The sequence below is a fragment of the Nocardia sp. NPDC019219 genome, assembly GCF_040632645.1.
In the GTDB taxonomy this organism is placed as follows: domain Bacteria; phylum Actinomycetota; class Actinomycetes; order Mycobacteriales; family Mycobacteriaceae; genus Nocardia; species Nocardia sputorum.
This window is the reverse complement of the sequence record NZ_JBEYCG010000003.1, coordinates 344202-456968: the sequence shown is the minus strand read 5'-3', so window position 1 is coordinate 456968 and position 112767 is coordinate 344202. Positions and strand designations below refer to the sequence as shown.

Sequence of the window (112767 nt, the reverse complement as noted above, 5' to 3'; positions counted from 1 at the left end):
CGCCGCGCGCACCCTCACGGACCCGGCGCTCATCGAACGGATCGATGCCGGCGCCGCGGCGCTTCCCGCCGAGGTGCGCCACGCCATGCGTCCGCCCGCCACCACGGCCGGCGCGACCGTCGTAGGCCGTCTTCCCGTGGCCGACAACGAATTCGGTCCCACGCCGCCGAGCTGGCGGGAAGCGGCGCGCTGGAGCGGTGATCCGGCGCGGCGCGCGCACTCGTTCGAACTCGATGTGGTCATGCTGCTGCTCGCGCGCAGTGCGGGCGAGCCGTTCGGCTGGCAAGGCCAGCAGGACGGACGTCTGGTCAACAACATCGTCCCGGCAGCCGGTCACGAGCACGAACAGTCCGGCGCCAGCAGCGCGGTGCTGCTGAGCCCGCACACCGAGGACGCCTTTCATCCGCGGCGCGCCAACCTGCTGATGCTCGGCTGTCTGCGCAATCCGGATCTGGTCGGCACCACCGTGTCGTCGGTGCGGCGCATCGAGCTGTCCACCGCGCAGCGTGAGCTGCTCAGCACACCGACACTTCCGATCCTGCCGGACGTCTCCTACGGTGACGGACACGAAAACTACGCCGCGCCACCGATTCCGACGCTGTGGAGCGCCGACGGAACCGAGGGTCAGACCCTGCGCTACGACCCGGCGTACACCCCGCTCTCCGACGCCGGTCCGGAATTCCGCGCCGCCTACGAGCACCTCGCCGCCGAACTCGAACGCGTATGCGTGACCGCCGCACTTTCCCCCGGTGAGCTGCTGCTGGTGGACAACGACGTCGCCGTGCACGGCCGGGTGCCGTTCACCGCGCGGTACGACGGCACCGACCGGTGGCTCAAGCGAGTGAACATCCGGCTTCCGGAACGTCGGCGCCGGGCCGAGGAAGCCGACGAGAATGGCTACGGGCAACAAACCGTGGCCCCGTTCCGAACGGCGGACACCCCGCCGGTCGAGAGCGGCACTCAGGAGCGGGATGCAGTACGACATGATCGAGGACCCCTTGAGCACGCGTGACCGAAGCACACCCCTGCGGGTGTTGAGCCGCAGCGACCTCGCCGACGTGCCGATCACACCGGCCGCGGTGGTGCGCGCGGTGGAAGAGGCGTATCTGGCGCTGGCGGCGGGTGATTCGGACAACCCGCGCAAGCTGAGCGTCGCGAATCCGGACGGCTGGTCGGTCGCCTACGCCATGCTCGGCCGGGACGGCCGCAGGCGCGTGGTGGCGATGAAGACCTCCTACAAGTTCGACCCCGGCCACGATCGCAGCACCAAGCGGTATTACACGACCATCACGCTCTACGACGACAGCACCGGTGCGCCGATCGCGATGATGGACTGCGCGCGGGTCGGCGCGCTGCGCACGCCCGCCGTGTCGGCCCTGCTGGTGCGCGAGACGATCCGCCGCGGCGCGGAGAGCGTGCTGCTGATCGGCACCGGAACCCAGGGGCGCAACGCCCTGCCGCATCTGCTCGCCGCGAACCCGCAGCTGCGCAAACTGATGGTGTACGGCACGCATCCCGAGGGGCTGGAAGCCGTGCACCGCGGGCTCGCCGAGCACCACCCGCACGCGCTGCTCGAGACCGTCACCGATCCGCGCGCCGCCGCGGCGACGGCCGACGTCGTGCTGGCGACGGCGGGCCCGGCCACCGAGGTAGCGCTCGAATCCGACGACCTGGCACCGGGTTCGGTGGCGGTGCTGGTCGGTTACGGGCTCGCGCCCTCCACGCTCAACGATGCCGACCGCGTGATCGCGACCAGCGCCGAGCAGATGGCGCTGACCGGCACCGACATGGCGGGCCCCGACGGCGCGCTGCGCCCGGTGGACGCCGAGCTGCCGCAGATCCTGAATCGCCGTGCGGTCGCGCGCCGCTCGGACGAGGAGCGCGTCTTCGTCTACAACAGTGGACTGGTGCTGACCGACATCGCGGTCGCGCACGCGCTGGCCGAGCGGGCGATCGCCGAAGGCCGCGGTACGGAGGTGCCGCTGTGGGATTAGCGCACGGAGGTGCCCGGTGGGTCTAGAGCACGTGAGTGTCGCCGTGGAGCCGGGGGCCGAGGCGAACGAGTCGATCGGCGCGGCGCCGATGCCCGCGCATCTCGACCCGTGGGAGCGCCGCCTGCTCGCCGATCCGGACCTTCTCGCAGACCTGGCTTTCGCGATGGGCGGCCCGTTCCACGTCATGTATCCGGCGCGAGTCGGTCACAACATCCGGGCCTTTCGCGCCGCTTTCACGCACGCCGGGGTGCACGGCACGATCTACTACGGCAAGAAGGCGAACAAAGCCGGGTGCGTCGCGCGGGCGTGCGCGGAGAACGGGGCGGGCGTCGACGTCGCCAGCGTCGGCGAGCTGACCGCGGCGCTGGCGCAGGGCGTGCGCGGCGCCGATCTCATGGTGACCGGCCCCGCCAAGGCGGGCGAACTGCTGTGGCTGGCCGCCCGGCACGGCGCGCTGATCGCGGTGGACGACCTCGGCGAGATCGGCAGGCTCGCCGCGCTGGCCACCGCGAGTGAGCCCGCGCGCGTGCTGATCCGCGTGCTGCCCGCGGCATCGGCCAGCCGGTTCGGCATGACACCTGACGAAATCGAGGACGCACTGGCGATCCTGGGCGGGCACGATTCGGTCCGGCTGGAAGGCTTCAGTTTTCACCTCTCCGGCTACGACGCGGTGGCGCGGGCGGAGCTGGCGGGCGAGCTGATCGCCCGCTGCCTGCACGCGCGCACGCTGGGACATCCGGCCACCACGGTGTCGATCGGCGGGGGCTTCGGGGTCGACTACGTCGCGGCGGACGCCGCGCTGGAGTTCACCGCGGGTGTGAACAGACAGTGGTTCCACTCCGGGAAGTCCTTCGATTCGTACTACCCGTACCACTTTCCCGTGCCCGGCGCGGCCATGCTCGCCCAGATTCTCGACCACGACGATCTCGCCGGACGACTGCGGGACAACGCCGTGCGCCTGGCGATCGAACCGGGACGCGCGCTGCTCGCGCACGCGGGATGCACCGTCTTCCGCGTCCAGGGCAGCAAGACCAGGCATGCGCACGGCCGGTCCTACCGGTTGCTCACCGTCGACGGCACCAGCCTCAGCCTCTCGGAGCAGTGGTTCGACAGCGAGTACCTGCCCGATCCGGTGCTGTGGCCCGAGCGGCCCGGCGACCTGACACCGACCAGTGTCGGCGCGGCCACCTGTCTGGATTCCGACATGCTGAGCTGGCGGCGGGTGCCGCTGCCCCGCGCCGCCGAGGTCGGCGACCTGCTGATCTACCCGAATACCGCCGGCTACCAAATGGATTCGAACGAGTCCGCCTTCCACGAACTGCCCATCCCACCGAAAGTCGTACTGCACGACGCGCCCGGCGACCGCTTCCGCTGGACCCGCGACGGCAGCTGACCCGACTTCCCCGACCCGAAACAGGAGACATCAATGCCGCTCGTCACGCGCGTGACGGATCTGATCGGCCGCACGCCGCTGTTCGAGCTCGCGGCCACCGCGACCGGCACCCGCCTGCTGCTCAAACTGGAGCAGTTCAACCCCACCGGCGCGGCCAAGATCAGAATGGCGCGCGAAATGGTGCTCGACGCCGAGCGGCGCGGTTTGCTGCGCAGTGGCGGACATATCATCGAATCCACGTCCGGCAACACCGGGCTCGGCCTCGCGGTAGTTGCCGCCGAACGTGGGTATCGCTTCACCGCAGTGGTCGACCATCACGCATGTAAGGACAAACTGCGCGCGATGCGGGCAATGGGTGCGGAACTGGTGTACGTCGCCGACGAGGGCGACGACAACCTCGCCACCTCGGCACGGGAGGACCTGGCCGAGGCGATGGCGGCCGAGCGGGACGACGCGTACTTCACCGAGCAGCACAACAACGACGCCAACGCGGTGGGCTACTACCCGGTGGCGGAAGAGTTGCTGGAGGACGTCGAGCGGGTCGACATCCTGCTGTCCGCTGTGGGCACCGGAGGCTCGCTGTTCGGCACCGCGACCCGGCTGCGACAGCTGGGTTGCACTCCCCACGTGATCGGCGTGGAGCCGGTCGGCTCGATCGCCTTCGGCGGGCCGGGCGGCCCGTACTGGCAGTCGGGCACCGGCACCCCGCCGGGCGCCACCATCGGCACCGCCGTCGACTACTCGCTGCTGGACGAGGGCGTGAAGGTCACCGATGTGGCGGCCTTCGCGACCGCCCGCGCGGTGGCCGCCGAACTGGGCCTGATGATCGGCGGGTCGGCGGGCGGGTCGGTACACGCCGCGCTCACCCGGCTCGAGGAGTTCCCGCCGGGCTCCACCGTGGTCACCATCGTGTGCGACGGGGGGGAGAAATACCTGGACACGGTGTTCGACGACGACTGGATGACCGAGCGCGGCCTGCTCGACCCCGGCACCGAACGCGAGGTCGCCGTGCTGCTGCGGCGCTACGCGCCCGCCGCCCGCAACGCACTGGTGCAGGCGCGGTGAAGTCCGGTCGCCCGCGCAAGACGACGCTCTCGCCCTCTGCGAAGGAGAACCGGTGATCGTGACGAGTTTCCGCGGCGACGGCGGGCGGCTCACCGCGCTCGCGACGCCCATCGCGCTGACCCAGCTGGCCCAGATCGCGGTGTCGACCACCAACATCGCGCTGATGGGCACGCTCGGCGTGCGCCAGGTGGCCGCGGGCGGGCTGGCGATCGTGCTGTTCAACCAGATCCGCACCATGTGCGTCGGACTGATCACCGCCAGCGGCAACCAGATCGCCACCGCGGTGAGCGCGGCGGGCAAGCGCGGTGATTCGCCGGATCCGGAGATCCGTGACCTGCTGCGCTCGAGTTTCGCGATCGCCACGGTCGCCGGTCTGCTCGGCGGCGCGGTGCTGATCGGGCTCGGTTGGGTGCTGCCCTGGCTCGGGCAGGACCCGGGCGTGCTCGCCGACGCCCGTCCGCTGCTGGTGGCGCTCGCTCCGGGCCTGCTGCCCTGCCTATGGTTCCAGGTCCTGCGCCAGTACACGGTCGGAATGCAGCGCCCGCAGGCGCTGCTGCTGGTCACGCTCGGCTCGGTGGTGCTCAACCTGGTGCTGGCCTTCGGCCTCATCCACGGCAAGGGCGGGTTGCCCGCGCTCGGGCTGACCGGCATCGGGGTCGCGACCTCGCTGGTCTTCCTGATCACCTTCGGCGTGTTCTGGGCGATGGTGTGGCACGACGACGAACTCGGCCGCACCCTGCCCAGGACACCGCTGCCGGTGCGGCTCAGCACCGTGCGCGCCGAGCTTCGACTGGGCACGCCGATCGCGCTCACCTACGGCTCCGAGGCCGGCATGTTCTCGGTGCTCGCGCTGGTCATGGGCAGCATCGGCCCGGCGGCGCTGGCGGCGCACAACGTCGTCTACCAGATCATCTACATCGTCTTCCAAGTGGCGATCGGCCTCTCGCACGGTGCGTCGATCCTGGTCAGCCACGCGGTCGCGCGGGACGAGCACGCGCACGCCCGCGCGCTGGCCTGGCTGGCGCTGCGGCACGCCGCGGTGATCGCGGCGGTGACGGGCACGGTCTACGTGCTCGCGCCCGATCTGGTGCTGCGACCTTTCCTGGATTCCTCGGATGCCGACACCATCCGCGTCGCGCACACCCTGCTGCTGATCGGCATCGTGCTGCAGTTCTTCGACGCCGCGCAGAACATCGGCACCGGCCTGCTGCGCGGGCTGAAGGCGACCAACGCGGGCTTCCGGCTCTCGCTGATCGGCTATTGGGGCGTCGGCCTGCCCGTCGCCCTGCTGCTGGCCTACCCGGCCGGGCTCGGCGCGGCCGGCGTCTGGTGGGGCCTGACCGCGGGCTTGTCCACCACCGCGATCCTCATGCTGCGCCGCTACTTCGTGTTGCTCGGTGAGCGGGAACGCGACCGGCCCCGCCTGCTCCCGGAGACCCTCACCACCCAGAGCTGATCGGTCCCGATCGCGCGGTGCGGCGCCTCGGGCCGGGGCACTCCCAATCGCCCCGGCCCCGGGCAATCGGCGGTAGGTCGAATCCCTTTCGGTGCGCGACGGCGCTTTCCCGTCTCGAGACTGCCCCGGGCAACCGGCGGTAGGTCGAATCCCCTCCGTGCGCGACGGGCGCTTTCCCGTCTCCGAGACTGCCCCGGACACCGCCGCGAGAGGGCGGGCGGCCGCGAGCGCGTCGCACCATCCGATGGGAGGCTCGAGACCCTGGTCGGTCCGCGGCGGCGACGTTGTGCGGGAGTTCGCGATCGCACGTTCCGGCACCGGCGGTCCCGGACGCCGGAACTCGGTCGGAGTCCGCTCCAGCACTGCCGAACGACGCGACGCGCACGCACGGGGTGCGCGGCGAGTTCGTCGATCACCGCCGTGGAAAACGGGGCGTCACGTAGCGTTGAAGGGTCGTCGGTCGGGCCGAATGCGTGCGCGCGGCCCGGGATCGGGAGGTGCCGGATGCTCAGCGTGTTCTCCTCGCCGGGGCATTACGTGCAGGGCCGGGACGCCACCGCCGCGCTCGGCGCGGAGATGACGCGGCTCGGCATCGGGGGTCCGGTGCTCATCGTGGCCGGATCCAGCGCCTTCCGGCTGCTCGCCGACACCTGGGAGCGCTCACTGACCGACGCGAAGATCGCCTATTCGATCCATCTGTCCGGCGGCGAATGCAGCCGGGCGGAGATCGCGCGGATCGCCCACGCCGCCGAGGAGACCGGCAGCACGGTCGTGCTCGGCGCGGGCGGCGGCAAGGTGCTCGACGCGGCGCGCGCGGTCGCCGACGATCTCGACCTGCCGATGATCAGCTGTCCGAGCACCGCCTCCAGCGACGCGCCGTGCAGCGCGCTGTCGGTGATCTACACCGATGCCGGCGAGTTCGAGGCGTATCAGCTGGTCCGGCGGAATCCGGCGCTGGTGCTGGTGGACACCTCGGTGGTCGCGCAGGCGCCCGCCCGGCTGCTCGCCGCGGGAATGGGCGACGCCCTCGCCACCTGGTTCGAGGCACGCACGTGCAGCGCCGCGCAGGTGCGCAACATGCGCGGCGGGGCCTCCACGCGCAGCGCCACCGCGCTGGCCGAACTCTGTTACCGCACGCTGCTGGCCGACGGTGCGCAGGCGCTGAGCGCCGTCCGCACGCACAGCGTCACACCGGCGCTGGAGCGCGTCGTGGAGGCCAACACCCTGCTGTCCGGGCTCGGCTTCGAATCGTCGGGGCTGGCCGCGGCGCACGCCGTGCACAACGGTCTCACCGCCGCCGCGCGGACGCGTCCCTTCCTGCATGGGGAGAAGGTCGCCTTCGGCACCGTCACCCAACTGGTGCTCGAGGGCGCGCCCGCCGCGGAGATCGCTACGGTGCTCGATTTCTGTGCCGCGGTGGGCTTGCCGACCACGCTCGCCGCGCTCGGGCTGGCCGATGCCGATGAGGAGACGCTGACGGCCATCGCGACCCGGGCGACCGCGCCGGGCGAGACCATCCACAACGAGCCCTTCGAGGTGGACGCCGCGATGGTCGTCGACGCCCTACGCGCCGCCGATGCCCTCGGTCAGTGACGAATCCCACACCGGCTGCCGTTTTCCCAGCGTCCGACACCGAAACCTCACCTTCCCGCAAGCGTGTCTTCACCAACCGTCGGGAAACCTGTCCGTAACCGACGCTATCGTGGCGACGGAGCCAAGCCAATGGCGGGCAAACCGCCAGGAGGGATTCGGTCCGGTGGCCATCACCAGAGTCGCGGAGTATCCGCGTCCGGATCACGTGTTGTTCCATTTCAGCGACACGCATCTCATCGCGGGCGACGACCCCCTGTACGGCGATGTCGACGCCGACCTGCGGTTACGGCAACTGCTCGAACAGGCCGCGGCGAGCCGGATCCGGCCGACCGCGATAGTGTTCACCGGCGACCTCACCGATCGGGGCGAGCCCGCCGCGTACGCCAAGCTGAAGTCGATCGTCGAGCCATTCGCCAGAAGTTTGCAGGCTCCGATCGTGTGGGTCACCGGCAACCATGATGACCGCGCCGCTCTGCGCGCCCGCCTGCTCGGCGAGTACCCCACCACTTCCCCGCTGGACCGGGTGCATCTGATCGACGGCCTGCGCATCGTCGCCCTGGATACCTCCGTCCCCGGCCACCACTACGGCGAGATCTCCGACGACCAGTTGGCGTGGCTGCGCTCGGTGCTGGCCGAACCCGCCCCGTTCGGCACCATCCTGGCCATGCACCACCCGCCGGTGCCGTGCGTGGTGGATCTCGCCGTCACCGTGGAACTGCGGGATCAGCGCCGGTTGGCCGACGTACTGGACGGCAGCGACGTGCGCGCGATCCTCGCCGGGCACCTGCACTTCTCCACCAGCGCGACCTTCGCGGGCATCCCGGTCTCGGTGGCCTCGGCCACCTGCTACAGCCAGGATCTCGGCGTTGCGCAGGGCGGCCTGCGCGGTCGTGACGGCGCGCAGGCCTTCAACTACGTGCACATCTACCCGGACACCGTGGTGCACTCGGTGGTGCCCATCGAGCGCGGCAGCACGGTCGGCGCGCCCGCCACGCCGGAGGAGGCGCAGCGGCGGTTGACCCAGGAGGGCATCGTGATCCCGCCCGCCGCGCGCATCCCGCACGTCATGCGGCGCCCTGCGTCGACTCCGGAAGCGGATGACGAGGCGGTGTGCTGAGCCGCTCCCACGGCGCCGCCTCGGGGTAGTACCCCGCCAGGAACTCCGACACGATCCGCACCCGTTCCGACTCGGCGACCTCCGGGAAACTGCCGTCGTTGAGGCAGAAGAAGTCGACGTCGCGATGGCGCGCCAGACCGTCCAGCAGGGACAGGCCGCTGTAGCTGGTGGTGTCGACGTACCGCACCTTCGCCGATTCCTGCGGCACCGCCCGCCCGGTCAGCAGGGCGTAGTAGTGATACAGCGAGTTGGTGACCGAGATGTCGGTGGCCGCCCGGAACCGGCTCGCACTCGTGCGCGCGAAGTCGGCGGCGAACTCCTCCTCCATCTCCAGCAGCACGCTGCGCCGCAGCGGCACCGGCGTGTGCTCCAGGTGCCGGGTGATGACATAACCGAAACGATCGGCCAGCAAGGCCCGGTTGACCCGCGCCGCGTTCTCGAAACCGCTGCGCCGCTCGTTGTTGCCGCCCGGACCGATCCTGGTATCCGCTTCGATGAACCGGCTCACGCCGCCCGGGGTGAAGAACATCGACGGACGTACCGGCCGCGCGAAGAACATGTCGTCGTTGGAGTACAGGAAGTGTTCGCTGAGCCCGTCGATGTGCTGCAACTGGCATTCCACCGCGTGCGAGTTGAACACCGGCAGACCGCTGAGGTCCCGGAAATGGTCCACCGCCCGCACCACGGTCACCTTCGGATGCGCGGTCAGCCAGTCCGGCGGCGTGGAGTCGGTCGCGATGAAGATCCTGCGGATCCACGGCGCGTTCTTGTGCACCGACCGCAGCGCGTACTTCAGCTCGTCGATCTGCCGGATCCTGGCCTCCGCGTCGTCGCCCTCACCGACCACGACCTGGGCGAGCATCCCGGCGCGGCGGGCGCGGAATTCCGGATCGGAGCCGTCCACCCAGGAGAACACCAGGTCGATGTCGAAGCCGACGTCACCGGTCTGCGGCGCGAACATGTCGACCAGGGTGGGCCAGGTCCGATCGAACAGCCGCACTTGCGTGCGCTGGACGTCGGCGAGGTCGAAGACCGTCCGGGTCAGCGCGTTCGGGCGCGGACAGGTCACCGTGTCACCGTGGTACTCCCACAGCTCCAGTTCGACGTGATGCGCCGGATCGTGGTCGCGTCCGAGCCGGAAGATGTTGTGCCGCAATTCCACACAGGAGAATCCGGCCGACATCGCCGCGGCGGTCACCCGGCGCACCATCGGCCGATGCGCCGCGTCGGCCGCCAGCACCAGCCGGTGCCCGCTGTCGCGCACGAGCAGGAACGGCACCTCCGCGGCCGCCAGCTCCGCGCGCAGATAGCCGAGATCCTCGATCATCGCCGCGGACACGGCGAAGTTGCTCGCCATGGCCCGCGTCACCATCTCCACCGCCCCCGAATCCACTGCTCCCCTGTCCGTCATGACTGCCTCCACATCCGTCTGTTCACCGGTTTACGACTGGTCCGGGGCACCGCGCCGAGCCGCGAGTCCGCCGATGCGAGACATCGGCGAGAGACGACCGCGCCCAGCGCGGTGACATTCAGACGTGGGGAAGGGAGCCGAAGCGGGCGTACGAATTGACCACCTGGCATGCAGACGACTGGTAGACCATTTCGTTTTCACCTCACTCACGGCCGGACGCGCGAAGCGTCATGAATGGAAGCGCTGCACTCGTGGCGGGAACTCGACCGCACGGGCGGCAGCCGCGGAGCCGGACAGTCATCGGCCGGCGGGAAGGTCGGCCCGGAAAACACCGGGCACCTCTAGGAATGATGCAACGCGCCGGAGATTCCGTCAATCGGCGCAGTTGAAACGCCTGCGCTCCGCTCTCCCCCGCCGAGACCGATCATCCGATGACGTCGCAGCACATCCTTCGCTATAGTTAGGGTAGGCTCACCATATTGATGCGAGAAGGGGTCGTACCGGTGCGTGTCGTCATTCTGTTCGGAACCGAGATGGGCACCGCGGAGTCCGCGGCGGACAGCATCGCCGAGGAGCTGCGCGGCGCGCACGACGTCTCGGTGCACGACATGACGGACTTCGGCGTCGAGGAACTGGACGTCCGCGACTTCCACATCGTCGTGTGCTCAACCTATGGCGACGGCGACCTGCCGACCGGCGCCGAGCCCTTCGCCGACGCGCTCGACCGCGCCGCGCCGGACCTGAGCGGACTGCGGTTCGCCGTCTTCGGGCTCGGTGACACGGTGTACGGCGACACGTTCAATCGCGGCGGCGAGATCATCGCCGAGAGGCTCGCCGACCGCGGCGCCGTCCAGGTCGGCGAGCACGCGCGGCATGACGCGTCGACCGAGGTCCGCGTCAAGGACATGGCGCGGCAGTGGGCCGCCGCGCTCGACATCCCCGCGCCGGTCTCGGCCTGACCGGCAGCGGCCGCGGGCCGATGCTCCCGGAGTGCGGTCCGGACAAAGCGCACAGCGCCAGCGCGTAAGGCGCACAGCACCTTAGACTGCTATCAAGCGCGGACAGCCCGCCGCGCTCGACGATCCATGAGGTGACGAAGATGGCAGCCGGAGCGAGCCCCGCCCAACGTCAGCACAACTCGACAGATCATCCCGAGCTGGACGTGCTCCCCGAGTGGCCGCTGGAGACGATCGGCGTGCTGGTGACGACCGATCCTGCGCCGCACGCGATTCCGGTGTCCTGGCCGGTGCGGGCCGGTGACCGGCGCATCCTGCTCAGCCTGAAGCACGACCGCGGTTCGCTGGCCCGGCTGCGCGACCATCCCGAGGTGGCGCTGCTGATCCTCGGCGGCGGCAATGTGGCGATGTGCGCCCGGGGGACCGCGCATGTGGTCGCCGAGCAGATGCCCGGCGCCGACGATTACGTCGCCGTCCGCATCGACGTCGACGTGATCGATGATCATCGCCAGTCGGCCTTCGCGGTCGTGCAAGGCATCCAGCGCACGGTGCTCGACGACCAGAGCGAACTGCGCGCGCTGCAGGGCCGGGTCAGCACCCTGCAATCCTGGGCCGATCACCAGAACTGAAATCCGCCCGACGTTTTCCGGGCGCAAGAAAGAGGCGGCACCGGCCGTGCCGCGCGGAAGGGGATCATGAGCGTCACTCTGGCCAAAGGCGGCAACGTCTCGCTGTCGAAGCAGGCCGCTAATCTCACCAAGGTGTCGGTGGGGCTCGGCTGGGACGTGCGCACCACCACCGGCGCCGACTACGACCTCGACGCCAGCGCGCTCGCCTGCGGACCGAACCTGAAAGTGCTGTCCGACCAGCACTTCATCTTCTACAACAACCTGCGTTCGCCCGACGGCTCCATCGAGCACACCGGCGACAACCTCACCGGCGCGGGCGAAGGCGACGACGAGGTGATCAACGTCGACCTCACCGCGACGCCGCCGACCATCACCAACATCTTCTTCCCGGTGTCCATCCACGACGCCGACGCGCGCGGCCAGTCGTTCGGCCAGATCCGCAACGCCTTCATCCGCGTCGTCGACGCCACCACCGGCGTCGAGCTGGCTCGCTACGACCTCACCGAGGACGCGTCCACCGAAACGGCCATGATCTTCGGCGAGCTGTACCGCCACAACAACGAGTGGAAGTTCCGCGCCATCGGCCAGGGCTACGCCTCCGGTCTCGCGGGCATCGCACGGGATTACGGCGTCAACGTCTGAGATTCTCCGGTTCATCGCCGCGCGGGTCTTCCACGCGCAGAGGTATCCCGGAAGACCCGTACGCAGGCTGTGCGTTTGCCCGACGTCAACCGCAGCAAACCGGGTCGTCGCACGGGTCGCCGACCTCACTGCCATAGGCCACGAAATGCCGCACCGGAGCCAAGACCTGCTCGACGCTGGAGGCATCCAAGGGCGGTGCGGAGCGGGCACTCGGTCGATCCCATCCGGGCGGTGTGTCGTCGATGTCGAAACGCGGTGCGCCGTCGATGAACAAAGTCCACAGCGGGTGGTCGGGGAAACCGTTCACTCGGAGGACCCACCACCGGCCCTCGACATGGGCGGCGACGGGGAATTTGCCGTTTCCGGTCGATTGCCATCGCGGGCGTGCATTCAGTTCGGGGTACGGCATTCTCTCAGTGTCCCTGATCCGGGCTGTGGCAGACCGTGCGTCTTCGGGGCGCGGCCCCTACTCGTTGTCCGGCCAGAAGGCGCGCCAATCCGCCGCGGTCAGCGGAAGACGTTCGCCGCGCTCCTTTTCCGCCGCGTCCTCCGCCGTGCGGATGGCGGCGGCGAAGGTGAGAGTCGCCTTGCGGAGACGTTCTTCGGCACTGTCCGGGCCGCCCAGGTGCACGATCAGGAGCGCTTCGGGGACGAGGTCGGGCGGCAGGCCCGCCTTGGTGCTACGGGAGACGACCTTCTCGGCGAGGGCCAGGGCGGGCTGAGCCATGGCGATGCCGTCCAGGCAGGAACGACGGGACTTCTCGGCGGATTTGCGCTCTTCCCAGGCGCGCTCCTGGGCGGCGATCTTCTCGGCCACCGAGGCGCCGGGACCGATCGCGGAGTCCACGAGGTGCGGGCTGCGGTTGACCAGCTTGGCGACCAGGGCTGCGGCGACGTCGTCGACGGTGAATTCGCCCGCCGCCTCGGCGATCCTGGAATGGAACAGCACTTGCAGCAGCAGGTCGCCGAGTTCTTCCTTGATCGTCTCGGCATCGTCGTGCTGGATGGCGTCGAGCAGCTCGTAGGTTTCCTCGAGCAGATAGGGTCGCAGCGAGTCGTGGGTCTGGGTGACTTCCCAGCCGCCGAAATGCCAGAGGCGGTCCATGACCTCGACGGCTCCGGCCAGTCCCGCCGCGACCACCGCGGTGTCGGTGCGCGCGACCGCGGCACCGTCCGGCGCGGCACGATCCACAGTCTCGGAAGCGCGGTGCCGGGCGGCCCGCAGGACGGACTCGTCGCGAGTCGAGCTCATCGCGGCGCCATCTCGGCGGCCACGGTGAGGTCGACCGCGCCCTGCGCCTTCCCGTCCAACGCCAGCAGCAGGTCGGCGACGAACTGCAGCAGCACCACATCCCGGACCCGCTCGGCCCCGACACTGTCTTCGACGCGCGGCAACGGAAGCTGCACCACCCCGGACGCGGCACGGTATCCGGCGCTCGGGTAGAGCCGCTCGAGGCGCAACTGCTTGGAATCGGGCAGGTGCAGCGGCGAGATCTTCAAGGTGGTCCCGGTGACGGCGATCTCGGTCACCTCGTACTCGCGGGCGAGCAACCGCAGCTTGGCCACCGAGACCAGGCGCCCGACCTCGACGGGCAGCGGGCCGTAGCGGTCGACGAGTTCCTCCACGACTTGCGCCAGCGCTGAATCATCCTGCGCCGCAGCGAGTTTGCGGTACGCCTCCAGGCGCAACCGGTCGCTGGCGATGTAGTCGGGCGGGATGTGCGCGTCGACGGGCAGGTCGATGCGGACCTCCTTGACCTCCTCGGTGGTGATCGGCTTGCCGTCCGCAGCGGCGCGATACGCTTCGACGGCCTCGCCGACCAGCCGCACGTAGAGATCGAAGCCGACACCGGCGACGTGGCCGGACTGCTCGGCGCCGAGCACGTTGCCCGCGCCGCGGATCTCCAGGTCCTTCATCGCGACCGCCATACCCGCGCCGAGGTCGGAGTTCTGCGAGATGGTGGCCAGACGGTCGTAGGCCGTCTCGGTGAGCGGCTTCTCCGGCGGGTACAGGAAGTAGGCGTAACCGCGTTCGCGACTGCGCCCGACCCGTCCGCGCAACTGGTGCAACTGCGAGAGGCCCAGCGCATCGGCGCGTTCCACGATCAACGTGTTGGCGTTGGAGATGTCCAGGCCGGTCTCGATGATCGTGGTGCACACCAGCACGTCGTATTCGCGCTGCCAGAAACCCTGCACGGTGGACTCGAGCGCGTCCTCGTTCATCTGACCGTGCGCGACCACCACACGCGCCTCCGGCACCAGATCGCGAATCCGCTTGGCCGCCTTGTCGATCGACGACACCCGGTTGTGCACGTAGAAGACCTGGCCGTCGCGCAGCAGCTCGCGGCGGATGGCGGCGGTGACCTGCTTGTCGTTGTAGGCGCCCACGTAGGTGAGCACCGGGTGGCGTTCCTCCGGCGGGGTCAGGATGGTCGACATCTCGCGGATCCCGGCCAGGCTCATCTCCAGGGTGCGCGGGATCGGGGTGGCCGACATGGTGAGCACGTCGACGTGTGTGCGCAGCGCCTTGATGTGCTCCTTGTGCTCGACGCCGAACCGCTGCTCCTCGTCGACCACGACCAGACCGAGGTCCTTCCAGCGCACGCCGGTCTGCAGGAGCCGATGGGTGCCCACCACGATGTCGACGCTGCCGTCGGCCATCCCCTCCAGCACGGCGCGGGCCTCGGCCGGATCGGTGAAGCGCGACAGGCCCTTCACGGTGATCGGGAAGCCCGCGACGCGCTCGGTGAACGTCTGCAGATGCTGCTGCGCCAGCAGCGTGGTCGGCACCAGCACGACGACCTGCTTGCCGTCCTGCACCGCCTTGAACGCCGCGCGCACCGCGATCTCGGTCTTGCCGTAGCCGACGTCGCCGCAGACCACGCGGTCCATCGGGACCGGCTTCTCCATGTCCGACTTCACCTCGGCGATGGCGGTCATCTGGTCGACGGTCTCGGTGAACGCGAACGCGTCCTCCATCTCCTTCTGCCACGGCGTGTCCGGGCCGAAGGCGTGGCCGGGCGCCGCCTGACGGGCCGCGTACAACTGCACGAGCTCACCCGCGATCTCGCGCACGGCCTTGCGCGCCTTGCGTTTGGTGTTGGCCCAATCCGAGCCGCCGAGCTTGGACAGTCCGGGCATCTCGCCGCCGACGTAGCGGGAGAGCTGATCGAGCGACTCCATCGGGACGAACAGCCGGTCGCCGGGCTGGCCGCGCTTGCTCGGCGCGTACTCGATCACCAGGTACTCGCGGCGGGCGCCGCCGACGGTGCGCTCGATCATCTCGACGAACTTGCCGATGCCGTGCTGGTCGTGCACCACCATGTCGCCCGCGCTCAACGCGAGCGGGTCGACCTGGTTGCGGCGCTTGGCCGGCATCCGCTTGCCTTCGGCCGGCGCGGTGACCCGGTTGCCGGTGAGGTCGGACTCGGCGACGACCACCAGTCCGGCGTCCTCGAACACCAGCCCGTCGTGCAGCGAGCCGCACAGCACGCCCACCACGCCCTCGTTCGGCTCGGCGCCCGTCGCCAGCGCGGCGGCGGGCACGTCGGCATCCGCGAGCCGTTCCAGGATGCGCTGCGCCGTGCCGTGACCGGCGACCACCACCACGGCTCTGCCGCCGGTCGTGACGTGGGCGCGCAACGAGGCGAACAGGGTCGCCACCAGTTCGTCGGACCCGCGCGCGGCGGGGCCGGGCAGCACCCGCAGCACCACCTCGGACGAATTCCCCGAGGCCAGCGGGCTCAGCGTCCACCACGGCAGGCCTTGCCGGTCGGCGCTGGCGTGGATCTCGGTCAGCGGGCGGTAGGCCGAGGCGGCCAGGTCGAGGCCGTGGCCGCCGAGCGGCGCGGCGCCGCCGAACGAGGCGGCCGTCCAGGAGGCCTCGAGGAATTCCTCGCCGGTGCGCACCAGGTCGGCCGCGCGGGTGCGAATCTTCTCCGGATCGCACAGCAGCACGTGCGTTCCCTCCGGCAGCACCTCGGTGAGCAGGCACAATCGTCCCGGTCGCAGCACGGGCAACAGCGCTTCCATGCCCTCGACCGGGATGCCCTGCGCCAGTTTCTCCAGCATCTCCACCAGCGCCGCATCCGCCGCGTTGGCGACGGCGACCTCGGCGGCGCGCTCGCGCACCTCGGGGGTGAGCAACAGCTCCCGGCACGGCTGCGCGACCACCACGTCCACCGCGACGTCCGGCAGCGAGCGTTGGTCGGCGACGGCGAACGGCCGCAGTTCGGTGACCTCGTCGCCCCAGAACTCCACACGCACCGGGTGGTCGGCCGTGGGCGGGAAGACGTCGAGGATGCCGCCGCGCACCGCGAACTCGCCCCGCTTGCCCACCATGTCGACCCGGGTGTAGGCGAACTCGACCAGCCGCACGAGCAGTTCGTCGAAGTCCAGCTCGGCACCGACGCGCAGCACGATCGGCTCGATGTCGCCGAGCCCGCCCGCCATCGGCTGCATCAGCGACCGCACCGTGGTCACCACGACGCGCAGCGGCGCGGGGAAGTGCGGGTCGTCGGGATGGGCGATCCGGCGCAGCACCTCCAGCCTGCGCCCCACCGTGTCCGCACCGGGTGAGAGCCGCTCGTGCGGCAACGTCTCCCAGGACGGGAACTGCGCGACCGCCGGGCCGAGCATCTCCGTCAGTTCGACGGTCAGATCGTCGGCCTCCCGCCCGGTGGCCGTGACCACCACCAGCGGCCGCTCGCCCGCCAACCGCGCCGCGACGAACGGCCGCACCGCCGACGGCGCGACCAACTCGACCGACGAGGTGCCGATCAGCTCCGTAACGGTCCGTAGCGAGGTATCGGCACCAGCCGCGGCGGCCAGTCCCGCCAGCGGCGGACGGTGGGTGGACATCGACAACTCCTGAGCGCAGGCGACACGTTTCGAGCGGCCCACCGAGTCTAGTGAAGCGAGCATCTCGTTTTCGCAGCGCCCGCACCGCGACGCGGCGGCGGTCCAGCGCCCGAGCACCCATCCGCACACTTCACGACCGTCACCCCGCCGCATGTTCCAGCTGATAGCGGCGGAACCAGGATCGAGCCGCACCGAGAAGCACCCAGCCGGGGAAGCCGTCGGCGACCCACGCCCACGCCGACCCGACACCGGGTTCCGAGGATCCGAGACAGCGCCTGCACCGGTTCACGGCCCGACTACAGCTCATGTCCGAGCCACCACAAGCCGCAGACCCGCAGGGACCAGCACACCAGGCGAGTCCCCGGGCAACCACGCACGCGGCGAGCCCGAGCCCGCTCAGCCGTTCCGGGCCGAGAGCGTCATAGCGCGAGTGCGAACGCCGACGTGCCCGGCGCACCGCAACCACGTCTTCCGAGCGAAGCGAGACCGAGCATGCGCGTTCGCGGCCCGGCTCGCGTTCGAGCGGCCGACGCGTACGCGACGAAGGAGCAAGCGGCGGTCGCTCGAACGCGAGCCACCAAGGGGCCGCGAACACGCCGCGACGAAGTCGCGGCCGAATATCACGGCACGTAGCGCCGCAGTCTCCTGGCCGCGAACTCCCTGAAGTACGAAAGCTTTTCGGGTGGCACGATGGCCGGGAGCAGGAAGTACCAGGCGCGCTCCATCCGGACCGCCATCTGGTCGATGGACTCGGTGCCGACGGCGATGATGTGCACGCCCGCGGCCATCTCCTGCCACAGCAGGCCGATGACCTCCGCGTCCAGGTCGGCGATCAGGTCGCCCTGGGCGATGGCGCGCTCGGCGAGCAGCCGGTAGGTGTCGCCCCAGTTCTTGGCGATGTTGTCGCCTTGGGCGCCGCGGTAGTCGCCGATCTGGTGGGTCAGCTTCAGCATGGCGCCGACCATCGGATCGTTCATGGATAGATCGGCGACGACGTAGGTGATGCCGATGCACGCTTCCAACGCGGGCACCCGGGGATCGAAGAAGCCCTGACACGAGCTGGTCAGTCGCTCGTTGCCCTGGTCGACCACGGCGCGCGCCAGCTCTTCCTTCGAGCCGAAGTGAAAATACAAGGCGCCCTTGGTGACATTGGACTGCGCGATGATCTCGCTCAGGCTCGCATTCGCATATCCCAAGCGCAGAAAGACATCGGCAGCGCCTGCCAGGACGGAGTCGCGGGTGATCTCCGCGCGCGCTTGCCTAGCCATCAGATCCGCCTGTCATCCTAAAAACCAGCCATCCTGAAGTAGACCGACATCCCGAAGTTGACCGACTTACCGCCCGAACAGCACCCAAAGGATGGGTGAACCGTACCACCAGGCGCGCGCCCAGCAGCCAATTCGAGCATTCGGCAAGACCTGTCGCGCAATTTGCTGGTTAACAATCCGGGTCACTCACCGGCGCCCGCGCGCCATTCCGAACTCAACTGCGGATCGGCCTCCAGATGGCTGAGCCCGTTCCAGCACAGGTTCACCAAGTGGGCCGCCACAACCTCTTTCGACGGTTTGCGCTCGTCCAGCCACCAGGTCGCGGCGGTGGCGACCTGGCCGACGAGCGCCTGCGCATAGAGGGTGGTCAGGCTGGTGTCGAACCCGCGGCGCGCGAAATCTCCGGCCAGGATGTGCGCCACCTGATTGGTCGCCTCGTTGAGCAAACTGGAGTACCGGCCCTCCGCGGCGGCGGCGGGCTGATCGCGCACCAGAATTCGAAACCCGTCGGTTCGTTCTTCGATGTAGGTCAGCAGCGCCAGCGCGACCTGTTCGAGCCGGATCCGCGACCGGTTGCGGGTGAGCGAGGAGGTGATCATGTCCAGCAGCATCGACATCTCCCGGTCGACGACCACCGCGTACAGCCCCTCCTTGCCGCCGAAGTGTTCGTACACCACGGGTTTGGAGACCTGGGCGCGTTGCGCGATCTCCTCGATGGACGTCGCGTCGTAACCGCGTTCGGCGAACAGCGCGCGCCCGATCTCGATCAGTTGCTGACGCCGCTGGGTGCCGGTCATTCGTGGCCGGGACACTCGATGCGACTCACCCGAAGACACCCCTGCTCCTCCGCCCTCTCCGCGTTGTGGCCGGTCGTGCGTGCCTCGACGGTTCCCTCCGAGCCGACGATCGCATGCCATCGGCGCGTCGCGGGCGAGCCCGGCGAGTTGCCCGCGTGCGTGCCGAGTCAGCCGCCGCACCGAAGCTCCGGCGCGCGACACCGACATTCGGATACCACTGTCCCAGACCGGTCGGCGGTCCGCCCGACCGCCCCGGTGTTCCCCACGCGAAAAATCAACACGGTCCGGGACCCGGCTCGAACACACGGTCGCATTGCCGTCGACGCGCCGGCCGACCTCGCGTCCACCTGGGAGCGGCACACCGCGCGACCGCGGGCCGGCCTGCGCGGATGGACGCGTATCGCACGCTCCTCCCCTGGTCCGGCACGAATACCAGAAGCGACCGACAGAACAATTCGCGGGGAGGCGGGCGAGTATGCGAGGATTCATCCCGTGCCGTGGCACAGCGGCGGGGGTTTCGCCAACCGCCGGTGTGGCAATCCGCCGTGGTGTAATGGCAGCACATCTGATTTTGGTTCAGAGAGTTCAGGTTCGAGTCCTGGCGGCGGAGCTCGAGAGCACGATGACTTATCGTTGGCCCGCACATCGCTGACCAAGCACGACGACAGCCCAGCACGAGGACAGGCAGCCGAGGGAGATCCATGCCACAGCAGACCGCCGTCGTCGTTCTCGCAGCCGGTGCCGGGACACGAATGCGGTCGAAGACCCCCAAGGTACTGCATTCGCTGGCCGGTCGGAGCATGCTCGCGCACGCGCTGCATGCGGCGAACGAGATCGACCCCGCGTACCTCATCACCGTGGTGGGGCACGATCGCGAACAGGTCGGCGCGGCGGTGACCGCGGTCGCCGACGACCTCGGCCGGGAGATCACCCCGGCGATCCAGGAACAGCAGCTGGGCACCGGGCACGCGGTCCAGTGCGCGCTGGCTGCCCTGCCGGTCGGATTCACCGGTGACGTGCTGGTCACCTCCGCCGATGTGCCCCTGCTGGACGGGCACACCTTGTCCGCGCTGCTGGACGAGCACCGCAGCTACGCCGAACGCCCCGCGGTCACGGTGCTGACCTTCGTCCCGGAGGACCCGAACGGCTACGGCCGCATCGTGCGCGACGCGGAGGGCCAGCTGGCCGAGATCGTCGAGCACGCCGACGCCACGCCGGAGCAGGCCGCGATCACCGAGGTGAACTCCGGTGTCTACGCGTTCGACGCCGCGATCCTGCGCACCATGATCAGCCGACTGTCCACCGCCAACGCCCAGCACGAGCTGTACCTGACCGATGTGCTGCGCCTCGCTCGCGAAGCCGGTCACCCGGTGCACGGCGCCCGGCTGGTCGACGCGGCCAAGGTCACCGGCGTCAACGACCGGGTGCAGCTGGCCTCGGCGGCGCGCACGCTCAACCGCTACATCCTGGAACGCCACATGCGGGCGGGCGTCACGATCTTGGATCCGGCCTCCACCTGGGTGGACGCCAGCGTGCGCATCGGAAGGGACGCGCTGCTGCGCCCCGGTGTGCAGTTGCTCGGCAACACGGTCGTCGGCGAGGACGCCGAGGTGGGCCCGGACAGCACGCTCACCGACGTGGTCGTCGGCGACGGAGCGAAGGTGATCCGCACCCACGGCGAGGGCGCCACCATCGGCCCGAAGGCCACCATCGGCCCGTTCGCCTACCTGCGTCCCGGCACCATCGTCGGCGACGCGGGCAAGCTCGGCGCGTTCGTCGAGACCAAGAACGCCTCGATCGGCGCGCATTCGAAGGTTCCGCACCTCACCTACGTCGGCGACGCCACCATCGGCGAGCACAGCAACATCGGTGCGTCCAGCGTCTTCGTCAACTACGACGGCGTGACCAAGCACCACACCGTCGTCGGGTCGCACGTGCGCACCGGCAGCGACACCATGTTCGTCGCGCCGGTGACGGTGGGTGACGGAGCCTATACGGCGGCGGGTACTGTACTGCGCAGAAACGTTCCGCCCGGAGCTCTCGCGGTGTCCGGTGGACCGCAGAAGAACATCGAGGGCTGGGTGCAGCGACACCGTCCAGGGACGGACGCGGCCCGCGCGGCGGCGGAAGCCATCGCGGCCAAGGAGATGTCGGGTCAGGCAATAGAGCAAAAGGATGGCAATCAGCAGTGACCGCGTCATGGATCGATAACCAGAAGAACCTGATGCTCTTCTCGGGACGCGCCCATCCTGAGCTGGCCGAGCAGGTCGCCAAGGAACTCGACGTCCACGTCACGCCGCAGGTCGCGCGGGACTTCGCCAACGGTGAGATCTTCGTCCGGTTCGAGGAGTCGGTCCGCGGTTCCGACGCCTTCGTGCTGCAGAGCTTCCCCGCGCCGCTGAACCAGTGGCTGATGGAGCAACTCATCATGATCGACGCGCTCAAGCGCGGCTCGGCCAAGCGGATCACCGCGGTGCTGCCCTTCTACCCGTACGCCCGCCAGGACAAGAAGCACCGCGGCCGCGAGCCCATCTCGGCTCGCCTGGTCGCCGATCTGCTGAAGACCGCGGGCGCCAACCGGATCATCACCGTCGACCTGCACACCGACCAGATCCAGGGCTTCTTCGACGGCCCGGTCGACCACATGCACGCGCAGGTGCAGCTGGCGGAGTACATCCGCACCAACTACAGCCTCGAGCACATCACCGTCGTCTCCCCCGACTCCGGCCGCGTGCGCGTCGCCGAGAAGTGGGCCGACTCGCTGGGTGGCTCACCGCTGGCCTTCATCCACAAGACCCGCGACCCGCTGGTGCCCAACCAGGTGAAGTCCAACCGCGTGGTCGGCGAGGTCGAGGGCCGCACCTGCATCCTGATCGACGACATGATCGATACCGGCGGCACCATCGCGGGCGCGGTCAAGGTGCTGAAGGACGCCGGGGCGGGTGACGTGGTCATCGCCGCGACCCACGGCGTGCTGAGCTCCCCCGCGGCCGAGCGCCTCGCGAACTGCGGAGCCAAGGAGGTCGTGGTGACCAACACGCTGCCGCTGACCGAGGAGAAGAAGTTCCCGCAGCTGACCGTGCTGTCCATCGCGCCGCTGCTGGCGCGCACCATCCGCGAGGTCTTCGAAAACGGCTCGGTCACGGGCCTTTTCAACGGCAACGCGTAGCCTGCGCACTGCCTGAAACGGCGGTTCGGACTCCGGTCCGGGCCGCCGTTTTCGCGTTCGCGTTAGCCGCGGCGATCGGTGGGGATACTGGGGGTATGGACCGTGACCCGTTGGAGACCGAGATGGGGGACGACGACCAGGAGGACGAGATCCGCGAGTATCAGCGCAACATCGAGGATCCGCCCGAGGACCTGCGCATCCGCTACCACGAGGACGAGGACGACGGCAGGCTCGGCATCGGCGACGAGCTGGATCAGGAGTGGACTTCGAGCGACCGCAGCCGCGAGGACGAGGAGGACGACACCCGGTCCGCCGAAGTGGCCGCTATCGAGATCGTCGACGACGAGGACCTCTGACACCCCGACGCGCCGCTTAGTAGCAATCGACTATCACGAAGCGTCCGTCGTGGTAGGCATGGTTGCGTGACCGGGACGACACGAGGAGGCTGCGATGAGCACGCCGAAGGAGCCGGACCACGACGAGCGGCGACCGGCGGAGTCGCCGTCGCAGCAGACCGGGGAGACCCCCGGCGACGAGCCCGCCCCGCCGCTGACCGGCGCCGCTCCGGCCCAGACACCCGGCGGACAACCCACCGAGCACGATCCCGCCGCCGCGCGGCCGCCGGAGGCCGAGCCGGGACCCGCGGACCAATGGTGGCAGTCGAGCGGCGCGCCGCCCGCGGAACCGCTGGGCGGCCAATGGGGCGCCGAGCCCAGCGGGCAGCCCGCCGAACCCCGCCCTTGGGGCGCCAACGGCGGAGGTGATCAGCAGTCCTGGGGCGCCGAACCCGCCGCGCCGGGGATACCGCTGTCGGGTTCCGCGCCCCAGCCTCCCAGCGACGAATCGACGCAGCGGTTCACCCCTGACGAGCACACGCAATACGGGGCGGGCGGGCAGCCGCCATACCCGCCGGGGCAACCCGCCGACGCTCAGCCGCCGTATCCGCCGAGCGGGCAACCGCAGTACCCGGCGGGCGGGATGTACGACTATCCGGCGTCGGGACAGCAGCAGCCACAGTACGGCTACCCGTCCTATCCGCAGCAAGGGTACGAGCCGTACGCCACCCCGCCGCGACAGCCGGGCAGTCAGGTGTACTCGATCATCGGGTTCGTCTGCGCGGTCACCGCCGTACTGTTCTGCCCGATCCTGTTCGGGCCGGCCGGGATAATCCTCGGCATAATCGGACACAACAAGGGCGAATCGCTTGGCAAATGGGCAGCGATCGCCGCGGCCGTCGGCATGGTGATCGGCTTCATCGTGGGATTCGCCGTGTTCGGCGGAGACTTCACCACGTAGATTTTCGGTATGCGTCTTTTCGGTGGCACCAGCGTGGCGGGTGCGCGAGCATGACCGGATTCGCGGGCTTCCCGCTGGCCGGGCTGGACTTCTACGAAGACCTGGAGGCCGACAACTCCAAGGCGTTCTGGACCGCGCACAAGAAGATCTACGACGAGTCGGTGCTCGCGCCGATGAAGTCGCTGGTGGCCGAGTTGGAGCCGGACTTCGGGACGGCCAAGATCTTCCGGCCCTACCGGGACGTGCGGTTCGCCAAGGACAAGTCGCCGTACAAGACCGCGCAGGGCGCGGTGGTGCGCGCCGGTGCGGGTGTCGGCTGGTATGTGCAGATCAACGCTGCGGGCCTGTACGTCGGCGGCGGCTTCTACCAGGGCTCGCCCGACCAGCTCGCACAGCTGCGCGCCACCATCGACGACGAGGTGCGCGGCCCCGAGCTGGCGGCGATCCTCGCGAAACTCGCCGACGCGGGTTTCACCATCGGCGGCGAGAAACTGAAGACCAAACCCAAGGGCTACGACGCCGACCACCCGCGCATCGACCTGCTGCGACACAAATCCATCACCTGCGGCCGCGAATTCGGCGCGCCCGCCTGGCTGGACACGCCTCGGACGGCGAAAGAGGTCCGCGCCGCGTGGGAGACGATGCGGCCGCTGGTCGAGTGGCTCGCGGCGGTGGTCGGCGGCGCACCGTCGTGGTGACCGCCGACCGCCGCGTGGTCAGCGCCGTCCGGCGAGGACCAGCGCGAAGCGGTCGTCCGGATCGGTCCACACGTGTCCGGTGGCGAAGCCTGCGGCCGCGAGTTCGGCGTCCAGGCCCGCGACCCGGAACTTCGCGGAGATCTCGGTGCGTATCTGTTCGCCGCGGCCGAGGTGCACGGTGAGGCCGAGGTCGGCGACCGTGACGGTCATGTCCTCGCGGGCCTCCAGCCGCATCTCGATCCACTCGCGCTCCGCGTCCCAGATCGCAATGTGCCGGAACTCGTCCGGCGCGAAGTCGGCGCGCAGACGAGCGTTCAGCACGTGCAGAACGTTGCGGTTGAACTCGGCGGTGACGCCCGCCGCGTCATCGTAGGCGGGGACGAGCACCGCCGGGTCGGTGACCAGTCCCGCCCCGAGCAGCAGTTGCTCACCGGGCTCGAGCACGTCGTGGATCCGGGCGAGGAATTCGGCGCGTTCCTCGGGGACGAGGTTGCCGATGGTGCCGCCGAGGAAAGCGATCATCCGGCGGCCGCCGCGCGGGAGGTTGTCCAGGGTGTCGGTGAAGTCGCTGACCACGCCGTGCACGGCGAGACCAGGGAACTCGGCCGCGACCTCGTCGGCCGCCGCCCGCAGCGCCGTGGACGAGACATCCTGCGGCACATACTTCTTCAGCGGTCCGCGCGCACCGAGCGCGGTGAGCAGCAGGCGGGTCTTGGCTGCCGACCCCGCGCCCAGTTCGACCAGCACCTCGGTCTGGGCGGCGTCGGCGATCTCGCCGACCACCTGCTCGAGCAGCGCGCGCTCGGTGCGCGTCGGGTAGTACTCGGGCAGCTCGGTGATCCGCTCGAAGAGCTCGCTGCCCCTGGCGTCGTAGAACCATTTGGGCGGCAACCACTTCGGGTCCGCGGTCAGGCCGAGGCGGGCGTCCGAGCGGAGCGCCGCGTCGAGGTCGTCGTCGGTGAGGTGGATGTCCAGCGTGGCTGCGGTCATGGCACGGCCTTTCGGGTCACAGGAGGGCGTCGACGGACAGCGCGCCGGGCCTGGCGCTCACCAGGCTGCGGTCCGGGATCGGCCGCCAGCGGGGGTCGTCGTCGAAGGGTTCGGAGGACACGAGCGCGAAATCGTCGGTGACCAGCACCGACAGCGAGTGGTGGCAGGTGGTCGCCCACAACTGCGCGCCATCGGAGAGCAGGAGATTCAGGCGTGCTTCCGGGGCCCGGTCGAGGATCGCGGAGACGAGCAGCCGCAGCGCCGCCGGAGCCGCCGACCATTCGCCGTCCGGTGAGCTGGTCGCCAGCAGATCGCACAGCAGCACCCACAACGTGGCCGCGTCGGTGGCCGACTCGGCCTCCAGCAGCCGCGCCGGGGTGAACAGGTCTTCGGCGCCGAGTTCGGCCGCGATCAAGGCGAACTCGGCGGCCACGCCGGTCAGGGTGCGCCGCCAGTCGGGCACCACGCCGTTGTGGCTGAACGCCCAGCGGTCGCGGGTGAACGGCGCGCACGCGGACCGCTCGACGGGCATGCCCACCGTCGCCGACCGCACCGCCCCGAGCACCGCGACCGACTCCAACTGCGGGAGCACCTCCTCCACGGCCGGGTCGGTCCAGATCGGCGCCGCGTTGCGGTAACGGCTGACGGTCACCGTGTCGTCCACTCCGACGTGCCACCAGGCGACGCCGAAACCGTCGGCGTTGATGGTGCCGCCGTGGCGCATATCGCGCGGCGCCCACGCCTGGGTACGCAGCGAATGAGAGCCGAGGGTCAACATGCCGCCTACCCGCACCGGAGGGCCGACGTAACCCAGGTGTCTACACATCCGCACCCGCCGGGGCCGCCGTCGCCGGACCGCGACCACACTTCCGCCCGGCCGGACGGGCGTGGCTCACTCCCCTTCTCCAGGGCGCAGATCCCGCGCCAAGCGGAACCCGGCGAAGATCTGACGGCGGATGGGGTGGTCCCAGTTGCGGAAAGTGCTGCGGCAGGCCACCGGATCGGTGCCGAAGGAGCCGCCGCGCAGCACGCGGTAGTCACCGCCGAAGAACACCTCGGAATACTCCCGATACGGGAACGCGCGGAATCCCGGATACGGCTCGAAACCCGAAGCGGTCCATTCCCATACGTCGCCGATCAGCTGGTGCACGCCCGCGGGAGACGCGCCGGCCGGATACGCGCCGACTTCGGCGGGTTCCAGATGGCGCTGCCCGAGGTTCGCGGTGGAGGCGTCGGGATCGGCGTCGCCCCAGGGGAAACGGCGCGAGACACCGGTAGCGGGATCGAACCTCGCCGCCTTCTCCCATTCCGCTTCGGTAGGCAGGCGCTTACCCGCCCAGTTGGCGTAGGCCTCGGCCTCGAACCAGCACACGTGCACGACCGGCTGGTGCGGCCGCAGCGGCGTCATCACCCCGAACACCCGTCGCCACCAGCGCCCGGACGGGTCGCGCTCCCAGAACTGCGGCGCGACCAGACCCGCCTCGACGCGATGCGCCCAGCCGCGTTCGGACCAGAGCTCGGGCCGCTCGTAGCCGCCGTCGTCGACGAAGGCCAGATACTGCTCGTTGGTCACCGGCGCCGCGTCGATCGCGAAACCCGGCACCCGGACGCGGTGGGCAGGGCGCTCGTTGTCCAGCGCCCACGCCTCGGTGGAGGTGCCCATGGTGAACTCGCCCGCGGGGATGACGACTTCCCCGGTGACCGTCGCCGGCGCGGCCGGTGCGGCCGCCGAGGAGAGCACGGCGGCGCCGGCGCGCAACTGGTGGGTGGCCAGCATCGTCTCGTCGTGCTGCTGCTCGTGCTGGGCGATCATGCCGAAGGCGAACCCGTCGTCGACCAAGGGACGCCCCCGTAGCTCGCTGCGCTCCAGCACATCCCAGACCTTGTCGCGCACGGTGCCGACGTACGCGCGAGCCTGGCCGGGATCGAGCAGCGGCAGGCCGGGCCGGTTGGCGCGGGCGTGTTTGAAGGCGTCGTAGAGCTCATCGATGTCGGAGCGCACCGGGTCGCGTCCGCCGACGTCGCGTACGAGCCAGAGTTCCTCCTGGTTGCCGATGTGCGCGAGATCCCAGACCAGCGGGCTCATCAGTCGCGAATGCTGGGCCACCAGTTCTGCCTCGTCGACGCAGTCGGTGAGGGTGTGGGTGCGCTGCCGGGCGCGCGTGAGCACCTCGGCGATCCGGTCGCGCAGCTGCTCGGTGCCGGAGTGGTCGGTGGATGCGGGATGGGAAGTGGTCACGGGAAACGTCTCCGAGATTCGTGCTGATCGGCGTCGGTGCGGCCGCGGCTGCCTGCGATTCGGCGCGCGCAGGTCCGGTCGGGCTGGGCGCTGTAGGGAAAGTGCGGCTGGTTGCTGGTCACGGGGCAGCCTCCGGCGGCGCCGGGTCGGGGCCGTGCTCGGTGTCGCCGTCGGTCGGGATGCGGCCGTGGCGACATCGTTCGGCGGCGGATTCCACGGCACGTGCCGCGTCGTCGGTCGCGGTGTGCTCGGCCGCCAGGCGCAGCAGGGCTACCGCGGCGGCTCGGATGTCCGGATCGGCCAATCCGTAGCGGGCGGCATCGACCCAGCGGGCGGCCAGGGGCGCGGCGATCGAAGTCGCCTCCGCGACCACCGACGGGCTGGACATGAGCGCGTCGATCACGTGCACCGGGACGGTCCACCCGTCACCCGGCTGGGCGTCGAGGTAGCGGATCTCCAGGTGGCCCGAGGCGCGCACCGGCGGGAACAGCGTGGTCAAGTGATAGTCGAGGTCGCCGATGCCCGGGCGGCGGCCGACCTCGTCGTCCAACGCGCCGGACAGCCAGTCGGCGAAGGTCGCACCGGGCGGCGCGGACCATCCCTCGCCGTCGCCGCGTTCGGCGGCCCCGTCGGGTCGGCGCACGCACAGCAGCGGCACGTCCAGCGCCCATCTGCCGTACGCGGCGATCGGGTCGGACCAATCCAGCACCGGCGGGCGGGTGCGCGCGTTGTCCAGCCGCAGCCAGGTCCGCATCCGCTGGGACGCCCAGCCGCCGGGCGGCGCGCCACGCAGGACGGGTGAACAGGCGAAGGCGGCCAGCAGCGCCGGGCCGACGGCGTACAGGGCGGTCCAGCGCGCGGTGACCTCCGCGCGGTCGGCGCCCGCGTCGACGCTGACCTGGGTGGCCGCGGTGTTGCACATCATCAGCTTGCCGAACGGACCGATGCCGCCGAAGGAGCGTTCCATCGCGCGGTAGCGCGGGAGCTGGAGCAAGCGTTTGGGACGACGGTCCGCGTCCGCGGCGACGGAAACCATGCGGATGGACCGGGATTCGAGAAGTTCCCGCAACAAGCGGGCATCGTCGCGCAGGCGATCACACAACTGCGCGGCAGCGCCGTAGGGAGCGCTGGAGAGTTCGATCTGACCGCCGGGTTCGAGAGTGACCCGGCTGCCCCCCGGCAGTGCGAGTGCCGGCGAATCGGGGGCGATGGACCGTGGTGCGTACGGTCCGAGGGCGTCCGCGAAGGCGGACAGCTGGGGGCGCGGAGCCGCGGAAGGACCGGCCGCCGAACACTCACCCTGCACCGTGAGCCATTCGAGTTCGGCGCCGATCAGCGTTGGTGGTCCGAGTTTGAAGCACACCCCGCCGATGTATGCCTCCGCCGCCGCGCGGGAGGACAGTTCTCCCTGCTCGGTGGCACAACCGGCCGACTCAGGACTCTCGAGCGTGACCGCCATGCCAACCTCCAGTGGGCTCCGGGACGTAGTCCGCTGCTCTTCGGTTATCGCCATTCTGCGCGGTGGTATTCCACTCCCCCGCCGGAATTCGCGTATGGCGACCCATCCAGCGTAGCCACGCGGACCGACAAGAAATCGACACGCAGCCGAACAATCCACCCGATAAGGTCGGCTCCATGCTGGACGACGATCGCGTACGAGCCGACACTCCCGGATGCGTGGACGGGCCCGGCCCCGGCCCCGTCTTCCTCGACAGCGCCGGATCCTCGCTGCCGCCGCGGGTCGTCACCGAGACCGTGATCGAGCATCTGCGGCGGGAGGCGGAGATCGGCGGCTATCGCGCCGCGAACGAGCGGCTCGACGATCTCGCCGACGTCAAGACCGCGATCGGCGCGCTGATCAACGCCGAACCCGAGAGCATCGCGCTCAGCGACAGCGCCACGCGTTCGTGGGCGGACTTCTTCTACTCGGTCCCGCTCGCCGCGGGCGACCGCGTCCTGGTCTCCGAGGCGGACTACGCCAGCAATGCCATCGCCGCCCTGCAGCGCGCCCGCGCCACCGGCGCCACGGTGGAGAAGATCCCCAGCGACGGCAGCGGGCAGATCGACCTCGACGCGCTGGCGGCGCTGGTGGACGAACGGGTCAAGCTGGTCTCGGTGCTGCACGCGCCGACCAACGGTGGGTTGGTGAACCCGGCCGCCGAGGCCACCCGGATCGCGCACTCGGTCGGCGCGCTGGTGCTGCTGGACGCCTGCCAGTCCGCCGGACAGTTGCCCCTGGACGTGGCCGATCTCGGCGTGGACGCTTTGTCGGCTACCGGTCGCAAGTGGTTGCGTGGCCCGCGCGGCACCGGCTTTCTCTACCTGCGGCCGGAATTGGCGCGCTCGATGGAACCCGCACGGCTCGATCTGCACAGCGCGGAATGGACCGGACCGCAGGACTACCGGCTCGCGCCCGGCGCGAGCCGCTTCGAGTTCTGGGAGTGCGACGTCGCGGCCCGGCTCGGCTTGGGCGCGGCCGTGCGATACCTGCTGGAACTGGGCCCGGAGGACGTCTACGCCGCGATCGCGGCCCGCGCCGAGCACCTGCGCAAGGCGCTGCCGGAGATCCCCGGCGTGACCGTGCGCGACCTCGGCATCCGGCACAGCGGCATCGTGTCGTTCACCGTCGACGGCGTCGACTCCGTCGCGGTGCGCGACCGGCTGCTGGCGCAGGACATCACGGTCACGGTCAGTCACGCCGGTTCGACCCTGCTGGACATGACCGGCCGCGGCCTCGCCTCGGTCGTACGCGCCTCGCCGCACTGCTTCGTCGGTTTCGACGAACTCGATCGTTTCGTCGCCGCGGTGGCGGCCCTGCGAGCCTGAACCGCCGGGGACCGCCCCGGAACAGTCAGGCCAAGTGCACCGCGAGCGCCCTGGCCACCAGCGCGTCCGCGTCGGCGCCCGGACCGACCAGGCGCAGGCTGCGATTGGCCTGCGCCGTGGCGATGCCGTGCAGGTTGGTCCACAGGGCGACAGCGCGGTCGCGCGGATCGATCGTGTCCGAGGCCGCCGCCGCGCCGACCAGCTCGGCGAACCGCGCGAACAGCGGCAGGCTGACCGACCGCAGATTCTCGCCGGAACCTTCGAGCAGGTCGTGCCGGAACATCAGGGTGAACATCTCCGGACGCCGCACGGCGAACTCGAGGTATTCGGCGCTCATCCGCGTCAGACGGTCACGTGCCGACTCGGCCTCCACCGCCGCGAACCGGTCTTCCAGGTCGGCGAACCCGCGCGCGGCGATGGCGGCGAGCAGTGCGCGGTGCGTCGGGAAGTATCGCCGCGGCGCGCCGTGGGAGACGCCGGCCGCCCGGGTGATCGCGCGCAGACCAAGATGCGCGGCCCCCACCTCTTCGAGCAGGTCGACGCCCACGTCGACCAGTCGATCCCGCAACGACTCGCTCCCAGTCATGTGGACATTGTCTACGCCTGGCCGGGCCGCGGGCACACCCGGGCGTAGACACTGTCTACAAGATCGGGTAGACAATGTCTACACACTCGGCTCCCGGAGGTCTTCATGTGGTACGCACTGTTCAAGTACGTCTTGCTCGGCCCACTGCTGCGGCTGCTCGGCAGACCCGAGGTCGTTGGGCTGGAGCACATTCCGCGAACCGGGCCGGTGATCATCGCGGCCAACCACCTCGCCGTGATCGACTCGCTGTACCTGGCGCTGGTGGTGCCCCGGCACGTCACGTTCCTCGCGAAACAGGAGTACTTCACCGGAGAAGGCGTGCGCGGACGATTCAACCGCTGGTTCTACTCGGTGTCCGGACAGGTGCCCGTCGATCGGACCGGCGGGGACGCGGCCGCCGCGGCGTTGGCCGCGGCCACCCGCATCCTGGCGGACGGCGGGGTCTGGGCGATCCACCCCGAAGGCACCCGTTCACCGGACGGGCGGATCTATCGCGGCCGCACCGGCGCCGTGCGGGTCGCCATGGCCACCGGCGCGCCTGTGGTTCCGGTGACGCTCTCCGGCACCGACCGAGTGAACCCGCGCGGCAGCCGCCTGCTGCGTTTCGCCAAAGTGCGCATCGAGTTCGCCGCCCCTCGCCGCTACCCACCCGCCGAGCAACGTCACCTGGTGCGCGCCGCGACCGACGAGCTGATGCGCGAACTCGCCGCACGATCGGGCCGGTGCTACGTCGATCGCTACGCCGCGACCTTTCCGGCCGTCATTTCACGCCTCTGACCTGCGCCCCTGGAAATGGGGTTAACGCTGGGCCACTATGGCGTGATAGTTGGGGGAGGCCGGATCCCGGCAACGGTTGGTGAAGAGGAGTTGGGACTTTGAGCAGGTTCACCGACGAGATGTACGCAACCGCACAGACCTCCGAACGCGGACTGGTGACCGGCGAGCCGGGCGCCCCGCTGCGCCGCACCTGGGCCGAAATCCACCGGCTCGCCCGGCGCATGGCGGGCGGGCTGGCCGAAGCGGGCATCGGGCACGGCGACGCGGTGGGCGTGCTCGCGGGCATGCCCGCCGACATCGCCCCGGCCTGCCAGGCCGTCTGGATGCGCGGCGCGTCGATCACCATGCTGCACCAGCCCACTCCGCGCACCGATCTGGTGGTGTGGGCGCGGGACACCGAGACCGTGCTGACCATGATCGAAGCGCGCGCGGTCGTGCTGGGCGCTCCGTTCGAGGCGGCCGAACCGCTGCTGCGCGAACGCGGCATCACCGTGGTGCGCATCGACCAGCTGCCCGACGGCCCCGACGTCGACCCGGTGCCCACCGTCGAGGGCGATATCGCGTTGCAGCAGTTGACCTCCGGTTCGACCGGATCGCCCAAGGCGGTGCGGATCACGCACGAGAACTTCTACGTCAACGCCTACGCCATGTTCGACCGGGTGAAATTCCAGCTCGACGACGACGTGATGGTCAGCTGGCTGCCCCTGTTCCACGACATGGGCATGGTCGGGTTCCTCAGCGTCCCCATGCAATTCGGCGCGGAAGTGGTGTGCGTGACGCCGCTGGACTTCCTCACCAGGCCGCTGCTGTGGGCCGAGCTGATCAGCAAGTACCGTGGAACCGTCACCGCCGCGCCGAATTTCGCCTATTCACTGCTGGCCCGGCGGCTGCGCCAGGCCGACGACGGCGCGTTCGACCTCAGCAGCGTGCGCTACATGTGGAACGGCGCCGAACCGGTGGATCCGGACACCATGGACGCCTTGGCCGAGGCGGGCAAACGCTTCGGGCTCAACCCGATGGCCCTCACCCCGGTCTACGGCATGGCCGAGACCACGCTGGCCGTGTCGATTCCCGACCCCGGGCACGGACAGGTGGTCGACGTGATCGACGCCGACCTGCTGGAGGCGATCGGCAAGGCGGTGCCCGTGCCGGAGGAGCACGGCCAGCCCGCCAACATCCGCAGGTTGCCCACGCTCGGCTATCTGGTCGACCACCTGGAGGGCCGGATCGTCGACAGCGAGCGTCAACCGCTGCCCGCCCGCTCGGTGGGCGTGATCGAACTGCGCGGCCCGGCGGTCACGTCCGGCTACGTGACGGTGGACGGATTCCAATCGGCCCAGGACGCCGATGGCTGGCTGGACACCGGCGACATCGGCTACTTCACCGACGAGGGGCTGATCGTGGTGTGCGGCCGGATCAAAGACGTGATCATCATGGGTGGCCGCAACATCTACCCCACCGACATCGAGCGCGCGGCGACGCGGGTGCGCGGCGTCCGGCCCGGCAACGCGGTGGCGGTGCGCCTCGACGCGGGTCATCAGCGGGAGAGTTTCGCCGTGGTGGTGGAGAGCGGCAGCCACCAGGACCCCAACGAGGTCAAGCGGATCGAGCGCGAGATCGTGCACTCGGTGTTCGCGGAGGTCGGCGCCCGCCCGCGCACCGTCACCGTCCTCGGCCCCGGCGCACTGCCGAAGACCTCCTCCGGGAAACTGCGCAGGGCCGCGACCGCGATGCATCTGCCCCGCGGCTGACCGCCCGGCGCCTCGCGTCCTGAATGAGTTTGCCGCTCAGTGCAATTGGTTCTGCGCGGTCTCCAGACCCACGCGCAGCAGCAGTTCCACCGCGTCGGCGGCCTGCTCGACGATCACCGGGACCTCTTTGCGCTCCGGCGCGGAGAACGGCTTCAGCACGTAGTCGGCCGGATCCTGGCGGCCCGGCGGGCGACCGATGCCGATCCGGGTGCGCAGGTAGTCCTTGGTGGTCAGGGCGGAGGACACGGAGCGAAGACCGTTGTGCCCGCCCTCGCCGCCGCCGCGCTTGAGCCGGATCGCGCCGAACGGCAGGTCGAGCTCGTCGTGCACGACGATCACCTCGGCCGGCGGCACGGAGAAGAACTTCGCCAGCGCGGCCACCGGCCGCCCGGACAGGTTCATGAACGATCGCGGCTTGGCGATCAGCACCTGGCGCCCGTCCAGCCGCGCCTGCAGCAGGTCGGCGCCGGATTTCTTGTGCACACCGAAACGGCCGCCGACGCGCTCCGCGAGCACGTCGGCGACCAGGAAACCGACATTGTGCCGGGTGCGCTCGTATTCGGGACCGGGGTTGCCCAGTCCCACCACCAGCGCGGGCCCGGCAGACGATTCGGTACTACTCAGCGCTCTCGCCCTCGGCCTCGGCAGCACCCTCACCCTCGACGGGCTCGGCGGCCGGGGCGGCGATCACGTTGACGATCAGGGTCTCCGCGTCGGCGGCCAGGTCGACGCCCTCGGGCAGCTGCAGCGCGCCCGCGGTGATCTGGGTGCCCGCCTCGACACCTTCGACGGAGACCTCGATGGCCTCCGGCAGCTTCAGCGCGTCGGCCTCGACGGAGACGGTGGTGGCCTCCTGGGTGACCAGGGTGCCGGGGGCGGCGTCGCCGGTGACGGTGACGTTCACGTCGGCGGTGACCTTCTCGCCGCGCTTGATGATCAGCAGGTCGGCGTGCTCGATGTAGCGGCGGATCGGGTGCACCACGACGGACTTGGTCAGGGCGAGCTGCTTCTTGCCGTCGATGACCAGGTTCAGCACCGCGTTGGTGCCGTGCTCGCGCAGGATGGCGGCGAAGGCCTGGGCGTTCACCGAGAGATGCTGCGGGTCGGCCTGGTGGCCGTACAGCACGGCCGGGACGTTGCCCGCACGACGGGTGCGGCGGGCAGCGCCCTTGCCGAACTCGGTGCGTACGGATGCTTCGAGAAGGTTGACGTCGGACATGACTGGATCTACTCCTACGGCTCTTCCGGGCTGTCAGTTACACGTCAGGGGTTCCGCACACCTGACGGGAGGGTCTATTCGTCGGGGCGAAGACCGAACGAGGACGGCCGGAAGCCGCGCCGCGTCGATCACGGTGTCGCAAAACTGGTCTGCGGACACCCTCGCCGAGACAACCCGAACACCATACCCCAGCGCCGGGGCCGTCTTGGAATCGGGTGGTCACCGGCGGTTCGGCTCGCGCTCGCGCGCGTCGCGTACGCTGGCGTGGTTGCCCGATCGGTCGTCTGCGAAAGGTTGTCTTGCGTTGAGCGCCTCCCCTGAGGGTGTTGTCGCGCCCGCATCCCGCGGGTTGCCCGCCGAGGTAGCCCGCCGGCGCACGTTCGCGGTGATCTCCCATCCCGACGCGGGCAAGTCCACGCTCACCGAGGCGCTGGCCCTGCACGCGCGGATGATCTCCGAGGCGGGCGCGATCCACGGCAAGGCCGGGCGCAAGTCCACGGTCTCGGACTGGATGGAGATGGAGAAGGCGCGCGGCATCTCGGTCAGCTCGACCGCGCTGCAGTTCAACTACCGCGCCGCGGGCTCGGACGTGGACAGCGTCATCAACCTGGTCGACACCCCCGGGCACTCCGACTTCTCCGAGGACACCTACCGGGTACTCACGGCCGTCGACGCGGCGGTGATGCTGATCGACGCGGCCAAGGGCTTGGAGCCGCAGACTCTGAAGTTGTTCCAGGTCTGCCGCCACCGGGGCATCCCGGTGATCACCGTGATCAACAAGTGGGACCGGCCGGGCCGGGCGCCCCTGGAACTGCTCGACGAGATCAACGAGCGGATCGGCCTCACCCCCACTCCGCTGTTCCTCCCGGTCGGCATCGCGGGAGACTTCCGTGGTCTGCTGCGCCGCGGCCCGGACGGCGCGCCGCTGGAATACATCCACTTCACCCGCACCGCGGGCGGAGCGACCATCGCGCCGGAGGAGTCGCTCACCCCCGAGGCCGCCGAGGCGCGCGAAGGCGAGCCGTGGACCACGGCCGCGGAGGAGAGCGAGTTGCTCTCGGCCACCGGCCAGGACCACGACCAGGAGTTGTTCCTCGCCGGGCAGACCTCACCGGTCATCTACGCCTCCGCGATGCTGAACTTCGGCGTACGGCAGCTGCTGGAGACCCTGGTGGCGCTCGCGCCCGCCCCGGGGCCGCGGCCCGACATCGAGGGCAAGCCGCGCGAGACCGGCGACCCGTTCAGCGCGGTGGTGTTCAAGGTGCAGGCGGGCATGGACGCCGCCCACCGCGACCGCCTCGCGTTCATGCGGATCGTGTCCGGCGAGTTCGAACGCGGCATGGTGGTCACCCACGCGCAGACCGGGCGGCCGTTCGCCACGAAGTACGCCCTGACCGTGTTCGGCCGCGAGCGCGCCACCGTCGACACCGCATACCCGGGCGACGTGGTGGGCCTGGTGAACGCGACGGCGCTGGCTCCGGGACACACGCTGTTCGTGGACAAGAAGGTCGAGTTCCCGCCGATCCCGTCGTTCGCGCCGGAACATTTCGCCGTGCTGCGGGCCCGCACCGCGGGCAAATACAAGCAGTTCCGCAAGGCCGTGGATCAGCTCGACTCCGAGGGCGTCGTGCAGGTGCTGCGCAACGACATCCGCGGCGACGCCTCGCCGGTCCTGGCGGCCGTCGGCCCGATGCAGTTCGAAGTGGTGACCGCGCGCATGCTCACGGAGTTCAACGTGGAGACCACGATGGAGCACCTCGGTTACACGCTGGCCCGGCGCACCGACGCCGCGTCGGCGGAGGAACTCGGGCGGCAGCGCGGGGTGGAGGTCTTCACCCGCTCAGACGGTGCGCTGCTCGCGCTGTTCAGCGACAAGTGGCGGCTGCAATACATCGAGAAGGAGCACCCGGCGCTCACCTTGGAGCCCCTGGTGGCCACCGCCGACTGAGTCAGCCGGCCTCGGACTCCGGCCGCAGCGGCGCGGTGCCCGGGTCGCGTTGGATCGAGGCGATCCCGTCTTCTCGCGCGATCAGGCCCCAGCGGCTGGAGGTCAGGCGCAGGCTGGGCAGGTCGCTGAGGGACAGCACCACCTCGTAGGTGCGTTCGTAGCCGGTGTGCGAAATCCGCCAGCGCCGGTCGTCGCAGCGGACGTAGCGATCGGTGTAGAAGGCCGCGCCACGCAGCAGCATGTTGTGGGCCGGGATGAGGACCGTGTCGGCGAGATACCAGGTGCCGGTGGCGCTGTCGCCGTCGACATCGATCTCCGGGTGGTCACAGCGATGCTCGGTGATCACGTGCGGTCCGAGCGTGTTGCGCATGAACGCGATGAACGCCTCGCGCGATTCGAACTGCAGGTATTCGCTGTAGGTCGCGGTGGCCTCGGGGATCATGGTGTCGGCGAATTCATCCCATGATTTGGTGTCGAGGGTGCGCAGGTACCGGTACTTCAGCCGGGCGATCGCCGCGATGTCGTCCAGTTCGGGTTCCGCGTCGCGGCCGCGCGGCCGCGGATCGTCGCGCACCTGCCCGAAGTCGATCGGTCCCGCGTCGAAGCGCAGGCGCTCATCGGCGCGCCGGTCGTCGGGATCCCGCTCACCCGTGCTCGTCGCCCGCTGCCCGCCGCGCCGGTCGGGGCCGACCGGGTCGATGTCACGCTCCCGCTCGTCCTGCTCCGATCCACCCGGATCGAGGTCGACGCCGCCGCGCTCGTCCCGGGGAAATCCCGGATCGTCGCGCCCCTGCCCACCGGAGTCCGTGTCCCACTCGTTACGCGCTTGCCCAGCGATGCCCACACCGGGGTCGCCGCGCCCCTGCCCGCCGTTTCGCTGATCCATACCTCCACAATCCCATCCCGAGTGCCGGATTGGGAGAGTTGTATCAGATTGCTATCACGGCGAGGAGAATCTTCCGACGAAGATCAACTCCGCGGCGTCAGCTGCCGATCGTGAAGCAGGTGCGGCAGAAGTCCTCGCCGAACTCGGTCAGCCGGAGACTCTTGCGGACGATCTTCGGCGCCCGGCCCGCCTTCTTCAGCGCCGCCTCGACCACCGGCTGCACCTCCAGCACCATGTACCGGCTCAGCACCACCGGATCGTCCGAGGTCAGCGTGAGCCCGAGGCGGTTGAGGTTGATCAGGTAGGACCGGGCGCGATCCGGGTAGCGCACGCCGGCCTGCTCCGGCACCGAGGTGAGATCGCCCTGCACCAGTTCCGAGCCGATCCCCAGCGGACGGTTGGTGCGCACGTCGACCGACGGCTGCGGCCCGTTGAGCGCCATGAAGCGCAGGATGCGCGCCTCGTCGGGCGCGAGCTCGTCGAGGATGCGGTCGTAGGCGGGGTGCACGTCCTCGGTGAAGTAGACGTCGGCGGACCTGGCCAGCAGCGCGTCGCCGCGGCGGCGCAGCTCCTCGGTGCTCGCCGAGCGCAGGTAGGGGCCGACGGTCAGCGCCTGCTGCGACGAAGCGGGGCCGTTGGACGTCGGGACGTAGCTGACGATTTCCCGGACCGAGCCCTCGGTGACGCCGAGCGCGCTGCGGGCGATGGAGCGCAACGCGTTTCCGGTCCGCTCGGCGATCTCGGCCGAGGACTCCCCGTCCAGCGCCGCCTGGGTGATCTCCCTGGTGACCTCGTAGGTCGTGCCGACCGCCCATTGGCTTCCGCGCATGACGGTGCCCGCGGCCACGCCTGCCGCCCGGAACACGCCGCGGATCAGCCGTGCCTCGTTGCTGATCTGCCGCTGTTCGACATCCGAACTGCGCTCGACGGCGCGAGAACCTGGCCGGGCCACGTCCTGTCCGGTCCTGTCGTCTGCCACGTTTTCTCCGATATCGCCGGGGGAACGAATCCGCTCCACAGATTACTTCCCCTTGTGTCGCGGGTCATTCGCACCGCCTGACTCGGACAGTGCGACCGGCACGCGGCGCGCAATAGGGTTTCTGCGCCGAGGGGGTGCTAGTTTTGGGTGCCGGTGAGGCGGCGATCACCGGTGTATCGGCAGGAGGGTGTCGTGTTAGAGAGCGTATTCGGAATCCACCCCACGATCCTCCTCGAGCTCGTGACGATACCGCTTTTCACCGGGGTGATCGGCTACATCACCAACTGGACCGGCGTGCTCATGCTGTTCAAGCCGGTCGCCTTCCACGGCGTCCGAGTTCCCGGCCTGCGCGCGCTGTATCCCTTCCTTCCCAAGCGAATTCAAGTCCTCCCGTTGCTCAGTTACGACGGCCGGTTCGGCTGGCAGGGCATCGTTCCCTCGCGTGCGGACAAGATGGCCAGCATCGCGGTCGACAAGGGCCTGGCCAAACTCGGCAGCGTGGCCGACTTCTACCGGGAACTCGAGCCGGACAAGCTGGCCGAGCACCTCGCGAGCATCGCCGACGCGCAGATCAAGGACATCGTCGAGGACATCCTGCGCCGCGAGCATCCGCAGCTCTGGTACAACCTGCCCGCCCAGGTGCGCGACATGGTGCACGCGCGGGTGCGCCAGCAGCTGCCGGAGATCCTGCGCGAGCTGACCGAGGAATTGGGCGCGAATATCGATCAGCTGCTCGATGTGAAGCAGATGGTGATCCGCTACTTCCAGGCCCGGCCGCATCTGCTCAACACCCTGTTCCAGGTGCTCGGCGCGAAGGAACTGCGATTCATGCAGAACTTCGGTTTCTACTTCGGCGCGCCGATGGGCGTGCTGCTGGTCGCCGTCCTGCATCTGACCGGCTGGTCCAGCCTGGTGGTGCTGCCGATCGGCGGCGTGATCATCGGATGGGTGGTCAACTGGATCGGCATCAATATGATCTTCGCGCCCGCATATCCGAAGTGGTGGGTTCCGTGGCGGCAGGGCCTGCTGATCAAACGCAAGTCCGAAATCACCGACGGATACGCGGAATTGGTTTCCAGCCAGGTGATCACGGTGGCGAATATCGGTGACGAGTTGCTCAACGGCCCCCGCTCGGATCGCACCATGCAGATGCTGGAGGACACGCTGCGCCCGGCCGCCGACCGCGCCCTCGGCCCCGCGCGTCCCGCGGTCAAGTTCATGCTCGGCAGCCGCGAATACGACTCGCTGCAATCGACGTTCACCAGCGAAGCCATGGCCATCGCGCCGATCGCGTTCGCCGACCCGGAGTTCAACGTCCGCCAGGGCAGGCAGATCAACGAGTACATCGCCAGGCAGATGGCGATGTTGTCGCCGCCGGACTTCGTCGACATGCTCCGCGCGGCCATCAAGCAAGATGAATGGCTTCTTTTCGTCCATGGCGGCGTGCTGGGGCTGTTCGCCGGATACGCTCATATCCTGATCTTCGGAACGGGAGTGGCGACATCATGGCTGTAGCGGGTCCGGACGACGGCGATATCGAGGCCGTCGAGCACCTCGACGCGACGGCGGCGAACGCCGCGCCATCGCAGGAGATCGCCCGGCGGCCGGCATCGGAGCTCACTCATCCCGACGAGTTATCCAGACGGGTAACGGTTCCCGTGGCCACCGTGCGTGCCGCGACGGGCGTCGCACGGGTCGCGTGGACCGCCGTCACCGGGGTGACGTCGTGGGGCGTCGGCACCGCGGTCGGCGTCACCTCCACCGTGGTGCGCCGCAGCATCGAGGGAGCGCCGCCGCGAGAAGTCCTGGCCGAGGCGGAATCCGAGGTCCGCGACGCGATGCGCAAAGCGCTCGGCCTGCCCGCCGCCGCACAGCCGCCCGCGCAGGAAGCCGTGCCCACGCTGCGTGAGCAGGGCGCCGCGCTGCTGCGGTTGTCGGCCAGCCCGCACGGCGAGGACGACAACCACCCGGCCTTCGCTGGCATGCTCGCCGAACTCACCCCGGACGAGGCGCGCATCCTGCGTTTCCTGCACCTGGACGGGCCGCAGCCCTCGATCGACATCCGCACCGGCCGCCCGCGCGCGCTCGGCTCCGAGCGCCTCGGCTCGATGCTCACGCTGATCGGCGAGCACGCCGGATTGCGCTTCCCGAACCGGATCCAGCAGTACCTGACCAACCTGCGCAGACTGGGTTTGATCGAGCACGCGCGTGAGCCGGTCGGCAACCCGAACCGGTACCAGCTGCTGGAGGCGCAGTCACCGGTGCGGGAGATGCTGAAGCGCTCCGGCTTCGGCACCAAGGTGATCTACCGCAGTGTGGTGCTCACCGATTTCGGCGCGGACTTCGTGCGCATCTGCCTGCCGGTGGTGGTGCAGGACGGCCGGGCCTCCGGCCACTAGGCTCCCCAGCCGCGCAGCGCGAGTTCGGCCACCCCATCGAGTTCGGCCCGGCTCGCGCCGTCGCGCGCTGCCTGGGACATGCCTTGCATCACCGTGCCGACGTAGCGGGCCAGCGTGCGCGCGTCCAGGTGGTCGGGCAGGAGGCCCGCGTCGATGTCGGCCTGGATGCGCGCGGCGAACGTGTCGATGTTCCGGTTGCGCATGTCGCGCAGGAGTTCGGCGACCTCGGCGCTGGTGGTGTTGACGCCCGCGCTGATCACCAGGCACCCGTGCGGGCAGTCCGGCCGGGTGTACTCCCTGGCCGCCTCGCGCAGGATGCGCCGGACCGCCGCCCGCGCGGTGTCCTCCTCGGCGAGTGCCCGCGCGACGAATCCGCCGTAGCGCGCGCCGAAGGTGGCGACGACTTCGGCGAACAGCGTCTTCTTGTCGCCGAACGCCGCGTACAGGCTCGGCGCGCCGATCCCCATGGCCGCGGTCAGGTCGCCGATCGATGTCGCCTCGTACCCGCGCGTCCAGAACAGCCGCATGGCCTGTTCCAGCGCCGCGTCCCGGTCGAAAGAGCGCGGCCGTCCCCGCGTCGGCGTACTCATGCGAAGAATTCTATAGCGATCACTAGACAATGTGCTACCGTGCTTTCTGTAGCGACCGCTAGAGAAAAGGATTTCGCGATGGGCGCACTGACGGGCAAGACGGCACTGGTGACCGGGAGCAGCAGGGGCATCGGCCGGGCGATCGCCGAACGACTCGGGCGCGACGGCGCACGCGTGGCGGTCCACTACAACGCCGACGAGCAGGCGGCGAAGGCGACCGTGGCCGCGATCGAGGCGGCGGGCGGCGCGGCGTTCGCCATCCGGGCCGAACTGGGCGTGCCGGGTGACGCGCAGGCGCTGTGGGCGGCGTTCGACGCGCACGCCGACGGATTGGACATCCTGGTGAACAACGCGGGCGCCGACGTCATCCGGGAGCCCATCGCCGGGACCGACGAGGCGGCGTTCGACCGGGTCTTCGCGATCAACGCCAAGGCGCCCTTCTTCATCACCCGCCTCGGGCTGGACCGGTTGCGTACGGGCGGCCGGATCGTCAACATCTCCACCGGCCTCACGCACGGCGCGCACATGCCCCAACTGATCGCCTACACCATGACCAAGGCCGCGATCGACAGCTTCACCAGCGTGCTCGCCAAGGAGGTCGGCGCACGCGGCATCACCGTGAACGCGGTGGCGCCCGGCATCATCGACACCGACATGAACGCCCACTGGCTGCGCGACGCCGAGACCCAGGCGGCGGTGGCGGCGATGTCCCCGCTGCACCGCGTGGGCCAGCCCGCCGACGTGGCCGATGTAGTCGGGTTCCTCGCCTCCGACGAGGCGCGGTGGGTGACCGGCCAGTGGATCGATGCCACCGGCGGCGCACTGCTCTGACGCGCCGGGAAGCCGGGCCTTCGGCTGCCCGCCTCGGTGCGAGCTACGGACCGGCGTCGCCCGGCCGCTCCCATTAGGCTTGAGCACCGTGCTGTCAGTTGTGCCTAGTCCCGTCACCGTGCGGGCGCCGTCGAAGGTGAACCTCCATCTCGGAGTGGGCGACCTGCGTGCCGACGGCTACCACGACCTGACCACGGTGTTCCAAGCACTGTCCCTGAGCGACGATCTGGAGATCTCGCCGTCGGGTTCGCTGACCGTCCGGGTCACCGGAGAGGGCGCCGCGGAAGTGCCGACCGACCGGACGAACCTGGTCTGGAAGGCGGCCGTACGGCTCGCGCACCTCGGCGGCCGCGCTCCCCTGGTGGAAATCGCCATCGCCAAAGGCATTCCGGTGGCCGGGGGCATGGCGGGCGGCAGCGCCGACGCCGCCGCCGCGCTGGTCGGCCTGAACGAGCTGTGGGACCTGGGGTTGTCCAGGGATGAACTGGGGGCGGTGGCGGCCGAACTCGGCAGCGACGTGCCGTTCGCCCTGCACGGCGGCACCGCGCTGGGCACCGGCCGCGGCGAGCGCCTGCTGCCGGTGCTGTCGCGCAACACCTTTCACTGGGTGCTCGCCTTCGCCAAGGGCGGCCTGTCCACCCCCGCGGTGTTCGCCGAGCTGGACCGGTTGCGCGAGCACGGCGAACCGCCCCGGCTCGGCGAGCCGCAAGAGCTGATGCAAGCTCTGGCCTCGGGCGACCCGCGGCAGCTCGCGCCCCTGCTCGGCAACGATCTCCAGGCGGCCGCGGTGTCGCTGAAACCGGAGCTGCGCCGCACGTTGCGCGCGGGCGTGACCGCAGGCGCGCTGGCCGGGCTGGTGTCCGGCTCCGGTCCCACCTGCGCGTTCCTGTGCGAGAGCGAGGAATCGGCGATCTCGGTGGCCGCCGAACTCGCCGGCGCCGGCGTCTGCCGCAGCGTGCGGACGGCCAGCGGACCCGTGCCGGGTGCGCGCATCCTCAGCGCCGACCCGTCGAGCAAGCACTAACCGGCCGCATACCGCCGAGACCCGGAACGAGCCACCGCATCCGCCAGGCTCGGGCGTCCACCGCCGCGTGCGGATGGCTGGCGAACCCCGGCGCAGACACATCCTCAGCCCGACCGTCGGGCGAGCACTGACCGGCCCCATATCCCCGGTAGCCCGGGCCAAGTCGCAGACACCCCATCCACCGAGCGCAGCCATCCACCGCAGCGAGCGGACAGCTGGCGAACCCCCGCCGCATGCGCATCCTCAGCCCGACCGTCGGGCTAGCACCGACCGTCGCACAAGGCCGACGCCGGGCACGGCGGCGGGCGAACTCGCGCCCGCCGCCGGACATGAACAGCCGACGATCCCGTGCCCGCGTATGCCCAGCGTCGACTCATCAGAGAAGCGACGATCACCGCTCGACCCACACAAAAACGGGCGGTCGCCGACACCGCGGTCGGGGGCGAGGCGTGCGGCGCGGCCGGGAAGGTCGAAACACCCCAGTCGACCACGGTTGTGGCTACCGCGCGGTTATCCCTCCGAACGGCGACGGGGCGAGCGCTGCACAGCGGCAGGTGCATCCCGGTCCGCGTGGCACCGGGACGAACGCGCGAATGCGCACGTTGCCGCTACCACCGGAATACGCGACCGGTCCCGGGAGCGACCGGATTCCGCTGACCGCCCGGTTCTCCGGGACTCGTGCACCGCGCCGCTCAGGGCAGCGCGTCGGCGAGGCGATCGACCTGGTCGGCATCGCGCCCGTAGCAATAGAACATCACTTCGTCCGCGCCGAGGTCGCCGAATTCGGCGATGGTGGTGCGGATCTGCGCGGGCGTGGTGAGCAGGCCCGCGAGGATGCCCTCGGTGTAGTCGCTGAACCCGTAGTAGGCGCCCATCGACGCGCGAGCGTCCTCGATCACGTGATCGGGACCGAGGGCGACGTTGACCTGGGCGACGATCCTCGGTTCACCCGCTCGGCCGTGGTCGGTCCAGGAACGGCGCGCGGTATCGAAGAGTTTGCCCGCCCAGGAGGGCGGAACGGCGGCGAGGAATCCGCCGCCCCACCGCCCGATACGGTCGAGCGCGGCGGGCTGGAAGCCGCCGAACAGGATCTCGGGCCCTTCCGGGCGCAGCGGCGCGGGGCCGATGGGTCCGCACTCCGCGTCGTACGGCTCGCCCGCCCACAGGCGGCGCATGAGCGCGAGCTGCTCGTCCATGCGGCGGCCGCGCGTGCGCAGCTCGGTGCCCGACGCTCGGTGGTCGTCGGCGCGACCGCCGACGCCGAGACCGAGCACCAGGCGCCCGCCGGACATCCGGTCCAGGGTGGCAACCTGCTTGGCGAGCAGCACCGGGTCGCGCAGCGGCGCGAGCAGCACTTCGGTCTGCACCTGGACACGGCTGGTCGCGCCGGCGAGCGTGGCCAGCGCGATCAACGGTTCAGGGTTGTCGTAGACCAGCCGGTCGAGCAGGCCGAGGGTGCGGAACGGGCCCGCGTCGGCGCGCCGGGCCCAGTCGAGCAACGCGGCGGGATCGGAAATGGGCAGGCCGAGGCCGACATGCATGGCAATCCTCCAGAGGTAGAGCGAAAGGGAATGGGTGCCGCCCGCCGACGCCTCGATCCGAGGCGGGCGTCCCACTCTGCGGCTGTACTTCTGGGGAGCGCCGATTCGGTTGCACTGAACGAACACTGTTCGTTCGCGCTCAATCTAAACGAACATCGTTCGTCACGCAAGCGCGCCGCCCTTCGCCGGGCCGACGGGCGACCGGCGCAGGTCGGTACGCTGGCCCGGGGCGATCATCGGCCCGCCCGCGCAAGACACGGAAGGATCCATGTCCAACCTGATCAACCTCGAACAGGTCCACAAGAGCTTCGGGATCAAGCCGCTGCTGGACAACGTCTCGCTCGGCGTGCACGCGGGCGAACGGATCGGAGTCGTCGGCCTCAACGGCGGCGGCAAGACCACCCTGCTCGAGGTGCTCACCGGCATCGAGGAACCCGACAGCGGCCGGGTCAGCCGGCTCGGCGGCCTGCGCATGGCCGTGGTCACCCAGCGCGGCGTACTGCCCGCGGGCGCGACGGTCGGTTCGGTGGTGCTGGCCGGGCTGGCCGACGACGCCATGACCGACGAGGTCGCCGAACACGAATGGGCCGCCGACCCGCGCATCCGCTCGGTGATGGAAGGCATCGGCATCGCCGATCTCGGCATGGACACCCGGGTGGACAATCTGTCCGGCGGTGAGCGGCGCCGGGTCGCGCTCGCCGCCGCGCTGGTGCGCGAACTGGACCTGCTGGTGCTCGACGAGCCGACCAACCACTTGGACGTGGAGGGCGTGCAATGGCTGGCCGCGCATCTGCTCGGCCGACGCAGCGCATTGGTCGTGGTGACCCACGACCGCTGGTTCCTCGACACCGTGGCCACCAGCACCTGGGAAGTGGTCGGCGGCAAGGTCGAGAGCTACGAGGGCGGCTACGGCGACTGGATCTTCGCCCGCGCCGAGCGCGCCCGCCAGGCGGACGCCTCCGAGGCCCGGCGGCGCAACCTGGCCCGCAAGGAACTGGCCTGGTTGCGGCGCGGCCCGCAGGCGCGCACCTCGAAGCCGCGCTATCGGGTCGAGGCCGCCGAAGCCCTGATCGCCGACGTGCCGCCGCCGCGCGACAGCGTCTCGCTGGCGGCCTTCGCGCGCAAGCGCCTCGGTCGCGTCGTCGTGGAGTTGGAGGACGCCACGCTCACCACGCCGGATGGCCGGGAGCTGGTGCGGGACCTGACCTGGCGGCTGGCGCCGGGCGAGCGTGTCGGCCTGGTCGGCGTCAACGGCTCGGGCAAGACGACGCTGCTGCGCGCCCTGGCGGGCGACAGCGACACGACCTTGGCCGCGGGCAAGCGCGTCCAAGGCCAGACCGTGCAGATCGGCTGGCTGCGCCAGGAACTCGACGACCTGCCGACCGACCTGCGCGTGCTGGAGGCGGTGCAGCAGATCGCACAGCGAATCATGCTGGGCGACAAGGAGATCTCGGCGGGCCAGCTGGCCGAGCGGCTCGGGTTCAGCCCCGCCCGCCAGCGCACGCCGGTCGGCGACCTGTCCGGCGGCGAGCGGCGGCGCCTGCAACTGACCCGCATCCTGATGTCCGAACCGAACGTGCTGCTGCTCGACGAGCCGACCAACGACCTGGACATCGACACCCTGCAACAGTTGGAGGACCTGCTCGACAACTGGGCGGGCACCCTGGTGGTGATCAGCCACGACCGGTACCTCATCGAGCGGATCTGCGACTCCACCTGGGCGCTGTTCGGCGACGGCAAGCTGACGAACTTGCCCGGGGGCATCGAGGAGTACCTCGCCAAGCGCGCGGCCCTCGCGGCGAGCCGGACCCGCGCCGCCACGCCGGAGACCAAACCCGCCGACGCGCCCGCCACCGACTCGGCCGCCTACCGCGCGGCCCGCAAGGAGCTGACCCGGCTGGAACGCGCCATCGACAAACTGTCCGAACGCGAACAGCGTCTGCACTCCGCGCTGGCCGACGCGGCCACCGAGCCGGACAAACTGGTCACCCTGGGCGCGGAGCTCAAGCAAGTGCTGGCGGAGAAGGAGACGGCCGAAGAGCGCTGGCTGGAACTTGCCGAGGGTGTGTAGTCCCCGGCCGGACCGCGCCCGGCCGACTCGGTAGAGCCGATCAGCCGAGGGTGCTGTCCGTGGTGTTCGCCCGCGAGAACGCCGACCGCGTCGAATTTCGCACTCCGCGGGGGACACTCAGTGCGACGCCACCCTTGCATGACCATACCCGCTGGGGGTATGTTTCAGGAGTCGGGGTACCCCCCGCCCGTATGAGAATTTGGATGCGAAGGAGTCGGACATGCCCACCACCACCTACACCGTCACGGGGATGACCTGCGGGCACTGCGTCAGCTCCGTCAAGACCGAGATCGGCAAGATCGACGGCGTGACCAGCGTGGATGTGGACCTCGCCAGCGGCGCGGTGCGCGTCGACAGCACCGCGCCGATCGCCGACGCCGACGTCGTCGCCGCCGTGGACGAAGCGGGCTACGAAGTCGCCGTCTGACCCGCCGCGTGGCTCCTCGCACCGGCAGTCCGGCGCGGGGAGCCATTGTTTCGCGACGCGCTACGCCTGAGCGGCCAACCGGACGAAGGCCGCGGTGTCGAGGGTTTCACCGCGAGCCGTAGGGGCGATGCCCGCGGCGACCAGACGACGCTCCGCTTCAGCGGGCGAACCAGCCCAGGCGGCCAGCGCGGCGCGCAGGGTCTTGCGGCGCTGCGCGAAAGCGGCGTCGACGACTTCGAAGACGCGGCGGCGATGCTCGGCGTCCATCGGCCACGGCGGCTCGGCGAAGCGATCGATCCGCACCAGACCCGACTCGACTCGCGGCACCGGCCAGAACACCTGGGTGCCCACCGCTCCGGCACGCCGGACCGTCCCGAAGAAGCCCGCCTTCACGCTGGGCACGCCGTAGGTGCGGTTGCCGGGCTCGGCGGCCAGCCGATCGGCCACTTCGGCCTGCACCATCACCAAAGCGACCGCGAGGGTGGGCAATTCGGCCAGCAGATGCAGCAGCACCGGCACCGCCACGTTGTACGGGAGGTTGGCCACCAGCGCCGTCGGCGCGGCGGGCAGGTCCGCGGCGGTGACGCGCAGCGCGTCCGCCTCGACCACCGACAGGCGGGCCGCCAGATCCGGCGCCCGGTCGGCGACAGTCTTGGGAAGATGACGCGCCAGCACGGGATCGATCTCGACCGCGACCACCGAGTCCACCACGTCCAGCAGCGCGAGGGTCAGCGAACCGAGACCGGGGCCGACCTCGAGCACCACGTCCCCGCGCCCCACTCCCGCGGCCGCGACGATCCGCCGCACCGTGTTCGCGTCGTGCACGAAGTTCTGCCCGAGTTGCTTGGTCGGTCGCACCCCGAACCGTTCGGCGAGCACCCGCACCTCGGCGGGCCCGAGGAGCGCCGCACTCCCACGAGCGGAAATTTCAGGTTCGGACACCTCGAGAATCTATCAACCGCGCCGCGGCCCCCGGGTCCGGTGCAGGTCAGCTGATGCCGAGCCGGCCGGTGCACGCGGGCCAGGCGCCCCAGCCCTGCCGCTGCCGGGTGATCTCGGCAATGGCGATCTGTTCTTCCCTGGTGGCCAGATCGGCGCGCGGGGCGTACCGCAGCCCGCCCTGCCGCTCCCAGGTGCCCTGGTCGAACTGCACGCCGCCGTAGTAACCGTTGCCGGTGTTGATCGACCAGTTGCCGGTGGACTCGCAGCGAGCCAGCGCGTCCCAGATCGCGCCGTCGCGCACCGGGGGCACCTCGGTGCCCGGCTTGGCGCCCTTGCGGACGGTCTTGGGCTGCGCAGCCACGGTGACGGTCGAAGCGACCGGCTTACGGTCGACTTCCTGGCCGTTGACCATGGTGACCGCGAACGTGACGTTCTGCACTCCGGGAGCGCCGGGGGACTCCACCACCGTGCGGCTCATGTTCATGGTCGGGTCTTCGATGACGTTCTCCGGCGGATCCAGCGGCAACGTCTCGGTCTGCTGTTCGACTCGCTTGCGCGTCACGGTGACGCGCAGGCCGTTCGTCAGCGGGGTGGACGCGGCGGGCTCGACGGAGTCCTGCTCGATCAGCGGGATCCCGGCGACCTCGAGGAACTTGCCGACAGTGGGCGCGGCGGCGCGCACGTCCACCGGATTGCCGATGCCGTCCACCAGCGACACCATGCGCGGAGTCGCGATCATGAGCGTGGCGCCCTGTAGCGGGAGCCGCTCGTCGCGGGCGGGCGAGACGTACACCTCTTTCGGGATCCTCAGCTGCTCGAGCGCTTCACCCGCGGTGACCCCGGTGGTCCAGACCTTCTGCGTCATGCCGTCGACGGACAGATCGACCTCGCGAGCGCGGTTGAGGGTGATGGTCGCGCCGTCGCCGATGTGCGCGGCCAGCGCGGGAGCCACCTTGTCCCGGTCGGTCACGATGAAGCCCGCCGCCTTCAGCACGCCGCGCACGTCCCGCGACATGGTGGTCTGGAAGAGCTTCTCGCCGTCCACGACCACGGTCACCGTCTTGCGATTCACGATCGCGAGGCCGGCGCCGACGATCAGCGTCAGCAGCAGCGCGCCGACCGCGAGGTGCAGCAGCGGCGAACGCGACTGGTTGATCCGCGTGAAGGGGGACATGGTCACAGCACGATAACGAGGGGGTCGGGCGCCGACAACAGCAAGCTCCGGAACAGCGCCTTTTCAATATCACGATCGAATATCGACCCCGCAGGTAAATCACGAAACGGAACGCCGAAAGTGACATAGGACACATTTCGCATACACCGATGCATTCCGGGCATCCGCGACGCCCCTCGGGTGCGCGGGCGCGCCGCTCAGATCCGGTAGACGCGGCGTGCGTTGTCGGTGGTGATCTTCGCCAGTTCCACCGGATCCTGCTCGCGCAGCTCGGCGAGCGCTCGCACGGTGTACGGCAGGCAGTACGGCTCGTTCGGCGCTCCCCGGAACGGGTGCGGCGTCAGATACGGCGCGTCCGTCTCGACCAGGATCTGGTCGTCGGGCACCACCTTGGCCGCCTCCCGCAACTCGTGCGCGTTCTTGAAGCTCACCGTCCCGGAGAAACTCAGGATGTAGCCCTCGGCCACGCAGGACAGCGCCATGTTGGTGTCGGAGGAGAAGCAGTGGAAGATCACGCGGTCCGGCGCGCCCTCGTCCAGCAGCACGGTCAGCAGGTCGTGATCGGCCTCGCGGTTGTGGATCATCAGCGGCTTGCGGACCCGTTTGGCCAGGTCGATGTGCCAGCGGAAACCCTCGATCTGCGTCTCGATGTCGGCGCAGCCGTCCAGCTTGCCCGGCCAGTAGTAGTCGAGACCGGTCTCCCCCACGGCGACCACCCGCGGGTCGTCGGCCAGGCGCTCCAGCTCCGCCCTCGCCTCGTCGTCGAGCGCGTTCGCCCTGGTCGGGTGCAGCGCGACAGCGGCGAACACGCGATCGTCCCAGTGCGCGGCCCGCACCGCCCACCGCGCGGCGGCCAGGTCGTCGGCGACGGTGACCACCCGGCCGACGCCGACCGAAGCGGCGCGGTCCAGGATCGCCGCGGTGGACACCGCGTCGGTCGCGCCGCAGGCGTCCAGATGGGTGTGCGCGTCCACGATCGGCGACAGCGGCTCGGGCAGCTCCGGCGCGGGCCGAGCGGCGCTCATCGGCGTCCCCGGCCCGACGCGAACGCATCGACCAGGGGCATATTCACGCGAGCGAAAGAATGCACGCGCATTACAGTAGACACACCATGAGCGAAGCTGACCGCCCCGCCTTCTACATCACCACGGCCATCGCCTATCCGAACGGCGCGCCGCACATCGGGCACGCCTACGAGTACATCTCGGCCGACGCCATCGCCCGCTTCAAGCGCCTCGACGGCTACGACGTGTTCTTCATGACCGGCACCGACGAGCACGGGCAGAAGATGCAGCAGGCCGCGGTCGCCGAGGGCATCCCGGTGGAAGAGCTCGCCGCGCGCAACTCCGACGTGTTCGAGGCGCTGGACAAGACGCTCGACATCTCCTTCGACCGGTTCATCCGCACCACCGACGAGGACCACCGGGCGGCCTGCGCCGCCATCTGGGAGCGGATGCTGGCCAACGGAGACATCTACCTGGGCAACTACTCGGGCTGGTACTCGGTGCGGGACGAGGCGTTCTACACCGATGAGGAGACCACGGTGCTGGAGGACGGCACCCGCATCTCCACCGAGTCCAAGACGCCGGTCACCTGGACCGAGGAATCGAACTACTTCTTCCGGCTGTCGGCCTACCAGGACAAGCTGCTCGCGCTCTACGAAGAGCACCCGGAATTCATCGCGCCCGCCACCCGGCGCAACGAGATCGTCAGCTACGTCAAGGCGGGTCTGAAGGACCTGTCCATCTCGCGCACCACCTTCGACTGGGGCGTGCCGGTGCCCGGTCATCCCGACCACGTCATGTACGTGTGGGTGGACGCACTCACCAACTACATCACCGGCGTCGGCTTCCCGGACACCGAGTCGGCCGCGTTCGGCAAGTTCTGGCCCGCCGACGTGCACATCATCGGCAAGGACATCACGCGGTTCCACACCGTGTACTGGCCCGCGTTCCTCATGTCGGCCGGCGTGGAGCTGCCGAAACGCGTGTTCGTGCACGGCTTCCTGTACAACAAGGGCGAGAAGATGTCCAAGTCGGTCGGCAACGTGGTCGACCCGCTGGAGCTGGTCGAGAGCTACGGCTTGGACGCGGTGCGCTTCTTCCTGCTGCGCGAGATCTCCTACGGTCAGGACGGCAGCTACAGCCACGACGCCATCGTGAGCCGGATCAACAGCGACCTGGCCAACGAGTTCGGCAATCTGGTGCAGCGCAGCACCAAGCTGGTGGCCCGGGACTGCGGCGGCGTGGTACCGACGCCCGGCGAGTTCACCGCCGACGACCGCGCCTTGCTGGATCTGGCGGGCGGCCTGCTGGAGCGCTGCCGCGCCGAATTCGACGCGCAGCAGATGCATCTGGCGCTGGAGGCGATCTGGCTGACCCTCGGCGAGACGAACCGGTACTTCTCCGCGCAGGCGCCGTGGGCGCTGGCGAAGTCCGGCACGCCGGAGGATCTGGCCCGCGAGGCCACCGTGCTGTACGTGACGCTGGAAGTGCTGCGCATCGTCGCGATCCTGGTGCAGCCGGTGCTGCCGGGATCGGCGAGCCGCATCCTCGACCAGCTGGGCCAGCAGAACCGGACGTTCGCCGACATCGCGACGCCGATCGAACCCGGGGCGGCGCTGCCCGCACCGGAACCGGTGTTCCCCAAGTACGTCGAGCCGAAGGACTGACCCGGTTCCGGCCCGTCCCGCGGCGGGCCGGAACAGCAAGGCGCACAACACTTTCGCCGCATTCCACGGTGGTCTGCCCACCGGTGGATCCACCTGCCTTCCCGGTGTGGAATGCGTTGTCGGATAATGAAACACCGGTTCGCGGCCTGGTGACGCCCCCGGACCGTGTGCGATCGGTACGACAACGTTCCGTTCGGAATCGGTTCCGGCACAGAGAGGGCACCCATGGGCCAGCAGCATGCGACGGCATCCGTTCACCGGTCCGGTTTCGCCGAGCGGCATCGGGCGGCACGCGAAGCCGTGCTCACGTCGCAACGCGGCAGGCTGGTCGAGGCGATGGTGGAGTCGGTGGACAGCAAGGGCTATCCGGCCACCACGCTCACCGACATCGTCGCCAGGGCCAGGGTTTCGCGCACCACCTTCTACGACCATTTCGCCAACAAAGAGGAATGCTTCGCCGAGGCGGTGCACACCGGCGTCGACATCATGGCGACCCGCATCGCGGACGAACTCGCCCAATTGCCGCCGGACGCCGACGCCTACGCGAAGATCGAGTCCATCGTGGTCACCTTCTGCCGGACCGTCGCCACCGAGCCGGATTTCGCCCGGCTGGTGCTCGTGGAGTCGTTCAAGGTGAACCAGGAGGCCGTCGGCTACCGCGACCTGGCCGTGGACCGCTTCGCGCAGCTGTACCGGGTGTTCTACGACCAGGCTCGCGCGGCGGACCCGACGCTGCCCGAACTCTCCGACGGGCTCATCGCCCTGATTCCGGACGCGATCGGCGAGCGCACGCGGCGGGTCATCGTCTCCGACGGACCCGCTCGCGTGCCGGAGCTGGCGCCGCTGTTCGTCCAGTTCGTCATGAGCGCCCTGGGACTACCCGTTCCCTCCTGAAGCATCGGGCGACGTGTTCGCCGGTGCGCTGCCGCCGCCCGCCGGTGGGGCCCGGTCGGCGCGGCGCCCGAATGCCGCGCACGCCGAACCGCGTTCTCACTTCCAGCGGCCGAGCAGCGCGTCGATCTCCTTGGTCAGCGCGGCCTGCAGGAACGGACCGAAGGTGATCCGCGCGACGCCCTGATCGGCGAGGGCGGCCTTGTCGGCCTGATCCGGGAGGACGGTCGCGCTGATCGGCAGCGGCAGTTCACCGGTGAGGCGGCGCATGTCGGCGTCGGCGTGGCGGCCCACCGGGAACAGCACGTCCGCGCCCGCCTCGGCGGCCAGCTTCAACCGCTCGATGGCGCGGTCCAGCCGGTCGGCCTCGTCGCCGTCCTGGCGCAGGAGAAGGTCGGTGCGCGCGTTGATCACCAGGTGCACGCCCGTCGCGTCTGCGGCCTTGCGGAGGCCGTGCACGAGATCGGCGTGCTCCTGCGCCGTCCGCAGACGCTTGCCTTCGCTGTGCACGGTGTCCTCGATGTTCAGTCCGATCGCCCCCGCCTCGAGCAGGCCCTCGACCAGCCGCGCGGGATCCTGCCCGTAGCCCGACTCGATGTCCACCGACACCGGAACGTCCACCGCCGCCGTGATCTGCCGGACCCGGGTCAGCGACTCGTCGAACGTCATCCCCTCGCCGTCCGCGCGTCCGATCGAGTCGGCCAGCGGATGGCTGCCCACCGTCAGCGCGGGAAAGCCCGCCGCCACAGCGACTTTCGCGGACCAGGCATCCCACACCGTCGGGAAGACCCCCGGATCCCCCGGCACGTGCAACCCGAGAAACGTCGTGGCCTTGCTCTCCAGAGAAGTCATACCGATGATCATGCCCGCCGCCGCACCCCGGGTCGACCACCCGCGCGGAGCGAAAGCTCACAGCGGGCTAGGAGCCGCGGCGCGCGGTGAGCACCGCGTCGTAGAGCTCGCGACGGGAGACGGCGTGGGCGGCGGCGACCTCGCCGCAGGCGTCCTTGAGGCGGACGCCGGTTGCGGTCAGGGTTTCCACGGCGCCGACCAGGTCCGCGGGGTCGGCGGAGGTGGGCTGGGCGCCCGCGAGCACCACGGTGATCTCGCCGCGCGCGCCCTCGACGGCCCACTCGGCCAGTTCGGCCAGGGTGCCGCGGACCACTTCCTCGTAGGTCTTGGTCAGCTCCCGGCAGACGGCGGCGCGGCGGTCCGGGCCGAGGATCTCCACCGCGTCGGCCAGGCAGTCGGCGAGCCGGTGCGGCGCCTCGAAGAAAACGCAGGCACGCGATTCCGCCGCCAGCGTGCGCAACCATTCCCGGCGCTGGCCGGACTTACGCGGCGCGAAACCGTCGAAGCAGAACCGTTCCACCGGCAGGGCCGACAGCGCGAGCGCCGTGGTCACCGCCGACGGGCCGGGCAGGCAGGTCACCGGCAGATCACGCTCCACGCACGCCGCCACCATGCGGTAGCCGGGATCGCTCACCGACGGCATGCCCGCGTCGGTCACCAGCAGCACCGTGCGGCCGTCGGCGATGTCGTCGAGCAGCGCCGGAATCCGTGCGGTCTCGACGTGATCGTAGAAGCTGACCACCCGGCCGGAGATCTCGACGCCGAGCGCCTTGGCCAGCGCTCTGGTACGGCGCGTGTCCTCGGCGGCCACCACGTCGGCGGTCGCCAGTCCCTCGCGCAGGCGCTGCGAGGCATCCCCGATGTCGCCCATCGGTGTCGCCGCGAGCACCAGCCTGCCCGTCGTCACTGTCGCTGTCCCGCCTCTCCGGGTATTCCGGCCATACAACGTTCGTAGCGTATTCCGCTGTCGGCGACGACCACGGGCGGGTCTCCGGTCCTGGGCCGGGTTCATCTCGAGAACTACACCCGACGCGACAGCTGATCTCGCATGTACATGGGTAACTCCCCGGGTACGCCCGAACCTCGAGCGGCACCCGACGCAGGACCTGGACGCAACTCGTACAACCACCCAACGCGTATGGCCTGAATACCCGGAGAGGCGGCACAGCATACGATCGGGGCGTGACCCAGGTGACCGACCAGCGCGCGACCGCACGGTTCGGGACCGTGCCCTCCTGGTCGAGCCCGGGACCGCTGCGGCCGCCACTCGACTTCGGGCCGACCGACCGCCTGCGCGGCTGGCTGGTGACGGCCTTCCTCACCGCGATCGCCGCGGTGACGCGCTTCACGATGCTCAACTACCCGACCGACGCGGGCACCCCCGTGTTCGACGAGAAACACTACGCCCCGCAGGCCTGGCAGATGCTCACCGGCGGCTGGGTGGAGGACAATCCCGGCTACGGACTGGTGGTGCATCCCCCCGTCGGCAAGCAGTTCATCGCGATCGGCGAGGCGATGTTCGGCTACAACGGCTGGGGCTGGCGTTTCACCGCCGCGCTCGCCGGGACCGTGCTGGTGCTGCTGGTGATCCGGATCGTGCGCCGGCTGGCGCGCTCCACCTTGATCGGCGCGATCGCGGGCATCCTGCTGATCGCCGACGGCCTCACCTTCGTCTCCTCGCGCATCGGCATGCTCGACATCTTCATGGCGCTGTTCGTCACCGCCGCCTTCGGCTGCCTGATCGTCGACCGTGACGAGATCCGCGCCCGGTTCGCGCGCGCGGACGCGCAGGGCCGGATCGGCGTGACGGATCTCGGACCGCGTCTCGGGGTGCGCTGGTGGCGTTTCGGCGCGGGCGTGCTGCTCGGCCTGGCGTGCGGAACCAAATGGTCCGGGATCTATTTCATCGCCGCCTTCGGCCTGATGAGCGTCTATTTCGACCTTTCGGCGCGGCGGATGTACGGGGTGCGCCGCCCTTGGCTCGGCGTCGCGCTGCGCGATATCGGGCCCGCGCTCTACGCGCTGGTGCTGGTGCCCCTCGGCGTCTACCTGGCGAGCTACTGGGCCTGGGTCGCGAGCGAGACCGGTGTGTACCGGTATATGCCGGGCAATCCTTCGGCGCCGACCGACCCGATCGGTACCGGCGGATTCTGGTCGCATGTGGTGCCAGGTGCGCTGCGCTCGCTGTGGTACTTCAACGCCAGATCGCTGGAATTCCACACGGAGCTGACCAATTCGGCGGGTAATCATCACCCGTGGGAGTCCAAGCCGTGGACTTGGCCCATGGGCCTGCGGCCGATGCTGTACTACTACGCCGACAGCGGCGTCTCCGGGTGCGGCCAGGCCCAGTGCGTGAAGGCCGTGATGCTGATCGGGACGCCCGCCATCTGGTGGGTCGCGTTTCCGGTCCTGGCCTGGATGCTGTGGCGCGCGGTGGTCCGTCGCGACTGGCGCTACGGCGTGGTGCTGGTCGGCTACGGCGCCGCCCTGCTGCCCTGGTTCGCCACGCTCGATCGGCAGATGTACTACTTCTACGCCGTCCCGATGGCCCCGTTCCTGGCGATGGGCGTGGCGCTGGTGCTGGGCGACGTGCTGGGCCCGGCGCGCCCGAGCACGATTCCGCGCAGCCCCGCCGGGACCTACCTGCCCGCCCCGCCGAACGAGCGGCGCAGCCTCGGACTGCTCGCGGTATGCCTCTACCTCGGCCTGGTGATCGCCAATTTCATCTGGCTGTGGCCGATCCTCACCGCCCTGCCGATCACGCCGGGCAACTGGCACGACCATCTCTGGCTGCCCAGCTGGAGGTAGTAGCTCAACCTTCCAGCGCCGCCTGCACGTAACGCAGGGCGGTGGCGTCGTCCAGGCCCAACCTGCGGACCGTCGCGACGTAAGCGGTGGCCGCGCGGCCTGCTACGTCGCGGGTCGGGTCGCCGGACGACGCGATGAACGACCCTTGCCTGCCGCGGGTTTCGACCACGCCGTCGGCCTCCAGCTCGCGGTAGGCGCGTGCCACCGTGTTGGGGGCCAGACCGAGTTGCGCGGCCAAAGCGCGGACGGTCGGGATCTTGGTTCCCGCCGTGAGCTCGCCGGAACGAACTTGGGCGATGATGCCGAGGCGCAGCTGCTCGTAGGGCGGCACAGCGGATTCGTGCGAGACCGTGACGGTGAACATGCCCGCGCTCACAGGTCGTCGCGGGACAGCGGACACGACAGGCACCGTGGTCCGCCGCGGCCGGAGCCCAATTCGGAGCCGGGGATGCGCAGCACCTCGATACCCGCGTCCTCCAGCCTGGCGTTGGTCATCTCGTTGCGCTCGTAGGCGACGACAACGCCGGGCGAGAGGGCGAGAGTGTTGTTGCCGTCGTCCCACTGCTCGCGTTCGGCGGTGACCCCGTCCAGTCCGGTGTCGATCACTCGCAGCTTGCCGATGCCCATGGCCTCGGCCGCCGCGGGCAGGAACGGGTCGGGGCCGCTGATGCCGACCCGTCCGCTGCCGAGCCGTCCGCCGTAGTCGTCCTCCTTGCGGATCGTGAAGGCGCACAGTGATTCGCGCACCGCCGGATACATCACGACGGCGTCCGCGTCGACCATGGTGCACACCGTGTCCAGGTGCATGGTCGCGCGAGTCTGCGCGATCGGCACCACGAGCACAGTGTGTGCGAGGTCGTCGTCGAACAGGCTGCGCGCCAGGGCTTCCGCGCCCGCGGGCGAGGTGCGCTCGCCGACGCCCACCGCGACCACGCCTTCCGACAGCAGCAGGACGTCACCCCCTTCGATAGGAGCGGTGTGCGATTCGTAGGCGCGGCGCACCCCGAGGAATCGGGGATGGAAGGCGTAGATGAGATCGGTCAGCGAGGTCTCCCTGCCGCGTGCGGGCAGCGCGAGGGAGGTGATCGCGACGCGCGGACCGACCCAGAACGAGGAGTCCCTGGTGAACAGCAGATTCGGCAGCGGGTCGATGACGAAGTCGCCGCCGTGGTGCATGCGGCGCACCAGCGAGGTGTGGTCGGGCCCGAAGGGCAATTCGTCGAAGGTCATCCCGGCCATCAGGATCTCGGCCAGCTCCTCGGCCGGCACGCCGCGCAGGAAGCCGGCCAATTCGTCGGCCAGCGTGTGCCCGAGCCTGCGCGCGTCCACCGCGGCGGAGATGCCCTGGATGCGGGCGGCGCCGCTGACCGCGATGGTCTCCGCGAGCAGATCCGACAACAACAGCACCTCGGTGCCGCGGCTGCGCAGCACCTCGGCGAACGTGTCGTGCTCCTGCTGCGCGCGCTCGACCCACGGGATGCCGTCGAACAACAGCTGATCGTTGTTGCGCGGGGTCAGCCTGCGCAGCTCGTTGCCCGGCCGGTGCAGCAGCACCGTACGTAGCGCGCCCACCTCGGACGTCACGGCCAAACGCGCACCCTCCCGCGCGGACACTGCATCTGCTCCCATGATCGAACCGTAGTGCGCCGCGGCCCGGAGAGCACGGAAATCCCGGCTTCGGATGCCGATCGGCGCGCGATCACCGAATCCGGTCCCGGCACACCCTAACCTCAAGTATTGTTGAGGTGATTGGGAGGAGCGTGCATGTCGACAGCAGCCGATTGGCGGGCGAAGGAGCTGACCCCGGGGCAGCTCTCCGAGCGTAGTGGAGTCGCGGTCTCCGCGTTGCACTTCTACGAACGCGAAGGGCTCATCACGAGCAGACGCACCAGCGGGAACCAGCGCAGATACGCCCGCGAGACCTTGCGCCGCGTGGCGTTCATCCGCATCTCCCAGCGCGTCGGCATACCACTGAGCGAGATCCGCAACGCCCTCGATCAATTGCCCGAAGGGCGCACCCCCACCCGGCGCGACTGGGAGAGCCTGTCCACCACGTGGCGCGCCGACCTCGACGACCGGATCACCCAGCTGATCCGGTTGCGCGACAGCCTCACCGGCTGCATCGGCTGCGGCTGCCTGTCGCTGGGCACCTGTCGTCTGGTCAACGAGCACGACCGGCTCGGCGCCGACGGTCCCGGCGCCCGCGTGCTCGACGTGCAGCTCAATTGCCCGTCGAAGCCAGCAGCCTGCTGAACCGCGCGCTGGTGCGCCGCATCACGAACTCGTAGGGAAAGGCGAATTTGCGCTTCCACCAGTAACCGAAGCGGATGTCGAACGAGCTGTAGACCAGGAACCGGTTGCGCTCGATGCCGCGCAGGATCGCCGTGGCAACCCGTTCCGGCGGCACCGCGTGCTCGGCGAAGGCGGCGGTGAGCCGCTTGATCTTGGGATGCTCTTTGTTCACCCCGGCCAGTTCGACGCTCTGCACCAGCGGCGTGTTCACCGCGCCGGGCGCGACCAGATGCACGGTGATCCCGTGTTGCGCCAGGTCGAAGCGCAGTACCTCCGACACGCCGCGAATGCCGTACTTGGCCGCGCTGTAGGCCGCGTGCCAGGGCAGCGCGAGCAGGCCCGCCGCCGACGACACGTTCACCAGCGCACCGCCCTTGCCCGCGCGCACCATGGGCGGCACGAAGGTCTCGATGACGTGGATCGGCCCCATCAGGTTGACCTCGACCATGCGCCGCCAGTGCTTGTGCTCCAGGTTCTCCACGGTCCCCCACACCGAGGTGCCCGCGATGTTCATGACGACGTCCAGACTGCCGAGTTCGGCGTGCACGCGGTCGGCGAAGGCGCGCACCGCGTCGTAGTCGGTGACGTCCAGCGCTTCCGCCAGAGCGACGCGGCCACCCGCGGCGCGGATGTCGGTCACCGTGGCGTCCAGGCCCTCGGCATTGATGTCGGTGAGCACCAGTTCGGCGCCGTCGGCGGCGGAGGCCAGCGCGGTGGCCCGCCCGATGCCGCTCGCCGCACCCGTGATCAGAACCTTCGCCTCGCGCATCGTCGTGCGACCCGCTCGCCCGCGACCTCTACCCAGCACTGCGCATCCCATCTCGAATCGCCGAATCGGTTCCCCGCAGGGTAATCCAGCCGACGGCCGCAGGCCGCTAACGACCGAGGACCGCAAGCATGCCCGCTACAGCGCGCGGCCAGGTGAACTGTTCGGCGCGGCTGCGCGCGGCCCTGCGGCGACCGGCCTGCGGCATCGCCAGCACGTCGCGGACCGCCCGCGCGAACGCGGAGGGATGGTCGGCGGCCACCGCGCCGCAGTCGGCGGTCACGATGTCCGCCAGCGCCGAGGAGCGGCTGGCCACCACGGGCGTGCCGGCCGCGAGCGCTTCCAGCGCCGCGAGGCCGAAGGTCTCGTGCGGCCCCGGCGCCAGCGAGACGTCCGCGGTGGCGAGCAACCTGGCCACCATCGCGCGTTCGGAGATGAATCCGGTGAAGTGCACGGCGGGCATGCCGCCGGGCAGCGGGGCCAGCGCACGGGCCCGCCGCTGCAGCGCGTCCCGGCGCGGACCGTCCCCGGCGACGACCAGCCGCGCCTCGATACCGGCTTCGCGCAACGCCCCGACCGCCTCGATGCTGCGATCCACCCGCTTCTCGACCGACAACCGGCCGCAGTGCACCAGCAGCGGATGACCGGGCACGCCGAGATCGGCGCGCAGCCTGCGATCGCGCCGGTGCGGGTTGAACAGTTCGAGGTCCACCCCGAGCGGGACCAGTTCCACGTTCCGCGCGCCGATGCGCAGGAATTCCTCGCGAGCGAACCGGGTGGTGCACACGACCATGTCGTAGTCCGTGGCGGTGTGCCGGTTGGCCACGTCGGCGCAGCGCCGCGCCAGCGGGCCGGGCAGCACCTGGCCCAACAGGCGGTCGAGCCGCTCGTGCGAGATCATCACGCCGGTCACCTCGCGCCGCCGCGCCCAGCGCCCGAAACCGCGCAGCGTCAGCCGGTCGGACACCTCGAGCACGTCCGGCCGCAATCCGTTCAGGACGTCGGCCACCCGGCGGGGATCCGCGGCGCGGTAACCCCCGGTCCACGGGATGGCCAAGGCCGGCAGCGTGATGCGCGCGACACCGGTGGGCAGGATCTCCTCCGAGCGGCGCGGACCCGGCACGATCAGCACCACCTCGTGCCCGGCGGCGACATACCCCTCGCCCAGATGGTGCAGCGCCGTGCGCAGCCCACCCGAACGCGGGCCGTAGAAGTTCGCCAGCTGAACTATGCGCACGTGGCCGATCGTGCAGCGGACGGGGTTACCCGCGCCCAACGACGCGTGAACGGCCGTGAAAGAACCGGATAACCGGCGGCTGCGGAAGTGCGCTCAGTGCGCGGGTAGCCCGCGCCCGGCCCGGGGCAGATCGAGGTCGAGCGGAATCCGGCCCGTGGTGAGGTGCGCCTCGACCTGCTCGGCGGGCATCGGCTTCGCGATCAGGAAGCCCTGCGCGCGGTAACACCCGAGGCCGACCAGCGTCCGCGCGGCGACCGCCGTCTCGACGCCTTCGCCGACCACGCCGAGCCCGAACGAGCCTGCCAGGCCGATGATGGACTTCACGATGGCCAGATCGTCGGTGCTGGCCCCGAGCCGTTGTACGAATCCCCGGTCGATCTTCACCGCGTCCACCGGCAGCGCCTTCAGATGCGACAGCGAGCTGTAGCCGGTGCCGAAGTCGTCGATGGCGATCTGCACGCCCATCCGCTTCAGCCCGCGCAGCGTCACCTGGGTGCGGGCCAGGTCCTGCACGACGACGTGCTCGGTGATCTCCAGGCACACCGAGCTGCCGTCGATGCCGAACAGGCGCAGGATGTCTTCGATGCGCTCGACGAAATCGAGGCTGACCAGCTGCACCGGCGACACATTGATCCGCATCACCACGTTGCCCGCCAGGCCGCGTCTGCGCCATTCGGCGAACTGCGCGCACGCCGACCGGATCACCCAGCGCCCCAGCTCACCGGCCAGGTTGGTGGCCTCGGCCACGGTGACGAACGCGGCGGGCGGCAACAGCCCCCTGGTCGGATGCAGCCAGCGGACCAGCGCCTCCAACGCGACGATGCGGCCCGTGCGCAGGTCGACCTCGGGCTGGTAGTGCAGCAGCAGCGAGCCGTCGGAGACCGCGCCGCGCAGGTTGAGCTCCACGTCGTCCTGGAGCTCGAATTGCGCGCGCATGGTGTCGGTGAACACCGCGACGCCGTTGCCACCGCCGGATTTCGCCGACAGCAGCGCATGATCCGCGCGGCGCAGCACGTCGGCGACGGTGGTCTCGCCCGGGAAGCCGAGCGCCACGCCGACGCTGGCGCCCCGGCTGACCGACTCGCCGCCGACGGTGACGCGCCGGGCGATCAGCTGCTGGATCCGATTGGCCTCGTATTCGGCGGCCACCGCGTCCATCGGCTTGGCGGGCACGATGACGAATTCGTCGCCGCCGAGGCGGGCGATCATGTCGTTCGGGTCCAGGTTCTCCCGCAGCCGCGTCGACAAGGTGCGGATGAAGTTGTCCCCGGCCGTGTGGCCGAGAAAATCGTTGAGTGCTTTCAAACGATCCAAGTCGAGGAAGAAGGCCGCCACCGGGCCGGGACTGCCCGCGCGTAATCGCTCTTCCATGTGCTCGAGCAGCGCCCGCCGATTCGCGAGCCCGGTCAGGTCGTCGTGCAGCGCGATATATCGAAGACGTTCCTCCGCGACCACCCTGGCTTGCAGTTGCGCGAACAGCGCGGCGATGGCTTTGAGCACGTTGAGTTCGCGATTGCTCCACTCGCGATCGCCCGACTTGACGAATCCGAGCACGCCGGTCGGCTCGCCCCGCGACAGCAGCGGCACGGCAGCCGAGGTCACCCCCACGATGCCGGACCCGCGGCGGACGGTTTCCTGATAGTCGGCGAACTCCGGGGTCGGGCGCGCGACCATCGGTTCGGTCGCGTTCTCCAGGGCACGGAACACGGGGTCGGCGCCGTCGAAGTAGATCACGCCGAGCGGGTCGGGATCCGGAATGTTCTGCCGGTGCGGCCACTCCGCGATGAGCACGGTTGCCCGCCGTTCGCGGTCGGTGTGCCGCACGTAGCTGAAATCCACGTCGAAGTACTCGACCAACTGCGCGAGCACCCGCTCGGTAGCGGCGACCATGGTCGTGGCGTCCACACCCATGAGCTCAGAGGCGACCTGGGTCACCAACGAGTCGAGTGTCCGCCGTGGCACATTGTCTCCGATCGCGCTAACTACTGGTGTCCACACCGAGCACCGGACGCCGCCTGCTGCGTACGGTGGCGGCGGAGGCATAGCTCAGGCGAAGCACCAACGCCATGGTCTCATGCTCAGGCACTTCCAGCAGGTCCAGGAAACGGCCCTGAAGTGACGCTAGTGTATCCGCGAAGTCGGGGGAAATCGCAGCAAGTTCGCCACGGCGTCGGGCGTAGAGGTATACGGGGGAAATCGGTTGGACAGACAATCCGAGGCGTTCGGCGCGCACCCAAACCCGCGCGACCGCGGCGCCCGCCTCCGCGTAGCCGGTCAATCGAGGGTCGGTCGCGTCGAATGTCACCGCCAGAATGGCGGAGCTGGAGCGCACCCGGTCACCGGTGTATTTCCCCAGCGCCGCGCCGCCCGACCAGGACCGCAACTGCGCCATGACGTCGGCGCGAGTGGTGATCTGAAATGCCGCCCACTCGTCGTCGGTCAGTTCCAGGCTGCGCGCGTCGATTCCGGTATCCGGATCGTCGTCCTCCGCCCAGCGGACTTCGGCGAGCATTTCCTCGTATAACCGGGGCGTGAGATACCGGATGCGGTCGGAATCACCCAGCAAACGTGCGGCTTCTTCGATCCCCTGCCGATCCACAACCGCGCGCACATGGGCTCCGGCCGATTCGGCGACCGCCGTGAGCATGTCGAGAACGCCGTCGGCCAGCCTGGTCCCGGTGCCGACCCTGCGGTTGGTTCCGCGGCGCAGAACGGCGGGATAGTCGGCGGCGAGCTCATCGCTCCGCTCGTTCCCCAGCCGCAGGCGCGCGACGAGACGACCGGATCCCGGCGCGCCCTCGATGAACTCGTGCGGCCCGAGCACCCCGTGCGCGGCCGCGGCGACCCGCGCGTTGTACAGGGCGGCGCCGAGCGCGAGGGCGCTGCCGCGGTAGCCGATGTCCATCGCAGTGCTGTGCTGCGGCGCCAGTTCGACGACGATGTCCTCCGCCTCGGCGCGCAACGACCACGGCTGCATGTTTCCCCCGGACGGCGCTCGCTGTGCGCAGGCAAGGACGCTTTCCACGGGTCCGGCGACGGACTCCGGCGGCGCCTCGGCCCACGCCGGCTCGTCGTTCGGCGGCGGGTCGGCGAGTTCGTCCAGATGCCGTTCCACGTCGATCCGGACCCGACCGGAGGCCAGCTTCATCCCCAGGCCGATGCGCCGTACGGCGGCCACCACGCTCGCGGCGCCCAGCGCGACGTCACCGGCCAGCTGCGGCCAGCTGGTCACCGTCTCGCCGACTTCGACCAGGCTCGCGCCCAGCCGCGGCGACAACCCGGCGGCACCGAGCAGCCGCACCACGAACGGCGCCTTCTCCCTCGACGTCAGTCCGCGCAGATCCGCCGCGCGAACCGCACCGAGCAACCCGTGGAACGCCGGGCGCTGCGGTTCGAGATCGAAACGCTCGACGTCCAGCAAACCGCGGTCACTGGTTTCCATCAGCACCGGAATACGATGGCGGGCCGCCGCCTCACGGATCACCAGCTTCATATCGAGCGAATCGCATTCCTCGACGACGATCGCGAGGCCGTCCAAGAACTCGTCCACCGAATTCTCGTCGATTCCGGCTTCGAAGATCCGCACCGGCAGATAAGGATCCAATTCGGCGATACGGCGTGCGGTTACCACCGATTTGTTGACGCCGACGTCGAACAGAGTTCCCGCGACGCGGTTGAGATTCGAAAATTCGATTTCGTCCAGATCGGCCAGGCGCAGTTCCCCGCAAACGCCCTCCATGGCGAGCAGATGCGCGATCGCGTTCCCGGCGCTTTGCCCGACGACCCCTATCGCGCGTTCGGCCAGCCGGTCCTGTTCGGCTCTGGTCAATTTGTTCCGATTGCGATCCAGCCGGATCAGCCGGAAAGTACGCGGACCCGGCAATCCGATCACCGCCGCCCGCCACGGGTAGTAGATCCAGCGGTCCGCTTCCGGGCCCTCCGGAATATCCGGTGGAGCAACCATTTTGCCGAGTTCGGCGCGTAACGCCGCACGCAGGTCGCGGAATTCGAGGCGCGGGTCGTCGCGCAGCGCGGCGAGCATCCGCGCGTCCTCCGGATCGGCGGGGTCGAGGATCAGCGGCCGGTGGTCGGCCGCACGCGGCCGGTCATCGCCCATGGCCGCGCCGGCCCTCTGTCGGGCGGCCGATTCCGCACCGCGTATCGGACGGACGCACGGCGGGCAGCCCCAGTGCGTCTTGCTCACCGTGCGTCAGGGTGCGTTGCGATTCCTCGGCGAACGCGGCGTAGCTCCGGGTGTCCCACCACAACGGCACGGTTCGGTAGCGCTCGTCCGGATACGGCACCGCGGGGATGCCCTCGGCTGGAACGGCACCGCACGCCTCGTGCCGGGGCACGGTGAAGGAGGCCACCGTCGCGAAGCCGTAACGCGCGCCGAGCAGGCGCGCGCCGTGCAGCACGGTGCGCGAGATCGCCGCGCCGAGTTCGGCCCGGTTGGCCGCATCGCGCGCGACCCATGCGCCTTTGGCCTCGATCACGCCTTGCGGTATCCGATCGGCGAGCATCCGCCGCAAGTCGTCCGCGCCGGGGTGACCAGCCCATTCGACCAGCGCGTGCGCCTGCCGCGCCGAGCTGTACGGCCCTTGCATCCGCGCCCCGGCGACCACGTCGCCGTCGGCGTCGAGCGCGGCGAAGAACAGCGCCGTCGAACCGCCGTCGGCGACCGCGTCGTATTCCAGTGCGTGTTCCACCCCGAAGCGCCGATAGACCTCGCGCGCTCCGTGCAGATACCGGCGCCAGAGTTCCGGCTGCGCAGCCGGTTCGGAGACAAAGAACGCACACTCGGATTGCGCGTCGTAATACCGCCGCACTCCCCGCCCACGGGAGTTCCTCGGCACGACTGCAATCAGATCCACAGTCATGTTGTTCCTACTCCATCGCCGCGCTGCCCTGCGCGATAGTCCAGCCCGATGCAGCCCCCCACGGCCCGAGCCGAGACGAAGTTGCCCAGGGCAGTATCCGTCATCGGACAGGAATTGACCAGCCGTCCGGCTAATCTCCCGAAAACTCTGCGGTACATGCGATATTTTCGCAGGTCAACCCCGGCGGAATCGATATCGGAAATAAGATGGAGACCAGTCGGTTCTGGTTTAGTTACTATTCAGCAAGCTAAACCAGGATCGAAATGAACAACTCGACCGACTCCGGGCCGTGCCAGATCTCGATTTCTTCACGGTAGGCCCGGGTGACCTCGGCCGACGCTGTCGCGTCGTCGACCTGCGCCCAGACGTCCTCTACCGGATCGTGATAGTCGCCGTTCGGCGCGAAACGGGCGTAGACGCCTTTCGGCACCCGCACCAAGACGTCACCCACCGGCACCGCATCCGGGGACGGGTACTCGAAGCAGACCACGGCGTTGTAGTTCCCGGCCGGATCCGGCACGTACACCGTGTACATCGGCCCCTCACCACCCTGACGGTCGCGCAGCCGGTCCTTGAGGAACTCGATCAGGTCGCTGTTGCTGACCTTGAAGCTCGGGCGCACGCGCGGGACGACCAGCCCGCCGTAGACCGCCTCGGCACGCACCACGATCGCATAGCTCATCGCGCGTCGACCGCCAGGTACAGATCGATCTTGTAGGCGTGCGGATAGCACTCGAAATCGCCGGTATAGGTCCGTTTGATCTGGTTGTGTTCCTCGGCGTAGGCGATCTGCGTCCACAGGTCGGTCATCACCTGCGGGAAGTTGCCGACCGAGGAGAAACGGGCGTAGGCGCCGCGCGGCAGGCGCGCGACCAGGTGACCACGGGTGACGTCGTCGAAGGACGCGCACTGATAGCCGACGATCTGGGTGTTGTACGTGCCCAGCTCACCGGTGTAATCGGTGTAGGCGCTGGCCAGCGGGCCGCCGAGCTCCTGGTGCAACACCGCCGCCCAGGCGGCCTCCAGATCGCGGTCACGCAGTTCCCCGAGCGCACGTTTGGGGCTGCGTACCGGCAGCCCGGCAACCCACGTCTCGTCCCGCTCGACGATCTCAAACTGCATGGAAAGACTCTTTCGAAGGAAGCCGGAGGTGAACCACCGCGTCCGGTCGGTCGGAATCGCCATGCTACCAACCCGGACCGGGTGGTACCGATCACATAGCGCGGTCGGCGGCCGCGCGATCACCACGCTGAACTGGACAGATGTCCGAAGCGGTGCCGTCCGGCGGGGACCCGTCGGCGGTCGGCGGCGGCCGGTCGCGCTGAGGCATAGTGGACATGATCGTCCGGTTCGCCCCTTCCGCGGCACCACCGAACGGAGTCCTGATGAACGAGACACCGCCCGCCGACCGCCACCGCGCGCCCGCCCCGGCCGCACGCGGTGACCACGCCGCCGACCCCGGCACCGGGAACTGACGTGTGCCGGTCCATCGCCGAGCTCGACGCGGCGGTCGCCGACTGCTTCGCCTGCCCGCGCCTGGTCGCCTGGCGCGAACTCGTCGCGCGGCAGAAACGCGCCGCCTTCCGCGACCAGACCTATTGGGGCCGTCCGGTGCCCGGATTCGGCCCGGCGGACGCCCGGATGCTGATCGTGGGACTCGCGCCCGCCGCGCACGGCGGCAACCGCACCGGCCGCATGTTCACCGGCGACCGCAGCGGGGACGTGCTCTACGCGGCGCTGTACGCGGTCGGCCTCGCCAACCAGCCGACCGCGGTCGACCGCGACGACGGCCTGCGGCTCGACGGCGTGCGGATCACCGCCCCGGTGCACTGTGCGCCGCCGGACAACAAGCCGACGCCCGAGGAACGGGACCGTTGCGGCCACTGGCTGGACACCGAACTGCGTCTGCTGACACCCACCGTGCGCTCGGTGGTGGTCCTCGGCGCGTTCGGCTGGCAGGCCTTGCTCCCGGTGCTCGCGGGTGCGGGCTGGGTGGTGCCGCGCCCGCGACCGCGGTTCGGCCACGGCGCGCACGTGGAACTGGCCGCCGCCGATGCCGGCCGGAACCCGCTGCATCTGTTCGGCTGCTATCACGTCAGCCAGCAGAACACCTTCACCGGACGACTCACTCCGGCCATGCTGGAGGAGGTGCTGGCCGACGCGGCGGAAACCGCCGGGCTCCAGGTGCGGCGAAGTCACGCGCCGCGCGGGTGACCGTTCGCCCATCGCCGCTCGGTAGCCGGTTCAGACGTGGTCGACCAGCGCCGGGTGACCTGCTTCGTGGGCGCAGTGCGCGCAGCAGAAGTAGTCCCCGCGCGCCTCGACGCCGTGCCCGAGGATCCGGCAGGAACAGTGCGTGCACGTCGGGGCCATGGCGTTGATCGCGCATTCGAAACTGTCGAAGGTGGCGGACGTACCGTCGCGGGTGATGGTGAACGTCTTGTCGTACTCGTTTCCGCAGGTGTCGCAGGTGGCCATGGGGTGTCACCGGTCCTCTCGCGTCGATGGACTAGAGCGTCGCAGTTCGCGGTACCCAGCCCCGGTCACGCAAAACGGACCGGCGGACCTCAGGCCAGGCGCAGCGCCTGGACCGGGCAACTGTCCACGACGAGCTGGAGCAGGTCCCGCTCGGGCGAGGTGACCGTGTCGACCGGCGCGACGATCCCGTCCGCGCCGACCCGGAACAGATCGGGAGCCAGTGCTTCGCACATGCCGTGCCCCGCGCACACGGTGCGGTCGGCGACGATTCTCATCGGTCGATCCGCTCCAGCCGGATGGGCAGGCCGTCGGCGGGCACCGGCCCGGTCCCGGCGACCAGCGGCACCTGGTAGCCGTCCGGCACGCTCCAGCGGTACCGCAACAGCATCTGATGGACAACGGCTTTCACCGTCATACCGCCGAAGTAGAGGCCGATGCACTTGTGCGCCCCGCCGCCGAAGGGCGCCCACGCGAAGCGGTGCGATCGGTCCTCGCGGCGATGCTCGGCGAAGCGCTCCGGGTCGAAGGTGTCGGGGTCGTGCCAGTACTCCGCGTTGCGCATGAGCCCGTACGTGCCGCACAGGATGAACGTTCCCTTCGGCAGGTAGTACCCGAGGATGTCGGTGTCGGCGATGGTTTCGCGAACCTGTTGCGCCACCGGCGAGTAGACCCGCAGCGCCTCCTTGAACGCGAGGTCGAGCGAAGGCAGGCGGTCGAGATCGTCGTAGTCCAGCGCGGGCTTGCCCAGCGCGACGGATTCCGCCCGCAGCCGTTCCTGCCATTCCGGATGCCTGCCGAGTTCGTAGACGAGCATGGACGCGGCGATGGTGCTGGTGTCGTGGGCGGCCATCATCACGAAGATCATGTGCTCGACCACTTCCACGTCGGTGAAGGTCTCGCCGTCGGCGGTGCTCGCCCGGCACAGCACGCTGAACAGATCGTTGCCGCCGCCCGCGCGCTTCGCGGGCAGCTCGCGGCGGAAGTGTTCCTCGAGCACTCGGCGGCCGCGCACGCCCCGGGCCCACACCCCGCCCGGCACGTTCGCCCGGATCAGCGCGGCCCCGCCGCGCACCGCGTCCTCGAAGGCGCGCTCCAGCCGTGCCGCGTCCGCGCTGGGTTCGGCGCCCGCGAAGACTTCGGTGGCCTGCTGGAGCAGCAGTTTCTTGATCGCGCGGTAGACGCGGAAGTCGTCGGCGGGCTCCCAGTTGGCGAGGCCACGGGTGATGCGCGGCGTGGTCATATCGAGGTAGCCGATCAATCGCGGCCGCGTGAAGGCCTGCTGCATGACGCGCCGGTGGAACAGGTGGTCGTCGAAATCGCGCAGCAACAATCCACCGCGGAAGAACGGACCGATCAGCCACTCCCAGCCGCGCTGCGCCGACAGCGCCTTGTTCCGATCCAGCATCACCGCCTCGTACCCCTCGGGGCTGCCGAAGGTGACCATCCTGCGGCCGAGCATGCCGAACCACTGCACGGGGCCGAAGCGATCGAATCGCTCTCGCGCGAAGCCGATCGGGTCGGCCAGCGCGTGCACGCTGTACCCGATCCCGGGCAGCCCGAAGTCGCCGAGCACCGGCTTCAGCCCGCTACCCGGCGGTGGATCGGCCAGCGGACGCACGTGCGCCGGGTAACGCGCGACCGCCCGCGCGGCCGCGCGCTGCGCGTGCCACGCCCAGGTGGTCCGCGCCTGGCGGATCGTGCCGGAGACCTCGTCGAACGACTGGGGCACAAGCAGACTCATGACCGTCTTCCCTTCGCGACACTGCGATAGTCCGACGATAGAGGAAACCATCGTTTCCGTAAACATTTGTTTCCCAATTTTGGCTGTGCCAAGCTGACGTGGTGACCCGTACCGTCAGCGGCACCTACCGCGGAGCCTCCACGGCCGAGCGCCGCGAGGACCGGCGCAGGCGGTTGCTCGACGCCGCCCTCGACATCATGGGCACTCAGGGATTGTCGGCATTGACCGTGCGCGGGGTGTGCGAGCAGGCCAAGGTCGGCCCACGCTTCTTCTACGAAGCGTTCCCCGACCGCGACGCGCTCGCCTCCGGCGTGCTGGCCGAGATCCAGCAGGCGGCGCTCGACCGGGCGAAGGCCGCGATCGCCGAGACCACGGGCAAGCCCGCCGACCGAATCCGCGCCGGGGTCGCGGCCCTCATCGTCGAACTCACCGACGACCCGCGGCGCGCGAAGGTGGCGTTCGCCCAGACCTACGGCGACGAAGCGCTCATGCGCAGCCGCTTCGCCGGGATGCGCCAGGTCGCCGACGTCATCATCGAGCAGACGCGCCTGGTGCTGGAACTGCCCGAAGGACAGGACACCGCGATCGCCGCGACCTCCCAGCTGATCACCGGCGGCGCCGCCGAGCTGGTCCTGGTCTGGCTGGACGGCGGCCTCGACGTCGACCGGGACGGGCTCATCGCCCTGCTCGCCGATTTCACCGTGGCCATGCTCGACCGGCTGCCCGCGGTCGCCGGGCGACTGTCCGGCCTCACACCAGATTCCTGATCAGCGACGACATCAGCGGCTCGCGCAACGCGGGCAGGGCGGCGAAGTCGCCCGCGACGACCCGGTTGGTCGCCAGCGAGACGACCGCGCCGATCACCGCCTCCCCCGCCAGTCGCTGATGCGGGTGGGTCGCGCCGAGGGTCGCGGCGAATCCGTCGACCAACGCGGCCTGGGTCGCCAGCCGCCGCTCCAGCACCGGCCTCCCCGCCGCGTACGCCTCTACCAGGAAGACCTTCGCGACCTGCGGTTCCTGCGCCAGTGTGGAGAAGTACGCCTCCAGTGCGCGGTCTATCCGCTCGAGCGGCGTGCCGTCGGCCGCGAGCGCTCCCGCGATGCGGGTCATCACGATCTCCACGGCCATGTCATAGGCGGCGAGGAAACACGCCTCCTTGTTCGCGAAGTGCTGGTAGAACGTCATCCGCGACACCTCGGCCCGCTTCAGTACATCCGCCACCGTCGCCGCCGCGTACCCCCGGTCCGCGGCCGCCTCGATCATCGCCACCAGCATGCGGGCCCGCTGCGCGGCCACCACCTCTTCCGGCGCGATGCCGTGATTGCCGCCGTGCAGTTTGCCGCCCGCCCGCGCCTTCAGCAACGATCCTCGCTCCACGTTCCGATGCTAAGTTCACCCGCCCGTCGCCCGTCCGCGAATACGGCGGCGACTCTGGGCGCGAATCGGACCGCGAAGGGTGCGAAACGGGGCACAATGGCCGTCCGAGAGTGCTCGATTCGAAAGAAGGAGCGTGATCGACAGTGGACGGCAGGCAGCCGGCGAGACGAAGCGCCCTGGTCGCGGCACTGTGCGCCGGCGCGTTCACGGCGACGGCCCCGGCGACGGCGGGCGAACCCGCGTTCGTGAACATCGGGGTGATCCACACCTTCGGTGACACCTGCTACGGCGAAGGGCATGCGGGCGTCTCCTCGCCCACCGGGACTCCCGGCGCGGCCCGCTTCGGCATCAGCTTCGTCAACCAGACCCCCACGGACGCGCCGTGCACCTTCACCGCGTTCGCCAACTGGCGCAACCTCGACAGCGGCGCCACGGGCACGGTGCCTGTCCTCGTCACCGACAAGACGGCTTCGAACCAGCCGTCCGCAACCGTCTTCGCCGCCTTGCCCACCGGTTCCGGACGCGTGCAAGTCGACGTGACCACCGACTATCCGCACGTGGCGGCCCCGCCGGTCGAGATACGGATCAGCTGAACGTCTGCGGGTCCGGCCTCGGATCATCGCGTTCTTCGGCCGCCGAGCCGCCCGGCATCTTCCACACCGCTACGGCGAATCAGGGAGGAGCACTCGGCAGATCGCGGATATCGGCGGGTGATGGCAATGCGCGGGCCGTGCCCGGCTCCTAGACTGGGGAATTGCGGCACGGTCGACCGTCGAAGCGCCGCGGCGCGTCCGCGGTCGGCAAAACCAGAAGTCCCGATCCAGCAAGGGCCGCTCGGTGGCGGCCCGTTCCCGTGCAGGAGGGCCGCATGCCCGACCCGTTCCATCTGCGAGTCTGCCTGGTCGGCCGAGGTTGCCTCTGCCCCACGGTCACCCTCTTCCTCGCCCCAGAACCGCTGATCCCCGGCGGCAACATGCTGCACGTGGTCGAACAGGATCCCCTCACCGCCGACACCGGCACGCCGACCCCCGACGCCGAAGTGATCGACATGGTCGAGGGCAGCCCGGCCGCCGCAGGCCCGCAACTACGGCCCGAGCTACAGGAGTTCCGGCCCGGACGCCCCGACCCGCATCAGCTCCACGACATCCTGCACGACCATCACATCACCGACGCCGCCCCCATCGGCCTGGACGTCAGCGACCCCGCCGAACTCACCCGTCTGGCCCTACTCCCCGAACACCCCATCGGCTACCGCCGCATAGACGACTTCCAGCAGGAAGCGACCGCCCGCGCGATGCTAGCGGTCTACCGCCTCTTCGAAGTCGACCAGCGAGTCCGCCTCATGTACCACGGCTTCGCCGATCCGGAAACGGGCTGGTTCGCGCTACGGACCGCGACTGCCTGAGAGCGGCGCGACCCGGGAAACGGTGATCAGATCGCCACGATGAGTGGTCTACAGCCGACAGGCGCAGGGCTGACGAGGCAGCCCGACCGCCGCTCGGCCCCATACTGCGGCACCATATGAAGTCGGCGCCTGGTTGGACAGCTGCGGTCTCAGCCGTCAGTGTTCGGCAGCCGATCGGCGATTCCCAGTAAGCTTGAAACGTGACAGCAGCCCACGACTACGAAGCGGTTCACCACATGGTTGATCGCTTGTCCCCGGCGCAGGTCCGACGACTGAGGCTGCTGGTGAGCGAGCCGGAGCAGGCCGAAACCGACGACGCGGAGCTGTTACAGGCGGTCACCAAGCTCGTGCGCGCACTAGGCATCGCACATGATGTCGGTAAAGCCTCCGAAAAATTTGCGTCTCGCCGCAGGTCACTGGGATTCATCGGCACGCTCGACGCCGAACCCGAGCTGGCGGAGAAATCCGGAGACCTGATCCGCAAAGGCATGGGCAGCGCCGAGTGCTAATTCTCGACACCGGTCCGATCGTCGCCGCTATCAACAAACGCGACAATCGGCACTCCGAGTGCGCGCGGCTACTGGAATCAGCACCAGGTCCGCTGATTGTGCCTGCGCCAGTGCTCACGGAGGTGTGCTATCTCCTCGAACAACGCAGTGGTACGCATTCGGAGGCTCTCTTCATCGCAGCGCTCCGTGATGGTGACCTGTCATTGGAACCGTTGACGTCAGGCGACCTGCGGCGGATTCATGAATTGATCCTCACATACGCCGACTTGCCGCTCGGAGCTGTGGATGCATCGGTCATCGCAGTCACCGAACGTCTCGGGGCGCGAGCCGTCGCAACGTTGGACGTGAAGCACTTCTCCGTAGTGAAACCGAAACACGTTTCGGCACTCGACCTGCTGCCGATGCCCTAAAGCGCGAGACGCGCGCGCTTGCCGTTTCGGCAGCACAGCGACCGACATCTTGGCCGAGATCGCGTGGTGCTCAGTAGTTTCGGAACAGCGTAGCTGCCTTCTGGTACGCGACACCAAGTTTGGACTACTCCGGTCCCGGCCCTCCCAAGTATCAACAGATTCCGGTATTCACCGTTCGACCGAGGCGGGCTGAACCGGCTTTCGGCCCGCGGCACGGCTGTGACCGACGATCAGATGCGCGGTCTTCCATCTACCGCCTACATAGGGCGTCGATCTGTGCCGAGTCATGCGTAAGACGCGGGACGCGGTAGAAAAGGACTCCGAAGTCTGCTGGCCCCCTGTGGATGAGGGATTTCGGCTGCGGCGCCGGTGAGACCTTCGAACGACAGTTTGTGGAGCGGATCACCAAGGCCACGTTCCGAGTGGTAGCTCGCCGTACCCCTTGGTAGGTTTCGGCTTGTTCGCGCAGCGTCGCGCATCACCATCAGCCTTTGACTCGCGGAACATCCCCTTCGATCCACAGTTCGTGCGCCTCTTTCGTCTGGAACGAGGCGGGAATCGTCATACCCACACAGCCGCTTTCGCCGTTCTCGACGGCCGAATCGGCGGTTGCGCGCTGCACGCCCCCGACCGCTGCGGGCGTAGCTGTTCTATCTCATCGAGCCTTCTGGAGTACCGGTGGTAACTGCACTATCTCACCAGCCCGCGGAACTCGACGCGGTAATCTTCGACTACAACGGCGTCATCGGCCTGCAACCCACCGTTCCCATGTGGAGCGAGCTAGCCGAACTCGCCGGATGGCACGCGGACCAGCTCGCTCTCTTCCAGAACGCCTTCTGGAGCGCCCGCGAACCCTACGATTCCGGTGAATTCGACGACGCGGCCTTCTGGACCGCCGTGCTCGGCCGTCGCCCGGACCCGGAACTGCTCACCCGGTTGCGTGCCGTCGACACCGAGCTGTGGACCCGGACCGACGACCGCGTCGTCGCACTCCTCCACCACGCCCGGCAGGCAGATCTTCCGATGGTGCTGCTCTCCAACGCACCCCATCCGGTCAGCGACGCCCTCGACGCCTCCGACTGGCGCACGGTGCTGACCGACGCGCTCTACTCGGCCCGGCTCGGCATGAACAAACCCCACCCCGACACCTACCGAAACGCGCTCGCCGCAACCGGTGTTCGTGATCCCGGCCGCGTCCTGTTCGTCGACGACCGTGCCGACAACTGCCAAGCCGCCGCCCGCCTCGGCCTACGCACCCTCCACTACACCGGCTCACCCGCCGATATCGAGGTATACCTCCCGCCCACCACCGTCGCCGCGTAGGTCCCGGCGCGTCGTCACAGGACCGTCGGGCACCCCCGGTCGATGCCGGACACGAGCCGGGCCGGACGCTCGGCATGGTTAACCCAGCCGAGCAACCGCGTGGCGCCGCTTCGGGCGCCATGACCGGGCGTATCCACCAGGAGGCTGCATCGATTGGGGAAGGTATATGGGCAGACGAACAGCTCGCGCAGCCAGGCTCGCAGCTCGCGCCTCTCCGGGTACGCGGCAGGATCCTTCCAGCCGCTTTCGGTGCCCAATGAGGCGAACCGCACTGGCTACTACGCAATTCGGCGCCTGGATCCACTGCGCACCCGCAGCGATGTCCGCCGTTGGGCTAGCGGACGGGTGATGGACCCTGCGGGGTCCGACCGGCACCGTGACCACCCAACGCAACCACACGCAAGGGGGTCCGGGGGCGAAGCCCGCCGGGCGGGGCGTGGGGGTTGCACCCCCACAAAACACGCGGAACGCAAAAGGCTCATGCTCTCTATGAGCATGAGCCTCCGATGCGTGGAGCTAAGGGGAATCGAACCCCTGACCTTCTCGATGCGAACGAGACGCGCTACCAACTGCGCTATAGCCCCGTGCGGTTCCGGGGAACCGCGCTGTGACACTGTATCAGGCGAGCCCCCCAGACTCCGAATCGGCACCCTGACCTGCGGAGATAAGCCAGGTCTACGCGCCCGCCGCGCGGCGCATGTCGCCGCCGGTGCGGGTGCGCAGGGCGCGGGCCGTGGCCGGGTCGAAGGGGTCGAGGTGGGCGAACGCGGGGTCTTCGTCGTCCGGCTCGATCAGGGTGGAGCGGCGGCGTAGGGCGCGGGCGGTGTCGCGGTCCATGGCGCCGCGCGGGGCGCGGGTGCGGCGGCTGCGTGGATCGGCTTCGCCCTGGTGGCCGCGGTTGAGGCGGGCCGCGCGCCTGCGGCGGATCTCCTCCTCCATCCGCACCTGCTTGCGCAGGTAGGCCAGGTAGGTCACCAGCACGGTGACGGCGAGCCCGCAGGCCCACCACAGCAAGGGGGTGACCACGAGCGCGAGGGCGCCGGACAGGATGGCGGTGAGCAGTAAGCCGAGCACGGCCCGCTGCCGGAAGGTGTAGCGGGCCGCGCGGGCGATGGCGTCGGCCTCGGGGTCGAAGCCGCCGCGGCCACGGCGGTTGGGGACGAAATCCGGTTCGGCCGAGTCCGTCTCGTCGTAGTCGTCGTAGTCGTCGTAGTCGACGCGGGCGGGCACGGTAGAGCGCGCAGGCGGGATTCTGGCCGCGACCGGCTCGGGGTGGTGTGCGCCCACGCCGTCATCATCGGTCTCCGCGTCGATCTTCGCAGCGACTTCGCCGGCTTCGTCGTCGTCCGTCTCGTCCGCGTCGGGTGCTGCGGGCTCGTAGTCGTCTCCCACGGCGTCGTCCGGTTCGGCATCAGCGATGTCGGATGCCGCCGCGTCGTCGGCCGCGGGCAGGTTCTCCTCGTCGGTCTCGGTGACGGGCTCGTCGGCCGGTGTCGTCATCCGGTCCTCCGCATCATCGCTGTGGGGATACTTTCTCGGTACGCGGCGGGGCCGCCAGTTCGGATCGGTTTCGTGCCCGGCGGCCGGGCCTTTCCTGAGACGTCGTTTGCCGCCGCCGCGGTGCAGGACCCTGGTCGCCAGCGCGGCGTCGGTGGTCCGGCGGATTCTCGGGTGGCGATCGGCGAGGATCGGGAAAAGGACGAAGACCCAGAGCACGACCAGCCCGATCCACAGGATCGAATTCGGCATCGCGTCAGCACCTCCGTCCCGCCTGGATTTTGTCCGGCTCGGCCCGCGAGCGGTGCGTGACACGCCCCGCGCTCGGCCGGCCCCCGTCCGACGCAGCGGCGCGGACGCCGGTCCCCTCGCAGGCTCTGTGCCGATGACGCAAGACGCACCATCGACGTCCGTAGGCTAATTCCGGGTAGCACCAAGTTCCGGCAGGCGCGCCGTGCACATCCGCCACACCTGTCACATTTCTACCAATGTCACCGCGGCTCGGTGGCCGGATCTACTGGAGGGTGACGCGCCCCTCTCGCACCAGCCGGTCCAGGACCGTTCCGGCCAGTTCCTCGACGGTGATGCCGACCAGCAGGTGATCCCGCCAGGCGCCGTCCACGTCGAGGTAGCGCCGCAGCAGCCCCTCCTCCCGGAAACCGACATTGCGCAGCACCGCCTGACTGGCCAGATTCTCCGGTCGCACGGTCGCCTCGACTCGATGCAGACCGACCGGCCCGAAGCAGTGGTCCAGCCCGAGCGCCAACGCCGCCGTCGCGACGCCTTGCCCGCTGAGATCCTTGGCCACCCAATAACCGATCCAGGCCGAACGCAGTGCGCCCCGCACGATATTGCCGACGGTCAACTGCCCGCTGAACGCACCGTCGACCTCGATCACCAGCGGGATCATCGCGCCGCGCCTGGCCTCCGCCTTCAGGCTCGACCACAGCGAGGGCCAGTTGGAGGCGTGGTTGCGCGCCTCCCACGATCCGCGGCCGGTCGGCTCCCACGGCTCGAGATGCGCTCTGTCGCGCAACCGGATCCGGCTCCAGGCCGCCGCGTCGCGCAGCCGCACCGGACGCAGAGTCACTTGACCGGCGGCCACCCGCACCGGGCCCAGTCGCGCGGGCCACCCCGGATGCTGGGTGGCCCGGAAGACATTCATGGCGTCCACGTCTCAGCCGCGCTGCGCGAGAAAGGCGACCTGGACTTCGTCACCGGTGCGGATCTCGGTGTCGTCCGGGTCGATCACGATCAAGCTGTTCGCCTCGGCCAGCGTGGCGAGCAGGTGGGAAGAGGAGTTTCCGTTGCCGAGGGGCTGCACAAGGTATTCGCCGGTCGCTTCGTCCCGCATGAGCTGCGCGCGCAGGTAACCCCTGCGACCGTCCATGGAGCTGATCGGCGTGATGGTCCGGGCGCTGATGATCCGGCGCATGGGATGCCTGCGGCCCAACGCGATTCGGATCAAGGGCCGCACCATCACCTCGAACACCACCAGCGCGCTCACCGGGTTGGAGGGAAGCAGGAACGTCGGCACTTCGTCGCGGCCGAGCCGGCCGAAGCCCTGCACGGAGCCGGGATGCATGGCCACCCGGGTGATTTCGAGCTCGCCGAGCCCTTCCAGCGCCTCCTGAACCTGTTCGGAAGCCCAGCCGCCGACCGCGCCCGCGATGACGACCACCTCGGCGCGCACCAGCTGTCCCTCCACCGCGTCGCGCAAGCGGCGCGGATCGGAACTGACGATGCCGACGCGGTTGACGTCCGCGCCGGCATCCCGCGCGGCCGCGGCCAGCGCGTAGGAGTTCACGTCGTAGACCTGGCCGGGGCCGGGTGTGCGGTCGATGTCGATCAGCTCGCCGCCCACCGAGAGCACCGATAGTCGCGGGCGCGGGTGCACCAGCACCTTGTCCTGACCGACAGCGGCGAGCAGACCTACTTGCGCCGCGCCGATGATGGTTCCTGCGCGCACCGCGACATCTCCCGGCTGGACGTCGTCCCCGATCCGCCGCACGTAGTCGCCGGAGCGCACCGGCTCGTACACCTTGATCCTGGCCCGCCCGCCGTCGGTGAAATCCAGCGGGAGCACCGCGTCGGCGAGGGTCGGCATCGGCGCGCCGGTGTCCACCCGGACGGTCTGGCGGGGCTGCAAGCGGATCGGCTGACGCGAACCGGCGACCACCTCGCCGACCACCGGGAGGGTCAGGTCGACGAGATTGCCCTCTTCGTCGCGAATGTCGGCCCCGGCCGAGGCCACGTCGACGCTGCGCACGGCGTAGCCATCGATGGCGGCCTGGTCGAAGCCGGGCAACGGACGCTCGGTGACGACGTCCTCGGCACACAGCAGGCCCTGGGCCTCGGAGATCGCGACCCGAACCGGCCGGGGCGCGACCGCCGCGGCGGTCACCTTGATCTGCTGATCCTCAACCGAGCGCATCCAGCCCTTCCTGATCCTCTCCGCACTCCATCCGATCTCGCCTGCACGGGCGTGCGATCCCGCCGCGGCGCAGGCGCATTCGCGCACGCACCGCGGTGAACCATCATTCGTACCCGACGCTCCACGCTCGGCGAAACCCCCGGCCGGGTCCGTCAGTCGTCGGTCGTCAGCTGCGGATCCCAGTCCGGACCGAGGCGGTGCTGCAGCCACTCCCGCAGGGCGGGGCCGTATTCCTCTCGTTCCAGTGCGAAATCGACCGCAGCACGAAGATAACCGCCCGGGTTGCCCAAGTCGTGGCGCGACCCACGGTGCACCACGACATGAACCGGATGTCCCTCGGCGATCAGCAGTGCGACCGCGTCGGTGAGTTGCAGTTCGCCGCCCGCGCCGGGCTCGATGCGGCGCAGCGCGTCGAAGATCGCGCGGTCCAGCAGGTACCGGCCCGCGGCCGCGAACGTCGACGGCGCGTCGGCGAGCGCGGGCTTCTCCACCATCCCCTTGACGCGCAGCACATTCGGGTTCACCGCGTCCGGCACCGGCGCGACATCGAACACGCCGTAGGCGCTGACCTCGTCCTTGGGGACGTCGATGGCGCACAGCACCGTTCCGCCGCGCTTGCGGCGCACCCGGCACATCACGTCGAGCACGCCGCGGGGCAGCACCAGGTCGTCGGGCAGGAGGACGGCGATGACGTCCTCGTCGTCATCGAGCGCCCGCTCGGCCTGGGCGACCGCGTGCCCGAGCCCGAGCGGCTCCTCTTGCACCACCGACGTGACATCCAGCAGCCCCGGCGCCTTGCGCACCTTCTCGAGCAGCTTGAACTTGCCGCGCTCGGCCAGCGTGCTCTCCAGCACCAAGTCCTCGACGAAGTGCGCGACCACGCCGTCCTTACCCGGGGACGTGACGATCACCAGCCGCTCGGCGCCGGATCCGGCCGCCTCGGCGGCGACCAGCTCGATGCCGGGGGTGTCCACCACCGGAAGAAGTTCCTTGGGCACCGTCTTGGTCGCGGGCAGGAACCGTGTCCCGAGCCCGGCCGCGGGGACCACGGCCGTGCGGAAGCACGATTCCGCCGCCGCGGCACCGGGCTGTCCGGCCTTTGCTGTCATACGCATACCCTATCCATCCATCACGCCGCCGGGATCGGCGTCGCGCCGTCCCGGTCCCGGGGTGAGCCTATGGTGATCACTGTGAAGATGCCCGGCGAGCGCGATAAACATGCATGGCGCATCGAACTGCTCGCCCGAAGGGCTGTGATGCCTGCCACGGAGCGGGAAAAAGAGGCGTTCGCCCTGGCCACAGCGGTCGGCGCGATGGGTGCCCATGGGTGGGTCTGCGCGTATGTGCCGGTGGCCGGGGAACCGGGATCACCGGCGATGCTGGACGCGCTGCGGGCCGGTGGCGCGCGGGTGCTGTTGCCGGTCACCGGGCCGCCGGGGCCGCTGAGCTGGGGCGAGTACACCGGTTCGAACGGTCTGCGCCGAGCCCGCTACGGGTTGCTGGAACCCTCCGGCGCCGTCCTGCCGCCAAGCGCCGTCGGCCGGGCCGACCTGATCCTGGTTCCCGCTCTCGCGGTGGACCTGCGCGGCGTGCGGCTCGGCCGCGGCGCCGGCTACTACGACCGCACGCTGTCCGCCGCGCGGCCGGACGCCCGGCTGGTCGCGGTGGTCCGGGACGACGAGCTGCTCGACCGGCTCCCCGAGGAACCGCACGACCTGCGCATGGGTTGGGCGCTCACGCCGCGCGGCGGACTGCGCCGGCTCGGCGACGATTACCCTGGGGAATGAAACACCGATTGGCGGTGTTGGCACTGTCGGCTGTAGAGTGCCAGATCGACGAACACCGCGGAGGATCCTGTGCCTACTTACTCGTATGCGTGCACCCAGTGTGACAACCGCTTCGACATCGTTCAGTCCTTCACGGACGAGGCGCTGACCGTGTGCTCGGAGTGCTCTGGGAAGCTGCGCAAGCTGTTCAACTCGGTCGGCATCGTCTTCAAGGGCAGCGGCTTCTACCGCACCGACAGCCGCGGCGGCTCCACCACCGCGAGCGAGCCCGCCAAGTCCGACAGCGGCAAGTCCGACAGCAGCTCGAGTTCGTCCTCGGATTCCGGCTCGTCGAGCGGCTCCACAGCCGCCGCCAGCACGGCCGTCGCCGGCTGATCCGACGGTTTTCCCCAGCCGATCATCTGTCCACAGCCCGCCGTGATCCGGGCCGGAGGGGTGCACGCCCGGCCATAGGATCCGGCCATGACTCGTGCACTCGTCGACCTCGGCCGCGGCGGCTGGAACCCCTCGGGCTGGCAACGACCGCGCTGGGCCGACGCCGTTCTCGCTCGACGACTGCTGGCCGCCGCGCTCGCCGCAGTCGCGGCGCTCCTCTTCCTCCGTGGCGACCCGGACACCGAACGCACGACGGTCGTCGTGGCCGAGCGGGATCTCGCGCCCGGACGCCTGCTCGAAGCAGGTGACCTGCGCTCCGCGCCGCGCGAAGCGGGCACGCTGCCTGCGGGCGCGGTCGCCGATCCCGCCGAACTCGTCGGCGCGACGCTGACCGGCGCCATGCGGCGGGGCGAGGTCTTCACCGATCTGCGCGTGGTCGGTCCACGCCTGGCCGCGGCGGCGAGCGATGCGCGCGAGGCGCGCATCGTGCCCATCCGCCTCGCCGAAACGGCGGTCGCCGACATCCTGCGCGCGGGCGATCGCGTCGACGTGATCGGTGCGGAGGACGCGAACGGAGGCGGTACCCGGCCTGCCCGCACCCTGGCCACCGACGCCACCGTCATCCTGGTCTCCCGCGCCGGTGACGGACGCCAAGCCGCCGAACGCGTGGTCTTGGTCGCGATGGACGCCGAGCATGCCACCGTCGTGGCCGGGGCGTCTCTGCGCACCGCTCTAACGGTCGTCTTTCACTGACCCGCCGAACCCGCCCGTGCCGCAAGCGAAACGGGCCCGTCATCGGACGGGCCCGTTCGCGTTGTGCGAGTGGTGATCCGGCTCAGCCGAGGCTGAAAGGCGCTCCCCACAACGTCACCCAGGTGATGACATTGTCGGTCTCGACCTCGACACTGACAAAGGCGCGCGCCTGGGCGTAGCCCGCGCAACCGTTCAGACCGATGGTCTCATCGGCCCACGTCACCGAACCGCTCGTGCCCCTGAACGCATTACGAGTCTTGTGGGTCTCGTTGCCGAAGTCATCGGCCTGCTCCAAATCCAGCACATAGAACGACTTCGCCTGGCCCGGGCCCAGCGAGAGGTTGCCGCCGGAGTTCGCGCCAACACCACCGGTGACGTTCTGGCCGTCGCTCCAGTCCACATTGCCGTCCACACCACCGGTCGCACCGCCACCGGCAATGTTCACCTGGCAACCCACGGTATAGCCGGGGAAGATCTTGCCCCCGGCCGTACCCGAAAGCTCCACTTGCGCGCTTCCGGACACCCAGGCGTTGCGATGCAAAGGCGTCGAACCCATGGACGGACTGATGTTGGCCGACTCCCCGACCAGACGGATGGTCACGACAGTGCCGTCCGACAACGTCTTGGTGAGTTCCCCGCCCGGCAGCGGCACGAACGTGTCGGCGTTCGCCGCACCGGTCGAGAGCAGACCTACCGCGATGGCCGCGGACGCGCACAGCCCGGCCGCGCGCGCCAGTTTTTTACGATCGAACATGATGGTATTCCCCTAAAGAATCGAGTTCGCCTCGGCGAAAAGAGATTTGATAGATCCGACCCGCGTCAGCCGATGCTGAACGGCATCCCGTAAAGGGTGGTCTTCGAGTAGTGATCGCCGATGATCTCGACGACCGTGTACGAACGCGCCTGCGCGTAACCCGCACACCCTTGGATCTGAATCTCGGCATCCTGATATTCCACCGAGTACACACCCGGCTTCAGAATGTCCTTGTAATCGATCTGAACGAACTTGACCTCACCGGGACCGAGGTTGATGCCGATCGAACCACCGGCGCTCGCGCCACTGAGGTTGACACTGCCCGACACACCCGCGGAAATGGCGTCGTCGGCGATGCTGACCTGGCAGCCGACGATGTAACCGGTGCTCAACTGCGAAGCACCGTGGGTGGACGAATTGTTGGTTCCGGGGTTTCCGGTCGGACCGTTGTTGGGGCCGATCTCGCCTTCCGGCGTGACGGCCACATCGGCGATGGCGTTCCCCGAAACCCACACGACACGGCCGGCACCGTTCGCGGCAAGGGATGGGGAGATCAGGGCGCGCTCACCGGTACGAGCGATGTTCACGCCGGGGCCTGCCTTGTGACCGTCCGGCAACGGTACGAAGACATCGGCATTGGCTGCACCGGTCGACAACAGACCGGTGGCTACGGCCGCCGCGGCGGCGGCGCCCGCGACGCGGACGCCTCGAGACAGACCGTTGATGCGGTACTTGCTCATGTTTTTCCTCATCAGGTTGCATCCGCCCGCCCCAGGGTGTCGAGGCGGGACGTGTCCCTCCAAAGCCGACGGGGCGCGTGATGGAATGTGCTGTCCATCAAGCGATCCGCCGACCATCGCGTCATCGAGCGATCTCGGACGAAACAATGCTATTCGGTATCAACCAGACTTTTCCGGAAATTCGGGCAATTCGTCTCGCGAAGTAAGGGATCCGACTAGGATCCCATAGCCGTTGAGGACCAATGGAATTCATGACGAAATGGACCCGCCGCAATGCGAGGGGTCCATTTCATCGGCAGCTACGGGTTTTTCACCCGCAGTTCACTCAGCCGAGGCTGAAAGGCTGTCCCCACAACGTCACCCAGGTGATGACATTGTCGGTCTCGACCTCGACACTGACAAAGGCGCGCGCCTGGGCGTAGCCCGCGCAACCGTTCAGACCGATGGTCTCATCGGCCCACGTCACCGAACCGCTCGTGCCCCTGAACGCATTACGAGTCTTGTGGGTCTCGTTGCCGAAGTCATCGGCCTGCTCCAAATCCAGCACATAGAACGACTTCGCCTGGCCCGGGCCCAGCGAGAGGTTGCCGCCCGAGTTGGCACCCACACCACCGGTGACGTTCTGGCCGTCGCTCCAGTCCACATTGCCGTCCACACCACCGGTCGCACCGCCACCGGCAATGTTCACCTGGCAGCCGACGGTGTAACCCGGGAAGATCTTGCCGCCGGCCGCGCCGGAGAGTTCGACCTGCGCGCTTCCGGAGACCCAGGCGTTGCGATGCAAAGGCGTCGAACCCATGGACGGACTGATGTTGGCCGACTCCCCGACCAGACGGATGGTCACGACAGTGCCGTCCGACAACGTCTTGGTGAGCTCGCCACCCGGCAGCGGCACGAACGTGTCGGCGTTCGCCGCACCGGTGGAGAACAGGCCCATGGCGATGGTGGCAGCGGCGCCGACGCCGGCCATCCGCGCCAGGTTCTTACGGTTGATCATGGTTGATATCCCTCGAGGGTTGAGTCCGCTTCAGCGGGAAGATGGTTCGTTGGTTTCGACAGACGTCAGCCGATGCTGAACGGCATCCCGTAGAGGGTGGTCTTCGAGTAGTGATCGCCGATGATCTCGACGACCGTGTACGAACGCGCCTGCGCGTAACCCGCGCAGCCCTGGATCTGAATCTCGGCATCCTGGTACTCGACGGAGTACACACCCGGCTTGAGGATGTCCTTGTAATCGATCTGAACGAACTTCACTTCGCCGGGGCCGAGGTTGACACCGATCGAACCGCCCGCGCTCGCGCCGCTGAGGTTCACGCTGCCCGACACACCCGCGGAGATCGCGTCGTCGGCGATGCTGATCTGGCAGCCGACGATGTAACCGGTGCTCAACTGCGAAGCACCGTGCGTCGAGGAATTGTTGGTCCCGGGGTTTCCGGTCGGACCGTTGTTGGGGCCGATCTCGCCTTCCGGCGTCACGGTGACGTCGGCGACCGCGTTGCCCGATACCCAGACCACGCGACCGGCGCCGTTGGCAGCCAGCGACGGCGAGATCAGGGCCCGCTCTCCGTTCCGGGTGATCGTCACGCCGGGTCCCACCTTCTGGCCGTCCGGCAACGGCACGAAGGTGTCGGCATTGGCGGCACCGGTCGAAAGCAGGCCCAAGGCAACAGCCGCGGCAGCGCCGACGCCCGCGACGCGGGCACCGCGGCGCAGACCATTGGTGCGGTTCTCGCTCATACTTCCCCTCATCAGGTTCAAACAGTCAACCTCGACCATCGAGGCTGGACAGTGGTCCTCTCAGGCCCAGCTCAGTGTGTCGCCTCTTTGTTGCCGACGTGTAACCGGCCGTTATTTCGGCGCAACGAACCAGCTGGCGACGGAACCGAGCCGAGTTCCGCCGTCCGGGTTTGGTGCGGGCCGGGTTCCCACGATTGCGGGCCCGATTGCGAGTGGCTCGATGGGGAGATTAAACGTTCGATAACGACGCCCGCAACGTGACGTTTCGTAAAGTTCAAGGTGAGCTACATCACAGTTGCGCACATTTGAATATGGCTTGACGTGCATAAATGCGGGATCGCTACAGCCGATGGAAACAATGAGCCGAGATGACGGCACAGGAGCGCCAGTGGCCGGATACGGGACAGGGCCGTAGCGGAATCGCCCCGGTTGGTTCCGAGCGGAAATGATCACGGGTGGATTACGGAGGCCGTGAGCATGATTACGTAGCTACTACGTAGATAACGGGCTAGCCGTGATGCGGGGGTATCTGGGCGCGCAGCCAATCGTCCGGCGACCGGACGTCGTCGCGCTCGTCGCGCTCGTCGGCGGTGGTGTCGGGCAACGTGTCGCCGAAGATCTTCGCCAAGCGCGCGGCATCCCTCGCCCGGCGCGCAGCCGGGCGAGGGTCCTCAGCAGGTGTGGGCGCGGGGATTATTCGACCAATCCGGAGAGCTCACCGATCACCCGGCTGGCGAGCGGGCCGAGCGTCGCCATGCCGTCCCGGATGGCGGAACGGGTGCCGGGCAGGTTGACCACCAGGGTGCTGCCGGACACGCCTGCCACACCGCGGGACAGTCCCGCGTCCAGCGAGCCGGCCACCCGGCCGGAGGAACGAAGGGCCTCGCTGATTCCGGGCAACTCGCGGTCGAGCACCTGCGAGGTGGCCTCCGGCGTCACGTCGCGCGGGGACATGCCGGTGCCGCCGACAGAGATCACCAGATCGACGCCGCCGATCACTGCCGTGTTGAGCGCGTTGCGGATCTCCACCTCGTCGGCCTGGACCGACACCGACGCGTCCACGAGGAAACCCGCCTCGGTGAGCAGCTCGGTGACCAGCGGACCGAGCGAGTCAACACCTCCATGCGCCGTTCGATCGTCGACGACCACCACCAGAGCACGCCCCGCCACAGGAGCATCGATTTCCATGCTGCTCACCGTAGCGCCTGCGTCCAGCAACTCGGCGGCCGCGCCGAGAACGTCGGCGTCCACATCGATCACCGGGACCCGTCCGCCGGGTACCGCGCGCATCATCGGCCGCCGTCCGCGGGCGCGCCGGAGAGGGTCACCTCGACGGTCTTGGGGTTGTTGCCTTGATCGTCGGTGTAGGTGATCTTCACCTTGTCTCCTGGTTGATGGGAGCGGACCGCGGCGACGAGCGCGTTGCCGGAGTCGATCGGGCGGTCGTCGAGCTTCGTCACGACCGCCCCCGGCGGCACGCCCGCGCGCGCGGCGGGACCGTCCGGCGTGACGTCGCGGACTTTCGCGCCGGAAACCTGCTGGGCCGGGTCCTGCTGACGCGACACCGTGATCCCGACTTGCGCGTAGGTGGCCTTGCCGGTCTTGATCAGTTCGTCGGCCACCCGGCGCGCCTGGTCGACGGGGATCGCGAACCCGAGCCCGATCGACCCGGTCTGGCCACCCGTCGTCTCGGTGGGCCCGAGCGTCGCGATGGCGGTGTTGATGCCGATGAGCTTGCCGCTGCCGTCCACCAGCGCGCCACCCGAGTTCCCCGGGTTGATCGCGGCATCGGTCTGGACAGCGTCGATCACCGGGCTGACCGCGGCGCCGGACTCGTTTCCGTCGCCGCTGGTCACGACGGGACGGTTCAGTGCCGACACGATGCCCGTGGTGACCGTGCCCGCCAGTCCCAGCGGCGAGCCGATCGCCACGACCGGCTGGCCGACCTGCAGGTTCGCCGAGGTGCCCAGCTCGATGGGGGTCAGGCCGCTCTTTCCGGAGACCTTGATGACGGCCAGGTCGGAGACCGGATCGGCGCCGACCAGCGTCGCGGGCGCGCTGCTGCCGTCGGAGAACACGACCTCCATCCTGGCGTTCGGCCCGCCGCCCGCGGCCACGTGATTGTTCGTCAGGATCAGGCCGTCGGAGGACAGCACCACGCCGGAGCCCTCCCCCTCGGCCTTGCTGCTGGCCACTTTGATCATCACCACGCTGGGCAGCACCTTCTGCGCGACCGCCTGGGTGGAACCGGCCGGAGCGTTCACGGCGTTGCTCACGTTCGGCTTCGGCGCGTCCAGGGCGTTGGTCACCGGGGCTCGACCGTCGTCACCATGCGTGACCAGCGCGCCGACCGCACCGCCGACACCACCGCTGACCAGTGCGAGCACGACGGCGCCCGCGGCCAGGCCGGCGCGGAACGGACGCCGGGCCGGTGCGGGCGCGGCGCCGAAGGCCAGGCCGTGCGGTTGCGTGGCGTCGTTCGGGGGAGCGAAGGACGGCGGATATCCCGGGAAGGGCGCGGCCGGATGGTGCTGCGGCGGGAACTGGGCGGTGGGATGCTGCGCTTCCCGCGGACCGTAACCGGGAGCGTGCGCCTCTCCTGGCCCGAACGCGCCCGCGTCCGGCGAACCCGGCTCCCGGCGATCCTTCGAATCCTCGGTCATGGACTCCTCGTTTCTGCTCACGTCTCGACCAGGGTGGCCACGGCGACTGAGAGCGGACTGAGACCGTGCTTTCAGTTTTCCGAGAGCTGCGCAGCCGGGGCGCAAAAGAACCACCGACAACTTGATGTCTCAAATCTTGCGGCAAACCACTCGGAGCATTGTCCGAAATACCCCACCGGCGATGAATATTCCGCACAGAACTCGACATTGTGTCGGAAATGAAGTTCCGTCGCCCGGTATTGGCTCAATCCGACGCCGGCGCGCCCGGCTCGCCCGGCAACACGATGCGCACCACGGTACCGCCGCGCTGCGAGGTATCGATGGCGATGGTGCCGCCGTGTTTCGTCACCACCTGCTTGACGATCGCCAGCCCGAGACCCGAGCCCGGCATCGACCGCGACGACATCACCCGGTAGAAGCGCTCGAACACCAACTCCCGCTCCGCCGGCGGGATACCGGGACCGGCGTCATCGATGGACAACTCGAGCAGGCCCGGACCGCTCTCCCGCATGAGGATGCGCACCTGCGCGCCCGCCGGGCTCCACTTGGCCGCGTTGTCCAGCACGTTCAGCACCGCCCGAGCCAAGCCCGCCTCGTGCCCGTAGACGAACCACGGGCGCAGATCGGCGACGAATTCGATGCCGGCCCGGCGGCGGCGGGCGCGCTCGAGGGCGCGCTCCACGACCTCTCCCAGATCCACCCGCTCGTAGACGGTTTCCGGCGCGTCCTCCCTGGCGAGATCGACAAGATCGCCCACCAGCGTCGACAACTCCTCGATCTGGGCCATCACGTCGGCGCGCAGTCCGGCCATGTCCTCGTCCGGTATGCGCGGAGCGCCGGGCCGGCTGGACGCGATGAGCAACTCCATATTGGTCCGCAGCGAGGTCAGCGGCGTGCGCAGTTCGTGCCCGGCGTCGGCGACCAGCCTGCGCTGGCGATCGCGCGACTCGGTGAGCGCGCGCAGCATCGTGTTGAAACTCTCTGTGAGCCTTGCCAGTTCGTCGTCACCGGTGACCGGGATCGGAGTCAGGTCGTCGGTGCGGGCGATCCGCTCGGTGGCCGCCGTCAGCCGCGCGATGGGCCGCAGCCCGGTCCGGCCGACCGCCGTGCCCGCCGCGGCGGCCAGCACGACGCCGCAACCGCCGACGACGAACAACAGCCAGGCGAGCCGGTCGAGCACCTCCCGGGTGCGGTCCAGCCGCTGCGAGATCACCAGCGTGGCACCCGTGTTGGTGTACACCGCCAGCACGCGCTGATTGCCGTCGGTGCGCAGCGACGAACTGCGCTCGCCGCGCGCGACGGCCAACTCCTGCGGGCCGACCGGCGGATCGGTGGATTGCGGCGGCAGCCAGCGCCGGAGGTCGGGGTAGATCAGCGCGATGCCGGTGTCGTCGTAGAACGCGGCGGCGACCATCAGGTTCAGGTTGTTGAAGCCGTACGGGTTGCTGGCGATCACCGCCGTGGACCGGCTGCGCAACTGGGCGTCCACGTCGTCGTACAACGCGCGCGCCACCAGCGCGTAGGCCGCGATCGAGGTGACCGCCACCGCGATCGCCACGACGGACGCGGCCAGCAGGGTCACCCGCCACCGCAGCGAGACCGTCCGCGTCAGCGGCATGGGCGGGCGCATATCCGAGGGCTCGGGCGGGCGCTGTCCGAGTGCGGCGACGACGGGGCGCCTGGGCGGGGTTCGTGCCATGACCGCGGACCTACGGCGGCGTTTCACGCAGCACATAGCCGACGCCGCGCACCGTGTGGATCAGCCGCGGCTCGCCCTCGGCCTCGGTTTTGCGGCGCAGATAACCGATGTAGACCTCGAGCGCGTTTCCCGAGGTCGGGAAATCGTAGCCCCAGACTTCCTCGAGAATGCGGCTGCGGGTGAGCACCCGGCGCGGGTTCGCCATCAGCATTTCCAGCAATGAGAACTCGGTGCGGGTGAGACTGATCTGCCGCGCGCCGCGGGACACCTCGCGAGTCACCGGGTCCAGCGACAAGTCGGCGAACTTCATTGCCTCGGAGGCGTCACCCGGAGCCGCGGACGTGCGGCGCAGCAGCGCGCGCAACCTGGCCAGCAGTTCCTCCAGTGCGAAAGGCTTCGGCAAATAGTCGTCCGCCCCGGCGTCGAGGCCCGCGACCCGCTCCGATACCGAATCTCGCGCGGTGAGAACCAGAATCGGCAAATCATCGCCGGTGCTGCGGAGCCGACGGCAGACCTCGAGCCCGTCGAGCCGGGGCATCATGACGTCCAACACGAGCGCGTCGGGTCGCTGGACGGTTGCCTTCTCCAGCGCGTCCACACCGTCCACCGCGAGGTCGACGGAGTAGCCGTTGAAGGTGAGCGACCGGCGCAGCGATTCCCGGACCGCCCGGTCGTCGTCGACCACCAGAATGCGCATGCCACCAGTTTGACCGCACCGACTGAGAGGTAACTGAGAGGGCGCTCTCGACACGCCGAGGCGCGGACCCGCGGCAACCCTCGGCGCGTCGCACTCGTCAACCCCGGGTGACCAGGGCCTTCCACGGCCCTGCCGAGAAGTTGACGCGTCCCTTACGCATTTCCACCGCGAAACACGTTCTCTATAGCCATATTCGGTAAATTGCGGAGCGGCTCCCCCGGATTGCCGATGCCCCCTCTGCACGGTATGTTCCGTGCGGTAAAAAGAAGACCTCTAGTTGGTTCTTTGCGGGTTGAATCAATACCGAACAGCCACGCGCGCCCGAGGTCACTGGTGAAGCGGAGGCGACGGAAGCGGATGGAAGCTGCACCGCGGTCCTGGCAATTCAGCCTGTCGAACTGGTCGGTCACCCGCAAGGTTGGCGTGGTGCTGGTGCTTCCGGTGCTGCTGGCCACCGTCTTCGCCGTGCTCCGCATCAACAACGAACTGCGCACCATGGCGCAGTTGGACGCGGCGACCGAACAAGCCATCATCATCCGGCCGATCGTCAAGTTCGGTTCGGCCACCGAGCAACTGGGCGTCACCGCGACCGCCACCTGGGGCAACACCGCGGACCCGCAGACCGACGCCGCGCTGACGAAGTTCGACCAGGCGCTGGCCGAATTGGAAGCCGCCCTGCAGACCACCAAGGTCAGCGGCCGGGTCACCTCCGAACTCGCCTCGGCCATCGCCACCGGCACCACGATGCGCAACAGCTTGCGCAACGGCTCGCCCGCCATGGTCGGCGAGCAGTCCGACGAGATCATGGTCCGCATCGGCAACGCGCTCGCGCTGTCGCCGTCGGTGGACGACCTGGTCATCCAGCGGTACTTCCTGCAGCTGGCGTCGGTGCAGACCGCCCGGCGCGTGCTCACCCAGCAGCGCATGCTGATCGGTTCGCCGGACGCGGGCCGCAACCCGAGCGTGCGGCCCCGCGTGCTGGTCGCCGCGGGCGCCGAGATCACCATGATCTACCAGTACGCGCAGATCCTGCCGGACTACGCGGGCAACATGCGCCCGCTGCTGGACGCGGTGCAGACCCGTCTGGGCACCTTCAGCCAGAACGTGGCCGACCCGGCGTCGAATCCGGCCGTCATCGACTCGCTGCTGGTCAGCTCGGACACCTACGAGAAGACCACCGCGCAGCTGATCGACACCATCGACGGCGCGCTCGCCGCCCGCACCACCGAGGCGCAGGCCGGTGCGCTGCGGGAGACGACGATCGTCATCGGCATGCTGCTCGCGGGCCTGGCCTTGGCCCTGTCGGTGGCGCGCACCCTGGTCGTCCCGGTCCGCCGCCTGCGGCGGGACGCGCTCGAGGTGGCGCACATCAAGCTGCCCGACGAACTCGCCGTGGTGCGCGCGGGCGGCACCACCCCGGAGATCACCCCGGTCGCGGTGCACACCACCGACGAGATCGGCCAGCTGGCCCGCGCCGTGGACGAGATCCACGAGCAGGCGCTCAACCTCGCCGCCGACCAGGCCCGCCTGCGCCTGCAGATCGGCAACATGTTCGAGACGCTGTCGCGCCGCAGCCAATCGCTGGTCGAACAGCAGCTGGCGCTGATCGAGGACCTCGAACACGACGAGGACGACACCGACCGGCTGCAGAGCCTGTTCCGCCTCGACCACCTGGCCACCCGCATGCGCCGCAACGGCGACAACCTGCTGGTGCTCGCCGGTACCGCGCTGCGCCGCGGACAGCTGCACCCGGTGCCGCTGTCGGACATGCTGTGGAGCGCGGTCTCCCAGGTCGAGGACTACCAGCGCGTCGAGATCGGCGCGGTGCCCGACGGCATCGTCGCGGGCGAGCCCGCCGTCGACATCGAGCACCTGCTCGCCGAGCTGATCGACAACGCGCTGCGTTATTCGCCGCCGACCACGCCGGTCACCGTGATGGTGTCGCGCGCCGTCGACGGCGGCTACCTGATCGAGATCACCGACCGCGGCCTCGGCATGTCCCTGGAAGACCTGCAGACCACCAACGACCGGCTGGCCTCCGGTGGTGAGGTCACCGTCGAGACCGCGCGCCGCATGGGCCTGTTCGTCGTCGGCCGCCTGGCCAAGCGCCACACCATCACGGTGAGCCTGCGCCGCACGTCGACGATGGCGCAGCAGCCGGGCATCACCGCCAGCGTGCACCTGCCCGGTGCGCTGGTCGCGCCGCCGATGGACGCCACCGACCCGGCGGGCAAGCCGCTCGACCTCACCGCCGAGCACCAGCTGCCCTCGCTCGCCACCCCGCCCACCGGGGCGCAGCCGCGCAACCTGGTCCCCGTCCCGAGCCTGCCGCAGCGCGACACCGCGCGTTTCGGCGTGACGAGTTCCGGCCTGCCGCAGCGCCGTCCCGCCATCCGCGTCGCCGACGCCCCGGACCAGCCCTCGGTCTCCACGCCGGTCGGCCGGTCGGTCAGCCCGGCGGACCAGCCTGCCACCCAGCCGTGGCCGGTGCTCACCCCGCGCTCGGACGACCGCACCCCGACCGGCCCGTTCGCCCCGGTGACGCCCGCCACCGGCGAGCAGGCCGTCGAGCGGGAGCAGCAGCCCGCGCGCACCGATCTGTGGACCGAGGTCAAGGACGACGAGCCGACCACCGGTCCCACGCCTGCCGTGCCGAGCCAGGCGCCCGCGCCGCAGACCACCGCGCGATCCGGTCTTCCGATCCGGAAGCCGGTCGCCCCCGCCGAACCACCGCAGGAGGCGGCGCCGGATCCCGCGACGGTGACCTCCTCCCGGCTGCAGCCGGTCGCCGGTTCCTCCCCCACCCCCATCTATCAGCGCATGGTCTCGGAATGGCTGGTCGAGCCCTCGACCTCGCCATCGCCGGAAAGCTCGTGGTCCTCGCCTGGTGACGCGGGCTGGCTGGCCGCCGAAGACGCCAGCCATCCGACCACCACCGCGCGCACCGTCGGCGGGCTGCCGATCCGCAGGCCGGGCGCCCAGCTGGTGCCCGGCGGCCTGGCACCGGCGGAGGACGCGGGCACGCGCGATCCGGAAGAAATTCGCAACAACCTGACCAGGCATCTCAGTGGGGTCCGCAGCGGGCGGGCCAATGCGCAGTACAACGACGGAGGGCTTGCATGACCAACGCGAACAACAGCACCACGGACGAGAATCTGAACTGGCTGGTCGCCCGCTTCACCCGAGATGTGCCCGGCGTGTCCCATGCGGTGCTGGTATCGGCGGACGGCTTGTTGCAGGCCACCAGTCCGCATCTGCCCAGCGACCGCGCCGAACAGCTCTCCGCCGTCACCGCCGGACTCGCCAGTCTGTCCATGGGCGCGGCCTCGCTGTTCGACGGCGGCAAGGTGATGCAATCGATCGTGGAGATGCAGCGCGGCTACCTGCTGGTGATGAGCGTCGGCAACGGCTCGCATCTGGCCGTGCTGGCGAACAAGTCGCACGATATCGGCCGCATCGGTTACGAGATGGCACTGCTGGTCGATCGGGTGGGTTCGGTGGTCACCGCGACCGCGCGCACCGCTGTCTGAGTGTGCGATGTCCAATCCATACGGCCCCGGACCACGGCCGACAACGCGCGTCCGGCCCTACGCCCTGACCTCGGGGCGCACCGAACCCGCGATCGACCTGCCTTTGGAGGCGGTCATCGAAACCTTGTCGTACACTGCACATCTCGACTGGCCGACCGGCGACATCCGCACCGAGATATTGCGACTCGGCACGCATCGGCTGTCGGTCGCGGAGATCGCGGCACATCTGGACCGGCCGCTCGGCATGGTCCGAGTGGTGATCGGCGACCTGGTCGTCGACGGCACCATGCGCGTGCATTCGACTTTGACCGAAGAGGCGAGCTATGACGAGCGACGTTCGTTGATGGAGAGGACATTGCGTGGACTCCGCGCCCTATAGGAATTCGGGGCCCAGTGGACATCCCGGGCCAAGTGGGAATCTCGGACCGGGAAGTGCCCCCGGGCCGGACGGCTTCGAGAATCGGGTCGCTTCGACGAAGATCGTCGTCGCGGGCGGTTTCGGCGCGGGCAAGACCACGTTCGTCGGCGCGGTGTCGGAGATCGTTCCGCTGCGCACCGAGGCGATGGTGACCCGCTACTCCGACGGCATCGACGATCTCGCCGAGACGCCGGAGAAGGAGACCACCACGGTCGCCATGGACTTCGGCCGGATCATCCTGCCGGGCAACCTGGTGCTCTATCTGTTCGGCACGCCCGGTCAGCGCCGGTTCTGGTTCATGTGGGACGACCTGATCCGCGGCGCGATCGGCGCGGTGGTGCTGATCGACACCCGGCGGCTGGAGGACAGCTTCGCCGCGGTCGACTTCTTCGAGGCGCGCAAGCTGCCGTTCCTGATCGCGGTCAACCGCTTCCCGGACGCGCCGCGCTTCCCCATCGCGGAACTGCGCGAAGCGCTCTCGGTGCGCGAGGGCGTGCCGATCGTGGACATCGACGCGCGCAACGCGATCGAGGTGCGCCAGGCGCTGGCCGCGGTCACCGAGTACGCGATCGCGCAGCTGAAGGCCAGTGAACTGGAAGGAACCGCCCGCCATGCGTGAGGTCGCGGTGCTGGCCGCAGGCGGTGCGTCCGTCGACCAGTTCGCCCTCGGCTATTGGCTGGTCGCGCTGTCGCTGGGCATCTCGGTGCTCGGCGCGGTGGTCGGCCTCGCCTGCATCGTGCACGGCGCGCGCTCGGTCCAGTTCCGGCTCGTGTGGCTGGTCTCGGCGGCGATCTCGCTGGGCGGTGTGGGGGTGTGGCTGGCCACGTCGGTGGCCATGCTCGGCCTGAAGGTGCCGGGTAGCGCGATGCGCTACGACCCGGGCCGGCTGGTCGCGGCCCTGGTGGTGTCCATCGTGGCCGTCTTCGCGGCGCTGCTGATCATCGGGCGCACACCGCGGCTCGCGCTGCTGTTGCCCGGCGGCGCGGTGCTTGGCCTCGGCATCGGCGTCACGCATTATCTCGGCATCGGCTCGCTCGAGATCCAGGGATCGGTCGGCGTGACGGCCTGGCTGACCGTCGTCTCCGCCGTGATCGGGGTGATCACCGCGTCCGCGACGCTGTGGCTGTTCCAGACCATGCGCTTCCCGCTGGCCCGCGCGGCGACCGTGCTGCTGTTCGGCGTCGGCGTGTCCGCCACCTACTACTTGGCGCTGGCGGCGTTGCATTTCGACGTCGACCGGACGGCGAAGGTGCCCGGCGGCATGGAGTTGTTCGACTTCGTGTTCCCGATGTTCGTCATCGGCCTGCTGGCCCTGACCGTGCCGATCTCCGCGGTGCTGATCGCGCCGGATCGCCGCGAGCTGGCCGCCCCGCCGAAGCCGCGACGGCCGAAGCTGGAGCCCGCTCGCTGATCCGGACGCGCGGACTCCTTCGCGACTTCCGGTCCTGATTCGCGGCGCGCTACCGGGCTGTTCGGCCGTTTGTCGCTGATCCGCCCCCGGTGGACGGCCCGGATTCGGTGATGCCGCGGATTCACCCACCGGGCCCACTTACAGTGGAAGCCATGCGTTTCGGTCTCGACTACGCCGCGGGACGTCCGGGGGGCGCGGCGATTCGGGCGGCGGGGTACGACTTCGTGGTGCGGTATCTGTCCGACGGCGGCCCTAGCCTGCCCGGCAAGCTGCTCACCCCGGCCGAGGCGAACGATCTGCGGACGCACGGTGTCTCGATCGTCTCCAATTGGGAGACCACGGCCGCGCGGATGCTCGACGGGTACGGCGCAGGCATCGTGGACGCGCGCGCGGCCCTGGCCCAGGTGCTGCGCTGCGGCGGCCGGGTGGACCGGCCCATCTATTTCTCCGCGGATTTCGATGCCACCGAGCAGGATCAGTTCCGCATCAACGCCTATCTGGACGGTGCGGTGACCGTGCTCGGCCGCGCCAATGTCGGTATCTACGGCGGGTACTGGACGGTCAGTCGCGCCCTGGACGCCGGATACGCGACGTGGGCTTGGCAGACCGACGCCTGGTCCGGCACGAATGTGGAGAGCAGAAGGGCCATTCATCAGACGCGACGCCAGGTGACCGTCGGCGGCGTGCGCTGTGACGTCAACGAGGCCGAGACGATCGATTTCGGCCAGTGGGATTTCGTCGAACGGGAGGATCCGGACGTGACGCCGGAACAAGAGGCAGTGCTGCGCGACATCCAGATCCAATTGCGCGGACCCGACTTGTCGGGCTGGCCGCAGCTGGGCGCCGATGCCGACGGCCGAAATCGGACGCTAGTGGACGGACTGGCCGCTGCGCTGGCCCGAATCGCTGCTCTGGAGCGCGAATCCGCCGAGTTGCGAACGCAAGTTGGCGAATTGCGTACCGAGATCAGCGAACTGGAGGCGACGACGGCCGAGTTGACCGAGCAGGTGCAGCGCTGGAACGGGCGGCACTGGCCGTGGCCGCTGTCGCTGATCGAGGGCCCCGCCGCGCTGGTCGGCGAACAACTGGCGCGGTTGGAGGCGTTGCTGCCGGACCTTCCGGGACTGCCGGGACACGATGGTGACGCGCGCCGGACACCGGGCGGCGAGGACGGGGCGGCGGCGCTGACCTCGAAGAACTGAGTCACACACCGCGCCACGGCCGCATCCGCGCGGTCGGCGGCGGAAGCGCCTCGGGGAGAGTGGAACCCGGCGAGACAGGGCCCGAAATTGGCGATGGACGGGTTCTCTTGGAAACCAAGAGAACCCGCCCTCGACGACGAGGGTACCGGTATCCGGCCGCGAGCGCATCATTTTCGGCGAACTTTTCGTCGGCCAAAAACCTACCGCCCATCCGGATTTCACCACCTGGCTACTCGATCGCAATCGTCCAGCACGCAATAGTGCGACGTGATGCAGGACACATCGGTAGCTGAAAAATAGCTGACACGCTTTGTAGTCGCCTTGAAAATTTTCGCCAGAGGTCGCCGAAGTGCCCTTTTCCGGACGATTGACCAGCATCCGCATCGTCCGGAGACTCGGCAGCACCACCCGAGCAATCACGCAGTCGGCGCGCCCCTGCTCGTGACCTCGGCGCTCAGAGTTTCTCGATGTCGATCAGGCCGCGCCGCACGGCCGCCACCAACCGGCGCGGCACCTGACGCACAACGCCCCCGACGGTCACCGGCACCAAGTCCACCGGCGCCGCCTTCCAATTCGACCGGCGGCTGCGGGTGTTCGACCGCGACATCCTCCGCTTCGGTACCGCCATCTCAGGATTCCTTTCGCGCGCGCTTGCCGTATTTGCGTTCGAACTTCTCCACACGGCCCTGGGTGTCCAGCACGCGGTGCGCGCCGGTCCAGAACGGGTGCGAGTCCGCGGTGACGTCCACCGTCAGCAACGGGTAGGTGTTGCCGTCGGTCCACTCCACCGTGCGGGCGCTGGTGGCCGTGGACCGGGTGAGGAATCGCTTGCCGGTGCTCACGTCCTCGAAGACCACCGAGTGGTAGTCCGGATGGATACCCTTCTTCACTTCGTCTCTCCTCTCGGGCTTTTCGCTTCCTGCGCGGGTTGCCCCGCCTCCTCGTCGGCCGCGCACGGATCGGCGTGCCATTCGCCGAACGGGTCCTCCCATAGGGCGACCCGCTCGGGGGCGCGTTCGACCAGGCGCAACTCGTCGTCCTCCACCAACGCCCAGTGCAGCGCCTCGCGGATCTCCGCCGGATCGGCGTCGTGCACCAGGATCGACAGCGAGATGTCCCGATCCCCGAACCGCTCGTCCCAGCGCAGGGCGGCCATCGCGCGCCGCTCCGGGTCCACCGTGGACAGTTCCGCTTCCGGCATCGCGGCCAGCCAGCGCCCCGCGCCGCCCACCCGCAGGCCACCACCGGCGGATTCGAGCCACACCACCTCATCGGGCTGGGTGGCCAGCCATACCCGCCCGCGCGCGGTCACGACGCCGTCCAGCAACACGTCGAGCGCCTCGTGCAGGCGGGCGGGATGGAACGGCCGCGCCGCGGCGAACTCCACGAGTTCCACGCCGTAATCAGTGGTCAAGGGCGGACGGCCGCGCAGCAGCGGTGCGTGCGCGTCGAACACGCGGCCGCGTCGCGAATCGGCGGGCACGCGCGTGATCAGCGTTTCCACCAGGGCGGGTGTGATCGAGCTCGGTTCCCCCAGCCAGGCGACGGGCGCGCCGGGGACCAGCCTGGCCAGTACGGCCGCGAGCTTGCCACGCTCGGCCGCGGCCTCGCCGAGCAGCGCGGTGTGCGCGGTGACGGCGCCGAGGGCGATCACGGCGTCGGCGAAATCGACCTGCCCGACCGCGACCTGCGCCACCGTGCGGTCGTCGTCGGCGGCGGCGAGACCGCGTTCGGCGAGCGTCTCGTCGCCGGTCGCGTCGGCGAGCCAGGCGCCGGCGTCCAGGCAGGTCAGCACTGCCTCCACCCGCACGTCGCGCCCAGCGGGGCCGTCGACACGGCCGTGCACACCGGCGACCACGACATGCTCGACGGCTTGACACACCGCTTCTGCCTCGAACGCCGGGTCCAGCGCGAGCACGATGCGGTCCACCGAGTCGCGCCGGGCGAGGGTGCACAGCAGCGGAAGCAGATCCGTCCGCAGGGTGCAGGAGACGCAGCCGTGTGCGAGTTCCAGCACGGCCGAAGTCTCCCGGGTGGCGGTGCGCACCGTGCGGTGCACGATGCCTTCCCGCAGTTGCGTCAGGTCGTGGCGGACCACGACGGTACCCGGCGCCATGCCCAGCACCGCGGCCGCGCGATCCACGCCCGCCGCGGCGAGTCCGGCGAAACCGGTGAGCACCACCACGGGCGTTCTGCGGTCGGACTCGGGTGGTCCCAGGGTGGAATCTGCCGCAGCCACCGGCAACCCCTTTCGGTAACGATTTTCATTTGCTGTCACGTCACGGTACATTGCCGGGCAAGCATTGTCGAAAACGATTGTCATCTACTGGAGGGAGTCCGGATGTCGGCCCATTGCCAGGTCACCGGGCGCAAGCCCGGATTCGGCAAGTCCGTGTCGCACTCGCACAAGCGGACCAGCCGCCGCTGGAACCCGAACGTCCAGCGCAAGACCTACTACCTGCCCAGCGAAGGCCGGCGCGTCACGCTGACCGTCTCCGCCAAGGGCATCAAGACCATCGACCGGGACGGAATCGAGGCCGTGGTGGCCCGGATCCGGGCACGCGGCGACAAGATCTGAGGAGCGACCCATGGCGTCGAAATCCACCGACATCCGCCCGATCGTGAAGCTGAAGTCCACGGCAGGCACCGGGTACACCTACGTGACCCGCAAGAATCGCCGCAACGATCCGGACCGGCTCGTGCTGCGCAAATACGATCCGGTGGTGCGCAAGCACGTCGACTTCCGCGAGGAGCGCTGAGATGGCCAAGAAGTCGAAGATCGCCCGCGATCAGCAGCGCCGGGCGATCGTGGCGCGCTACGCCGAACGTCGCGCGGAGCTGAAGGAGCTCATCCGGAAGCCGGGCACCCCCGAGGCCGAACGCGCGGCCGCCGAGGCCGAACTGCGGCGGCAGCCGCGCGACGCCAGTCCGGTACGATTGCGCAATCGGGACGCCGCCGACGGACGACCGCGCGGTCATCTCCGGAAGTTCGGACTCTCCCGTGTGCGTGTGCGCGAGATGGCCCACCGGGGCGAGTTGCCCGGTGTGCACAAATCGAGCTGGTAGACAACCACTGATCTCGTGAGAAGGAACTCGTCATATGGCAGTCAAGCGAGCACCGTCGAAGAAGGTTCGCGCCGAGCAGGCCCGCCGTCCGAAGAAGAACCCGCTCATCGCCGCCGGCATCGAGACGGTCGACTACAAAGACGTGAACCTGCTGCGTACGTTCATCTCCGATCGCGGCAAGATCCGCAGCCGCCGGGTCACCGGGCTCACCCCGCAGCAGCAGCGCCAGGTCGCTGTCGCGGTGAAGAACGCCCGTGAGATGGCGCTGCTGCCGTTCACCAGCCGGTAGGCGTACTCCGCCCACGAGCGAGCCGAAAGACCCCCGATGCGCCTGCGCCGGGGGTCTTCGTCGTCGCTACCGAATCCGGATCACGGGATGGTCAGTACCTGTCCCGGGTTGATCGCGTCCGGGTCGGGAATGCCGCTGGCGTCGGCGATCTCCTGGTAGCGGTTGCCGTCGCCGTAGAAGCGCTCGGCGATCGCCCACAGGGTGTCGCCCGGCTCGACGGTGTAGGTGCGCGGTTCGGGGGCGGGCGGCGGAGGCGGCACCTCCTCCGCGGCCGGGGCCGCGACCTGCTCGTGCACCGGTTCCGCCGCCGGCTCCGGGGCGGGCAGCGGAGTGTCGGTGTTGGTGCCCGAAGCCCACAGCGCGCCGCCGTCCGCGCCGTACAGCACGACATTGCGATCGGCCTGTACGACCAGCCGCTCGGCCGCCCGGCCGTTGGTCTCGGTCGCCCAGGCAGCGCCGTCACTCTTGTAGAGCACGAAGTTGCCGTCGTCCTGCAGCACGGCCCGCTCCACACCCTGGTCATGCGTCTGGGTGGCCCACACTACATTTCCGCCCGGCTCGGACAGCACTAGATTGCCGTCGTCCTGCAGGGTGAGGGTGTAAGCCCCGCCCTGGAGGGATTGACCCCGCCCGAGTTCTTCCCCTACGCGCAGCGTGTCGGCCACGATACTTCCTTTCCGGAAAAGCTGGTAGAGCATCCGACATGATTTGCGCCGCAACAGCTCTGGCGCGCATCCCCGCAGAACTTACTGCCCTCGAACGTTTTTCGGAGCTATTACGCGCACGGTTCGCGGAAAGTTCACTGTGGGGTTCGTCCCAGTGCACCACGCCCCCGCCGTGGCGATACGCGAACGAGCGCCCGGACTAGGGTGTCGGTATGGATCGGATCCAGGCCGGACGCGCCGCCACAGCTGTCGCCGTAGTGCTCGCCTGTCTCGCCGCCGCGGGCTGCGGCGGCTCGGACGACGAGGCGAAACCGCCGAGCACGAGCACGACCCCGAGCGCGGCGCCGCGCACGCCGAGCGAGGACCCACGCGGGAACCAAGGCAACGAGTTCACCGCCGATCCGACCATCGTGGGGGCGCATCCGATCCCGTTCCAATCGTGGACTCGATTGGGCGACAACAAGATAGCGGTGAACTTCGAAACCGGATCGCCGGAGTGCTACGGCGTGGACGCCACGGTCACCGAGACCGCGTCGACGGTCACCGTCGAACTGCGCTCGGGCAGCCGCGCCGAGGCGGTCGGCCGGATGTGCACCATGATCGCGGTGTTCGGCACCTTGGCGGTGCCGCTGAAAGAACCGCTCGGCAACCGCACCGTGCTCAGCGCCGTCTAGGACGCCGTACCGCATGGCCGGGGCCTCCGCGCCGCACGGATTCGCCTCCGCCTTCCCCATCCGGGAGGCCAGGTAGCTACCGGCTTGCGCCGATGTTCAGCCGAAGCGCCTTCCGGTGAGCAATCCGCGGCCGCGTCATCGCCGCCGGAACGAAACGCCGCGTCGGACCTTCGATCCGACGCGGCGTTCCAGTACTACCGATCTCAGTGGGCGAAGTGACGGGCCCCGGTGAGATAGAGGGTGACGCCAGCCTCACGAGCGACGTCGATCGTCTCCCGGTCGCGCACCGAGCCGCCGGGCTGGACGATGGCGCGGACACCGGCCTGGATCAAGGTCTGCGGACCGTCCGGGAACGGGAAGTAGGCGTCGGAGGCCGCCACCGAACCTTTGGCGCGGTCTCCCGCCCGCTGGACCGCCAGGCCGACCGCGTCCACGCGGTTGACCTGCCCCATGCCGACCCCGACCGAAGCGCCGTCGTGCGCGAGCAGAATGGCGTTGGACTTCACGGCCCGGCAAGCGCGCCAGGCGAAGGCCAGATCGGCGAGCGTCTCCGCGTCGGCGGGCTCGCCCGCGGCCAGCGTCCAGTGTGCCGGGTCGTCGCCCGGCGCGTCCAGCACGTCACGCTGTTGCAGCAGCGCCCCGCCGCTGATCGGGCGCAGTTCGGCGCCCGCGCGCACCGGTGCCTCGGCGACGAGGATGCGCACGTTCTTCTTGCGCTGCAACACTTCCACGGCGCCGTCGGCGTAGGACGGCGCGACGATCACCTCGGTGAAGATCTCGGCGACCTGCTCGGCCAGCTCCACGGTGACCTCGCGGTTCGCCGCGATCACCCCGCCGTACGCGCTCACCGGGTCGCAGGCGTGCGCCTTGCGGTGCGCCTCGGCGATGTCGCCGCCGAGCGCGATGCCGCACGGGTTGGCGTGCTTGATGATCGCGACGGCCGGGGCCTCGTGGTCGTAGGCGGCGCGCCAGGCCGCGTCGGCGTCGACGTAGTTGTTGTACGACATCTCCTTGCCGTGCAACTGCCGCGCCTGCGCCAGACCGGGGTTGCCGTCGGCGTTGGCGTACAGGGCGGCGGACTGATGCGGATTCTCGCCGTAGCGCAGCACCGCCGACCGCTCCCAGGTGCCGCCGAGCCATCCGGGGAAGCGGGTCTCCGTGTCCTCCGCCGCGTCACCGGCGCTCAACACGTTGGTCATCCAGCTCGCGACAGCCACGTCGTAACTCGCGGTGTGCTGGAACGCCTTGGCCGCCAACGCCGTACGCTCGGCCAGCGTGAAGCCGCCGGACTGCACCGCGGCCAGCACGTCGTCGTAATCGCCGCTGTCCACGACCACCGCCACCGACGGGTGGTTCTTCGCCGCGGCGCGCACCATGGACGGCCCGCCGATATCAATCTGCTCCACGCACTCGTCGGGGGTCGCGCCGCTCGCCACGGTCTGTGTGAACGGGTAGAGGTTGACCACCACCAGCTGGAACGCTTCGACGCCGAGCTCGGCCAGCTGGTCGACGTGCTCTTGCTTGCGCGAGTCCGCCAGGATGCCCGCGTGCACCCGGGGATGCAGCGTCTTGACCCGGCCGTCGAGGGTCTCCGGGAACCCGGTCAGGTCCTCGACCTTGGTCACCGGGATGCCCGCGTCCGCGATCCGGCCCGCGGTGGACCCGGTCGAGACCAGCTCGATGCCGGCGGCGTGCAGACCGGTCGCGAGCTCCACGAGACCCGTCTTGTCGTAGACGCTCACCAGCGCCCTGCTGATCGGCTTGCGTTCACTCACCGGAGAACTCGCTCATCTGGGATAACTGCCTTTCGTCCGTCGGAGACAATGCCTCGCGTCGCGACGGCGGCGACGACCTCCGCCAGCAACCGTCGCTCGACAACTTTGATGCGTTCGTGCAGGGCGGACTCGTCGTCACCCGGCAGCACCGGCACCGCCTCCTGCGCGAGGATCGGTCCGGTGTCCACGCCCTCGTCGACCAGGTGCACGGTGCAGCCGGTGACCCGCACGCCGTAGGCGAGCGCGTCACGCACACCGTGCGCGCCGGGGAAGGCGGGGAGCAGGGCGGGATGGGTGTTGATGATGCGGCCGCCGAAACGGTCCAGGAAGGCTGGGCCGAGCAGTCGCATGAAGCCCGCCGACACCACCAGATCCGGGTTGTGCGCGGCGACCGCTTCGGTGAGCTCGGCGTCCCAGGCGGCGCGATCCGGGAAGTCCTTCACCGCCACCCGGAAATGCGGCACGCCCGCGGCGTCGGCGTGTGTGGTGGCCGCGCAGAGCCGGTCGACACCGACCGCGACGACTTTCGCCGGGTAACCGGGGGCGGCCGTGGCGTCCAGCAGGGCGCGCAGCAGCGAGCCGGTGCCCGATGCCAGCACGACGACGGTGGCCGGCGTAGCTGCGGGCTTCCACGAGGCGTGCGAGGACGTCAGCGCTCTACTCCCTGATCGTTCGGATGGCGGATGGATGCGGCACCGCCGGGTTAGAGCCTAACGACCGTCCACCCGGTCACTGTCCGGCAGGTCCGCCTCGACCACCTCGGCGTCGACGATGTCGGCCCCGGCGTGGTCGTGGTAGCGGACGCGGGTCTCGATCGCGGGCGGCTCGTCGACGAGTTCGGCGTCCAGCGGGCCCTCCAGCTCCGGCTGGTCGTAGTCGTAGTGGTCGTCGTCGTAGCCGTCGTCGTCGTGGTAGTCGTCGTCCTCGTAGTAGTCGTGGTCGTCGTAGTAGTCGTCGTAGTCCGCGTCGTCCTCGTCGTCCGCGTCGGAGTAGTCGTCGTAGGGATCGGCGTAGCCGCCCGGCGGGACGCCGACCGGCACCAGGAACCAGCGCGCGAAAGCCAGCCCCGCGTAGCCGGGAATCGCCAGCCAGGCGAACGCAACGAGGGTGAAGATCGGCAGGTCCAGGCCGACCCGTCCGACCTCGCCGAGGTCGCCGCCCGCGACCATCCCGGCCACCGTCAGCGCGAGCGCGGCGAGCGCGGCGGAGGTGAGCGTGGCCCACGGCGCGGTGATCCGGTCGGTGGAGGTGCGCGCGAGGTCGAGCCCCCCGAGCACGCCGACTGCCGCGGGGATCAGCAGCAATACCGGCCACCATCCCGCCGCGGGCCCGGTCGGCACCGCGGCGAGCAACGGAAACGCCGGGATGGGGCCGCCGACCACCGAGAACACCCCGAAGGACGCGACGCCGATCTGCGCGCTCGAACCGACCAGCACGCCGACGGTCTGGATCACCAAGTTCGGCAGGTAGGCCAGCGAGAGCACGGTCAGCCCGACGACGCCACCGAAATCGCCCGCCGATCGGTACATCTCGCCGAGGCGCGGAATGTGCGCGAGGAACGAGATCACCGCCACCGCCGTCGCGCAGACCAGCAGGCGCAGCGTGGAGCGGCCTGCGCCGTAGAGGCCGGAGACCACCCAATCGGGCATTCGCAGCAGCGCGAACAGTTGCTGCCGCAGGCGGACCGCGATACCGATGGCGGCGGCCAGCAGATACAGCGCCGCGACCCACGCGAACGCGGCGAGGGTGTTCGGCGGTTGCAGCGCGATGACCCCGGAGGCGTCTTCGGTGACCGCGAGGCAGACGGAAGTGACCAGCAGCGGACCGCCTACCGCGGCGCCGACGATCCACCCGAGATCCGCCCGGGTGCACTGCGGTTCGACGGCGCGCGCGGATTCCCGCGCGGCCAGCCAGACCAGCAGGGCGGTCGGCAACAGCGGAAGCAGCCCGAGCGAGGTCTTGCCGATCACCAGCGGCACCTGATGCACGGCCAGCCAGGACGCGGCGACCGCGCCGGACGCGCCATCCAGATCGCTGCCCGCCGCCAGCAGCGTGCCGAGCACGAGCACGACGAGGGTGGTCAGCCCGAAGGCCGACGGGCGGCCCGCGACGGCGATGAGCACCCTGGACCGCTCCGGGGTGAGCGACAGAAACCCGGCTTCCTCCGCGTCGGGGTCCGGCTGCGACGCGCGCGACCCGCCGATCCGGCGGGTCGAGGAGTTTCTGGAGGAGCTCATGGCATTTCAGCGTGGCATCCTCCCCGGCACGAACGGGTCAGGCGCGCCGCAGGCACGCGACCGCCGCCGCGGGGAGGATGCCGCTGAATTCCTACTTGTTGTTGTCGTCGTTCGAGGGACGGAAAGCCTGGGTGGCGTCCGAAGAGGGGTCACCGCTCTGCTCGCCGCCGAACGGCTTGTTCTGCTGGCTCGGCTGGGCCTGCTGCTGGCCGTAGCCCGGGGAACCGTAGGGCGACTGCTGGCCGGACTGCTGCTGGCCGCCGAAGTGCTGGGTCACGCTCTCGTCCGGGCGCGGCTGCGCGCCGTAGGGCGAACCCGGCTGCTGGGACGCACCGTAAGCCGTGGTCGGCTGGCTCTGGCCGTAAGGGGACTGCTGCTGGCCGTAGGACTGGCCCTGCTGCGCTTGACCGTATCCGGGCTGGCTCTGCCCGTAGGGCGACGGCTGCCCCGCCTGGGACGGGAACTGCGGCGGCGCGGCCTGCGCGCCGTACCCGGACTGGCCGTACGGGCTCGCGCCGTAACCGGGCTGCCCCTGGCCGTAGGACTGCTGCTGGCCCGGTCCGTACGACGGTTGCTGCTGGCCGTAGCCGCCCTGGCCGAAACCGCTCGGCGCGGTGGCCGGGCGCGGTGCGGGCGCCTTGAGGATGCCCGTCTCGAACAGCGTCGCGGCGATCGCCACGGCCGCCTGCACGAAGGCCAGCACGAGCAGGACGAACGCTCCCGCTTTCAGCTCACTGCCCTCGCCGAAGTTGAACGACTGGAACAGCAGCGCGATGAAACCAGCGGTCGAAGCCGCGGCGGCCGCGCCGATCCAGTTCTGCTTCGGCAGCAGCGACAGCCCGGCGAGCAGACCGCCGAGCAGCAGCAGGCCGAGCAGCGGAGTACCGGAGGCCACCTCGAAGAGGTTGGCCGTCTCGGGCGCGCTGACCCGGCGGCCGCCGATATCGACCGGCTTGCTGCCGAGGAACGGCAGGAAGCCGAGCAGGAAGTTGATCACGCCGAGCGCCGCTACGCCGACCACCAGGAAGAACGGCAGACCTTTGGCATCGGAACCGGTAGCGCTCGAACCTGAAGTGGCACCACCCGTGGCCGGGCTCTGGCTGGATGGCGCTGAGGGCGAGGGTGTGTTGTACCCGGAGCCCCCGGTCGGGTAGGACATGTCGTCGTCTCCTAAATCGAGTCGTACATGGTCTTCACGGCTGGATTACTTCTGACGCTACTGCACTCCCTCGCCCAGGTCACCCCGCCGCGACGGCCGGGATGAGCGGATCCGCCCGTATCCCGGCAGGTCGCGGCAGATGTCCGGCGCGGAGTCTTCAGCGAGACCACCTACCGCTCCTCAGAACTGTTTCCCGCGATGGCGATTTTCACACCCGCGGATTCTCAATAGCGGGGAATTCCCGGCGAAAGTCGATGAACCATCCGCCGCGTTGCCTCGTGTCAACAAGCGAAGGGGATCACGGATCCCCGGCAGCGCGCCCAGTTCCGCACGTGGCTGGTCAGGACGCTCGGCTGCTGCCCAAGCCTGAGCCCACCGCCACACATGACGAAGGCCGCCCCCCGAATTCGGAGGCGGCCTTCGTGCGCGGAGGAGAGATCAGGCGCTGATGCTGGCCTTCTCGAGGATCTCGCGAGCCAGCGCGGCGGTCTCGGACGGCGTCTTGCCGACCTTCACGCCCGCGGCCTCCAGCGCGTCCTTCTTCGCCTGGGCGGTGCCCGACGAACCGGACACGATGGCGCCCGCGTGGCCCATGGTCTTGCCCTCGGGAGCGGTGAAGCCCGCCACGTAGCCGACGACCGGCTTGGTGACGTTGGCCTTGATGTAGGCCGCGGCCCGCTCCTCGGCGTCGCCGCCGATCTCGCCGATCATCACGATCAGCTTGGTCTCCGGGTCCTTCTCGAACGCCTCGATGGCGTCGATGTGGGTGGTGCCGATGACCGGGTCGCCGCCGATGCCGATGGAGGTCGAGAAGCCGAAGTCGCGCAGCTCGTACATCATCTGGTAGGTCAGCGTGCCGGACTTGGAGACCAGGCCGATCGGGCCCTTGCCGGTGATGTTGGCCGGGGTGATGCCGACCAGCGACTCGCCCGGGGTGATGATGCCGGGGCAGTTCGGGCCGATGATCCGGGTCTTGTTGCCCTTCTCCACGTTGTAGGCCCACGCGTAGGCGGTGTCCTGCACCGGGATGCCCTCGGTGATGACCACCAGCAGCGGGATCTCCGCGTCGATGGCCTCGATGATGGCGTCCTTGGCGAACTTCGGCGGCACGAACGCGATGGACACGTCGGCGCCGGTCTCCTTGATGGCCTCGGCGACGGTGCCGAACACCGGCAGCTCGACCGCGTTGCCGTCCTTGTCGGTGTGCGCGACGGTGGTGCCCGCCTTGCGCGCGTTCACACCGCCCACGATCTGGGTGCCCGCCTTCAGCATCAGCGCGGTGTGCTTGGTGCCCTCGCCGCCGGTGATGCCCTGGACGATGACCTTGGAGTCCTTGTTCAGGAAGATAGACATTCTTTTCGTCCTTACTCGGCCGTCGTTATCGGGCGGCTGCCAGTTCGGCGGCCTTGTCGGCGCCTTCGTCCATTGTCTGCGCCAGCGTCACCAGCGGGTGCGCGGCGTCGGCCAGAATCTTGCGGCCCTCGTCGACGCGGTTGCCGTCCAGGCGGACGACCAGCGGCTTGTTCGCCTCGTCGCCGAGGATCTCCAGCGCCTTCACGATGCCGTTGGCGACCGCGTCACACGCGGTGATGCCGCCGAACACGTTCACGAACACGCTCTTGACCTGGCTGTCGTTCAGGATGACGTCCAGACCGGCGGCCATCACCTCGGCCGAGGCGCCGCCACCGATGTCCAGGAAGTTGGCCGGCTTCACGCCGCCGTGGCCCTCGCCCGCGTAGGCGACGACGTCCAAGGTGGACATGACCAGACCGGCGCCGTTGCCGATGATGCCGACCTCGCCGTCGAGCTTGACGTAGTTGAGGTCGTTCTCCTTGGCCTTGAGCTCCAGCGGGTCGGTCGCGTCCTTGTCCGCGAACGCCTCGTGCTCCGGGTGGCGGAATCCGGCGTTCTCGTCGAGGGTGACCTTGCCGTCCAGCGCGAGGATCTCGTCCTGCGGGGTGCGCACCAGCGGGTTGACCTCCACCAGGGTGGCGTCCTCCGCGACGAACACCTCCCACAGCTTCTGAATGGTCACGGCGGCGGCGTCCAGCACGTCGGCGGGCAGGTGGCCCTGCTCGGCGATCGAGCGCGCGAACGCCAGATCGACGCCCTTGACCGCGTCGACCGGGACCTTCGCCAGCCGCTCCGGCTTGGTCGCGGCGACCTCTTCGATCTCCATGCCGCCCTCGACGGAGCACATGGCCAGGTAGGTCCGGTTGGCCCGGTCCAGCAGGAAGGAGATGTAGTACTCCTCCGCGATGTCCTTGGCCTCGGCGACAAGGATCTTCTTGGTGATGTGGCCCTTGATGTCCAGGCCGATGATGTTCTGCGCGTGCGTGAGCGCGTCCTCCGGGGTCGCGGCGTACTTGACGCCACCGGCCTTACCACGGCCACCGGCCTTCACCTGGGCCTTGATCATCACCGGCTTGCCGATTTCCGCCGCGATGGCGCGGGCGTCCTCGGCCGTGTCCGTGACGCGGCCCTCGGACGAAGGCACTCCGTGCTTAACGAAGAGCTCCTTCGCCTGATATTCGAAGAGATCCATGTACTCACCGTCTCGTCTGCGTTGCGATGACAACGTCTTTGTTGGCGGCCCGACGTCGGAAGCGGGTCGGGTCGGACTCTAACCAGTCACATGGAGGGCCAATCGGCCACGTTCATCCTAAGTGGCGCAGGTCACCCGGCGTCGCCCGGACCGGCAAAACCCCTGGCCAACGCTACTGGCGAGTAGGTTGCTGGCACCGCGCCAGGTAGAGCGGGCGAACCCATGGGCGGAGCCGGATCTACTACGAATTGTCGTTGAACAACCTCTCCGGGGTGCCCATACAGCAGTGAGTTATTCCACGGGCTAAGCGTGATCAATCTCACATGTTTGTTACGGACCAGCCGCACCGCTTGTCGCCGCTCAATCATTTCGTTACCGTCAATGCGGTCGATGTCACAACACGGTCACGACTAGGAGGACGGCAAGCTTTGACGCAGCACAGCGCTCCGCAGATGGAGAGCCGCTCCGTATTCGACCGATCGACGCCGCTGGTCAGGCGGCTTCCGAGTTCCACCAGCTTCACGATGTGGCACCGCCGATGAACCACAGCTCCACCTTCGCTCTCACCGATCGCTCGCGGACGGGACATCGTTACCGCCCCGACGACGAGCCCTTCGCCCCGAGCGCACACGCCGAACCCTCGTTCGACCAGCACCACGCCGGGTACGAAGCCGCGCCGCAGGCGCAGTACGACTACTTCCAGGCCACCGGCGCCGGCTACGGCTACGACGCCGAACAGCCCGTCCACGACGCGGGCTACGAGCAGCCGGCCTATCAGAACGCGGCCTCCGACGACTCCTGGGCCACGAACAACGCGTGGGCGCAACAGAATTGGGCGCGGCAGGAGACCTGGTCCGACGGCGGCGCATGGAACTCCGGCGACGCGTGGGCCGAACAGGAGGCGTGGGCGCCCGACGAGCGATCCTGGGTGTCCGACACCGGCTGCTGGGCGCCCGAGGAGTCCTGGGCCACCGAGACCGCCGAGCCCGAGGCTCCCGAGGAGCCGCGCACACCCGCTCTCCCGACCGTCATCCCCGGGCGCCGTGCCGCGAACAAGCGCGGCGGCGCGCATCGGGTGGCGGCGCCGCCCGCCGCTCTGAAGGGACGCGCCGCGGTCGCCGCCGTCGCCGCGGGTGCGGTCGTCGCGGCCGGACAGGCCGCGTTCGCCTCGCCCGAGCAGCCGTCGCAGGCGGTGGACTACGAAGCCGCCGGCCAGATCCATGAGATCGCCGCGCAGTCGATGAACGTGGCCGATCCGACGGCGGCGCCGGACTCCCCGCAGGTGCTGAACGTCTCCTCGCCCGCGCACCTCGATCAGTTCAACGACATCCTGCAGAAGGGCCAGAAGTACGCGGAAGACCTCGCTGCCCAGGAGGCGGCGAAGCTTCGCCCGCTCTTCAGCAAGTTCGCCGCGGGCACCTTCACCTCCGGCTTCGGCATGCGCTGGGGCGTACAGCATCTGGGCATCGACATCGCGGGCCCGATCGGTACCCCGATCTACGCCGTCGCCGACGGCACCGTGATCGAAGCCGGGCCCGCCTCTGGCTTCGGCATGTGGGTCCGCCTGCTGCACGACGACGGCACCGTCACCATCTACGGCCACATCGACACCGCCACGGTGTCCCAGGGCCAGCGCGTGCTCGCCGGCGACCAGATCGCCACGATCGGCAACCGCGGATTCTCCACCGGTCCGCACTGCCACTTCGAGGTCTGGCTGAACGGCACCGACAAGGTCGACCCGCTGCCCTGGCTGGCGACCCGCGGCATCAGCCTCGGCCCGCAGCGCGACTGAACGGCGCGCCGTGGCCACGCGCTAGTGGTGGCTCCGGCGCACGGAGTTCGGGTGCCTTACGGCCATCGGGTTCGCGTCGGCCGGGCATTCTCGTCCCCGCACCGCGGATTCGGTACATGACGATGCGCACGATTCCCCCGCGCCCGCCGACGGATTAGCGTCGGGCTCATGGCACGACGTACAACGACGTACACGCAATTCATCGCGATGCCTGCCGAACGGATTTGGAGTGTGCTCGGCGATCCGACGCGATGGCCGGAGTGGAACCCGGGCGTCGCCGCTGCGCGGCTGGACGGACCGGTCGCGGTAGGCAGTACGGGAACCTACGTGCCACGAGGGCGGGCGCATCGCGGTCTGCACGTGCGCACCGCGCTGCCGTTCGTCGTCGCCGCCGTGCGGCCGGAGCGGGAGCTGCGCATCGAACAGTCCGAACCGCTCGGGCGGATGCGGCTGAGCTGGACGCTGACGCCGCGCGACGGCGGCACCGAAATCACCCAGCGATTGACCTTTCTAGGCCTGTCAGCCGGTATGGCTCGGCTGCTCACCACCGGCTTGCTCGAATCCGATGTGCGGGTGGGATTCGCCCGCTTGGCCTTCGCGGCCGGCCTCCAGCCCGGTGCCGACGCGCTCACGGTGGTCATCCCCGGCGGCACCGGCGGACTCGGCAGGCACGTCGCCGCAGACCTGACCTGTCGCGGCCATCGCGCCGTCATCCTCACTCGTCGTCGCGATCCCGAGCTGCCTTTCGATCAAACGGAGTGGGACGGCAGATCGGTCGGTGCGTAGGTTGCGACGCTGCGTAATCCGGTCGCACGGCAATCGTCAACCTCGCCGGGAAACTGGTGGACTGCCGTCCGACGGCGCGGAACATCGCCGAATTACGCGACAGCCGAGTCGATTCCACCCGCGCCCTGGTCGCCGCCGCCGCGACACGCGACGCGCCGATCGACTATTGGGTGCAGGCGAGCACTACCGCCATATGGTCGGACGCGGACGAAACCCGCTGCACCGAAAGCACTCCCCTACCCGTCGGGCTACCGCAGATGACCGGCGTCGCCGAACCGTGGGAGCGGTCCTTCGACCCCGCCCACGCCGCACACTGGACCATTCTGCGCACCTCGATCGTGCTCGACCCGCAAGCGCCCGCCTTGCGACGCCTCACCCAGCTCACCCGGGTGGGCCTCGGCGGTCGAGTCGGCTCCGGCAACCAGTGGTTCAGCTGGATCCACATCGACGACTGGCTCGCGATCGTCCGCGCCGCCCTCGGCCTCGATCCGGCGATCGAACTGCCCAACGGAGTTCTGGTGGCCGCCACCGACGCACCGGTCCGCAACCGCGAGCTGATGCGCCTCCTGCGCAAACACCTGCACCGGCCACCCGCCCCACCCACGCCCGCACCCCTACTGACCCTCGGCGCGATCCTCCTCCGCTCCGATCCGGCCCTCGGCCTCACCGGCCGCCACGCCACCTCGGAGGTATTGCCGAAGGCGGGCTTCACCTTCCGCTATCCCACCCTCGACAAGGCGTTGGGGGACCTGCTGCCCCACTGACCAATTCCAGGTGCGTAGAAGGGCCTGCCACGCCGAGCATGATGGGGCCATGACAGTTTCGCAGCCCCCTCTGGAACCGATGCGGCCCGTAGAGCAGTTGCGGCGCCCGCCGCGAGCCAGGCCCCGAAGACGC

Annotated in this window: 110 protein-coding genes and 2 tRNA genes (1 of these 112 cut by a window edge); 54 read left to right on the top strand and 58 right to left on the bottom strand. The window is 69.4% G+C overall.

Annotation, left to right across the window (positions count from 1 at the left end; all coding sequences use genetic code 11):
• From ABZ552_RS09265 to ABZ552_RS09235, 7 genes are all read left to right on the top strand, one after another.
• A protein-coding gene (locus ABZ552_RS09265; RefSeq protein WP_281917279.1) for a TauD/TfdA family dioxygenase crosses the window boundary here: on the top strand, positions 1–1012 show its 3' portion. Its footprint begins 146 nt before the window's first position; the window shows 1012 of its 1158 coding nt (coding positions 147–1158); the start codon falls outside the window, past its left edge; its stop codon occupies positions 1010–1012.
• Positions 984–1994, top strand: a complete 1011-nt coding sequence (locus ABZ552_RS09260) for an ornithine cyclodeaminase family protein (protein ID WP_281880751.1) — start codon at positions 984–986, stop codon at positions 1992–1994. The genes ABZ552_RS09265 and ABZ552_RS09260 overlap by 29 nt, the downstream gene beginning before the upstream one ends.
• 16 nt (positions 1995–2010) lie before the next feature.
• Positions 2011–3387, top strand: a complete 1377-nt coding sequence (locus ABZ552_RS09255) for an alanine racemase (RefSeq protein ID WP_357436329.1) — start codon at positions 2011–2013, stop codon at positions 3385–3387.
• A gap of 33 nt (positions 3388–3420) precedes the next feature.
• A complete protein-coding gene (locus tag ABZ552_RS09250; protein WP_281877594.1) occupies positions 3421–4452 on the top strand; it encodes a cysteine synthase family protein in 1032 nt (343 codons plus the stop codon).
• Between the two features lie 52 nt (positions 4453–4504).
• A complete protein-coding gene (locus ABZ552_RS09245) occupies positions 4505–5908 on the top strand; it encodes an MATE family efflux transporter (RefSeq protein WP_281877593.1) in 1404 nt (467 codons plus the stop codon).
• A 504-nt stretch (positions 5909–6412) separates the two neighbouring features.
• Positions 6413–7501: a glycerol dehydrogenase gene (locus tag ABZ552_RS09240; RefSeq protein WP_281877592.1), complete on the top strand. Its 1089-nt coding sequence runs from the start codon at positions 6413–6415 to the stop codon at positions 7499–7501.
• A 163-nt stretch (positions 7502–7664) separates the two neighbouring features.
• Complete coding sequence (locus tag ABZ552_RS09235; protein WP_281877591.1) at positions 7665–8618, top strand: phosphodiesterase; 954 nt, start codon at positions 7665–7667, stop codon at positions 8616–8618.
• On the opposite strand, the gene ABZ552_RS09230 is transcribed toward ABZ552_RS09235, so the two are convergent.
• The gene (locus tag ABZ552_RS09230; protein ID WP_281880749.1) at positions 8566–9990 is read right to left on the bottom strand and encodes a stealth family protein; all 1425 of its coding nucleotides are present in this window, start codon (positions 9988–9990) and stop codon (positions 8566–8568) included. The two genes, ABZ552_RS09235 and ABZ552_RS09230, sit on opposite strands and share 53 nt — an antisense overlap.
• A gap of 542 nt (positions 9991–10532) precedes the next feature.
• On the opposite strand from ABZ552_RS09230, the gene ABZ552_RS09225 reads away from it, so the two are divergent.
• From ABZ552_RS09225 to ABZ552_RS09215, 3 genes are all read left to right on the top strand, one after another.
• Positions 10533–10988, top strand: a complete 456-nt coding sequence (locus ABZ552_RS09225) for a flavodoxin family protein (protein ID WP_281917277.1) — start codon at positions 10533–10535, stop codon at positions 10986–10988.
• 140 nt (positions 10989–11128) lie between these two features.
• Entirely contained in the window at positions 11129–11614 is a 486-nt protein-coding gene (locus ABZ552_RS09220) for a hypothetical protein (RefSeq protein WP_281880748.1), read from the top strand.
• 66 nt (positions 11615–11680) lie between these two features.
• Positions 11681–12256: a TerD family protein gene (locus ABZ552_RS09215; RefSeq protein WP_281877587.1), complete on the top strand. Its 576-nt coding sequence runs from the start codon at positions 11681–11683 to the stop codon at positions 12254–12256.
• An 85-nt stretch (positions 12257–12341) separates the two neighbouring features.
• Here the strand turns inward: ABZ552_RS09215 and ABZ552_RS09210 are convergent, their stop codons facing one another.
• From ABZ552_RS09210 to ABZ552_RS09190, 5 genes are all read right to left on the bottom strand, one after another.
• On the bottom strand, positions 12342–12665 hold the full coding sequence (locus ABZ552_RS09210; protein WP_281877586.1) for a hypothetical protein: 324 nt from the start codon (positions 12663–12665) through the stop codon (positions 12342–12344).
• Positions 12666–12722: 57 nt separating this feature from the next.
• Entirely contained in the window at positions 12723–13361 is a 639-nt protein-coding gene (locus ABZ552_RS09205) for a MazG family protein (protein ID WP_281919496.1), read from the bottom strand.
• 143 nt (positions 13362–13504) lie between these two features.
• The gene (mfd, locus tag ABZ552_RS09200) at positions 13505–17116 is read right to left on the bottom strand and encodes a transcription-repair coupling factor (protein WP_357436326.1); all 3612 of its coding nucleotides are present in this window, start codon (positions 17114–17116) and stop codon (positions 13505–13507) included.
• Between the two features lie 620 nt (positions 17117–17736).
• Positions 17737–18384, bottom strand: a complete 648-nt coding sequence (locus ABZ552_RS09195; protein ID WP_063021525.1) for a TetR/AcrR family transcriptional regulator — start codon at positions 18382–18384, stop codon at positions 17737–17739.
• 182 nt (positions 18385–18566) lie between these two features.
• The gene (locus ABZ552_RS09190; RefSeq protein ID WP_281880745.1) at positions 18567–19181 is read right to left on the bottom strand and encodes a TetR/AcrR family transcriptional regulator; all 615 of its coding nucleotides are present in this window, start codon (positions 19179–19181) and stop codon (positions 18567–18569) included.
• Between the two features lie 539 nt (positions 19182–19720).
• Between ABZ552_RS09190 and ABZ552_RS09185 the strand changes: the two genes are divergently transcribed.
• From ABZ552_RS09185 to ABZ552_RS09160, 6 genes are all read left to right on the top strand, one after another.
• Positions 19721–19791, top strand: a tRNA-Gln gene (locus ABZ552_RS09185).
• Between the two features lie 91 nt (positions 19792–19882).
• Entirely contained in the window at positions 19883–21373 is a 1491-nt protein-coding gene (glmU, locus tag ABZ552_RS09180) for a bifunctional UDP-N-acetylglucosamine diphosphorylase/glucosamine-1-phosphate N-acetyltransferase GlmU (protein WP_281917275.1), read from the top strand.
• Positions 21370–22350, top strand: coding sequence for a ribose-phosphate diphosphokinase (locus ABZ552_RS09175; RefSeq protein ID WP_281877582.1), 981 nt, complete (start codon positions 21370–21372; stop codon positions 22348–22350). The genes glmU and ABZ552_RS09175 overlap by 4 nt, the downstream gene beginning before the upstream one ends.
• A gap of 95 nt (positions 22351–22445) precedes the next feature.
• Positions 22446–22706: a hypothetical protein gene (locus ABZ552_RS09170; protein ID WP_357436323.1), complete on the top strand. Its 261-nt coding sequence runs from the start codon at positions 22446–22448 to the stop codon at positions 22704–22706.
• Positions 22707–22800: 94 nt separating this feature from the next.
• Positions 22801–23646: a hypothetical protein gene (locus tag ABZ552_RS09165; RefSeq protein ID WP_357436321.1), complete on the top strand. Its 846-nt coding sequence runs from the start codon at positions 22801–22803 to the stop codon at positions 23644–23646.
• A gap of 50 nt (positions 23647–23696) precedes the next feature.
• A complete protein-coding gene (locus tag ABZ552_RS09160) occupies positions 23697–24344 on the top strand; it encodes a DUF2461 domain-containing protein (protein ID WP_281877577.1) in 648 nt (215 codons plus the stop codon).
• 18 nt (positions 24345–24362) lie between these two features.
• Here ABZ552_RS09160 and egtD read toward each other — a convergent pair whose 3' ends face one another.
• The 4 genes from egtD to egtA all read right to left on the bottom strand — a co-directional run bounded on the left by egtD (position 24363) and on the right by egtA (position 29032).
• A complete protein-coding gene (gene egtD, locus ABZ552_RS09155; protein ID WP_357436319.1) occupies positions 24363–25334 on the bottom strand; it encodes an L-histidine N(alpha)-methyltransferase in 972 nt (323 codons plus the stop codon).
• 16 nt (positions 25335–25350) lie between these two features.
• Positions 25351–26160, bottom strand: coding sequence for an ergothioneine biosynthesis protein EgtC (egtC, locus tag ABZ552_RS09150; protein WP_357436317.1), 810 nt, complete (start codon positions 26158–26160; stop codon positions 25351–25353).
• Positions 26161–26226: 66 nt separating this feature from the next.
• The gene (egtB, locus tag ABZ552_RS09145; protein WP_357436315.1) at positions 26227–27573 is read right to left on the bottom strand and encodes an ergothioneine biosynthesis protein EgtB; all 1347 of its coding nucleotides are present in this window, start codon (positions 27571–27573) and stop codon (positions 26227–26229) included.
• Positions 27574–27691: 118 nt separating this feature from the next.
• Entirely contained in the window at positions 27692–29032 is a 1341-nt protein-coding gene (egtA, locus tag ABZ552_RS09140; RefSeq protein WP_281917269.1) for an ergothioneine biosynthesis glutamate--cysteine ligase EgtA, read from the bottom strand.
• A 176-nt stretch (positions 29033–29208) separates the two neighbouring features.
• Here egtA and ABZ552_RS09135 point away from each other — a divergent pair, with 176 nt between their 5' ends.
• Positions 29209–30399, top strand: coding sequence for an aminotransferase class V-fold PLP-dependent enzyme (locus tag ABZ552_RS09135; RefSeq protein WP_357436313.1), 1191 nt, complete (start codon positions 29209–29211; stop codon positions 30397–30399).
• A gap of 25 nt (positions 30400–30424) precedes the next feature.
• Here the strand turns inward: ABZ552_RS09135 and ABZ552_RS09130 are convergent, their stop codons facing one another.
• Entirely contained in the window at positions 30425–30985 is a 561-nt protein-coding gene (locus ABZ552_RS09130) for a TetR-like C-terminal domain-containing protein (RefSeq protein ID WP_281917267.1), read from the bottom strand.
• 105 nt (positions 30986–31090) lie between these two features.
• Here ABZ552_RS09130 and ABZ552_RS09125 point away from each other — a divergent pair, with 105 nt between their 5' ends.
• On the top strand, positions 31091–31762 hold the full coding sequence (locus ABZ552_RS09125; RefSeq protein WP_281877570.1) for a lysophospholipid acyltransferase family protein: 672 nt from the start codon (positions 31091–31093) through the stop codon (positions 31760–31762).
• A gap of 98 nt (positions 31763–31860) precedes the next feature.
• Positions 31861–33513 (top strand): fatty acyl-AMP ligase, encoded by a 1653-nt coding sequence (locus tag ABZ552_RS09120; RefSeq protein WP_281877568.1) that lies wholly within the window; start codon positions 31861–31863, stop codon positions 33511–33513.
• 36 nt (positions 33514–33549) lie between these two features.
• Here the strand turns inward: ABZ552_RS09120 and pth are convergent, their stop codons facing one another.
• Together pth and ABZ552_RS09110 are read right to left on the bottom strand one after the other, a co-directional pair.
• Positions 33550–34101 (bottom strand): aminoacyl-tRNA hydrolase, encoded by a 552-nt coding sequence (pth, locus tag ABZ552_RS09115; protein WP_281877566.1) that lies wholly within the window; start codon positions 34099–34101, stop codon positions 33550–33552.
• Positions 34102–34129: 28 nt separating this feature from the next.
• On the bottom strand, positions 34130–34732 hold the full coding sequence (locus ABZ552_RS09110) for a 50S ribosomal protein L25/general stress protein Ctc (RefSeq protein ID WP_195086043.1): 603 nt from the start codon (positions 34730–34732) through the stop codon (positions 34130–34132).
• A 304-nt stretch (positions 34733–35036) separates the two neighbouring features.
• Between ABZ552_RS09110 and ABZ552_RS09105 the strand changes: the two genes are divergently transcribed.
• Complete coding sequence (locus tag ABZ552_RS09105; protein ID WP_281877565.1) at positions 35037–36680, top strand: peptide chain release factor 3; 1644 nt, start codon at positions 35037–35039, stop codon at positions 36678–36680.
• A gap of 1 nt (position 36681) precedes the next feature.
• On the opposite strand, the gene ABZ552_RS09100 is transcribed toward ABZ552_RS09105, so the two are convergent.
• Entirely contained in the window at positions 36682–37209 is a 528-nt protein-coding gene (locus ABZ552_RS09100) for a nuclear transport factor 2 family protein (protein WP_357436370.1), read from the bottom strand.
• Between the two features lie 454 nt (positions 37210–37663).
• Entirely contained in the window at positions 37664–38545 is an 882-nt protein-coding gene (locus tag ABZ552_RS09095; protein ID WP_281877563.1) for an Abi-alpha family protein, read from the bottom strand.
• Between the two features lie 240 nt (positions 38546–38785).
• On the opposite strand from ABZ552_RS09095, the gene ABZ552_RS09090 reads away from it, so the two are divergent.
• Positions 38786–40060, top strand: coding sequence for a hypothetical protein (locus ABZ552_RS09090; RefSeq protein ID WP_357436309.1), 1275 nt, complete (start codon positions 38786–38788; stop codon positions 40058–40060).
• Complete coding sequence (locus ABZ552_RS09085) at positions 40051–40944, top strand: Abi-alpha family protein (protein ID WP_281877560.1); 894 nt, start codon at positions 40051–40053, stop codon at positions 40942–40944. Before ABZ552_RS09090 ends, ABZ552_RS09085 begins: the two co-directional genes overlap by 10 nt.
• On the opposite strand, the gene ABZ552_RS09080 is transcribed toward ABZ552_RS09085, so the two are convergent.
• A complete protein-coding gene (locus tag ABZ552_RS09080) occupies positions 40941–41534 on the bottom strand; it encodes a TetR/AcrR family transcriptional regulator (RefSeq protein ID WP_281917266.1) in 594 nt (197 codons plus the stop codon). The genes ABZ552_RS09085 and ABZ552_RS09080 overlap by 4 nt on opposite strands.
• A gap of 78 nt (positions 41535–41612) precedes the next feature.
• Between ABZ552_RS09080 and ABZ552_RS09075 the strand changes: the two genes are divergently transcribed.
• Positions 41613–42365 carry an SDR family oxidoreductase gene (locus tag ABZ552_RS09075; protein WP_281877557.1) on the top strand — a complete coding sequence of 251 codons (753 nt, stop codon included), beginning with the start codon at positions 41613–41615 and terminating at the stop codon, positions 42363–42365.
• Between the two features lie 88 nt (positions 42366–42453).
• On the top strand, positions 42454–43389 hold the full coding sequence (locus tag ABZ552_RS09070) for a 4-(cytidine 5'-diphospho)-2-C-methyl-D-erythritol kinase (RefSeq protein ID WP_281877556.1): 936 nt from the start codon (positions 42454–42456) through the stop codon (positions 43387–43389).
• 692 nt (positions 43390–44081) lie between these two features.
• Here ABZ552_RS09070 and ABZ552_RS09065 read toward each other — a convergent pair.
• A complete protein-coding gene (locus ABZ552_RS09065; RefSeq protein ID WP_357436306.1) occupies positions 44082–44930 on the bottom strand; it encodes an LLM class flavin-dependent oxidoreductase in 849 nt (282 codons plus the stop codon).
• 268 nt (positions 44931–45198) lie between these two features.
• On the opposite strand from ABZ552_RS09065, the gene ABZ552_RS09060 reads away from it, so the two are divergent.
• Positions 45199–47001, top strand: coding sequence for an ABC-F family ATP-binding cassette domain-containing protein (locus ABZ552_RS09060; protein ID WP_357436304.1), 1803 nt, complete (start codon positions 45199–45201; stop codon positions 46999–47001).
• Between the two features lie 220 nt (positions 47002–47221).
• Positions 47222–47428 (top strand): copper ion binding protein, encoded by a 207-nt coding sequence (locus ABZ552_RS09055; protein ID WP_281877552.1) that lies wholly within the window; start codon positions 47222–47224, stop codon positions 47426–47428.
• 60 nt (positions 47429–47488) lie between these two features.
• Here ABZ552_RS09055 and rsmA read toward each other — a convergent pair whose 3' ends face one another.
• The 3 genes from rsmA to ABZ552_RS09040 form a co-directional block, all read right to left on the bottom strand.
• Positions 47489–48370 carry a 16S rRNA (adenine(1518)-N(6)/adenine(1519)-N(6))-dimethyltransferase RsmA gene (gene rsmA / locus ABZ552_RS09050; protein ID WP_357436302.1) on the bottom strand — a complete coding sequence of 294 codons (882 nt, stop codon included), beginning with the start codon at positions 48368–48370 and terminating at the stop codon, positions 47489–47491.
• Positions 48371–48416: 46 nt separating this feature from the next.
• Positions 48417–49544 (bottom strand): resuscitation-promoting factor, encoded by a 1128-nt coding sequence (locus ABZ552_RS09045; protein WP_281917263.1) that lies wholly within the window; start codon positions 49542–49544, stop codon positions 48417–48419.
• 197 nt (positions 49545–49741) lie between these two features.
• Positions 49742–50569, bottom strand: a complete 828-nt coding sequence (locus tag ABZ552_RS09040) for a TatD family hydrolase (RefSeq protein ID WP_281917262.1) — start codon at positions 50567–50569, stop codon at positions 49742–49744.
• A gap of 59 nt (positions 50570–50628) precedes the next feature.
• Between ABZ552_RS09040 and metG the strand changes: the two genes are divergently transcribed.
• Both metG and ABZ552_RS09030 read left to right on the top strand, forming a co-directional pair.
• Positions 50629–52215 carry a methionine--tRNA ligase gene (gene metG / locus ABZ552_RS09035; RefSeq protein ID WP_357436300.1) on the top strand — a complete coding sequence of 529 codons (1587 nt, stop codon included), beginning with the start codon at positions 50629–50631 and terminating at the stop codon, positions 52213–52215.
• Between the two features lie 225 nt (positions 52216–52440).
• Complete coding sequence (locus ABZ552_RS09030) at positions 52441–53109, top strand: TetR/AcrR family transcriptional regulator (RefSeq protein WP_281877544.1); 669 nt, start codon at positions 52441–52443, stop codon at positions 53107–53109.
• Positions 53110–53205: 96 nt separating this feature from the next.
• Here the strand turns inward: ABZ552_RS09030 and ABZ552_RS09025 are convergent, their stop codons facing one another.
• Positions 53206–53958 (bottom strand): isocitrate lyase/phosphoenolpyruvate mutase family protein, encoded by a 753-nt coding sequence (locus ABZ552_RS09025; RefSeq protein ID WP_281877542.1) that lies wholly within the window; start codon positions 53956–53958, stop codon positions 53206–53208.
• Between the two features lie 67 nt (positions 53959–54025).
• On the bottom strand, positions 54026–54865 hold the full coding sequence (gene rsmI, locus ABZ552_RS09020; protein ID WP_357436297.1) for a 16S rRNA (cytidine(1402)-2'-O)-methyltransferase: 840 nt from the start codon (positions 54863–54865) through the stop codon (positions 54026–54028).
• A gap of 284 nt (positions 54866–55149) precedes the next feature.
• Between rsmI and ABZ552_RS09015 the strand changes: the two genes are divergently transcribed.
• A complete protein-coding gene (locus ABZ552_RS09015) occupies positions 55150–56766 on the top strand; it encodes a phospholipid carrier-dependent glycosyltransferase (RefSeq protein WP_357436368.1) in 1617 nt (538 codons plus the stop codon).
• Positions 56767–56770: 4 nt separating this feature from the next.
• Here the strand turns inward: ABZ552_RS09015 and ABZ552_RS09010 are convergent, their stop codons facing one another.
• On the bottom strand, positions 56771–57130 hold the full coding sequence (locus ABZ552_RS09010) for a GntR family transcriptional regulator (protein ID WP_159842965.1): 360 nt from the start codon (positions 57128–57130) through the stop codon (positions 56771–56773).
• Positions 57131–57138: 8 nt separating this feature from the next.
• Positions 57139–58395 (bottom strand): arginine deiminase, encoded by a 1257-nt coding sequence (gene arcA, locus ABZ552_RS09005; RefSeq protein ID WP_281877541.1) that lies wholly within the window; start codon positions 58393–58395, stop codon positions 57139–57141.
• Positions 58396–58530: 135 nt separating this feature from the next.
• On the opposite strand from arcA, the gene soxR reads away from it, so the two are divergent.
• A complete protein-coding gene (gene soxR, locus ABZ552_RS09000) occupies positions 58531–59019 on the top strand; it encodes a redox-sensitive transcriptional activator SoxR (protein ID WP_281877539.1) in 489 nt (162 codons plus the stop codon).
• Here soxR and ABZ552_RS08995 read toward each other — a convergent pair.
• The 7 genes from ABZ552_RS08995 to ABZ552_RS08965 all read right to left on the bottom strand — a co-directional run bounded on the left by ABZ552_RS08995 (position 58988) and on the right by ABZ552_RS08965 (position 67063).
• The gene (locus tag ABZ552_RS08995; RefSeq protein ID WP_357436294.1) at positions 58988–59827 is read right to left on the bottom strand and encodes an SDR family oxidoreductase; all 840 of its coding nucleotides are present in this window, start codon (positions 59825–59827) and stop codon (positions 58988–58990) included. The two genes, soxR and ABZ552_RS08995, sit on opposite strands and share 32 nt — an antisense overlap.
• Positions 59828–59933: 106 nt before the next feature.
• Positions 59934–61061 (bottom strand): glycosyltransferase, encoded by a 1128-nt coding sequence (locus tag ABZ552_RS08990; protein WP_357436292.1) that lies wholly within the window; start codon positions 61059–61061, stop codon positions 59934–59936.
• A 93-nt stretch (positions 61062–61154) separates the two neighbouring features.
• Positions 61155–62972: an EAL domain-containing protein gene (locus ABZ552_RS08985; protein ID WP_357436366.1), complete on the bottom strand. Its 1818-nt coding sequence runs from the start codon at positions 62970–62972 to the stop codon at positions 61155–61157.
• 67 nt (positions 62973–63039) lie between these two features.
• On the bottom strand, positions 63040–65178 hold the full coding sequence (locus ABZ552_RS08980) for an Rv1355c family protein (protein WP_357436290.1): 2139 nt from the start codon (positions 65176–65178) through the stop codon (positions 63040–63042).
• Entirely contained in the window at positions 65168–65941 is a 774-nt protein-coding gene (locus ABZ552_RS08975) for a hypothetical protein (RefSeq protein WP_281877536.1), read from the bottom strand. The genes ABZ552_RS08980 and ABZ552_RS08975 overlap by 11 nt, the downstream gene beginning before the upstream one ends.
• Positions 65942–66188: 247 nt before the next feature.
• On the bottom strand, positions 66189–66623 hold the full coding sequence (locus ABZ552_RS08970) for an effector binding domain-containing protein (RefSeq protein ID WP_281877535.1): 435 nt from the start codon (positions 66621–66623) through the stop codon (positions 66189–66191).
• Complete coding sequence (locus ABZ552_RS08965) at positions 66620–67063, bottom strand: GyrI-like domain-containing protein (RefSeq protein ID WP_039801088.1); 444 nt, start codon at positions 67061–67063, stop codon at positions 66620–66622. The genes ABZ552_RS08970 and ABZ552_RS08965 overlap by 4 nt, the downstream gene beginning before the upstream one ends.
• Before the next feature lie 354 nt (positions 67064–67417).
• On the opposite strand from ABZ552_RS08965, the gene ABZ552_RS08960 reads away from it, so the two are divergent.
• Complete coding sequence (locus ABZ552_RS08960; protein ID WP_281877533.1) at positions 67418–68155, top strand: uracil-DNA glycosylase; 738 nt, start codon at positions 67418–67420, stop codon at positions 68153–68155.
• Between the two features lie 30 nt (positions 68156–68185).
• Here the strand turns inward: ABZ552_RS08960 and ABZ552_RS08955 are convergent, their stop codons facing one another.
• From ABZ552_RS08955 to ABZ552_RS08945, 3 genes are all read right to left on the bottom strand, one after another.
• A complete protein-coding gene (locus ABZ552_RS08955; RefSeq protein WP_159842948.1) occupies positions 68186–68419 on the bottom strand; it encodes a hypothetical protein in 234 nt (77 codons plus the stop codon).
• An 89-nt stretch (positions 68420–68508) separates the two neighbouring features.
• Positions 68509–68694, bottom strand: coding sequence for a ferredoxin (locus ABZ552_RS08950; RefSeq protein WP_281877532.1), 186 nt, complete (start codon positions 68692–68694; stop codon positions 68509–68511).
• A complete protein-coding gene (locus ABZ552_RS08945; protein WP_357436287.1) occupies positions 68691–70160 on the bottom strand; it encodes a cytochrome P450 in 1470 nt (489 codons plus the stop codon). The genes ABZ552_RS08950 and ABZ552_RS08945 overlap by 4 nt, the downstream gene beginning before the upstream one ends.
• A gap of 101 nt (positions 70161–70261) precedes the next feature.
• Between ABZ552_RS08945 and ABZ552_RS08940 the strand changes: the two genes are divergently transcribed.
• Entirely contained in the window at positions 70262–70927 is a 666-nt protein-coding gene (locus ABZ552_RS08940; protein ID WP_159842942.1) for a TetR/AcrR family transcriptional regulator, read from the top strand.
• Here ABZ552_RS08940 and ABZ552_RS08935 read toward each other — a convergent pair.
• Positions 70911–71537 (bottom strand): TetR/AcrR family transcriptional regulator, encoded by a 627-nt coding sequence (locus tag ABZ552_RS08935; RefSeq protein WP_281877529.1) that lies wholly within the window; start codon positions 71535–71537, stop codon positions 70911–70913. The two genes, ABZ552_RS08940 and ABZ552_RS08935, sit on opposite strands and share 17 nt — an antisense overlap.
• A gap of 143 nt (positions 71538–71680) precedes the next feature.
• Between ABZ552_RS08935 and ABZ552_RS08930 the strand changes: the two genes are divergently transcribed.
• The 5 genes from ABZ552_RS08930 (at position 71681) to ABZ552_RS08910 (ending at position 75184) form a co-directional block, all read left to right on the top strand.
• Positions 71681–72130, top strand: coding sequence for a hypothetical protein (locus ABZ552_RS08930; protein WP_281877528.1), 450 nt, complete (start codon positions 71681–71683; stop codon positions 72128–72130).
• A 275-nt stretch (positions 72131–72405) separates the two neighbouring features.
• The gene (locus ABZ552_RS08925) at positions 72406–72942 is read left to right on the top strand and encodes a hypothetical protein (RefSeq protein WP_281877527.1); all 537 of its coding nucleotides are present in this window, start codon (positions 72406–72408) and stop codon (positions 72940–72942) included.
• A 200-nt stretch (positions 72943–73142) separates the two neighbouring features.
• Entirely contained in the window at positions 73143–73451 is a 309-nt protein-coding gene (locus ABZ552_RS08920; protein ID WP_357436284.1) for a hypothetical protein, read from the top strand.
• Complete coding sequence (locus ABZ552_RS08915; RefSeq protein WP_357436282.1) at positions 73445–73861, top strand: PIN domain-containing protein; 417 nt, start codon at positions 73445–73447, stop codon at positions 73859–73861. The genes ABZ552_RS08920 and ABZ552_RS08915 overlap by 7 nt, the downstream gene beginning before the upstream one ends.
• A gap of 678 nt (positions 73862–74539) precedes the next feature.
• Positions 74540–75184, top strand: a complete 645-nt coding sequence (locus ABZ552_RS08910) for an HAD family phosphatase (protein WP_357436280.1) — start codon at positions 74540–74542, stop codon at positions 75182–75184.
• Positions 75185–75695: 511 nt separating this feature from the next.
• On the opposite strand, the gene ABZ552_RS08905 is transcribed toward ABZ552_RS08910, so the two are convergent.
• The 5 genes from ABZ552_RS08905 to ABZ552_RS08885 all read right to left on the bottom strand — a co-directional run bounded on the left by ABZ552_RS08905 (position 75696) and on the right by ABZ552_RS08885 (position 80224).
• Positions 75696–75768 (bottom strand) — tRNA-Ala (locus tag ABZ552_RS08905).
• Positions 75769–75859: 91 nt separating this feature from the next.
• Positions 75860–76933: a gephyrin-like molybdotransferase receptor GlpR gene (glpR, locus tag ABZ552_RS08900; protein WP_357436278.1), complete on the bottom strand. Its 1074-nt coding sequence runs from the start codon at positions 76931–76933 to the stop codon at positions 75860–75862.
• 262 nt (positions 76934–77195) lie between these two features.
• Entirely contained in the window at positions 77196–77846 is a 651-nt protein-coding gene (locus ABZ552_RS08895) for a GNAT family protein (protein WP_281877520.1), read from the bottom strand.
• Between the two features lie 12 nt (positions 77847–77858).
• On the bottom strand, positions 77859–79115 hold the full coding sequence (gene glp, locus ABZ552_RS08890) for a gephyrin-like molybdotransferase Glp (protein ID WP_281877519.1): 1257 nt from the start codon (positions 79113–79115) through the stop codon (positions 77859–77861).
• 152 nt (positions 79116–79267) lie between these two features.
• Entirely contained in the window at positions 79268–80224 is a 957-nt protein-coding gene (locus ABZ552_RS08885; RefSeq protein ID WP_281877517.1) for a UTP--glucose-1-phosphate uridylyltransferase, read from the bottom strand.
• A gap of 69 nt (positions 80225–80293) precedes the next feature.
• Here ABZ552_RS08885 and ABZ552_RS08880 point away from each other — a divergent pair, with 69 nt between their 5' ends.
• The 3 genes from ABZ552_RS08880 to ABZ552_RS08870 all read left to right on the top strand — a co-directional run bounded on the left by ABZ552_RS08880 (position 80294) and on the right by ABZ552_RS08870 (position 82030).
• Positions 80294–80902 carry a 5-formyltetrahydrofolate cyclo-ligase gene (locus tag ABZ552_RS08880; RefSeq protein ID WP_357436275.1) on the top strand — a complete coding sequence of 203 codons (609 nt, stop codon included), beginning with the start codon at positions 80294–80296 and terminating at the stop codon, positions 80900–80902.
• 69 nt (positions 80903–80971) lie between these two features.
• On the top strand, positions 80972–81277 hold the full coding sequence (locus tag ABZ552_RS08875; RefSeq protein ID WP_281877514.1) for an FmdB family zinc ribbon protein: 306 nt from the start codon (positions 80972–80974) through the stop codon (positions 81275–81277).
• A gap of 87 nt (positions 81278–81364) precedes the next feature.
• Positions 81365–82030 (top strand): SAF domain-containing protein, encoded by a 666-nt coding sequence (locus tag ABZ552_RS08870; RefSeq protein ID WP_357436273.1) that lies wholly within the window; start codon positions 81365–81367, stop codon positions 82028–82030.
• An 82-nt stretch (positions 82031–82112) separates the two neighbouring features.
• On the opposite strand, the gene ABZ552_RS08865 is transcribed toward ABZ552_RS08870, so the two are convergent.
• The 8 genes from ABZ552_RS08865 to ABZ552_RS08830 form a co-directional block, all read right to left on the bottom strand.
• Positions 82113–82784, bottom strand: coding sequence for an MspA family porin (locus tag ABZ552_RS08865; RefSeq protein WP_281877512.1), 672 nt, complete (start codon positions 82782–82784; stop codon positions 82113–82115).
• A 65-nt stretch (positions 82785–82849) separates the two neighbouring features.
• Entirely contained in the window at positions 82850–83524 is a 675-nt protein-coding gene (locus ABZ552_RS08860) for an MspA family porin (protein ID WP_281877511.1), read from the bottom strand.
• 325 nt (positions 83525–83849) lie between these two features.
• Positions 83850–84521: an MspA family porin gene (locus tag ABZ552_RS08855; protein ID WP_281877509.1), complete on the bottom strand. Its 672-nt coding sequence runs from the start codon at positions 84519–84521 to the stop codon at positions 83850–83852.
• 65 nt (positions 84522–84586) lie between these two features.
• A complete protein-coding gene (locus tag ABZ552_RS08850; protein ID WP_281880738.1) occupies positions 84587–85261 on the bottom strand; it encodes an MspA family porin in 675 nt (224 codons plus the stop codon).
• A gap of 693 nt (positions 85262–85954) precedes the next feature.
• On the bottom strand, positions 85955–86449 hold the full coding sequence (locus ABZ552_RS08845) for a MogA/MoaB family molybdenum cofactor biosynthesis protein (RefSeq protein WP_195044576.1): 495 nt from the start codon (positions 86447–86449) through the stop codon (positions 85955–85957).
• 101 nt (positions 86450–86550) lie between these two features.
• Positions 86551–87924, bottom strand: coding sequence for a trypsin-like peptidase domain-containing protein (locus ABZ552_RS08840; RefSeq protein WP_281917247.1), 1374 nt, complete (start codon positions 87922–87924; stop codon positions 86551–86553).
• A gap of 244 nt (positions 87925–88168) precedes the next feature.
• A complete protein-coding gene (locus tag ABZ552_RS08835) occupies positions 88169–89554 on the bottom strand; it encodes a HAMP domain-containing sensor histidine kinase (RefSeq protein ID WP_281880737.1) in 1386 nt (461 codons plus the stop codon).
• 79 nt (positions 89555–89633) lie between these two features.
• Positions 89634–90320, bottom strand: coding sequence for a response regulator transcription factor (locus ABZ552_RS08830; RefSeq protein ID WP_281877506.1), 687 nt, complete (start codon positions 90318–90320; stop codon positions 89634–89636).
• Between the two features lie 357 nt (positions 90321–90677).
• Here ABZ552_RS08830 and ABZ552_RS08825 point away from each other — a divergent pair, with 357 nt between their 5' ends.
• The 6 genes from ABZ552_RS08825 (at position 90678) to ABZ552_RS08800 (ending at position 96882) form a co-directional block, all read left to right on the top strand.
• Positions 90678–93443 carry an ATP-binding protein gene (locus tag ABZ552_RS08825; RefSeq protein WP_281877505.1) on the top strand — a complete coding sequence of 922 codons (2766 nt, stop codon included), beginning with the start codon at positions 90678–90680 and terminating at the stop codon, positions 93441–93443.
• Complete coding sequence (locus tag ABZ552_RS08820) at positions 93440–93850, top strand: roadblock/LC7 domain-containing protein (RefSeq protein WP_039801134.1); 411 nt, start codon at positions 93440–93442, stop codon at positions 93848–93850. Before ABZ552_RS08825 ends, ABZ552_RS08820 begins: the two co-directional genes overlap by 4 nt.
• A 7-nt stretch (positions 93851–93857) precedes the next feature.
• On the top strand, positions 93858–94229 hold the full coding sequence (locus ABZ552_RS08815; protein WP_040782732.1) for a DUF742 domain-containing protein: 372 nt from the start codon (positions 93858–93860) through the stop codon (positions 94227–94229).
• A gap of 100 nt (positions 94230–94329) precedes the next feature.
• Entirely contained in the window at positions 94330–94887 is a 558-nt protein-coding gene (locus tag ABZ552_RS08810) for an ATP/GTP-binding protein (RefSeq protein WP_039801302.1), read from the top strand.
• A complete protein-coding gene (locus tag ABZ552_RS08805) occupies positions 94880–95680 on the top strand; it encodes an MHYT domain-containing protein (RefSeq protein ID WP_281877503.1) in 801 nt (266 codons plus the stop codon). The genes ABZ552_RS08810 and ABZ552_RS08805 overlap by 8 nt, the downstream gene beginning before the upstream one ends.
• A gap of 152 nt (positions 95681–95832) precedes the next feature.
• Entirely contained in the window at positions 95833–96882 is a 1050-nt protein-coding gene (locus tag ABZ552_RS08800; RefSeq protein ID WP_357436269.1) for a DUF1906 domain-containing protein, read from the top strand.
• A 454-nt stretch (positions 96883–97336) separates the two neighbouring features.
• Here the strand turns inward: ABZ552_RS08800 and rpmF are convergent, their stop codons facing one another.
• The 3 genes from rpmF to ABZ552_RS08785 are packed head-to-tail and all read right to left on the bottom strand — an operon-like array spanning position 97337 to position 99121.
• On the bottom strand, positions 97337–97510 hold the full coding sequence (gene rpmF / locus ABZ552_RS08795) for a 50S ribosomal protein L32 (protein WP_281877501.1): 174 nt from the start codon (positions 97508–97510) through the stop codon (positions 97337–97339).
• Position 97511: 1 nt separating this feature from the next.
• Positions 97512–97772: a type B 50S ribosomal protein L31 gene (locus ABZ552_RS08790; protein ID WP_357436266.1), complete on the bottom strand. Its 261-nt coding sequence runs from the start codon at positions 97770–97772 to the stop codon at positions 97512–97514.
• Positions 97769–99121, bottom strand: a complete 1353-nt coding sequence (locus ABZ552_RS08785; protein ID WP_357436264.1) for a GTP-binding protein — start codon at positions 99119–99121, stop codon at positions 97769–97771. The genes ABZ552_RS08790 and ABZ552_RS08785 overlap by 4 nt, the downstream gene beginning before the upstream one ends.
• 102 nt (positions 99122–99223) lie before the next feature.
• On the opposite strand from ABZ552_RS08785, the gene rpmB reads away from it, so the two are divergent.
• From rpmB to rpsR, 4 genes are read left to right on the top strand one after another with little or no spacing between them, the layout of a single operon-like run.
• Positions 99224–99460, top strand: a complete 237-nt coding sequence (gene rpmB, locus ABZ552_RS08780) for a 50S ribosomal protein L28 (RefSeq protein WP_043697994.1) — start codon at positions 99224–99226, stop codon at positions 99458–99460.
• A gap of 10 nt (positions 99461–99470) precedes the next feature.
• Positions 99471–99641: a 50S ribosomal protein L33 gene (gene rpmG / locus ABZ552_RS08775; protein WP_019049259.1), complete on the top strand. Its 171-nt coding sequence runs from the start codon at positions 99471–99473 to the stop codon at positions 99639–99641.
• A gap of 1 nt (position 99642) precedes the next feature.
• Positions 99643–99948 carry a 30S ribosomal protein S14 gene (gene rpsN, locus ABZ552_RS08770; RefSeq protein WP_281877495.1) on the top strand — a complete coding sequence of 102 codons (306 nt, stop codon included), beginning with the start codon at positions 99643–99645 and terminating at the stop codon, positions 99946–99948.
• A gap of 34 nt (positions 99949–99982) precedes the next feature.
• Positions 99983–100237 (top strand): 30S ribosomal protein S18, encoded by a 255-nt coding sequence (rpsR, locus tag ABZ552_RS08765; protein ID WP_011211513.1) that lies wholly within the window; start codon positions 99983–99985, stop codon positions 100235–100237.
• An 80-nt stretch (positions 100238–100317) separates the two neighbouring features.
• Here the strand turns inward: rpsR and ABZ552_RS08760 are convergent, their stop codons facing one another.
• Entirely contained in the window at positions 100318–100902 is a 585-nt protein-coding gene (locus tag ABZ552_RS08760; protein WP_281877493.1) for a LysM peptidoglycan-binding domain-containing protein, read from the bottom strand.
• 212 nt (positions 100903–101114) lie between these two features.
• Here ABZ552_RS08760 and ABZ552_RS08755 point away from each other — a divergent pair, with 212 nt between their 5' ends.
• Positions 101115–101576, top strand: coding sequence for a hypothetical protein (locus ABZ552_RS08755; protein WP_357436261.1), 462 nt, complete (start codon positions 101115–101117; stop codon positions 101574–101576).
• A gap of 203 nt (positions 101577–101779) precedes the next feature.
• Here the strand turns inward: ABZ552_RS08755 and purH are convergent, their stop codons facing one another.
• The 6 genes from purH to sucC form a co-directional block, all read right to left on the bottom strand.
• Positions 101780–103351 (bottom strand): bifunctional phosphoribosylaminoimidazolecarboxamide formyltransferase/IMP cyclohydrolase, encoded by a 1572-nt coding sequence (gene purH / locus ABZ552_RS08750; protein ID WP_281877487.1) that lies wholly within the window; start codon positions 103349–103351, stop codon positions 101780–101782.
• Positions 103348–104004, bottom strand: a complete 657-nt coding sequence (gene purN, locus ABZ552_RS08745) for a phosphoribosylglycinamide formyltransferase (RefSeq protein ID WP_357436363.1) — start codon at positions 104002–104004, stop codon at positions 103348–103350. Before purN ends, purH begins: the two co-directional genes overlap by 4 nt.
• 57 nt (positions 104005–104061) lie before the next feature.
• Positions 104062–105588 carry a DUF6350 family protein gene (locus tag ABZ552_RS08740; RefSeq protein WP_357436259.1) on the bottom strand — a complete coding sequence of 509 codons (1527 nt, stop codon included), beginning with the start codon at positions 105586–105588 and terminating at the stop codon, positions 104062–104064.
• A 91-nt stretch (positions 105589–105679) separates the two neighbouring features.
• Positions 105680–106747, bottom strand: a complete 1068-nt coding sequence (locus ABZ552_RS08735) for a DUF5336 domain-containing protein (protein ID WP_357436256.1) — start codon at positions 106745–106747, stop codon at positions 105680–105682.
• 438 nt (positions 106748–107185) lie between these two features.
• A complete protein-coding gene (gene sucD, locus ABZ552_RS08730; protein WP_039801159.1) occupies positions 107186–108100 on the bottom strand; it encodes a succinate--CoA ligase subunit alpha in 915 nt (304 codons plus the stop codon).
• Between the two features lie 25 nt (positions 108101–108125).
• Entirely contained in the window at positions 108126–109292 is a 1167-nt protein-coding gene (sucC, locus tag ABZ552_RS08725) for an ADP-forming succinate--CoA ligase subunit beta (protein WP_281877481.1), read from the bottom strand.
• Positions 109293–110220: 928 nt separating this feature from the next.
• Between sucC and ABZ552_RS08720 the strand changes: the two genes are divergently transcribed.
• The 3 genes from ABZ552_RS08720 (at position 110221) to ABZ552_RS08710 (ending at position 112634) form a co-directional block, all read left to right on the top strand.
• The gene (locus tag ABZ552_RS08720; protein WP_281880734.1) at positions 110221–111084 is read left to right on the top strand and encodes a M23 family metallopeptidase; all 864 of its coding nucleotides are present in this window, start codon (positions 110221–110223) and stop codon (positions 111082–111084) included.
• 168 nt (positions 111085–111252) lie between these two features.
• Positions 111253–111870, top strand: coding sequence for an SRPBCC family protein (locus ABZ552_RS08715; protein ID WP_357436253.1), 618 nt, complete (start codon positions 111253–111255; stop codon positions 111868–111870).
• A 56-nt stretch (positions 111871–111926) separates the two neighbouring features.
• Positions 111927–112634, top strand: a complete 708-nt coding sequence (locus ABZ552_RS08710; RefSeq protein WP_357436251.1) for a DUF1731 domain-containing protein — start codon at positions 111927–111929, stop codon at positions 112632–112634.
• The last annotated feature ends 133 nt before the right edge of the window (positions 112635–112767 follow it).

Bases quoted from the DNA above. Each gene is read 5' to 3' on its own strand.
- ABZ552_RS09055 (WP_281877552.1), top strand. From the start codon at position 47,222: ATGCCCACCACCACCTACACCGTCACGGGGATGACCTGCGGGCACTGC.
- ABZ552_RS09030 (WP_281877544.1), top strand. From the start codon at position 52,441: ATGGGCCAGCAGCATGCGACGGCATCCGTTCACCGGTCCGGTTTCGCC.
- rpmG (WP_019049259.1), top strand. From the start codon at position 99,471: ATGGCGTCGAAATCCACCGACATCCGCCCGATCGTGAAGCTGAAGTCC.
- ABZ552_RS09130 (WP_281917267.1), bottom strand. From the start codon at position 30,985: ATGACTGGGAGCGAGTCGTTGCGGGATCGACTGGTCGACGTGGGCGTC.
- ABZ552_RS08825 (WP_281877505.1), top strand. From the start codon at position 90,678: ATGGAAGCTGCACCGCGGTCCTGGCAATTCAGCCTGTCGAACTGGTCG.
- glmU (WP_281917275.1), top strand. From the start codon at position 19,883: ATGCCACAGCAGACCGCCGTCGTCGTTCTCGCAGCCGGTGCCGGGACA.
- egtA (WP_281917269.1), bottom strand. From the start codon at position 29,032: ATGGCGGTCACGCTCGAGAGTCCTGAGTCGGCCGGTTGTGCCACCGAG.
- ABZ552_RS09165 (WP_357436321.1), top strand. From the start codon at position 22,801: ATGAGCACGCCGAAGGAGCCGGACCACGACGAGCGGCGACCGGCGGAG.
- ABZ552_RS09260 (WP_281880751.1), top strand. From the start codon at position 984: ATGATCGAGGACCCCTTGAGCACGCGTGACCGAAGCACACCCCTGCGG.
- ABZ552_RS08965 (WP_039801088.1), bottom strand. From the start codon at position 67,063: ATGCAGTTTGAGATCGTCGAGCGGGACGAGACGTGGGTTGCCGGGCTG.
- ABZ552_RS09240 (WP_281877592.1), top strand. From the start codon at position 6,413: ATGCTCAGCGTGTTCTCCTCGCCGGGGCATTACGTGCAGGGCCGGGAC.
- ABZ552_RS09210 (WP_281877586.1), bottom strand. From the start codon at position 12,665: ATGCCGTACCCCGAACTGAATGCACGCCCGCGATGGCAATCGACCGGA.
- ABZ552_RS08995 (WP_357436294.1), bottom strand. From the start codon at position 59,827: ATGCGCGAGGCGAAGGTTCTGATCACGGGTGCGGCGAGCGGCATCGGG.
- sucD (WP_039801159.1), bottom strand. From the start codon at position 108,100: ATGTCTATCTTCCTGAACAAGGACTCCAAGGTCATCGTCCAGGGCATC.
- ABZ552_RS08950 (WP_281877532.1), bottom strand. From the start codon at position 68,694: ATGAGAATCGTCGCCGACCGCACCGTGTGCGCGGGGCACGGCATGTGC.
- ABZ552_RS09170 (WP_357436323.1), top strand. From the start codon at position 22,446: ATGGACCGTGACCCGTTGGAGACCGAGATGGGGGACGACGACCAGGAG.
- ABZ552_RS09125 (WP_281877570.1), top strand. From the start codon at position 31,091: ATGTGGTACGCACTGTTCAAGTACGTCTTGCTCGGCCCACTGCTGCGG.
- ABZ552_RS09220 (WP_281880748.1), top strand. From the start codon at position 11,129: ATGGCAGCCGGAGCGAGCCCCGCCCAACGTCAGCACAACTCGACAGAT.
- ABZ552_RS08895 (WP_281877520.1), bottom strand. From the start codon at position 77,846: ATGAATGTCTTCCGGGCCACCCAGCATCCGGGGTGGCCCGCGCGACTG.
- ABZ552_RS09215 (WP_281877587.1), top strand. From the start codon at position 11,681: ATGAGCGTCACTCTGGCCAAAGGCGGCAACGTCTCGCTGTCGAAGCAG.
- soxR (WP_281877539.1), top strand. From the start codon at position 58,531: ATGTCGACAGCAGCCGATTGGCGGGCGAAGGAGCTGACCCCGGGGCAG.
- ABZ552_RS08805 (WP_281877503.1), top strand. From the start codon at position 94,880: ATGCGTGAGGTCGCGGTGCTGGCCGCAGGCGGTGCGTCCGTCGACCAG.
- ABZ552_RS08815 (WP_040782732.1), top strand. From the start codon at position 93,858: ATGTCCAATCCATACGGCCCCGGACCACGGCCGACAACGCGCGTCCGG.
- ABZ552_RS09085 (WP_281877560.1), top strand. From the start codon at position 40,051: ATGGCTGTAGCGGGTCCGGACGACGGCGATATCGAGGCCGTCGAGCAC.
- ABZ552_RS08985 (WP_357436366.1), bottom strand. From the start codon at position 62,972: ATGGGTGTGGACGCCACGACCATGGTCGCCGCTACCGAGCGGGTGCTC.
- sucC (WP_281877481.1), bottom strand. From the start codon at position 109,292: ATGGATCTCTTCGAATATCAGGCGAAGGAGCTCTTCGTTAAGCACGGA.
- ABZ552_RS08855 (WP_281877509.1), bottom strand. From the start codon at position 84,521: ATGATCAACCGTAAGAACCTGGCGCGGATGGCCGGCGTCGGCGCCGCT.
- ABZ552_RS09230 (WP_281880749.1), bottom strand. From the start codon at position 9,990: ATGGTGACGCGGGCCATGGCGAGCAACTTCGCCGTGTCCGCGGCGATG.
- rpmB (WP_043697994.1), top strand. From the start codon at position 99,224: ATGTCGGCCCATTGCCAGGTCACCGGGCGCAAGCCCGGATTCGGCAAG.
- ABZ552_RS09065 (WP_357436306.1), bottom strand. From the start codon at position 44,930: ATGCATGTCGGCCTCGGCCTGCCCATTTCCGATCCCGCCGCGTTGCTC.
- rpsR (WP_011211513.1), top strand. From the start codon at position 99,983: ATGGCAGTCAAGCGAGCACCGTCGAAGAAGGTTCGCGCCGAGCAGGCC.
- ABZ552_RS08840 (WP_281917247.1), bottom strand. From the start codon at position 87,924: ATGACCGAGGATTCGAAGGATCGCCGGGAGCCGGGTTCGCCGGACGCG.
- ABZ552_RS08820 (WP_039801134.1), top strand. From the start codon at position 93,440: ATGACCAACGCGAACAACAGCACCACGGACGAGAATCTGAACTGGCTG.
- ABZ552_RS09205 (WP_281919496.1), bottom strand. From the start codon at position 13,361: ATGGACCGCCTCTGGCATTTCGGCGGCTGGGAAGTCACCCAGACCCAC.
- egtC (WP_357436317.1), bottom strand. From the start codon at position 26,160: ATGTGTAGACACCTGGGTTACGTCGGCCCTCCGGTGCGGGTAGGCGGC.
- ABZ552_RS08830 (WP_281877506.1), bottom strand. From the start codon at position 90,320: ATGCGCATTCTGGTGGTCGACGACGACCGGGCGGTCCGGGAATCGCTG.
- ABZ552_RS09190 (WP_281880745.1), bottom strand. From the start codon at position 19,181: ATGACCGGCACCCAGCGGCGTCAGCAACTGATCGAGATCGGGCGCGCG.
- ABZ552_RS08735 (WP_357436256.1), bottom strand. From the start codon at position 106,747: ATGTCCTACCCGACCGGGGGCTCCGGGTACAACACACCCTCGCCCTCA.
- ABZ552_RS09025 (WP_281877542.1), bottom strand. From the start codon at position 53,958: ATGACTTCTCTGGAGAGCAAGGCCACGACGTTTCTCGGGTTGCACGTG.
- ABZ552_RS08880 (WP_357436275.1), top strand. From the start codon at position 80,294: ATGGTGATCACTGTGAAGATGCCCGGCGAGCGCGATAAACATGCATGG.
- glp (WP_281877519.1), bottom strand. From the start codon at position 79,115: ATGCGCTCGGTTGAGGATCAGCAGATCAAGGTGACCGCCGCGGCGGTC.
- ABZ552_RS08925 (WP_281877527.1), top strand. From the start codon at position 72,406: ATGCCCGACCCGTTCCATCTGCGAGTCTGCCTGGTCGGCCGAGGTTGC.
- ABZ552_RS08715 (WP_357436253.1), top strand. From the start codon at position 111,253: ATGGCACGACGTACAACGACGTACACGCAATTCATCGCGATGCCTGCC.
- mfd (WP_357436326.1), bottom strand. From the start codon at position 17,116: ATGTCCACCCACCGTCCGCCGCTGGCGGGACTGGCCGCCGCGGCTGGT.
- ABZ552_RS08945 (WP_357436287.1), bottom strand. From the start codon at position 70,160: ATGAGTCTGCTTGTGCCCCAGTCGTTCGACGAGGTCTCCGGCACGATC.
- ABZ552_RS08870 (WP_357436273.1), top strand. From the start codon at position 81,365: ATGACTCGTGCACTCGTCGACCTCGGCCGCGGCGGCTGGAACCCCTCG.
- ABZ552_RS08845 (WP_195044576.1), bottom strand. From the start codon at position 86,449: ATGGAAATCGATGCTCCTGTGGCGGGGCGTGCTCTGGTGGTGGTCGTC.
- ABZ552_RS09080 (WP_281917266.1), bottom strand. From the start codon at position 41,534: ATGAGTACGCCGACGCGGGGACGGCCGCGCTCTTTCGACCGGGACGCG.
- ABZ552_RS08975 (WP_281877536.1), bottom strand. From the start codon at position 65,941: ATGACTGTGGATCTGATTGCAGTCGTGCCGAGGAACTCCCGTGGGCGG.
- ABZ552_RS09195 (WP_063021525.1), bottom strand. From the start codon at position 18,384: ATGGCTAGGCAAGCGCGCGCGGAGATCACCCGCGACTCCGTCCTGGCA.
- rpmF (WP_281877501.1), bottom strand. From the start codon at position 97,510: ATGGCGGTACCGAAGCGGAGGATGTCGCGGTCGAACACCCGCAGCCGC.
- ABZ552_RS08835 (WP_281880737.1), bottom strand. From the start codon at position 89,554: ATGCGCCCGCCCATGCCGCTGACGCGGACGGTCTCGCTGCGGTGGCGG.
- ABZ552_RS09060 (WP_357436304.1), top strand. From the start codon at position 45,199: ATGTCCAACCTGATCAACCTCGAACAGGTCCACAAGAGCTTCGGGATC.
- ABZ552_RS08980 (WP_357436290.1), bottom strand. From the start codon at position 65,178: ATGGGCGATGACCGGCCGCGTGCGGCCGACCACCGGCCGCTGATCCTC.
- ABZ552_RS09160 (WP_281877577.1), top strand. From the start codon at position 23,697: ATGACCGGATTCGCGGGCTTCCCGCTGGCCGGGCTGGACTTCTACGAA.
- ABZ552_RS08865 (WP_281877512.1), bottom strand. From the start codon at position 82,784: ATGTTCGATCGTAAAAAACTGGCGCGCGCGGCCGGGCTGTGCGCGTCC.
- egtD (WP_357436319.1), bottom strand. From the start codon at position 25,334: ATGACCGCAGCCACGCTGGACATCCACCTCACCGACGACGACCTCGAC.
- ABZ552_RS08970 (WP_281877535.1), bottom strand. From the start codon at position 66,623: ATGAGCTATGCGATCGTGGTGCGTGCCGAGGCGGTCTACGGCGGGCTG.
- ABZ552_RS09040 (WP_281917262.1), bottom strand. From the start codon at position 50,569: ATGAGCGCCGCTCGGCCCGCGCCGGAGCTGCCCGAGCCGCTGTCGCCG.
- metG (WP_357436300.1), top strand. From the start codon at position 50,629: ATGCACGCGCATTACAGTAGACACACCATGAGCGAAGCTGACCGCCCC.
- ABZ552_RS08850 (WP_281880738.1), bottom strand. From the start codon at position 85,261: ATGAGCGAGAACCGCACCAATGGTCTGCGCCGCGGTGCCCGCGTCGCG.
- ABZ552_RS09045 (WP_281917263.1), bottom strand. From the start codon at position 49,544: ATGTCCCCCTTCACGCGGATCAACCAGTCGCGTTCGCCGCTGCTGCAC.
- ABZ552_RS09075 (WP_281877557.1), top strand. From the start codon at position 41,613: ATGGGCGCACTGACGGGCAAGACGGCACTGGTGACCGGGAGCAGCAGG.
- ABZ552_RS09135 (WP_357436313.1), top strand. From the start codon at position 29,209: ATGCTGGACGACGATCGCGTACGAGCCGACACTCCCGGATGCGTGGAC.
- arcA (WP_281877541.1), bottom strand. From the start codon at position 58,395: ATGGGAGCAGATGCAGTGTCCGCGCGGGAGGGTGCGCGTTTGGCCGTG.
- ABZ552_RS09010 (WP_159842965.1), bottom strand. From the start codon at position 57,130: ATGTTCACCGTCACGGTCTCGCACGAATCCGCTGTGCCGCCCTACGAG.
- glpR (WP_357436278.1), bottom strand. From the start codon at position 76,933: ATGCCGAATTCGATCCTGTGGATCGGGCTGGTCGTGCTCTGGGTCTTC.
- ABZ552_RS08800 (WP_357436269.1), top strand. From the start codon at position 95,833: ATGCGTTTCGGTCTCGACTACGCCGCGGGACGTCCGGGGGGCGCGGCG.
- ABZ552_RS08755 (WP_357436261.1), top strand. From the start codon at position 101,115: ATGGATCGGATCCAGGCCGGACGCGCCGCCACAGCTGTCGCCGTAGTG.
- ABZ552_RS08955 (WP_159842948.1), bottom strand. From the start codon at position 68,419: ATGGCCACCTGCGACACCTGCGGAAACGAGTACGACAAGACGTTCACC.
- ABZ552_RS08860 (WP_281877511.1), bottom strand. From the start codon at position 83,524: ATGAGCAAGTACCGCATCAACGGTCTGTCTCGAGGCGTCCGCGTCGCG.
- rpsN (WP_281877495.1), top strand. From the start codon at position 99,643: ATGGCCAAGAAGTCGAAGATCGCCCGCGATCAGCAGCGCCGGGCGATC.
- ABZ552_RS08885 (WP_281877517.1), bottom strand. From the start codon at position 80,224: ATGACAGCAAAGGCCGGACAGCCCGGTGCCGCGGCGGCGGAATCGTGC.
- ABZ552_RS09250 (WP_281877594.1), top strand. From the start codon at position 3,421: ATGCCGCTCGTCACGCGCGTGACGGATCTGATCGGCCGCACGCCGCTG.
- ABZ552_RS08740 (WP_357436259.1), bottom strand. From the start codon at position 105,588: ATGAGCTCCTCCAGAAACTCCTCGACCCGCCGGATCGGCGGGTCGCGC.
- ABZ552_RS09110 (WP_195086043.1), bottom strand. From the start codon at position 34,732: ATGTCCGACGTCAACCTTCTCGAAGCATCCGTACGCACCGAGTTCGGC.